Source organism: Pueribacillus sp. YX66, from assembly GCF_041725775.1.
Taxonomy (GTDB): Bacteria; Bacillota; Bacilli; order Bacillales; family UBA6769; genus Pueribacillus.
Genome location: NZ_JBEUEL010000001.1, coordinates 115344 through 197659 on the forward strand (window position 1 = coordinate 115344; position 82316 = coordinate 197659).

Here is an 82316-nt window from a genome sequence, read left to right on the forward strand (position 1 = left end):
AGATGTCCTTGAAATGGAAGTCGATGAACGTGCAAAAGCTGGAATGTTCCTCGCGATGCAATATCCAAGTGAAGTTTCCGGTGTAACAAATGCTGATTTTATCCGGACTGCAATGAATGCACAGCGTGGAGAAGGAAATGAAGTTCAACTTATGCCCTTCATTCGTCAGCTTGATAAAAAAATGGAATTACTCGAAATGGATGAATCGTTCAGCACACGCTATTTAAATGAGGGCTTTTCAGGTGGTGAAAAGAAGCGTAATGAAATTTTACAAATGCTTATGCTTGAGCCTAAAATCGCAATTCTAGACGAAATTGACTCTGGACTTGACATTGATGCTTTGAAAGTTGTTTCTGATGGAGTGAACGAAATGAGAGGTCCAGAATTTGGTGCGTTAATTATTACTCACTATCAACGTTTGTTAAATTACATTAAGCCAGATAAAGTCCACGTTATGATGCAAGGTCGTATTGTGAAATCGGGTGGACCAGAACTTGCCGAGCGTTTAGAAGCAGAAGGATATGACTGGATTAAAACAGAACTTGGCATTGAAGATGAAACTGTAGGTCAGAAATAGAACGCAGGCAGCTAGGAGGAATAATGATGTCAGCTGAAACGATTGTTTACGATGAGGCATATGTACGCGAGTTTTCAAACAACCGTAAAGAACCTGAATGGCTGTTACAGGTACGTCTTCGTGGTCTTTCACTTGTGAAAGAACTCGCATTGCCAAAACCAGATAAAACAAAAATTGAGAATTGGAATTTCCATTCTTTTGAACATAAAACCGAACAAGAGGCAGAACAATCACTCGATAATCTGCCTGGAGAAGTATTGAGTATAATTGGAAAAGAACAAGAAGCGGGCAATGTCATTGTCCAGAAAAATGCTTCCGTCGTTTATCAAGCACTTTCAGAAGAACTGAAAGCGAAAGGAGTTATTTTTACCGACTTATGGAGAGCAGTTCAAGACCATAGTGACCTCGTTCAAAAGTATTTTATGACGGAAGCTGTTCAAATTGATGAACATCGACTAACCGCATTGCATGCCGCTTTGCTTAATGGCGGAGTATTTTTATACGTTCCGAAAAATGTTCAAGTTGAATCACCGTTACAAGCTGTTTTTTGGCACGAAAATGCCAATACAGCTCTATTCAATCATGTGATTATCGTCGCCGAAGAGAATAGTTCTGTTACTTACGTTGAAAACTACTTATCAACGAATACGGGTGAACCTTCTGTAGCTAATATTATTTCCGAAGTATTTGCTGGTAACAACGCTATTATTCGCTATGGTGCCGTCGATCATTTAAGTGAGAATGTGACATCATACATTAAGCGGAATGGTCGTATCGAGAAAGATGGTCGCATCGAATGGGCACTCGGTGAAATGAATGATGGAAATACCGTATTTGAAAACTGGACGAAATGTATCGGTGATGGTTCATCTTCAGATGCAAAAATGGTGACAGTTGGACGTGGTGAGCAACGTCAAAATTTCATGGTCCGTATTGACCAAATCGGCCAACATTCAGACGGACAAATCTTTGCTCATGGTGTAATGAAAGATAAAGCGACAGGCATTTTTAACGGAATTGGGAAAATTGAGCAAGGTGGCAAGAAGTCAAATGCTGAGCAAACATCACGTATCCTTATGCTAAGTGAAAAGGCAAGAGGAGATGCAAACCCGATTTTGCTCATTGATGAAGATGATGTCACAGCTAGTCACGCGGCATCCGTTGGGCAAGTCGATGATTTGCAATTGTATTATCTTATGAGTAGAGGAATTAGTCGTGATGAGGCAGAACGGTTAATCGTTCGTGGTTTTCTAGAACCAGTCGTCGCTAACTTACCAATTGAAGGAGTTAAGCAGGCGCTTGAAGGCGTAATTGAAAGGAAAATTCAGTGATGGATCCGAAAGAAATTCGTCAATTGTTTCCGATTTTAAATCAGGAAGTTAATGGCAATCCACTTGTTTATCTCGATAGTGCAGCTTCATCACAAAAACCGATTCAAGTTATCGAAGCTGTTAATGATTACTATCGAACGTATAATTCTAATGTGCATCGAGGTGTTCATACGCTCGGAACGAAAGCGACCGATGCGTATGAAGGCGCACGTGAAAAAGTTCGCAAATTTATTCATGCTACATCAACAGAAGAAATTGTTTTTACACGCGGCACGACGACCGCAATAAACTTAGTTGCTTCAAGTTACGGAAGAGCTAATGTTAGTGACGGTGACGAAATCGTTTTAACACCGATGGAACACCATAGCAATATAATTCCGTGGCAACAAGTGGCGAAAGCGACCGGTGCAACTTTGAAGTATATTCCGTTACAAGAAGATGGAACCATTACACTTGAAGATGTCCGCAAAACGATTACGAATCAAACAAAAATTGTTGCAATTTCTCACGTTTCTAACGTACTCGGAACGATTAATCCGATTAAGGAAATCACCGATATTGCTCATGAGCGTGGTGCTGTGACCGTCGTGGACGGAGCGCAAAGTACGCCGCATATGAAAGTAGATATGCAAGAGTTAAACTGTGACTTTTTCGCGTTCTCTGGACATAAAATGTGCGCACCTACAGGGATTGGCGTATTATATGGCAAAAAGGCACTTCTTGAAAAGATGGAACCCATTGAATTCGGTGGTGAAATGATCGACTTTGTTGGATTGTATGAGTCTACATGGAAAGAATTACCTTGGAAATTTGAAGGTGGAACCCCCATTATTGCAGCTGCCATCGGATTAGGAGAAGCGATTGACTTTTTAGAAGAAATCGGAATGAATAACATCGAAAAACATGAACATGAATTAACGGAATATGCGCTTGAACGAGTCAGTCAGATCGAAGGAATTACAATTTACGGACCGAAAAAGCGTGCTGGTCTTATGACATTTAATCTTGAAGACGTTCACCCACACGATCTTGCAACCGTCGTTGACCAAGAAGGAATTGCTATTCGTGCTGGACACCACTGTGCGCAGCCGCTAATGAAATGGTTAAACGTAAGCGCGACAGCACGAGCGAGTTTTTACTTATACAACACGAAGGAAGATGTAGATTCGCTAGCAGATGCGCTAGTTAAAACGAAGGAGTATTTTGGTAATGTCTTTTAATAATCTTGATCAGCTTTATCGTCAAGTAATTATGGATCATTATAAAAATCCGCGAAATCGTGGTGAATTGGAAGATGAAGCTGTTACAATAAATATGAATAATCCGACGTGTGGCGATGTCATCCAACTTCATTTAAAAGTAGAGGACGATAAAATAATTGACGTTAAATTTAAAGGTGAAGGCTGTTCGATTAGCCAGTCTTCTGCTTCGATGATGACTGAAGCGATTAAAGGTTTGCCCGTTCAAGATGCGCTGAAAATGTCAGAGGTTTTTTCGAAAATGGTTCAAGGGAAAGAGTATAACGAGGATGGCCTCGAACTTGGTGATATTGAAGCGTTGCAAGGTGTATCTAAGTTTCCAGCGCGGTTTAAGTGTGCTACACTAGCGTGGAAGGCGATGGAAAAAGGTCTTCAAGAGTAATTCCAAAAGTTGTTAACTTGTTCACTTCGTCATGGACGGTTTGATTGTTATAGTTATAAATCCACAAAGGAGGAAAAATAATGGCCAAAAAAATGCCTGATATTGGCGAATATAAGTATGGCTTTCGTGATAAAGACGTTTCGGTTTTCCGTTCAGAGCGTGGCTTAACGCGTGAAATTGTGGAAGAAATTTCGAAGATGAAAAATGAGCCGGAGTGGATGCTTGAATTTCGTTTAAAATCACTCGATCAATTTTATAAAATGCCAATGCCTCAATGGGGCGGAGATTTATCAGATTTGAATTTTGACGAAATTACGTATTACGTAAAACCGTCAGAACGCTCAGAACGCTCATGGGACGAAGTTCCGGAGGAAATTAAGCGTACGTTCGATAAACTTGGAATTCCTGAAGCCGAGCAAAAATATCTTGCGGGTGTTTCTGCTCAATATGAATCAGAAGTTGTTTATCAAAATATGGAAAAAGAGCTTGAGTCTTTAGGTGTTGTTTTTAAAGATACAGATTCCGCTTTACAGGAAAACGAAGAATTGTTCAAAGAATACTTCGGTACAGTCGTTCCATACTCAGATAACAAATTTGCTGCGTTAAACTCAGCTGTTTGGTCTGGTGGTTCTTTTATTTACGTACCAAAAGGAGTTAAAGTTGAGTCCCCTCTACAAGCGTATTTCCGAATTAACTCTGAAAATATGGGACAGTTCGAAAGAACACTTATCATTGTAGATGAAGGCGCTTCTGTACATTACGTTGAAGGGTGTACAGCACCTGTGTATACGACGAACTCCTTGCATAGTGCAGTAGTAGAAATTCTCGTTAAAAAAGATGCTTACTGCCGTTACACGACGATTCAAAACTGGGCAAACAACGTGTTCAACCTCGTTACGAAGCGTGCGGTGTGTGATGAAAATGCAACGATGGAGTGGATTGATGGGAACATCGGCTCAAAACTGACGATGAAATATCCAGCAGTGTTCTTGAGAGGAGAAGGTGCTCGTGGATTGACCCTTTCCATTGCACTAGCAGGTAAAGGTCAACACCAAGATGCAGGCGCGAAGATGATGCACCTAGCCCCGAATACGACATCCTCTATCGTATCGAAATCGATTTCGAAAGAAGGCGGAAAAACAACCTACCGTGGAATCGTCCATTTCGGTCGAAAAGCGGAAGGTGCTAAAGCAAACATCGAATGTGATGCGTTAATGATGGACAATATTTCAACGTCAGATACAATTCCATATAATGAAATTTTAAACGATAACATTTCACTCGAACATGAGGCGAAAGTTTCTAAAGTATCCGAAGAACAGCTTTTCTACTTGATGAGTCGCGGCGTTTCAGAACAAGAAGCGACTGACATGATTGTCATGGGTTTTATCGAGCCATTTACGCGAGAACTTCCAATGGAATATGCGGTTGAGATGAATCGCTTAATAAAGTTCGAGATGGAAGGTTCAATTGGTTAATATCTCATTGAAATTAAGATACCCTTGTCACAACAACGTTTGTGGCAAGGGTGTTTTTTTGGCTCTATTATATTTGTTATTTGATTTTTATCTAAAAGAAGTACATGCATCTCGGATAAGGAATAAGTATAAGTTTAAGTTTATGTAATGAAGAGTAATGCCTAGGGGGAAATACCCTAGTTGATATTAGAGACAATTTACCCATATAAAGTGAAAGGTGCAGTCACATATAAAATGTTACAGCCTGGAGAAGAAGTGGTATTAAGTGCATATTACCCTTGGCAAGAAAATGTTGAACATACTGGCATTTCTTTTACAACAGGGTATGCAAAGTACCCAGATGGATTTGATACAGAAAAGCTAGCGACAATAGATCAAAGTTATATTCATAGTTGGTTAGTTGAAGATGTGGTAAATGAGTAAGGGGATTTCTCTATTGTATGTAATGCCACTATATTGTCTATAAACACAGTGGTATTTTATTGTCAATATTACTAATAGGAGTGCATATGTTTTGAAAAAGTTTTGGAAAGTACAAATTATCCTTATAGCAATTTTGCTACTTGTAGCTGGATGCAGTAGCAATGATGATAACAAGGAAAAAAACAAAAATGATTCTAAAAAGACGCAAGAGACAGTAGGCACAACAGATAAAGAAAAGAACAAATCAACCGAACAATTGTATCACGAGATTGGTGAAACTTTTGAGATGACTGCTTATTATGCAGATGCAAAGGCAGAGATAACGGTGAATAAAGTCTGGACGGAGCCTGGTGAACAGCATAAAGAATATATTGAGGAAAATTTGGCTTCCCCAGATGAAGACACAAATGTAACGTTTATTGACTTTACCGTGAAAAACAAGAGTGATAAACAGATAGGATTAGGGGATCTTCTGCCAGAGTATACTGCTGCGAATACAGAAGTAGATGTGTCTTACCCTAAAAATGATAAGTTCACAGACTTCTTAAATTCATTTAAATATGAAGTGGAACCTGGTGAAGAATTGGATCTTGTCGGTGCGGTTGCTACAAGTAAGGAAGATAAATATACCTCAGCATTTCTTTGGAATATCACTCAGGAAGTGCCAGAAGTAGTTTTCCACACACCACAATCAGAACGAAAAGATAAAATCGGTATCTATGATATTGGCGAAGCAATTTACCCGATAGATCACGGAGAAGAGGGTTATCTTAAGGTGACAATTAATGACATTACGATTGAAAAGGAAGCAAAAGGATTAAATCATACGCTTGACAATAGTTCATATTTAGTTTTAGATGTGGAATTTGAAAATACTTTAAAAGAAGAACAACCGATTACTGCTGGTATTCCAAGCGCAGTGATAAAAGGGGATGAAGTTCCGCATACTGTTGAGTTTTCTTTAGATGGTAAGTGGATAGATGTATATCATTCTGCAGATGCTTATGTGCAACCAAGCAAAACATTAAAAGGCAAAGTTTATTTAGAAATTTCTAATGATGATATTGAAAAAGTGAATATATACTACTTTAACCCTGCCTTGCTAATTTTCCCTGAATACTCGATGAAACTGAATTATAATTTATAGGAAACGAAAAGGTCAATTCTTGCATTATTGAAAATTTGCAGGAACTGGCTGAGAGTAATTCAGCGGATATCACAAAAATTACAACGGAGATAAATGTCTCATTATAATTATTTGACAATGAACGGTCCTTTCCTCCTGTTCCTTTTGTCGTTTGTAAAAGAAAAACTTCTTTGAGATGATATTTATGCATTATTTTATCAACAAAGAGAGGTTGGTTGTAATGAGGAAAGTAGCTATAGCAATAGTTTCACTTATTAGCGCATTATTATTAGTAAGTTGCAACAGTACTACCAATAATACTACGAGTAATAATGATGGGAAGGAAACAAAATCAAATTCTTCGAGTCCGATTATCGATCCAAATCTTGCGATTGATGAGCGGAAAGAAATTGAAAATATGATAGAGGAACAAAAAGATCTATTAAAACTTGGGTTTGTAACGGATGATAACCTGATTAATGATATCCAAATTTCCCGAGCGGTTACCTTTCATGAAGATGATTATGCTCGTTCCGAGGATGATCGAGTGAGTTATTCTTCTTGGTATAGAGCTAGGAGTTCAAATCCTAATATCCAGTACTCTGGTAGTAATCACTTTATTTGTGAGGATGGATTGGATGAATCGACTTCAGATTTAACAGAGCGTCAATCATTTAACAATGATGGTAAAGAAGGTTTTTATGGGCATATCGAATATGAAGCTTCTGAAATTGTTGTAAAATATAAAGATAAGTGCTATTCAGGGCATGTCTCAACAGATGAAGGCTATGACAAAGAAGATAAAAGACTGCTCGAATTAATAAGTAAAACATTTAAGACAGAAGCGGAAGGCGCCTATGATCCTTTTTATAAACGATTTACGATGGATCTTGAAAAAATTAAATTTCCAACGATGAATCAAGAACGTGTAACCCTTTGGGGTACAAGTATTAGTTATTGGGAAGAGATATATGAAGAAAATTACTCTAGGGTCGGTGTAAGTTATTCTGTTGATGATGATGACTATATTGACTATGAGGTAACGGATAATGAAAAGATTTATGGAGATATAGAAAAGAAAAAACTGAAAACAGATGGTGGAACATCTGTTATTGTATATGAAGATAGTACTTCTGACCATCGTTTAAAGTATAGATGGTCGGATGGAACCTATCACTATTTAATTGAAGTACATGCGGAAGATACAAGGTTGTCTGATAATGATGTTCTAGTTATCATCGATTCTGCAATGGGCGATGATCGTTCATTTAATAGTTTGGACTTCTTCAAAGGAGTTAATGATGCACCAAATTTAAATAAAGATGATTTGGAATTACAAAAGTATTTTATTGAAGATTGATTATAATGTAACCCGTCACAACAAAAGTTGAGATCGTATCGATAAATTCTTTGTCCTTCTACCATTGGGTTGAAGGACAAAGAAAAATTAGGAATTATATTTTTGTTAATGATGCTTAGTGAACAAGTTTGATATGCGGAATCCACCTTAGAGGACTGTCGATAGAGGGTCAAGCGAAAACAAGAACGACAGCATACGGTTAAACGAAACCAAATTGAAGGAAAATTCGGTAAAGGCAAGCGCAAAGGTTTGCTCTAGTTTGAGCGTCACTTGCAAACACCTGTCAAACGGTCATCGATTTCCAATTGAAAGTGATGAATTTGGATCGCCGATTCCGGATTCTTTCTTTGCTGCTGTCGATACAACTCGCTTATCGCTAGCAAACCGAGATTAGTAAGCCGAGTGTCAGTCTCTTGCATGTCGATGATTTATATTAGGACTTCTATTATTTTATATTACGTTATTTGTCCTGCAATTTGATAGTTTTAATTACGATAAAAAGGGAATATTTAATCTTATTATTAAGTGAACAGGATTGAACTTTATATCAATTATGAATGAGGAGGTTATTATTTGGAGATAAAATTTGCAGAAGTATCGGATGCATCAATGATACATGACATCATGATTAAGGCATTTATGGAATATAAAGATGAAGTACCCCCTTCAAGCGCTTTGGAAGAAACTGTTCAAACTGTGTTTGGTGCTTTAAAAAATGGCGAACAATGTTTAATAAGTTATATTGATAATCAGCCTGTTGCAATGGTTCGATTTCAACTAAAAGAAGAGGGGTTATATTTTTATAGGCTTTCAGTAATTCCGGAAAAACAAGGTCAAGGTGTTGCAAAAAAAATTTTAAGTTCTCTAGAAGATTATGCAATAGAAAAAGGTGTAACAAAGTTATTATGTAAAGTTCGTATGACAGTGCCTAAAAATATAAAGTTATATAGTTCAATTGGGTATGAAATTTTTGATGAGGAAGTCGTACATAAACCAAATGGCTCTGATATAAAAGTTGTTTCAATGATGAAGAGACTTCAATAAAAACAAGCATGTAGTGGAAATAACCAATCTAATCTTATGAAACTATCATTAAAGATAATTTGTTTGAATTAATATAGCGTCGTATTAAAGTTCACTTTGATTTAGTGATCATTGTTTAACAATACATGTAAAACATACTTTACCCTTGCCACAACAATATTAGTGACAAAGGGGTTTTGTAGTGGTTTACTAGCTTGACGAGTGGTCCTCCGTGTTCGTATCTTGACTTTTTTTCCAATGATGTAAAGCGTAAGCGGTAAATACCATAACGGCGAGCATACCAACGTATATAAGTAATTCAATATAAAATAATGATTGCGTTATATCTGCCAAGGTTGTATGGTTCACGAACACGTCATAAGGGTTTGAGTTTCGATAAGATATTTCAATTTTGTCTCCAAATGAAAATTGATCGAATGTATTTTTTGTTACTTCTTTTACCACTTCAACATTTTCGTCGTCACGATTTTGAAAAGAAAGTGTGAATTCAAATTTTGAATCTTGGTGCTTCCGATAACCAATATCGGCTTGCTCATCGATGATAATGGCCTCAGTCTTTGTATTTGAAATGGGTATCATTTTCCGAAGAATGTTCACTAAAAATCTACCTGAGAAATAGACGAACACAATCATTACAACAGTAAGAAATTTCATCCCATTTCCTTTTGACGGTTTGCCTAAAAATGTTTTCTTTATTAGTCGTTCGATCGCAGGGATTTCGGTTATTAGTAAAAACAATCCAAGGAGCGAGAAAAAGCCAAATGTGGCAATCGCTACAACGAAAAAGAAGCCATCATACAAAAAGTCACGTGCCGTTGAAAACGTTCCATAAATTGAAAAGCCTTCAATGTTATCGCCAATTTTAAAGTTATTCATTTGTTGTCTTGATATACGATGAAGATACCTTGATTCAGTTCCATCTAGTAATTGTACACGGACGAAATAGGCTGGTGGAGTAAACAAACTTTTTTCCCCGACTTTAGCAGTAATGATGGCTTCCTCTTTTTTTGCTTCTGAGAGATCATATTCTTCCATATAGGAATCAATCATAATTCCAGTTAGAATACCGAAAAATAGCGTGAATATGAATATGCCGATAATCTCTTTAAACTTCTCCAATTATAAAGTTCACATCCAGTATTTAAACGTTATTACCTTTATTGTATCGAAGTTAGGTTAAGAATTAAGAGTACCAGGAACTAGTCTTACACACGCAGTTTGTAGGTCTAAATACACTCTTATGATGTTTGACCTTTTTTGTATAATGTTCATAAAAGGAAGAGGTGTAAAGGAAGATTAAAACTTTTATTCATGCGATCATTTATTTATTTTGGTTATCCTTTTTCGGCTTTATGCTATATACGACGGTAACGTCTTTCGTTACTGATTACAACATTTTAAATGCTGAGAAAACAACGGCAACCGTAGTCGAACAACATTCAAAAAAGAGTTTATTTCGGACGCCGACGTATTTTGTTACTGTTGATTTGAATCGAATAGAAGAGTATGGGGATTATAACGGAATTGAGAATCGAGTGACATCGTTTCAAATGAAAAAGGCTGAACAAACGTCTGAAGTGAACGGATATTTTATCGATGATCATTTTTTCACGCTATACGATATTTTGCTCGATAGTTTTGTCATCATCGTACTGAGCATTTTCTTATTGCTTTGCTTGTTCGCTATGTTGTTGTACCCATTTTTAATAATCGTTGAAAAGAAAAAAGTACAACAAAAGCCGAAAAAACCCCGTCGCTTAAAGGTGAAAAAGAAATCACGAGATGAGCCTGAGAAAATGACGTTCACTAAAATTTTTCTCACCATTTTTTTCGTTGGTGGGTTCATGTTTTCAAGCTTGTTCGTAGTGAACAGTTTTCATAAATTCATACCGCTCGGGCAAACGAAGACTGATGCCATCGTCAAGGCAAAAGATTCGGAACTTGAAGTGATGTACTTTTTAAAAATGTGGAGAGAGACTACAGCGGATCCAACGTTTACGCTTCAACTGTTATTTGAAACTGAAGATGGAGAACGTTATGAAGTTGTAAAAGAAGTGACTCGGCATACGTATCGAAAAACAGATGTTGGTGATGTTCTAGAAATTTCTTATCGAAATGTGAATCCATACGACATTTTCGTATCATCTAGTTTAGGAGATTTTCTCGTATTATGGGTATATACTGAATTATATCTTTATATTGTGATTGTGGGGGCTGGCTTAATTTATGTTTTATTCAAAATTGTTGCGTATGCAAAGAAACGAAAGAAAACATAATGGCGGATTCTTATGAGTTCGCTATTTTCAAATAGAAATCGTATGGTTAAAAATGCTAAGATGTAAGTATGCTTTCAAGTTCACTAATGGGAGGGGAAGAAGTGCTTGCGTTTTCTGTTTTTAGAATTTTGCATATATGTTCTGGATTTTTAGCGTTACTAATTTTCTGGATTCCCCTTGTGACGAAAAAAGGACGAAAAGTGCATCGAACGGTCGGATGGATCTATGTGTGGGCGATGGCGATCGTTTCGCTTTCCGCATTTTATATGGGAGCATATCGTGTATTATTCGATGAAACGGCTGCTCATGAGCTTATCTCGTTTTCTTGGTTTTTAATTTTTATTTCGATTTTAAGTGGGGCGACCGCATGGTACGGTATTCGTGTGCTTCATTTTAAACAGCGGAAAGAACGACATCGTCATATATTTGATTTGTTCGTTAGCTCTTTACTCGTAGGGTCAGGCGTAGGGATAAGCTTGTATGGATTTTCGATTAATTCCCCTTTAATCGCGTATTTTCCTTTGCTCGGTATTTTTATTGGCGTATTGCAATTGCTATATTGGCTCCGAAAACCGTCTCAAAGAATGCATTGGTATTATGAACACTTCGGCGGGATGATTCCATGCTGCATTGCGACAGTGACAGCTTTCACCGTTTTTGGAGCACCACGGCTATTAAATATAGAAACGACAAGCATTTTTTTATGGTTTTTGCCAACAATTCTGCTCGTGCCTGTTTTAATTGGGTTTCAAATTTATTATAATAACAAGTTTTCAAAGAGTTTTTGAACGGGGGGAAGAGATAATCGAATTATTCTATGTCGTTGCTTTTGTTTTTCTCTTTATTATGAATGGACTTGTCATTTTCGCATGGAAAAAGTGGAAGTTTCATTTCATTGTTTCTAGTCTTGTATTGTTATTCATTAGCCCGTTTGTCGAACGGTTATTTTATCGAGTTAACTTAGCGATTACAAAAGATGTCACTTCAGTCGACTTGGAAGCTATTCTCTTTTTCTTTGCTACGTTAGGAAATAGTTATGTCCTTCTGGCAATTGGGCTAGGTCTTCTTATAAAAAGAGTTTTCATTCAAGTAAAAAACAATGAATGGACGAAGAAAAACAATCAACTCCTTGTGCTCGGTTTAGGCGGATTGTTTCTTGCTCCTGTTGTCAAAATGATATATTTTAAGGTTGTGTCTCGAATGAGTATTCATCATGGTGCTACCGTTGATTAACGACTTGCAATAATGCTAATCGTCATTGGTATGATTTTTATTTTGATTTGGTTATTAACAAAACGATGGATAGCGAAACGGATCATTCATATTTCGATTGTCGGTCTCCTATTCGTTGCTCTTTTTCCGATTGTTAAGTTACTAAGCAACCAATACTACTTATTTTTCCTTCCATATCAACCTTATGAAGCGTGATTATATAGTTATGCCTTGGTGATACTTTTCTTGGTTATCGGGGTATTTTTTCTTTTCATAGCTTTAATAAAAGCGATAAAAAATTGAACTTTATTCACTTAAAGCACGGGAGCGGTGCTTTTTTGTTTTTGGGTGAATTTGAGAAGTTGCCTTTTTATCGTTGAAGGTTCAAAATAAACATACGAGAAAAGAAGGGAGTGTCCGCATGATTTACATTGGTGTAACGGGCTGGGGCGACCACGACTCTATTTATCAAGATGGGGTAAAATCGATAGAAAAGCTTGTTCATTATGCGAGTCACTTTCCGATCGTGGAGTTGGATGCAAGCTTTTATGCCATTCAACCGAAGCGCAATATGGAGAAGTGGATTGCGGAAACTCCAGATACGTTTCAATTTGTTGTTAAAGCGTATCAAGGAATGACGGGACATGAACGCGGAAGCAACCTTTTTAAGACTGAACAAGAGATGTATGATGCATTTATTCAATCGATCCTTCCTCTTCATGAAGTAAACAAGCTTGCGATGGTGCTCTTCCAATTCCCACCATGGTTTAATTTGAAGAAAGAGAATGTGAAGCAACTACGGGAAATTAAGCAATTGATGGGTGACCTTCCAGTAGCGCTTGAATTTCGTCATCAATCATGGTTTCATCCCCAATTTAAAGAAAAAACATTAGCGTTTATGAAGACGGAAGGGTGGATGCATAGCATTTGTGATGAGCCACAAGCAGGTGAAGGGTCAATTCCTACTGTTCTGCATCCTACGAATACTCACGCAACACTCGTTCGTTTTCATGGTCGAAATGCGTATGGATGGAATCGATCAAAAGATAAAAATTGGCGAAACGTTCGTTATTTATATAGGTATAACAGAGAAGAACTATTGGAATGGGCTGTTCATTTGCGGATGCTTGAAAAACGATGTGAAAATGTGTATGTACTGTTTAATAATAATTCAGGCGGTCATGCTGCTCAAAATGCAAAAGAGATGATCGAGTTGCTTGGCATTCAATACGAACAACTTGCACCACGGCAATTAAACTTGTTTTCGTAATGAAAGGGGGAATAACATGGCACTAGAAACGATTCATATTTATCATACGAATGATCTTCATAGTCATTTAGAGCATTGGCCTCAGATAGCGCATTTCATAAAACAACAACGAAAGTTGCACGAGCTTCAAAATGAGGAAATGCTTTTATTTGATATTGGTGATCATTGTGATCGCGTTGATAGTTTAACAGAAGGTTTATCAGGTAAAGGAAATGTTACACTGTTAAACGAACTTCATTATGATAATGTGACGATAGGGAATAATGAAGGGATCACATTTTCAAAACAAGATCTAAATTCGCTCTATGATGAGGCAAATTTTGAAGTACTTGTGGCGAACCTTTTTCATAAAAATGGGCACCGACCGCATTGGGCGTTTCCTTATGATATTCATCGTCTAAAAAATGGAATGAATGTCGGTGTTATCGGAATTACAGTGCCGTATTATGCGTTTTACGATTTGCTCGGTTGGAAAGTGTCTGATCCGTGGGAAGTGTTGCCCCCACTTATTGCACAGTTAAAGAAAAAGGTAGATATTATTATTTTGCTTTCCCATATGGGATATGGCTTTGATGTTGAAGTTGCTCAAACGTTAGACGGAATTGATCTCATAATCGGCGCCCATACACATCATTTACTCCAGCAGGGCAAACGAGTAAAAGGAACGTTAATTACCCAAGCGGGCAAATTTGGACGTTATGTTGGACAAATTACGGTTTCGTTTGATCTTAATATGAAGCAAATTGTTACGGCGGATGCGTCATGTGTGCCAGTTACTACGATGAAATCCGATCGTAAAACGGAACAGCTAATCACTGATTTGCGTGCTGAAGGTAATCGTCGCTTAAATGAAGAAGTGGCAAAACTTTCTTCACCATTGCCTGTTTCTTGGTTCGGGTCATCCCCTTTTGCAAATGTATTGGTACAAAGCTTAAAGGAATGGTGCAATACAGAAATCGCGATGGTGAATGCAGGGATTTTGTTAGATGGGTTACCATCTGGGACTGTGACAAAAAGTGATTTACATCGTGTTTGTCCACACCCGATTAATCCGTGTATTGTTACGCTAAGCGGAAGTGAACTAAAGGAGATTATTGCTCAAGCGCTACGTACGGAAATGATTGGATTGCAATTTCAAGGTCTTGGCTTTCGTGGGAAAATGATGGGTGCAATGGTGTACGACGGAATTGAGTTTGAAGTGCAACGGTATGCGGATGGTGAAAATCGAGCACGAGACATTTTTATTAATGGTAAGCTGCTAGAACCGAAGGAATCTTATGAAATTGCAACGATCGATATGTTTACGTTTGGAAGATTATATCCAGCAATTGCACAAGCGAAGGAAAAACAGTATTTTTTGCCTGAGATGCTTCGCGATTTACTTGCGTGGAAGCTGAGTCACATTGTAAACGAATGACATACAGTATAGAAAGACTAATCCTTATAATATAGGATGTGGAAGTACATCTCTAAAAATTTTGTGGATGTACCGAAAAACAGTTTTTATTTGTATGACATTCGCAAGTTAGAAAGGAGTCGGAGTGGCGAATGATTTCAGTTGAACCACTGTTTATTGAAGGAAAACCATTTACGGCAGTAACCGTAAAACTACCAAAAACAAATTTTATGTCAATAAGTAACGATAAAGGGTATATCATGTGCGGAGCACTCGATGTTCAATTGTTGAACGATAAATTAAAAGAACGAAAAATTATTGCTGGTCGAGCAGTCGGTGTTCGTACGATTGAGCAATTGCTTGAGGCTCCATTGGAATCGGTCACACTTGAAGCTGAGGAACTAGGCATTCAAGCAGGTATGATAGGTAAAGATGCGCTTCTAAAGATGTTTTAAATTCTTGTCCTGATTTCCCTTTCTTCATGCATATATATAGCATGAAGGGAGGGGTTTTCTTGTTTATAAGAAAACGGCCCCGCCGGGCGCCAATGTCTTTTCGAACGGTATTTGCGATTTCAGCGATTGTATTCATCGTTTTAACGATACAAGGATTATGGCTTGTAGAAAGTGGAATTAAGCCAGTCCTAGTTGAGATTGCAAAAGCCGAAACGCAGCGGATTGCACAACAAGCGATTAATGATGCTGTATCGCAAAAAATGGTTGGAGATGTGGAAGCGTTAAGTGAACAGCACGAGCTAGTCATTACGGAAAAAGATGAAAGTGGAAAAATTACATCAGCTCGAATTAATTCACGGTCGTTTAATCGGATCTTATCTGAAGCGACCGAAACGGCACAAGAGTATTTAAATATGATTGAACGAGGTGAAATTAATCAGTGGTCAGAACTGTTGGAAGAAACAGATATTGAGCCAGTGGGAGATCATGAACACGGTGTTGTTCATTACATTGCGCTAGGAAAAGCGACGCGAAATGCATTGCTTGCTAACCTTGGACCAAAGGTGCCGATCCGATTCCACACGATCGGTGAAGTGCAATCGAAGCCGGTCAGTGATGTGAAGCTCGTAGGTATTAATAATATTTGGATCGAAATCAATATTCGTTTTGAAGTTAATGTTAATGTAGTCGTGCCGTTTGCAACTGAAACAGATAAAGTGACAGCAAATGTGCCACTCGTGTTTACATTAATCAACGGCGAAGTTCCGCAGTTTTACAATCAGTCAAGTGAAGGAATGCCCCCTGCCATCGTTCCTAATTTTGATCAATAAATGTTAATTTCTATTGATCAAATTTAGATTAGTGGATTATACTATATTTAATCAAATTATCATAAAATTGTAACAACATTTTTAGGAAGGAGGGCAGAGTATATTTTTTATTAAAATAGGGAGGGAAAAAAGATGGAGACTCGAAGTCAGTGGGGAACCCGCGCAGGGTTCATCTTGGCTGCTGTCGGATCTGCAATCGGTTTAGGAAACATTTGGCGTTTTCCGGCTGTAGCTTATGATAATGGAGGCGGCGCATTCTTCATTCCGTATTTGATTGCTCTTTTGACTGCAGGAATCCCAATACTAATTATGGAATATGCACTTGGTCATAAGTACCGTGGTTCTGCTCCGCTCACATTTCGAAAAATTAACAAACATTATGAATGGCTCGGTTGGTGGCAAGTGTTTATTTCATTTGTTATTTCAACATATTATGCAGTTATTGTTGCATGGGCCATTTATTATGCGTACTATTCATTAACGTTAGCATGGGGAACTGACACACAAGCATTTTTATTTGAAAACTATTTGCAAGTTGTTCCAGCTGGAGAGGTCGGTTCACTCGTACCGAGCGTGCTCTTTCCGCTTATCATCGTATGGCTCGTAGCACTATTTGTTCTTTTCCGCGGTGTTAAAAAAGGAATTGAAATTGCGAATCGAATTTTTATCCCGACACTCGTCATTATTTTTTTAATTATCGTTATCCGTGCGATTACCCTTGAAGGAGCTGTTTTAGGCTTACAAGCTTTCTTTGAACCAAACTGGGATAAAATTTTTAGCGGAGAAGTTTGGGTCGCTGCATACGGACAAATTTTCTTTAGTTTATCGATTGCATTTGCGATTATGATTACGTATGCAAGTTACTTGCCGAAGAAATCTGATATTACGAACAATGGATTTATTGTTGGGCTAGGTAATTCTAGTTTTGAACTTTTGGCAGGAATTGGAGTTTTTGCTGCTTTAGGGTTTATGGCGACAGTGAGCGGAACGTCAGTCAATGATGTAGTTGCTGGTGGAATTGGTTTAGCGTTTGTCGTCTTTCCACAAATTATTAATGAATTTCCGTTTTGGAATGAATTTTTTGGGTTTCTCTTTTTTGCATCGCTCGTCTTAGCCGGAATTACATCGTTAATTTCAATTATGGAAACATACATTGCAGGACTTTCGGATAAGTTCGGCATTTCGCGGTCAAAAGCCGTTTTATTCGGTGGTGGGGTTGCGGCACTCGTTTCACTCTTATTTGCAACTCAAGGAGGAGTGAACTTCCTTGATGCGGTTGACTACTTTATTAACCAGTTTGGGGTTGCGGTTGCAGGACTGATCGAAGTGATTGTTATCGCTTGGTTTTTACGAAAAGTTACGAATCTGCAAGAGCACGCGAATGCGATTTCTGATATTCGTCTCGGGCTTTGGTGGAAATTATGTCTCTGGATCATAACCCCGATTATTCTTGGCTATATGCTTTACGATCTGTTGCGTACGAATGTACTCAAGCTCTTTGATACAGAAACAGGGAACTATGAAGGTTATTCTGATGCCTTTATTATGTATTCCGGGTGGTCCGTAGCAATCGGAGCTATCGTGCTCGGAATTGTCGTCGCCTTGTTTAAATGGACGAATCGTTCTGTGTTAGAAAAGGAGGATGAGTAATTGTGAGTGCTAGTGCAATTGTTATGATGGTGTTAGGTATGATTCTTTTGTGGGGAGGACTCGCTGCTAGCATTTGGAATGCAGTTCGTACTTCCAAAAAACAAAAAGCTTAAAAGGATAAAAGAAGGATTGGGCATTCTTTGCTCAGTCCTTCTTTAAATTTGTAGGACAGCTTATTAAAGGTAGCTAAGTGTTCGTCTGCACCTATAAAGCTTGCCCATCGGTAAGTTTACTTTTTTGATCGTTCTTGACGTTCCCAAGCTTTTAATTTTGGATACGGATCAAAGCTCCATTCGCTTGATCCAGTATATTTGTACATTCCGTAATGCAAGTGTGGCGGGAATTTACCAGCAGTTCCTTTCGGTCCATACCCTGAACTTCCTACGTATCCAATCGAGTCTCCTGGTTTTACAATTGTATCTTTTTCAACCCCTTCTTCAAAACGGCTTAAGTGTGCATAATAATGATACGTATTATTTAAGTCACGTATACCTACTCGCCACCCTCCGAATCGATTCCATCCGATAACCTCGACTATTCCGTATGTCGTTGCCCGTACCGGCACCCCGTAGTCTGCAAATATGTCTGATCCTTCATGAATGCGAAGGCCTCCCCATCCACGACGTGCGCCCCATGAATTTTTTATCGTGTAGTTTGCTTGCAGCGGAAGTGGAAACGCGTGTTCATTTAAGTCTAACGTATTAAATTCTTTAAAAACTTTTGCATGACCGAGAATCGTTCGAACGGTTAAATCACGCTTGTAATAATCCCATAAGCCAATTTTTATATCGTCTTCATGTGAACCATAGCGTTGCAGGTGAGTCGCGAAAGTATATAAAACATCTTCGTCGTCATTTTGATCAGCTTTGCCATCGCCATTTCCGTCTTGACCAACTCCACCAAACAAACCAATTGTAAGCGGGTTATTGTCTTTCTTGTTAGGATTTAATCGGCCTGCCCATTCTTCTGGCGAATAATAAATAGCGATTTGCCCAGTCTGTTCTGGAATCTCTTTTTTAGAGTGTCTAACATTTCGTTCATATTGATCAACAGCTGCAAAATAGTACCATTTAATTTGTGTTAATGTTTCCATTTTTTTATATAGTAGCATCCGTTCTTCAAGCTCTGTTTTTGAATTTTCTTCTGCATACACATTGATGGTAATCATGAAAAAATTAAAAATGATGACAATGAAGAGAAAAGGATGCCTCCATTTCACGAAAATCACCTCCAAAATCCTTTGATTAGTTTGCGTTATATGAAGAAAAACATGTTGCTTTTTTTTGGAAGCATGAAAAGCAAGTCGATAGAAATACGGTTTTGTTTGTGGTAGAGTGAATTATGACTAAGCTGTAGCGATTGGAGTGAGCTTGATGTCAAAACAACAAGAATATTTGCGAAAGCCTGATTGGTTAAAAATTAAATTAAATACAAACGAAAACTATACGAGCTTGAAAAAAATGATGCGCGAAAAGAATTTACATACGGTTTGCGAAGAAGCAAAATGTCCGAATATCCATGAATGTTGGGCCGTACGCAAGACAGCAACATTTATGATTTTAGGCGAAACGTGTACGAGGGCGTGCCGTTTTTGTGCAGTTAATACTGGACTTCCGAATGAATTAGATTGGAAAGAACCTGAAAGAGTAGCTGACTCCGTAGCTCAAATGGGATTAAATCATGTCGTTATTACGATGGTTGCTAGAGATGATTTAAAAGATGGCGGGGCAACTGTCATGGCAGAAACAATTAAAGCGATACGTCGCAAAAATCCATTTTGTAGTATAGAAGTATTGCCTTCGGATTTAGGTGGCGTGAAAGAGAATTTGCAAATTATAATGGACGCGAAGCCTGATATATTAAATCATAATATTGAAACCGTTCGCCGTTTAACAAAGAGAGTCCGTGCAAGAGCAACATACGAGCGGTCTCTTGAGTTTTTAAGAAGGGCGAAAGAAATGAATGCAGACATTCCAACAAAATCAAGCATAATGATCGGACTCGGAGAAACGAAAGAGGAAATTATCGAGACGATGGATGATTTGCGTGCAAATGACGTCGATATTATGACAATTGGACAATATTTACAACCGACAAAAAAACATCTACAAGTTCAAAAATACTGGCATCCTGATGAGTTCGCTGAATTAAAACAAATTGCGATGTCTAAAGGGTTTAGTCATTGTGAGTCGGGACCTCTCGTTCGCTCATCGTATCATGCTGACGAACAAGTAAAAGCTGCCAACGTAAAAGCAACGTAAACCCTGCGTGTAGAAAAGGGGGATGTAGTGTGATCAACATTCAAGGAAATCGCTATGAAATTATAGAAAATGTAAAAAATGGCTGGAATGAAGAAGCTTTTAAATCACGTTATAGCGACATTTTAAATAAATATGATTATATCGTTGGTGATTGGGGCTATAGTCAACTGCGGTTAAGAGGTTTTTTCGAGGATAGTCATCCGAAAGCTCCATATGATAAAAAAATTAGTACGCTTCCTGAATATATTTATGAATATTGTAATTTCGGATGTGCTTTTTTTGTCATAAAAAAAATGAAGTAAGTGGTACGTTTTAGCGTGTACCACTTATTTTTATTAATAAACCGGTCGTTCGCTGTCGACTTCTTCATCGTCATGAGGGGGATGAGAGACAGGGTATTGACGAGGTAAACCTTCATGCAGATTTTTATTTTCGTAAGCGAAGTTGCTCTTAGCATGTTGATCTGGACCGAAAGGAGTGGATTTTCCGAGTCTGCGGTTAATCGGTGATCCATACGGTCCTTCAGGAAAGTCTTCAGGAATGATTTCATTATGCATTTTTTCAACGGGAACGAAATCACTATACTTATTTCGTTCGCCTCGATTGCCTTTCTTATTTACCATTATTGTTCACCCTTTCTTGTCACACGACGTGTTAGTTGTAAAATACCCTGAATTGGTGAACTTCATTAAGGAAAATAAATCCTTGTGCTTCAATTTTAAACATTGATTATTTCAATTAAAAAACCCCGTAATTCGTTCGCATTTTTTTCATTTAATTGAAATGTGTCTTCGAGGTAACCAGGTGTTTGTAAATCGTCGGTTCCGATAATGGCAAAGCGACCTCCTTGCAAGTCAAATACAAGGGACTTGCCGTAAAACCGGTTTGTTTTCATAATTCCTAAGTCAAATCGTTCGTTTTGCCCCATAAAGCTGATGAAGCGAGTTTCCGTCTCTTCTAAATCATCGTATAAAAAAAAGCGTTCTTCAGACATATGTAAATTTTCTCCTTTCTGTTGGTACGTCGTTTTGAAATAGCTTATCATAGTTTATGTTGAACTGAAATCATGGCATGCCGTATGCTACAATAATGGTAATGATCGAATAAAGATAGGTGAATCGATGATGTATTTTGTTGATCGAAAACGAATCGAAGCGACATTGCAATATATGGAAACAAACCTTGAACTTTTTGAAAATACGACTTCTTGGGATACGATGATAGCCCAACGTGCATTAGAGCGGATTGCCCACGGTATCATTGAGTCGGTTATTGACGTCGGTAATGCAATGATTGATGGCTTTATAATGCGTGATCCGGGAAGTTATGAAGACATTATAGATATTTTATTAGACGAAAATGTGATCGAGGAAGCGGATGCAGAGCGGATTAAAAGCATCATTTCGTATCGCAAAGAACTTGTTCAATCGTATATATCAATTGATCATGTAGAGTTAAAGCAGCGCGTGCAAAAAAGCTTAAGTGCACTTTCTAAATTTCCTGAGCACGTCCGCCGATATTTAACAGAAGAACTAGGACCGGTCTCGGCGTTTTTACCAGATGATTCAAAAGGGGAATAAGATGAAAACGTATCGTGGATATTTAATTGATTTAGACGGAACGATGTACCGAGGTAATGCAAAAATTGATAGTGCTGTTCGCTTCGTTAATAAGTTGGCAACGTTGCGTATACCGTATTTATTTGTAACGAACAATTCGTCGCAAACACCTGAGCAAGTTGCCAATAAATTAACAAACTTCGGTGCCCCTGCTAAACCAGAACTCGTCATAACGTCAAGTCTGGCGACAGCGAGCTATATTCGTCAAAAATCGCAACAGGCGTCAATATATATGATCGGAGAAACAGGGCTTGAAACTGCGTTAAAGAATCAAAGGTTGTCGCTCGTCGATGAACGAGATGTGGACTATGTCGTCATAGGAATTGATCGCAAGCTAAGTTACGAAAAGCTTGCAAAAGCATGTTTAGCAATTCGAAGCGGTGCGACGTTTATTTCGACGAATGCCGATAAAGCGATCCCAACAGAACGCGGGCTGATTCCGGGAAATGGCGCATTAACAGCAGTTATATCAGCTTCAACCGGAGTAGAACCAACGTTTATTGGAAAACCAGAACGCATTATTATCGATCAAGCTCTTGAACGGCTTCAAGTCGATAAGCATGAAACAATAATGGTCGGAGACAATTATGAGACAGACATTCGAGCGGGTATGAATGCGGGAATTGATACAATGCTTGTTCATACTGGTGTAACGAACAAATCAGATTTACAACATATAACAAAAACACCAACATACACCGTTGACTCCTTAGACGACTGGAAGTTGCCATAAAACGAGTCTTCATGAGGAATTACAAACTAGTTGTACATCATCAAAAAAAACCGCCAACATACGAAGGCGGTTCTCATTTAAGGTTCAACATTTGCGAGTCTGTGAGCAAGGCGGCTTGAAGCCGCTGCTGCAATCGCACCGACGATATCATCTAAAAATGTATGGCAATTTCCGTTGCTATGGTCGTTTAACTTTTTCAAAATACCAGGCTTTTTCTTGTCGATATACCCATAATTCGTAAATCCAATTGAACCGTACACATTTACAATTGAAAAAGCAATGACTTCATCGACACCGTAAAGCCCTTCGTCACGTTTCACTAAATCAAGAAGGGGTTCGCTTAATAAATTTTTTTCTGCGAGACGATCGAGTTCAATTCCCGTAATAATTGCATTTTGTACTTCACGTTTTGATAGGACGCGCTCAACGTTTTCACGGCACAGCTTAAGTGTTAGGCCGGGGTGATATTGCTTTTGAAGAAAATGAACGAGTTCAGCAATGTCATCTATAGTTACACCGCGTTCCATTAACCACTTTCTTGCAGCAATTGCAACTGGATCGTGTGTCATGCTCCTCCCCCTTTTCTATATTATTATCGTAAGGATAATTACTATTATGAAGAAGGAACGAAGATCGTGCAAGGAGATTCAGTCGCCTTTTTCTTTACGTTGCTTATAACGCTATGAGAAAATATAATGTAAAAGGATTGAAAGGGGAACAAAAAAATGAAGCCTCTTGTCTATGTTACGAGAAAATTGCCAGTTGAAGCGCTTAGAAGCTTGTCTAAAATCGCGACCGTTAAAATGTGGGAAAAAGCAAATGTACCTGTACCACGTGACGTTCTACTTGAAGAAGCAAAAGACGCAACAGCGTTGCTGACGATGTTAACAGAACGTGTCGATGAAGAACTGATGAACGTTTGTGAGCAGTTGGAACTTATTGCAAATATGGCTGTAGGTTATGACAATATTCAAGTTGATTATGCACGTAAACGGAATATTATAGTTACGAATACACCTGATGTGCTAACTGATACGACCGCTGATTTAACGTTCGCATTGTTAATGGCAACCGCCAGAAAATTAATAGAAGCGTCTAATTACATAAAACACGATAAATGGACGACGTGGAGTCCTTTTCAGTTAGCAGGAAGTGATATTCATCATAAAACAATGGGAATCGTTGGAATGGGGAGAATTGGTGAAGCTGTAGCTAAACGTGCCACTGGCTTTGATATGAAGATTTTATACTATAATCGTAATCGGAAGCCATCAGCTGAGCAAAAGTACAATGCAATGCATTGCTCATTTCATGAATTGCTCAAGGAATCTGATTTTGTCATTTGCCTTGCTCCGTTAACAGAAGAGACGAAACATTTATTTAATAAAGAAGCGTTTAAACAGATGAAGCAATCAGCAATATTTATTAACGCATCACGAGGAGCTCTTGTTGACGAAGATGCTTTGTACCACGCGTTAACAACAGGTGAGATTGCAGCTGCAGGCTTGGATGTTTTTGAACATGAACCGATTCGCTCCAATCACCCGCTTGTAAATCTACATAATGTTGTTGCCTTACCTCATATTGGAAGTGCGACGCTAGAAACGCGTATGAAGATGGCTACGCTTGCTGCCGATAACATCTCATCCTACCTTAAAAATGGCGAAGTGATTACACCTGTGTAATCCTCAGACCATGCGATTTAACGTTTTGAAGTGGGCTAACGGATCGTGTGGCGTAATAAATTTGCTTAATTAACAAATTTGTCTCTTGCTACAATATCAAATCATCACTATAATGTTTCTTGAGTCCACTCTAGATAAACAGGTGTACTTCTAGGATAAACAAAGGAGTGTCACGATGAAACAACAAATCAATATTGGATTGCTTGGATTAGGAACAGTTGGAAGTGGTGTTGTCCATATTATTCAAGCTCATCAAGAGCAGTTGCAACATCAAATTGGTTGTCCAATTCAAGTGAAAAAGATTTTAGTAAAAGATTTTGAAAAGAAGCGTGATGTATCGGTTGAACGAGAAGTGTTGACCGATCGCCCTGAAGATATTATAAACAACGATGAAATTGACGTTGTTATTGAAGTGATCGGTGGAGTTGAGGAAACGAAAGAGTACATCATCACTGCACTGAATAACAAAAAGCATGTTGTAACAGCAAATAAAGACTTAATGGCGTTATACGGTGGCGAACTACTCTCAATTGCAGCCGAAAATGGCTGTGATTTGTTTTATGAAGCGAGTGTCGGGGGAGGAATTCCACTTATCCGTAGTCTCGTTGAAGGTTTGTCTTCAGATCGAATTACGAAAATGATGGGAATCATTAACGGAACGACGAATTACATTTTAACGAAGATGACGAACGAAAAAGCATCGTATGATGATGTTCTTAAAGAAGCGCAAGCACTTGGTTTTGCAGAAGCTGATCCGACTGCAGACGTAGAAGGGCTTGATTCTGCAAGGAAAATGGTCATTTTAAGTACACTTGGTTTTTCAATGCGAATCGATCTAGACGATGTTTCGGTTGAAGGGATTTCAAAAGTGGGTTTAGATGATATTGAATATGCACAGCAGTTTGGCTATACTATGAAACTAATTGGAATTGCCGAAAGCGATAACGGTCGTGTAGAAATAAGCGTACAACCGACGCTTCTTCCAAATACACATCCACTTGCTTCAGTGAACAATGAATTTAATGCCGTATACGTATATGGAGAGGCAGTCGGTGAAACGATGTTCTATGGACCGGGCGCAGGTCAATTGCCAACGGCTACAGCAGTCGTTTCCGATCTTGTGGCCGTCGTGAAAAATATGCGTCTCGGTGTGACAGGGAAAAGCGTTATATTGCCACAATATGATAAACAATTAAAAGAAAAACACGAAATTTATTCAAAATACTTTTTGCGCTTTCAAGTGAAAGATGAAGCAGGTGCGTTTTCAAAAATCTCTTCATTGTTTGCCGATCATGAGATCAGTTTAGAAAAACTTTTGCAATTGCCAGTGAATGATAATGGTAAGGCTGAAATAATTGTCGTAACACATCAAACGACGAAACAAGCGTATGAAGAAGTTGTCACGAAATTGCGTGATTTAGATGTCGTCTATGAAGTGAAAAGTAGCTATAGGGTAGAAGGGGAGTAAAACTTGTGAAGTGGAATGGACTAATCGCACACTATAAAGAATTTTTGCCAGTAACAGATAAAACACCAATGCTTACATTAAAAGAAGGAAACACACCACTCATTCATCTCGATCGATTATCAGAGGAATGGGGTGTTGACCTTTATGTAAAATATGAAGGTGCAAACCCAACCGGTTCGTTTAAAGACCGTGGTATGGTCATGGCTGTCGCAAAAGCGAAAGAAGAAGGCAGTGAGGCGATCATTTGTGCATCAACAGGGAATACATCAGCAGCTGCAGCAGCTTACGGTGCCCGTGCGGGATTGAGAACGGTAATCGTTATTCCTGATGGGAAAATTGCACTTGGCAAGCTCGCGCAAGCGATGGTGTTAGGTGCAGAAATTTTTGCCATTAAAGGCAACTTTGACCATGCGCTTAATATGGTGCGAAGCATTAGTGAGAAAGAACCGATTACGCTTGTAAACTCTGTTAATCCGTATCGGTTGGAAGGACAAAAAACAGCTGCGTTTGAAATTTGTGATGAACTTGGTGACGCACCAGATGTGTTAGCCATTCCTGTCGGAAATGCTGGGAATATTTCAGCATATTGGAAAGGTTTCAAAGAGTACAATGCGGCAAAAGGTACGAAGCTTCCACAAATGCGTGGCTTTGAAGCGGAAGGAGCTGCTGCCATCGTTCGTAATCAAGTGATTGAAGCACCTGAAACGATAGCAACAGCGATTCGAATTGGGAACCCAGCGAGCTGGAATTTAGCCGTTGACGCTGCGGAGTCATCAGACGGAAAAGTCGATGAAGTGACAGATGAACAAATTCTTGATGCGTACAGAGAGATTACACGAAAAGAAGGAATTTTTGCTGAACCGGGCTCGTGCGCCTCTCTTGCTGGTGTCAAGAAGCAGCTAGCAACAGGTGAAATTAAAAAAGGTGCAAAAATTGTCGCTGTGCTCACAGGAAATGGATTAAAGGATCCGACAACTGCAATGGAAGTTATCGACATGAAACCAACGGTCATAGAGAATGATGAACAGGCGCTCATCGATATGTTACGTAAGGGGAACGATGCATGAATAAGCTAACGATCAAAGTGCCAGGCAGTACGGCAAATTTAGGTCCTGGATTTGATTCGATTGGTTTAGCAGTCAATTTATATTTACGTGTAGAAGCCGTACGCTCTGAAAGATGGGAATTTAGTTACGAGACGCCTGGATTTGAAAGTATTCCAACGAATGAAGATAATTTAATCTATAAAGCGGCACAATTTACCGCAAAACAAAAAGGGATGACAGATGAACTGCCAGCTCATCACGTAACAGTGACGTGCGAATTACCGCTTGCAAGCGGGCTTGGTAGCAGTGCTGCTGCCATTGTGGCAGGAATAGAGCTTGCCGACCAATTGTTAGCTTTATCTTTATCGAAACAAGAAAAGGCGAGAATCGCTAGCTTGTATGAAGGGCATCCTGACAACGTCGCTGCTTCTGTTTATGGCGGTCTCGTGATTGCGACACATCATGAAGATGAGACGTTCGTCGTTGAAAGTGGTACACCTGAATTAGATATGGTTATTATGATACCGAATCAAGAATTGTTAACAAGTGAATCAAGAGATGTTTTGCCAACAACACTAACATTTCAGGCAAGCACTCGTGCATCAAGCGTAGCGAATGTTCTTGTTGCTTCTTTACTGAAAGGTGATGTACGGACTGCTGGAAAAATGATGAGAAAAGATTTGTTTCATCAACCTTATCGTGAAAAAATTGTCCCCGATTTACCTGTGATTTCAGCTTTTGGCGAGGAAAAAGGAATTGAAGGCGTTGCTTTAAGTGGAGCGGGTCCATCGATAATGTGTTACACAAACGTAGGCAAAGGGGCTGAAGCTTTACAAACATTACAAGCTGCTTTTCCAGTATATCAATGTAGACTTCTTCAACCTGCAAAAGAAGGTTCGACCGTAACAGTGGTAAACGAAACATTTTCGAAGAAGTAAAACGAAGAAAAGAACCCCGTGCTTTTCAAGTAGCACGGGGTTGTTGTATTAAAATACTTGTTCGAGTTCTTTGACGCCAGGAACTTCTTCAAGTAATGCGCGTTCGATACCAGCTTTTAACGTAATCGTCGAGCTTGGGCAGCTTCCGCATGCACCCATAAGACGAACTTTTACAATTCCATCTTCAACGTCTACAAGTTCAACGTCTCCGCCATCACGGAGTAAAAATGGACGAAGTTTATCTAAAACTTCTTGTACTTGTTCATGCATTTTTTAAAACCCCTTTCAACATAATCAATATGACTAATGCACCTCATCATCAAGATGAAGAGTATCTTTTTCTATTATCCTTATTATAATCGTGTTACGTCAAAAAATCTATCTTTTACATTTGGGATGGACCATTTTATTAAAACGAAATCTTAACCGTAGTTTCGCTTGTAAAGCCAAAGAACCCCGGACTTTAAAAGTCTTGCCACTCTTCCCGTAAGCGCGGTTGAACCCATGACACCAAATCCATGTTTCGGGCCAAGAGAGCCGAGAACCCCTTTTAGCTTAATCGGTGGAAGTGGTGTTAACTCTTCTCCGTTCCAACGTTTTAGCATAACTGTTACAATTTGTTCCGCTTGTTCCTCTGCAAGCTGTGCACTAGGAGCATGCGGCAAGCTAGCGCAGTCACCGACAACATAAACATTTGGGTGACTAGGAATGTAATGATGTGCTGTTAAAATAATCCGGTTATTTTGATCTTTTTCGACTGGTAAATCACGTACAAGTTTGTGTGGCTGGATACCGGCTGTCCAAACGACAGCATCAAAATCAATCGGCTCGTCATTATTGTATAGTTTAAATTCTTCAACTTTTGTAATGTTTGATTCATTTATGACTTCAACGTCGTTATCAATGAACCAATTTTCAACGTATCGGCTTAACCGTTCAGGGAAGTCAGACAAAATTGTTTTACCGCGATCATATAATTTAATCTTTAAGTCTGGTCGGCTTTCGCGAAGCTCACTCGCGATTTCAACTCCGCTTAATCCAGCACCGACCACTGCGACGACACCATTTGGTGGTAAATTGCTTAAAGTTTGGGATGTTTGCCGCGCATCGTCAATCGATTGAATACTTAACGTATATTCTCCAGCTCCTGGAACACCGTGGTATTTATCTTCACTTCCTAGTCCAATCACTAGTTCATCATAAGGAATAGGTTCTTCCTCGTCACGTAATTTTATCACTTGTTCGTTAAGATCGATCGCCGTCACTTCACCAAAATGGAACTTAAGCTTGGGGTGCTCTGGAAAAGGCACACGAACGTCCGTATCAGAAACTGTTCCGGCAGCAAGTGCATAATATTCCGTTTTTAAACAATGGAAAGGTTCACGATCGATTAATAATATTTCAAGTTCTGTCGGAATGTGTGAGGCTAACAAACGCTGAATAATTCGAACTCCGCCATAGCCCCCACCAAGTAGTACAAGTCTTTTCATGAAAAGTCTCCTTTTAGAGGATGATCACGAATGAATCGTAAATAAAAACACGCTCACTAGTATATCTTGTCCGTTTAAAGTATAACGAACTCTTATTATGTTTACAACAAACTAAGTGGTATGGAATCATTGACTGTTCACATTAGAAAAGTTATGATTTGAAAATGGGAAGGCAAAGGTGAGGAATGAATGAATCCGATCATTGAATTTTGTATTACAAATTTAGCAAGCGGCTCTCAAAGAGCGTTAGAAATGTTAGAAAAAGATCCGAACTTAGATGTCATTGAATATGGGTGTTTAAGCAATTGCGAACTTTGCTACGATAACCTTTACGCTCTTGTGAATGGAGAAGTCGTTACAGGTGAGACACCCGAAGAACTCGTCGATAACGTGTATCAATTTTTAGAAGAAAATCCAATGTTTTAATCACTCGATGAGTTGAGTCGTTGCCTGCTTATTATGTATACTATTACTATAGAGAGATGAGATTCGTTAAGAAAGGAGCGATATGAATGATAGTCACACTTACTGACTCTGCAGCTAGTCGCATTAAAGAAATGATGGCAGAACAAAATAAAGAAAATGCGTTTTTACGTGTTGGTATAAAAGGTGGCGGTTGCACAGGCTTATCATACGGCATGGGATTCGATGAGAATGTGCAAGCGGATGATGAACAATTTGAAACACACGGAATTAAAGTGATTGTTGATTCAGAAAGTGCCCCCGCTCTAAAAGGAACAAAAATAGATTTTAAACAGAATATGATGGGCGGCGGGTTTACGATTGACAATCCAAACGCCATTGCTTCATGCGGATGTGGTTCTTCATTCCGTACGGCGACGAATGCGGGAACACCAAGTACAGATTGCTAAAACGTGATTCTTTGGATTAAATACTTCTCAGTCGTTTTTAAAACATAACGACTGAGAAGTTTTTTATGTGTATCGTTTTAGCAATTTAAGATTCGTAAACTTTAGGAGTTGATACGTCATGAGTCATCAGTTTGACGAAGTGATGAGACAGCCTTCAAGACGACGTCGCTTATGGATGGCGTTAATGATGGGTTCGTTGGCATCATTTGGTCCGTTTACGATTGATATGTATTTACCAGCATTTCCAATGTTAGCGAATGATTTATATACATCGACATCTCTTGTTCAACTAAGTTTAACGGCTTGCTTACTCGGTCTTGCCCTTGGTCAATTATTTATAGGCCCGTTTAGTGATATCTATGGTAGACGGAAACCATTGTTAGTCGGACTCGTAATTTATAGCATTGTGTCTATCATGTGTGCATTTGTTCCGTCTATTTGGGCGTTTGTAGCGCTTCGGTTTTTTCAAGGGATCGCTGGATCTGCAGGAATTGTAATTTCTCGTGCGATCGTACGCGATCTTTACACTGGCTCTGAGATGACAAAGTTTTTTTCTTTATTGATGTTAGTGAATGGTACTGCTCCGATCCTTGCACCGATAGCGGGGGGTCAGTTACTTCGATTTACTTCATGGCACGGGGTATTCTTAGTCCTTAGTATTTTTGGCTTTATCATGTTTGTTACCGTTGCGATTGGATTGCAGGAAACTTTGCCTATTGAACGCCGTTCCACTGGTGGTATTACGGGTACCATCTCTACATTCGGTAAGTTGATTCGCACTCGCACATTTATCGGTTATACATTAGCCCAAGGGTTAGTTTTTGCCGCTATGTTTGCATATATTTCGGGTTCCCCGTTTGTTTTACAAAGTATTTACGGTCTATCGCCACAAGGGTTTAGTTTGTTCTTTGCAATAAATGGTATTGGGATTATCATAGCTACCCAAATAACAGGTAGACTGTCAGGTAGGATTCCCGAAAGTAAGATGCTCAAGTTTGGATTAGGGCTTGCAAGTGTTAGCAGTCTTAGTTTATTTGCCATGATTTTAATTGGCGCAGGACTTATTGCTATTTTAATTCCATTATTTTTTGTCGTATCGAGTGTAGGGGTTGTCAGTACAACGTGCTTTTCACTTGCAATGCAAAATCAAGAACGTTCTGCAGGCAGTGCATCGGCATTATTAGGATTGATGTCTTTTATTGCTGGCGCTACAGTAGCACCTTTCGTCGGAATCGCTGGAGAACATACACCGGTTCCAATGGGGATTGCAATTGCAGTTTGTAACGTAGCTGCTGTGCTCTGTTATGTCTTTCTTGTACATCGTCCAAAACAAATGGGGCATGAACTGACAGTGTAAAGTATATATTTTCTTAAGAATGTTCGATTTCTGCTTGAAAAAGCATAATAAAAAGCATAATATTGATAGTGGATGAATTGTGAAGATTTTTCAACATATTTCGCTTAAAGTTCGTGTTCAAAAAGGAGCGGAAACAGATTCAAGCACAAGACTACCGTATAAAGATACATTTTTGCTGTCTTGCACCTTTTTGAACATCCGCTAAAAAGGCTTGAATAACTCGTGAAGGTGGATGTGATCGGATTGAATAAACCTAAGATTGTAATACTCGGTGCTGGCTATGGTGGGATTATGACAGCAGTTCGGCTGCAAAAACAAATGGGTGGAAACGAGGCAGAAGTTATACTCGTAAATAAGCACAACTATCATTATCAAACGACATGGTTGCATGAACCTGCAGCTGGAACGTTGCATCATGATCGGACAAGAATTTTAATTAAAGATGTGATAAATGAAAATAAAATTACGTTCGTTCAAGATACGGTTGTTGAAATTAAACATGAAGAGCAAAAGGTCATTCTCGAAAATGGAGAATTAGCATATGACTATCTTGTCGTGGCACTCGGATTTGAACCTGAAACATTTGGAATTGAAGGATTAAGAGAAAATGCATTTAGCATTCGCAGTGTCGATTCTGTAAGAAAAATTCGTGAGCACATTGAATATGAATTTGCAAGCTATAATAATGATGTTGAGAAAAAGCCTGAACGCCTTACGATCATCGTTGGTGGGGCAGGATTTACTGGTATTGAATTTGTAGGTGAACTTGCCGATCGAGTACCAGAGTTATGTAAAGAATTCGATATTGATCCGAAAGAAGTTCGCGTCATTAACGTAGAAGCAGCGCCAACAGTATTGCCAGGTTTTGATCCTGAGCTCGTTGAATACGCACAAAATTTGCTAGAGCGAAAAGGGATCGAATTTAAAATTGGTACGATGATTAAAAAGTGTACGGAAGAAGGCGTTATCTTATCAAAAGATGATGTTGAAGAAGAAATTAAATCGAATACTGTCGTTTGGACAGGTGGAGTTCGAGGGAACTCGATTGTTGAAAACTCAGGATTTGAAACGATGCGTGGTCGAATTAAAGTAGAAAAAGATCTGCGGGCACCTGGATTTGAGAATGTATTTGTTGTCGGTGACTGTGCGCTTCTCATTAACGAAGAAAACGACCGACCATATCCACCAACAGCTCAAATAGCAATTCAACAAGCGTACACGTGTACAAATAACTTATTAAAACTTGTTCGAGGCAACGAAGAACTAGAAACATTTAAACCCGAAATTAAAGGGACGGTTGCATCGCTCGGGGAAGGGGAAGCGATTGGAACGGTTGGAACTAAAAAATTATATGGAAGTACAGCATCCATGATGAAAAAATTGATTGACAACCGTTATTTGTTTTTACTAGGTGGACCTCGCCTTGTCCTTAAAAAAGGTAAATTGAAACTGTTTTAATTTTCAAAGGAAAGGGAGCCTATTCGGGCTCTCTTTTTTTGATCCATACTTGTGGAAAGCCAGTGCAATGGCACGAGATGATTGAAGACGAGTAAAAACCGTTAGTGAATATCCGTTACTTCGGTCGGTCGTGGGTTCGTCGTATATGCGATTTTGTTCGTTTCGTAATTTGTTGCAAAGTCGTGTCTTTTATTGACGGTATATAAGGCTTCGAGTAAACTAAAAAAGGACATGGGGGTGAACGTGTGCAACTACCACAACTGTTTATATCAATGTTATTGTTTATCATATTATTTTTTGGGATTGGATTTATTTTAAATATGCTTTTACGTTCCACATGGGTTATGGCTATTGTGTATCCGCTCGTTGTCATCATGATTGTAGATGAAGTCAAATTTTTTGACTATTTTTTAAAACCAGGAATGGCTTTCCCCGCTTTGGTTGATCGATTAACAGGATTAGCTTTTGCTGACATATTAATTTTAGTAAGCGGGTTTGTCGGAACGATTGTCGCTGGTATTGCGATACGAATGTTGCGGGTGCGCGGATATCAAATGTTCTAACACCTGCCTATTGAGAAGTGCTTGCATCCTTCGTTGTTTGCTTCATTCGTTCTCTTATGAATGTTTTGTTCCATCCATAGTCTTCCGAAGTGAAAGGATGTACTAGCGCAGAATTAAAGTACGCCGCCTAAAAGCCTCACGTCCTGTGAGAACGGTGGCACTTGCATATCGTGTCGTGTGCTTCGCAGGACTCCAACACAGATCCGTCGAGTACGTCGAAACCATAATATAAAGGAAACTTGCTAATTGGCAAGCCTTTTAAGGCGCAGACAGAGGCCTAGCTGCGCTTATACTAGGGACTTAAAATTTGCAACTACGTCGAGCTTCTTCTAGTTGCAAATGTAGAATAATACATCTTCGAATCATCTATTGGGTGTCTCGAACGTTGCGTACAAAGTTGCATTCCGATAAACTTCGCACCTAGTCTGTTAAAATATTTTCAATTAGGCGGATTAAGTTAGCGCAATTGTTGTAAAACACTCGCTTATGGCGTTACTTAACCCGCTTGTTCTCTAACGTTCAGAAATGCACTAATGCAAATCTTTAGAATTATCAAATGTTAGTCAACATGGACGTAACGTACTTAGTCTGCGTACTATAAACTTCGTTCTTAATAGTGAGTATACTGAAAAATAAAGCTGGATTGAATCCAGTATTTGGACTGAAGCTTTTTTTGTTCTTTGAACAAAGAAAGCTTTTTTTATGTGTATAAAACCTTCCATGCATAATTTTTCGCAAGACTGGAAATGCTTGCAGATGGGAGGAGTGTGAATGCAAGAGATGAGAATAGCGAAGACGATGATTCGTCGAAGTATCATGACGATGCTTTTCGTAATCGCATTGTTATCGACGTATACATCAATAACAGGCGTTCAAGCGAAAGAGCTGTCGAATTGGTTACGTGAACAAGAGATTGGTTCTGTCGGTGGCTTTATTAGTTTGAAAACGTTTTTTGAAGAATCGGTTGTTGCTTCATCTTTGCCTTCCTTACCTAGTAATCAAGTAGAACAACATTCACTAGAGGAAGCGATCGATTGGTCACAATACCCAGCACAAAAAGTTGTTGCGACAGGTTATACTGCTGGGAAAGAATCGACAGGAAAATCACCTGGTGATCCAGCGTATGGGATTACATACTCAGGTGTAAAAGTGAAGCGGGATTTATATTCGACTATTGCAGCAGATCCGAACGTATTTCCTATCGGCACTGTGCTATTTATACCTGGTTACGGCTACGGAGTTGTAGCAGATACTGGTTCAGCCATTAAAGGTGCAAAAATTGATTTGTATTTTGAAACCGTTCAAGATGTGTACGAGCAATGGGGAAAGCGTGAAGTTACCGTTTATACTGTTGAACGAGGAGATGGAAGCTTAACAGAAGAAGTCCTTCAGCAGTTGAATGAAGATGAAGCAATGCAAGTATTTCGTCAACAATATATAGAAAGTTAAAACCCAATGAGGAAATCATTGGGTTTTTTACTCATTGTTTTACGGCGGTTAAGGTTAAGCAGCAGTTTGTTTGGAAAGGTTTCCTGAACGGTGAAGCGCATGATAAATTCGTGGAGCCATCATTGCAGTTAAAGCTGTTAATATAATGTCTTTTGGCAAAGGGGGTAGCATCCAAAGCCATGCCAATGCGTACGTGAAACCTTCGGGTGCATCAGCCCACAACTTATAAGCGAAATACATATAGTTTGTTCCAACGATATAGTTAATGACGAGTCCGATGAAGCAAGCTGTTAAAAAGCGTGTGAATGAAGGTTTTTTGACGCTTTCAATGATTTTTCCAACAACGTATGTAACGAGCAGATAAGATAAAATAAATCCAAATGTCGGTTTAATTAAAATAACGGGTCCACCTGTGAATTGGGCAAAGACGGGCGCACCGACTAAACCAATTAAAATATAAAGAAGCATTGATAAAGTTCCGAGTCGACTTCCGAGGATAGCCCCTGCCATAATTGCAAAAAACGTTTGTAGCGTAATCGGTACACCACCGATGACGAGAAATTGGGCAATATTCGCTCCGATGCCCATTAGCGCCGCAAACAGTGCCATAAACGTTAAATCAATTGCACGAAATTTCTTTTTTGTCATCTTTATAAACTCCTTTTTACTAAGCTTATTGAAAGCATAATAAAAAGCTCAGTAAATGTCAACTTAATTTTTAATTTGGTTGACATTAGGTAATCGTAGTTGATTTTAACGTGAAAGCTGTAAGTGCTTTTCTATCGATTTCATAACCGATACCAGCATTAGTTGGCACACTAATAAATCCATCATTCATCGTTACTTCAGGTACAATAATGTCACGATCCCAATAACGAGAAGAGGCAGATGTATCGCCTGGAAGTGTGAAGTTATCTAAACTTGAAATCGCAATGTTATGTGCTCTTCCAATTCCTGAGTCAAGCATGCCTCCACACCAGACAGGGATGTTTTTTGCTTTACAAAGGTCGTGAATTTGTTTTGAAGCAGTCAATCCACCAACTTTAGCGACTTTAATCGCGATCATTTGACAACTTTTCAGTTGAATCGCTTGGAATGCATCGTGATAAGAATTAATACTTTCGTCAAGACAAATCGGTGTTTTTAACTGTTTCTGCAGTTGAGCATGCTCGACAAAATCATTCGCTGCAAGTGGCTGTTCAATCATGAGTAAATTGTAGTGATCCAGTCGTTTTAATAAGTCAATGTCATGAAGAGTATAATCAGAATTTGCATCAACCATCAGTGCCAGTGACGGAAAATGTTTTCGAATCGGTGAGAGAATAGCATTTTCCATTCCTCGTTTGATTTTCACTTTAATCCGCTTATAGCCTTGCTCAATATACTGTTCGATTGTGTTGAGCAAGGTTAATTCGTTTTCCTGAATTCCAATTGCCGCACCGACTTCGATTTTGTACTTATTACCTCCAAGTAGTTTACTAAGTGGCTGATTTTTTCGTTTTGCATAGACATCCCAAATGGCTCCTTCAATGGACGCCTTTGCCATATTGTTACGTTTAATATTCTGAAATAGCATCTGTACATCATTTGGATGCTCGATTCGTTTGTTCAAAACGAGTGGGACTAAAAAGTCGTTTAGCATATGCCATGCTGTTTGAATCGTTTCTTCTGTATACCAAGGTGAAGCGAATGCAGAGCATTCTCCCCAACCAATGACACCGTCCTTATCCTTCATTTCAACGATGATCAACTCACGATTTTTTGTTGTACTAGCGCTTGTAACGAACGGTGTTTTTAATTCCATTTCGATATGGTGTAGGCTGACACTTTCAATGTGCATCAACGATTCCTTCCTTCATCGATGAGGTGAATAAGTTCGCGACGTAACAGTTTGTTCGCTCCATTTCTCGGCAATTTATGAGCAAAATAAATGCGTTTCGGAAGTTTGTAGCGAGCTAATTTTTCTTTGCAGAAGTTAAGCAACTGTTGCTCTGTCACTTCCGATGTAGTTACGACAAATGCAATTGGAACTTGTCCCCACGTTTTGTCACTTATCCTGGTCACTCCAGCATCAACGACTTTAGGGTGTGAAAGAAGAGTAGCTTCAATTTCTGCTGGATAGACGTTTTCTCCACCGGAAATAATGAGGTCACTTCTTCGGTCGATGACGTAAAGAAAGCCGTCTTCATCGAGGTAACCGAGGTCGCCTGTATACAACCAGCCATTTTTGATTGTTTTTTTCGTTTCTTCGTTGCGATGCAAGTACCCTTTTGTTACAGTTGGCCCTCTGACAATAATTTCACCAACTTCGTTTGGAGGTGTTAATACGCCATTGTTTTCTATTTTGATATTAGAATGAAACAAAGGTTTTCCTGCTGAACCAATTTTTTTCAGCATATATTCCGATGATAACGTCACAATTTGTGAGGCCGTTTCTGTCATGCCGTACGTTTGATAAACGGGAATTTTTCGTTCTGTACATTTTTCGAGCAAGGGGAGAGGAGCAGGTCCGCCTCCAAGTAACATGCAGCGAAAGCTCTTTGGATAGTTGTTCGTCTGCCTTTGAAGAATTTGCGATAGCATCGCACTTACGACGGAGACAATTGTAACACTGTCATTTACGATCGCTTCGTTTACTTTTTCAGGTTGAAACCGTTTTTGGATGACGATCGGAATACCGTATATCACACTTCGTATGACGATCGATAATCCACTCATATGAAACATTGGAACGGCGCAAAGCCATTTATCATTTTCATGTAATCCGAGATTTAAACTAGAGCCAATCGCACTCCACCAATGGTTCCCGTACGTTAAAATGACACCTTTCGGCGAACCTGTCGTTCCTGACGTATACATTATAGTATGGTGCTCGTCTAAGTGAATCTCTGTACGAATAGTTGTTTCTAATTCATCCATACTAGCGACATCTTGGAAACGTAGTGCTCTTGTTTTTAACTTGTCACAAGCTTCGAGTGCATTGTTAGCGAATGAATCATCATAGATTAGTACTTTTGGATTAGAATCATGTAATTGATAGTGGAGTTCTGAAGCGGTTAAGCGACTGTTAAGCGGAACGATGGTCGCTCCTAAATATTCCAAAGCGTGAATAATTTCAACGGTATGTATCCCGTTCTCAAGTAAAAAAGCAACTGAATCTCCACTTTTGATTTGAAAAGAAGCTAGTTTTCGTGCGAGCGAGGTTGCACGTAGATGTAATTGGAAAAATGAAATGTGTTCACCTTCAAATTCGATAGCAATCCGATCCGGAGTGAGATTTGCGCGTTTGTAAAGCCAATTTGGCATACGTTCATGCATGTAAAAGTCCTCCATTCAAATAAATCAGCTTGATGACAACGCATCAAGCTGATATCGTAACATTTGATTAAGGGAAACGTGGAAATTGATCGAAGTCTGGTTTTCTTTTTTCTTTGAATGCGTCGCGTCCTTCTTTTGCTTCTTCCGTTGTGTAGTAAAGCAGTGTCGCATCTCCCCCAAGCTGTTGAAGACCCGCTAAACCATCTGTATCTGCATTGAAAGAAGCTTTTAAGAAGCGTAATGCTGTCGGGCTTTTTTCAAGCATTTCATTACACCATTGAACCGTTTCTTCTTCTAGCTTTTCTAATGGCACTACTGTATTTACTAATCCCATGTCAAGTGCTTGCTGTGCATCGTATTGACGGCATAAATACCAAATTTCACGTGCTTTTTTATGCCCGATAATGCGTGCTAAGTAACCAGCACCGTAGCCCGCGTCGAAACTTCCAACCTTTGGACCTGTTTGTCCAAAAATGGCATTATCAGCTGCGATCGTTAAATCACAGACGATATGAAGGACATGACCACCACCGATCGCATAGCCAGCAACCATCGCAACAACTGGTTTTGGTATAACACGGATTAAACGTTGCAAGTCGAGTACGTTCAAGCGTGGGATTTGGTCTTCACCGACATAACCTCCATGACCGCGAACCGTTTGGTCTCCACCGGAGCAAAATGCTTTGTCTCCAGCACCAGTTAAAATGATAACACCAATGCTTGAATCGTCGCGTGCAAAGGCAAAAGCATCGATCAGTTCCATTACCGTTTTTGGACGGAATGCGTTATGTACTTCTGGACGGTTAATTGTTATTTTCGCAATTGCACCGTGTGTTTCATAAATAATATCTTCATAATCTCTTGTTTTTTCCCATTGTACAGCCATTAAAATAGCTCCTCCTTAAATTGATGTAAAAAATCTAATACTAGTTTACTGAATCGGTCTTTTTTTTCAAAATGAACGGTATGTCCAGCATCGTCAACGATCGCAAGTTTGGCTCGCTTCACTTGTTCGTTTATCTGTTTCGCAATGGATACATATTTCGTATCTAGCGCTCCTGTAATAAGTAAAATAGGCATCGAGAGTGTCGGGAGGCATGTCCATAACGACGGTTGTGCGCCTGTTCCCATCCCACGTAAACTGTTGGCTAGTCCGCGAATGCTGTTTTGTAAACGAAGTGAACGAAGTCTTGCTTTCTCTTCTAATCTTACTCTTTTTTGTGTTTGAAATAAAGGAATGTTCTCCCAATGATGAATAAACGCTTCGATCCCAGCTTGCTCGATAAAATTTGCAAGTTTTGCATCAGATTCGACTCTTTCCCTTCGTTCACGGTCTGTCTTTAAGCCGGGTGAGCTACTTTCTAACATTAACGATTGAATACGTGCTGGATAACGGCATGCAAGCATTAGTGCAAGTCTTCCACCCATTGAATAGCCAAGTAGATGGCATTTTTCGACATTTAATTGATTTAACAATTCAACGAGGTCATCTGCAGCATTTTCAATCGAATACCGTTCTGGATGAGTCGGAGCATCTGTCTGACCGTGCCCCATTAAATCAACTGAGATCGTCATGTAATCAGTCGAGAACTTTGGTATAAACGGATCCCAAGTTGCGAGGGAACCTGTAAATCCGTGTAATAAAAGAAGTGGTGGTCCAGAACCTACAATGTTTACGTTATATTCTAATGAATTGATTTTGTAGATCATCTTCATTATCCTTACATGAAATTCGTGAGAATTTCTTTTTCAACTTTACTCCATATATCACGATGGATGTTAACATTTTCTTGCCGTTCTGTAACGACTTCAATGACGTGTAAGCCAGTTTCATTAACGCTGTTTTTATACACATTTCGAAATTCGTCCCAATTTCTTACACGCTTGAAAATTCCACCGTACATTTCGACGGCATGATGAAAGTCAAGCCCGATTGGGGTGCCAAACAATTGCTCAAAATAGGGAAGTTTAGATTCTGCTTGTGGCAAAAATGAAAAAATCCCGCCACCATCATTGTTTACGACGACAATCGTTAGATTTAAATTGTATAGTTTTGCCGCTAGCAATCCATTTAAGTCATGAAAAAACGATAAATCTCCGATTACGAGAACGCTACTTTTGAAATGAGTGCTTGCACCTAAAGCAGTTGAAACGATACCGTCAATCCCATTTGCGCCACGGTTTCCCATCGTGACGAGCTGTTTTTCACTTGTAAATAAAAACGTATCCAAATCACGGATCGGCATGCTGTTGCCGACGAATAATAGTGCATTGTCTGGAAGCATAGACACAGCTTCTAGCATAAGTTGACCTTCATTAAGAGTAGAGCGTTTAATCGAACGGAGAATAACATTTTTTGTAAGTGAGTTTACTTCTTGCCACACGCGCAACCATGCTTCATTTTCTTGTTTGTTCTGTAATTGAATAATGTCACCCATTTTCTCACAGAATGTTGATGGCTTTACATAAACCATATAATCTGCTGATAGAGTCGGGTCCCGCCAGCCTGTCCCTTCATCAACGATAATTTGCTGGCAATGAGGGTTATTTTGTATAAAAAGCAATAGCGGTTTAGAAACAGGCATTGCTCCGAAACGGATAATGAGTTCGGGCTTGTATTTTTCGACGAACTGTTTAACGCGTAAAAAAGCATCATAACTATCAATGATGAGAGCTTTATCGTGTGTTCCGGTGCGTAGCTGTGAAAGCGGATCTGTTAGAACGGGAAAACGTAGCTTTTCTGCTAATGCAATGATGTCAGCTTGATCTTCTAAGTTATCCGATGGTCCACATACGATAAGCCCTTTTGAAGAACGAGATATTTTTTTTCCGAGCTGCTCCAATTGCGTTTCTGAAACATGACGATCACCAGTTACGACGGTCGTAAATGGTGATCCGTCAGTACGACTGCTTTCCCAAAGGGACGGTAATGAAAGATTGGGAAGGAGTGGTTCACGAAATGGAAAGTTCACATGTACCGGTCCCGCAGGTGCATCGGTTGCATTCGCAACTGCCCGAGAGGCACAAATTCGTGAATAATGAAGCATATCCTCTGTTTCTTCAGGTAACGCCATGTCGACAAACCATTTCGGGTATGTGCTAAATAAGCGGACTTGGTCGATCGTTTGTGGTGCACCGCTATCCCGTAATTCGTGGGGACGATCAGCGGTGAGCACGATAAGGGGTACTCTTGCTAGTTTAGCTTCAACAACAGCAGGATAGTAATTAGCAGCGGCTGTTCCAGATGTACAAAGGATGGCAACAGGTTCATTCTTCGCTTTAGCTAAGCCTAATGCAAAAAAAGCTGCCGAACGTTCATCAACGTGTAACCAAGTTGAAATGGATGAATGTTCCGCGAGCAAAAGTGCTAGCGGCGTCGAGCGAGAACCCGGGCTAATGACAGCATGTCGGGTTCCTGAACGGACAAGTTCATCGACGAACGCGGCAGTATATTTCGTAAGTGTATGTTGTTCAGTCATGTTTTTCTTCTCCTAATGCAGATAACATCGGTTTAAATTTAATCAATGTTTCCTCATATTCACTCATCGGATCTGAGTCAGCGACGAGACCAACGCCTGCAAATAATGACGCTTCATTTCCTTGCAATAAAGCTGAACGAATGGCAGCGGCGAACTCACCATTACCTTGATAATCTAACCAGCCAATTGGTGCTGCATACCAACCACGATCTAATTCTTCAATATGACGAATTTTTTCAACTCCTACGTTTTTTGGGTAACCTCCAAGTGCGGGTGTCGGGTGCATTGCCTCAATAATAGATAATAAGGAATGATGAGTAGCTCTTGCAGATATAGGTGTAAACAAATGTTGAATGTGTCGAGACTTGAAAAGAGTAGGTCCATCCGGGACTTCTACATCTTGACACATATGTTGTGCAACTTCTGTAATCATATCGACGACGAGCTGATGTTCATAACGGTTTTTATGATCATGGAGAAGGTAATTGCCTAATTGTTCGTCTTCTTCGTTTGTTTCTCCACGTTTCATAGAACCTGCAAGACATGTAAATAAAATGTGATCGTACTCTCTTTTTGCAAGACGTTCTGGTGTTGCACCGATGAAACAGTCACCCCCATTTTCAAAAGCAAATACGAAGCTAGATGTCTGTTCGTCAAGCAGTCGTTGTAGTGTCATTTCTGGTGAAAATGGGGTATTTGAAAATAAACGTAATTCTCTCGCGAGAACGACTTTTTTTAGTTTATGCTTTTTTATTTCCTCGGTTGTTTTTTCAACGGTTTTTATCCAAGACTGTGGATTGATTTCTTCTTTTATAAAAGATGAACATTTCATTTCTTCCCTCGCCGTTTTTGGATGAAAAAGGGATTTACGCTCTCTTTCTGATTTTTCAGCGATTTCGCTCGGGTTATCTGTTTCACTTAAAAGAAAATTTGTCGTTAACGAAGCAGTACCTTTATAGATCGTTAACATATATTTAGGAAGGATTAATTTTGCATCAGGAAAAGATCTCCACAACTCCGTTTTTTCTTTTAATGGATCAAAACTAAATCCCCCTAAAATTGTAGGACCAGTCGCTGGAATCGATTCGTCTGAAACGATAATGGCGCCCTTTGTTAAATTTTTCCATTCACTATTTAATTCAGAAAAACGGTTTATTCCGCTAGCTTCGAGCGATACTTCTGAACTAATTCCGATTAAAATTAATTCTCGTTTTGGATCAGCCCAGAACGTTCGTGTATCGATTTTATTGTTGCAAACGGAGAAAAAAGCAAGGGCATCTTCGTTTGCAACTTTTGATGCCATGCTTACTATAATCGGACGGTTCAATTGTCTTGCTTTTTGAACGCCTTCAACTAACTTTTCATAAAGTAGTTTTGGCTTTTTTATCGTAATCACAGCAGATTCCTCCTGTAATTGAATCTATTCAAAGATACACCTTAAGCCCGTTTAATGTCAACAAACTAGCTAAGTCTTACCCACCATTTAACATTGACAGGTGTTGGCTGTTCTTCTAAACTTAAACTAGTATTTACCTTTATTAAGAAGAGTTAAAATTATCGCTATAAAGGTAGAGCCTTAGTCATTCATCCAAAAAAGTGATTCTGGATGTCATGCTTGGAGACGTATTTGATGAAGGGGAGAGAAGGCGATGTCAGCTATTATTGAACGTCAAGAAGACGTGAAGCAACCTTCAGGCTGGCAAGTATGGTGGCGCTTGTTACGTCCGCATACGTTAACTGCAGCGTTTATTCCTGTATTTATCGGAACAATGCTTGCACTATTGTATGGAGAGTTTCACATGCTTCTTTTTCTAGCGATGTTATTTGCTTCCTTATTAATCCAAACAGCTACGAATATGTTTAACGAATATTATGATTATAAACGCGGGCTCGATACGAAAGACTCCGTAGGGATCGGCGGTGCAATTGTAAGAGATGGTGTTGAACCAGCCGTTGTTTTACGACTCGGTCTTATTTTATTTGCGATTGCTCTATTGCTCGGAGTCTACATTTCAGCGACAACAAGTTGGTGGATTGCTGTTATAGGTGCGATTTCAATGGCAGCGGGCTATTTCTATACAGGGGGTCCTTACCCGATTGCATATACTCCTTTCGGTGAAATCGTTTCTGGGTTCTTCATGGGTCTTGTCATTATTCTTATTTCGTTCTTTATTCAAACGGGAACCGTTACGACCGAAAGCGTGTTAATCTCAATCCCAATTTCGATTTTGTGTGGTGCAATTTTAACATCGAACAACATTCGTGATCGTGAAGGTGATGAGAAAAGTGGACGAAGAACGCTTGCGATTCTTTTAGGACACGAAAACTCGATTAAATTTTTAGCTGCGATGTTTGCCGTTTCATATTTATGGATTGTCGGAATGGTGATTACAGGCTATGGTACATTGTGGTTGCTTCTCGTCTTTTTAAGTGTACCGAAAGCGATCCTAGCAACTAAGAGTTTTGTTGGAAAGACGCGTCCAGTTGAAATGATGCCAGCGATGAAAGCAACAGCTCAAATGCATACGATTTTTGGCTTTCTTGTCTCGATCGGTTTATTAATTGAATATATTTTCTGAGAAAAACGGTGGCTAGTGCTATCGTTTTTTCTGTTTCGTGTCTATTTTTTTCGAAACTCAGTGTAGTACGTTTAAGGCGAAATGAAGTGCTATAAAAGGAATTTTCATACTCATGTCAAAAGTATAATATAGACTAAGAAAAAATGAAGAGGTGAATAAAATGGAAATAACTGATTTATCTGCAACTGAACTATGTAATCAAATTCAAATGAAACAACTATCTCCAGTGGAAGTGATGAATGCTTACTTAGAACGGATTGAACAAGAAAATAAAAAATGGAATGCATACGTTACGATGAATGATCAGGCGTTAGATGAAGCTAAAAAAGCGGAAGACGTGTTAATGAAAGGTGAAAGTGTTGGTGCTCTTCACGGGATACCTATTGCGATAAAAGATTTAACCCCAACAGAAGGAATTGTGACAACTTATGGTTCACCTGTTTTTAAAGATTTTGTACCTAATTATGAACCAACGTTTTTAAAAAGAGTGAAATCAGCCGGAGCGATCGTAATAGGCAAAACGAATACACCAGAATTTGGTCACAAAGGGACGACAGATAATCCGCTCTTTGGGACGACAAAAAACCCTTGGGATGAGACATTAACTCCGGGGGGTTCAAGTGGCGGCTCGGCAGCAGCAGTTGCTGGAAAGCTCGCTCCATTCGCTGAAGGTAGTGATGGAGGAGGTTCTATTCGTATTCCTGCATCGTTAACTGGGACTTTTGGTTTTAAGCCGACTTTTGGTGTTGTACCACATGATGGTAATCTGAAAAATGTCTTCGGTTCTCAGCATCCTTACTTACATAATGGCCCAATGACGAGAACAGTAGAAGATGCTGTTTTGTTATTTTCGGTCATGCGAGGGTATGCAGAGGACGACCCTGATTCAGCGCCGATAACGGAAAAACATGAAATAAAAGCGTTGAAAGATATTAAAATTGCATACACTCCTAATTTCGGTTTATTCGAAATCTCTCATGACGTTTTATCAGTCATTCAAAAAGCTTGTAAAAATTTTACTGACCTCGGATGTCAAGTTGAAGAAGTGAACATTGATTTAGGTTTAAGCAAACGCGATTTATTACGAACGTTTTCGGGCCTCTGGTGTGTTAGCTATGCGACAAACTATGGTGACCTTTACGATGCACAGCCAGAAAGCTTTTCAGATAATTTAGCAAAGATGATTGCAGTAGGCAGAAAAATAACGGCTGTAGATTATAAACGGTTAGATTGGAATCGTACGAAAGTTTGGAATGCGATTCAACAGCTTTTTCAAGAATATGATTATATCGTGTCCCCGACGTTAGCGACTACAGCTTTTGACCATCAATTCGCTGGTCCATCTGTCATTAATGGGAAAGAGGTAAATCCGGTAAACGATTGGATGCTAACCCAAGCATACAATCTTACAGGTCACCCAGCTGCTTCCTTGCCAGTTGGATTAACAGAAGCAGGATTGCCTGTCGGACTTCAAATAGCGAGTAAAAAGTTTGCAGATAACGAATTATTACAACTATGCAAACAATATGAGCACGCATTTGAAACATATATAAGTCCTCCAAACGTATGAGTATGTCATTTAAATCCGTTGCTGCTTTTGTAGTGACGGATTTAAAATTGTTGTTTTAAAAACTCGTATTGATAATTCCGAAAAAAATTTTCATAAAACACTTGAAAGTCAAAGAAGGTCAGAGTATAATAAAAGCAAAGGTCAAAGTTGGTCAAGTAAAAGACCTAATTTAAGTTAATAAATTTTTTTCGAACAAAGGTCAAAGATAATCAAAGTCAAAGCAAATAATAAACTTAGATTGCTAGGAAACTAGAAAAAATTAAAAAGGAGGAAATGAATGATGGGAGTTTGTGAAAAATGTCAAACAAACAAAGCAACAATTCAGATGAAACTAGGTCTGAATGGAAAGATTCAACAATTTAAATTATGTGAAACTTGTTATCGTGAAATTCAAAAAGATAGTCAAGCTCAATTTCAATCGATGTTCGGAAATCATTTCAACGACATGTTCCAAGGTTTTATGAATGGTCAAGGTCATGGTCCTCAAGTACAGCAAAAAGTGCAACAGCAACAAGGTGGGTTACTTGAGCAACTTGGTCACAATTTAATGAATGATGCAAAAGCAGGACGCATCGATCCAGTTATCGGTCGAGATAAAGAAATTGATCGCGTCATCGAAATTTTGAACCGTCGAAACAAAAATAATCCAGTGCTTATCGGAGAACCAGGAGTAGGAAAAACTGCAATTGCAGAAGGACTTGCTCTAAAAATTTATGAAGGAAACGTTCCGACCAAGTTATTGAACAAAGAAGTGTATTTGCTAGATGTGGCTTCACTCGTTGCAAATACAGGGATTCGCGGGCAATTTGAAGAAAGAATGAAGCAGCTTATTACTGAATTAAAGCAACGTCAAGATGTTATTTTATTCGTCGATGAGCTTCACTTAATCGTTGGTGCAGGAACTGCGGAAGGCTCTTCTATGGATGTCGGAAATATTTTTAAACCTGCACTTGCACGCGGCGAACTTCAATTGGTCGGAGCAACAACGTTAAACGAATACCGTCAAATTGAGAAAGATGCCGCACTAGAACGTCGTTTTCAGCCTGTTGTTGTTGACGAACCATCTGTTGAAGCAACGCTAGAAATTTTGAAAGGTTTACAGCCAAAATACGAAGATTATCATGAAATTCGTTATTCTGATGATGCGCTAGAAGCGTGTGCGACTTTATCGCATCGTTATATTCAAGATCGATTCCTGCCAGACAAAGCGATTGATTTGCTTGATGAAGCAGGTTCTAAGAAAAACTTAATTCAGTCCGCAACGGATCGTGGAAAAGCAGAAGCACGCTTACAAGAAATTATCGCTGAGAAAGAAAAAGCAGCAAGCGAAGAAGATTATGAACGTGCTGCTTACTTGCGAACAGAAGAACTACGAATTCAACAAGAGTTGGAACAAGCTGAAGAAAATGAAAAAGAAGTTGTAACTGTTGAAGATATTCAACAAATTATTGAAGAAAAAACAGGTATCCCTGTTACGAAACTTCAAGCAGATGAACAATCGAAACTGCAAAACTTACAAGCAAATTTAGCGAAAAAAGTGATTGGTCAAGATGAAGCTGTTGAAAAAGTAGCTAAAGCGATTCGCCGTAGTCGTGCAGGTTTAAAAGCGAAAGATCGCCCAATCGGTTCATTTTTATTCGTTGGTCCTACAGGTGTAGGTAAGACAGAATTAACGCGAGTGTTAGCTGAAGAGTTATTTGGCTCGAAAGATGCGTTTATTCGTTTAGACATGAGTGAGTATATGGAAAAACATTCAGTTTCGAAAATTATCGGGTCACCTCCTGGGTATGTCGGACATGAAGAAGCAGGACAATTAACTGAAAAAGTTCGACGCAACCCTTACAGTATCGTGCTTTTGGATGAAATTGAAAAAGCACATCCAGACGTTCAGCATATGTTCTTGCAAATTATGGAAGACGGTCGATTAACTGATAGCCAAGGGCGCACAGTCAGTTTTAAAGATACAGTTATCATTATGACAAGTAATGCTGGTTCCGGCGTGAAAGAAATCAAAGTCGGGTTTAATGCAGACGAATCAAATGCTGTTGCTGATCTTGAAAGCTTAACCCCTTATTTCAAACCTGAGTTTCTTAACCGTTTTGATAGCATTATTCGCTTTAAAGAATTAGATGAAGAACACTTGTTAGCGATCATTTCGCTCATGCTTGAAGAGCTAGAACAATCATTACAAGAAACAGGTAAAACGATTGAAGTTAGCGAAGAAGCGAAGCGGAAACTTGTTGAACTTGGTTATGATCCTCGGTTTGGAGCAAGACCACTTCGCCGAGTGATTCAAGAAAAAATCGAAGACAAAATTGCCGATGTTTTATTAGATGAACAAGACATCAAAAAAATGTATGTTGATGTCGAGTATGACGACATTGTTGTCAAGAAATAAAGTTTTGTTGCAATGTGCTATTTATTTAAGTAGCACATTGCTTTTTTTAATGGTTTAGAAAACCCCAGGCTATGCCGGGGGTTCCAGAGAGCTTATAGCGTGGTAACAAAAAAACCTCACTTCATGGTAGGATAAAGTTGGTTTCCCGACCACTTCATCTCGCCAAGAAGGAGGTATGCCCTTATGAAGGACATGAACAGTTTAGCACATACAACATGGAATTGTAAGTATCACATAGTCTTTGCCCCAAAATACAGAAGGCAGATCATTTATGGAAAATACAAAAAGAGTATTGGACAAATAATAAGAGATTTATGTGAAAGGAAAGGTGTAATCATTCATGAAGCAAATGCCTGTCCAGATCATATCCACATGTTAGTTAGCACCAGTTCACACTGGTGGTTTTGATTTAAAGTGTTTATTTGCTGATATGATTTATATCGCTTTTAAACTTCGTATTTCAAGATTTTTTTTGCGAGACCCATACAAAAGAAGGGAGTGAAAACCGCAAGAAAAAAATTTTCCTACAATTGTAGGAATAGTCAAAAAGAATAATTCTTTTTATACTATATTTAAGCATTCATGATGACTTTGTCACACGACCTAGGCTAATGAATCTTGGACAAGCAGATGAATACACCCTTTACCCCTCCTTTTATGAAGAGCTTCTTCATAAAGATACAGCTTGTCCACATTGCGTGCCGAATTGACGGCACGATTTTTTTTACACATTTCAAAATATGGTCGATTGTCATGCTAATTTAGTCATAAAAACAAAAAGTTAGGAGGGAATATCATTTGGCGTACCTACATTTAAAGGAAGTTTGGACTCCGTTAAAGCTCGTCAATGTTCGTTTTTTTCGTGAACCAAGCACAGGAAAATGGTACGTAAAAAAGAAAAATGAGAGACTTAGAAGATTACGCAGATAATTTGTGATCGAGCCTTAGCAAATGAAGCTATAGGCTCACTGTTTTCTAAATTTTCAATCTTTGATTTTAAAAAGTATATACGATTTATTTCATTTTTTAGACGGAGGTCAATGGAAAATATGGAGTGACGATATTTATAGTACGAACTCTATAACGATTCTAACGTGTTCATCGTAAAAATTAACGTACTTGCGATGAACACGTCTCCATCAAACTAGAATCGGAGTACTTCATGCTCCGAGTCTGTAACGTATTAAATATTTATGCGGTTTTTCCATTCGTTAACAGTATTGAAGACGAAATCCTAATGATTTCATTCTATTGCTACGATTCTTTATGCTCTTTCACATCAATCATTTTGATTTGATGACCGTCGAGATCGGTTACTTTAAATTCATAACGGTCAGCGTGGATCGTTGAACCGAGTGCAATTTCATTCAATTGTGATAGCATCCAACCGCCAATCGTATCAAGTTCACTGTCATCGAGTGTAAGATTAAAGAGCTCATTCACTTCTTCAATCAGTACTTTTCCATCGAGACGTGTAACCGTCGGACTTAGTTTGTTAATCATCGGTACTTCATCGCTATCGAATTCATCACGAATTTCTCCGACGATTTCTTCGAGAATGTCTTCAACCGTTACGAGTCCTGCAGTACCACCGTATTCATCAACGAGAATTGCCATATGAATTTCTTCATTTTGCATTTTAAGCAATAGTTCTTTAATCGGAATATGTTCGATGACTGAAATAATCGGACGAATGTATTCCTTAAGCGCCTTCATTTCATCTTTAAACAAATCTTTAAACAAATCTTTAAACACTTCTTTAACGTTAATTAAACCAATGATATGATCTTTGTCTCCTTCAGCAACCGGATAACGTGTATATTTTTCGTTTTTTAAAATTGTTAAGTTGTCTTCAAGCGGTTCGTTTACAAAAAGGCAAATAATTTCAGTTCGAGGAACCATTATTTCTCGTGCTAGCCGATCATCAAACTCGAATATGCGGTTGACATATTGTAATTCAGATTGATTAATTTTACCACTTTTATAGCTTTTAGATAAAGAAAGACGCAATTCTTCTTCACTTAACGCTTTTTCGTGCGTATCGGCCGGTTTCATTCCAAAAAAGCGAACGAGCAAACGTGCGGAACCGTTTAAAAGCCAAATGAGCGGAAATGCAATAACGTAAAACCAGTGTAACGGTTTGGCGACGAGTAAAGAAATCGTTTCCGCTTTGTTAATTGCAACCGTTTTAGGTGCGAGTTCTCCGACGACAACGTGTAAAAATGTTACGATTCCAAATACTATTAAAAAAGAAAGTGGGCGAGAGACGGTGTCTGGTAATTGTAGTGCTGTGATGAGAGGTTCAATCAGACGATTAAACGTTGGTTCCCCAATCCAGCCAAGTCCAAGGGCTGTAATCGTAATCCCAAGCTGACAGGCAGACAAATAGCCATCAAGATTATGTAAGATTTTTTTAACGGTTTCTGCCTTTTTATTGCCTTGTAAAATTAAGTATTCAATACGAGTTTCACGTACTTTAACAATGGCAAATTCTGTTGCAACGAAAAATGCAGTGAATGCTATGAGAATGGCGAATATAATAAAATTAGTGAGTCCCATATGTGACTAGACTCCAATCTTTTTACTATTTTTGAAGTTAATGGCACGTATTTTTTTAAAAAAGTAGTGGTTTTCCATATAAATGATTCTAGTTACTTAAAAGTTTTGCGCATCATCATTGAAGGATTTTTATTTTCTCTGATGAAGTCTCATTAAATTATACTCATAATATCATGTTCTTTAACGGCATGTTATATAAGTGTTCGAACGATTAAGCGGAATGAAGGGGCGAGTGTTATGGAGAAAAAGACAGTAGAATTACTTGAAGTTTTGGAGAGAAATGGTCGGATTCCGGTTAAAATGTTAGCAAAAATGTTAAATTTGGAAGTTGATGAAACTGAAAATATGATTAATGCTTTAGAAGCAAACAATGTTATTTTAAACTATGCTACTGTCATTGATTGGAGCAAAGCAGTTTCTGATGAAAAAGTAACAGCTGTTATCGATGTTAAAGTGACGCCAAAACGTGGAGTCGGTTTTGACGAAGTGGCTGAACGAATTTACCGTTTCCCTGAAGTGAAGGCCGTATATTTAATGTCGGGGACGTATGACTTGTCTGTGCATATTGAAGGAAAAACGATGACAGAAATCGCTCAATTTGTCTCAGCCAAACTGGCAACGATTGATTCTGTTATTTCGACGACGACACATTTTATGCTGAAAAAATATAAGCACGACGGTGTCGTTTTTGAACCGAAGAAAGAAGACAAACGGATCGTGGTGTCCCCATGAAGACAGGTACAGTGCAGCTATCTTATTTATCAAAGGTCGTTCAAAGTTTAAAGCCTTCAGGCATTCGAAAATTTTTTGATTTAGCTTCACAAATGGAAGGCGTGATCTCGCTAGGTGTTGGGGAACCTGATTTTATAACATCGTGGAACGTATGTGAAGCGAGTCTGAATTCTCTAGAAAGTGGGTACACGGGGTACACGTCAAATGTTGGTATGCTTGAATTAAGGGAAGAGATTTCAACATATTTACAACATCGATTTAAACTTTCATACGCTCCGAACGATGAACTGATCATAACAGTCGGAGCGAGCCAAGCGATTGATATTGCTCTTCGAACTATTCTCAATCCAGGGGATGAAGTGCTTATCGTAGAACCTTCCTTTGTGGCTTATGCTGCATTGGTTTCGCTTGCTGGTGGGGTTCCGGTACCGATACGAACAAATGCTGAGACGGAATTCAAGTTATTCCCAGAACAACTAGAAGAAAAAATAACTGATAAGACGAAAGCACTCTTTTTATGTTTTCCGAACAATCCGACAGGTACGACAATGTCCAGTGAAGAGCTTAAAGTGATAGCAAAACTTGTCATAAAATATGACTTGTTCGTCCTTTCCGATGAAATTTACGCAGAGTTAAGCTATGATAACGAGCATACAAGTATAGCGAAATTTCAAGGGATGAAAGAAAGAACAATCTATATTTCGGGCTTTTCAAAAGCGTTTGCGATGACGGGTTGGCGACTTGGATATGCTGCGGGACCGAAAGAAATCATCGAAGCAATGTTGAAAATTCACCAATATACGGTGATGTGTGCTTCTACTATGGCCCAACATGGTGCACTCGAAGCGTTGCGGAGCGGTATGGATGATGTTGCCGAGATGGTGAAAAGCTACAGGCAACGACGTAACTTTTTAGTCAAGTCTTTTCAGGAGATTGGTTTAGATTGTCATTTGCCAGGGGGGGCGTTTTACGTTTTTCCTTCGATTCAACGAACCGGCTTAACGTCTGAACAGTTTGCAGAACAGTTGTTACATGAAGAAAAAGTAGCTGTTGTCCCTGGTCATGTTTTCGGTGAAGGGGGAGAGGGACATATTCGTTGCTCATATGCGTCTTCATTAAAAGAGCTTCAAGAAGCGATGAAAAGAATTGAAAGATTTCTTGAGCGAAATTTTCAATAATGTGAAGGTTGACATCGACACAAAATAGCGTATTTGTATGACAACAATAAAAAGAGTGAAGCTAAAATTAGCTTCACTCTAAAAGGGGGAATACTAGGAATGATAATAGTATTTCCCTTATTTTCATTTTTAAACATATTTTTCATTTTTTATTATGAAATTCATAGCAAAATTACGAAAATTTTGTTATGATAAAATAGTAAAATGTGTATACGCTTACAAATTAAATTTGGTGGTGATTGATTATGATGACAAGACATTATCCATTTTGGCCAGAACGTTTAGCAACGACGCTACCGATTCCGAAAACGACAGTATATGATAATTTAGAAGTGACCGCTAAACGTTATCCGAACAAACCTGCAATCATTTATTATGGAAATGAAATTTCATATAAGCAATTGTTTGATGAAGTGAATCGATTAGCAGGTTACTTGCAAAAGCACGCTCAGGTTGAAAAAGGTGATCGGGTCGTTTTGTATATGCAAAACTCGCCGCAATATGTGATTGCGTTTTATGCGATTATGCGTGCAGATGCAATTGTCGTACCCGTTAATCCGATGAACATAAAAGATGAAGTTGCTTTTTATTTACAAGATTGTGATGCAAAAGTTGCGATTGTTGGTCAAGAACTCATGCCGAATATTGAACCTCACCTTTATGTGACACCATTGAGGCAAATTATTGTAACCGCTTACTCAGAATGTGCGGGAAAGAACCAAGACTATGCGGTTCCAGATATAGTAATGGCAGAGAAACAATCTTTTCAAGGCGAAAACATTGTCGCATGGAGTGATGCGATGAATGAACAGACTGAACCAAATCCAGCCGAGTCCGTGGCTACAGACTTATGTTGTCTGCCGTACACTTCGGGAACGACAGGTAATCCGAAAGGGTGTATGCATACACATGAAACATTGCAAGCGAACATTATCAGTGCAAGTGTATGGCAGCAAATTACCCCGAGTGCAGTCTGCTTTACAACATTACCGCTTTTTCACGTAACAGGTCTTCAGCATAGTATGAATGCACCAATCTATAGCGGGGCAACGATGGTGATGCTCACGCGATGGGATCGTGATACGGCAGGGACATTAATCGAACGATATGGGTGTACACATTGGATTAATATCGCGACGATGGTTGTTGATTTTCTTGCGAATCCAAATCTAGGGAACTATGATATTAGTTCGTTAAAATCAATTGGAGGAGGAGGAGCGCCACTACCGAAAGCAGTTGGTGAAAAATTGTATGAAGTGACAGGGGTACAATATGCAGAAGGCTATGGTTTATCAGAAACGATTTCGCAAACACATTCGAACCCAGGTGATCGTCCGAAACTGCAATGTATGGGTGTGCCACAATTTGATGTGGATGCGAGAGTCATCGATCCAAATACAGAAAAAGAGCTTGGACCTAATGAAGAAGGGGAAGTGATCGTTCACGGTCCACAAGTGTTTAAAGGGTATTGGAACCGACCGGAAGATACCGAAAGCTCTTTTATTGAACTTGATGGGAAACGCTTTTTCAGAACAGGCGATATTGCGTACTATGATGAAGAAGGCTATTTCTTTATGGTCGATCGGGTTAAACGAATGATTAACGCTTCAGGCTTTAAAGTGTGGCCTGCAGAAGTCGAATCGATTTTGTATAAGCACCCTGCTGTTGAACAAGCAGTCGTTATCGGTACTCCTGATCCGAAGCGCGGAGAAACGGTAAAAGCCTTTATTATTCTACGCGAAGATAGTAAAGGATCCGTCACAGCAGAAGACATCATTGAGTGGTCAAAAACACAAATGTCGGCATATAAGTATCCAAGAATTGTTGAATTTGTTGATGAATTACCGATGTCAGGCAGTGGAAAAATTTTATGGAGAAAGTTACAAGAACGCGAAGAACAATTACAAAAGTAAAACAATTAATAAGGCGAGAGTTTTACTTAAGCCTCAGTGTTAGTTTGTCAATAAAAATGTAAACCCACAGTTTATGAGCTGTGGGTTTTCGTTATCATCGGGTGAGCGTCTGCCGGAAGTGGGTTGCTTTTATAATGAACGTATTCTTTTAAAATAGAATGGGCATCAAGGAACTCATTGTAATACTCTTCCCAGTTTTTGTCGTGTTTGCTTAAACGAGCTAAATGTTTAGCAATCCCTAGTTTCTCAGATGTCATGGAGAACGGGTTTTTGGCATGTGTTTCTTTAAAATAAAACGCCTCTTCGTGAACGATATCTTTTGGCGAGACACCGCGTTTCACAGCTTTGACAATTGTTTCCTCACGTCGTTCAATAACTCCTAAAAAGTTACGTAATTTTTGTTCATAATCATTGCGACGAACCGTTCCTTTATGATGGGATGTTATGAAATACTCTGCATCGACTTCTAATGTTTTTAAAGCCGATTCAATAAATAAATCAATATCACAGTCAGCATTGTTATACCATGGACCGAACGATGATAAGTCATGGTCAACAACAAAGAGTATACCATGATCAGGAAAATACGGAAGAGCAACACCTTCTGAATGACCAGGTGCATGAATCATAATCACTTTTTCACCAACAATGTCTAACGCTTCGTCATATGGATAAATTTTCATATCCCGATTTAACGTCATATCCCAATTTGGTTCATTTTTTCTCGTTGAACGATTATTTTTAATATTGTAAATCCATTCGTTAATTTCTTCTTCATTAGAAGTTGCATAGCGGCCATTCGCTTTTAAAATTTCTTTTAAGTTATTAAGTTTCTTTTTATCGTATGCATTAATCCATAATTGAGCGTTAGGAAAGTTTCCGACTCCCCAAATATGGTCAAGGTGATAATGAGTTAAATAAATGTTTTTTAACGGTTTCTGTTTTTTAATATAATTGTATGCGCGGCTACCTGCACCACAATCAAATAATGCTGTTTCGTCTGTCCCGTGAACGAGAAGTGACGTTGAAAATGGTACTTTACTTTTATTCTCTCCAGTTATCACTTCAATCGGTCCTATTTTCGTGTAGGTCATCGTTATCCTCCAATCCCGATTTAAAAAAAGAGTTTACTCCACATTAGTATCTATTCACTTTATCGTTACATGGCGCATGAAGAGTTTAAATTTACTATACTAAATTTTGAGATACTTTACAAAAGTAAGTTAATAAAAATGAAACTTTCATTAAGCATCAGTCGTTACATACATGAAAGGAGAGACGTTCACTATGGCCATAGAGGAATTAATTCAGCTAGCTAAAAATGGCGATCGCCAATCCTTGCATGAATTAATTGAGCGTCACATTATGATTGTTGAGCGGTTTGCCTTTCAAATTGGTGTTTCCGCCAACGACGTTGAAGACGTGACACAAGAAGTTTTTATACGGGTTTATCGTTTTTTAGAGCAATATACAGGTAAAACATTTACGACGTGGCTTTATAAGATAACACTCAATGTCGCCCGAGATCATTTTAAAAAAATTAAACGCCAGCATACGAAGGAGCAATTGTTGTTGCATCATCAGCAATTATCGGAAGAGCATGTTGAGTCAACGATTTTCTCACGGGAAGAAGATGCTGCGTTGCATAGACTTATCCTACAGCTCGATGAGAAATATAAATTTCCACTCGTTTTGTTTTACTTTCATGATAAAAAAATTGAAGAGATAGCAATGATACTCTCACTCCCTGTGTCTACCGTTAAAACGCGTCTAGTGCGTGCAAGAGCAAAATTGAAAAAGCAACTCCAAACGATCGGAGGCGAAACGAATGCAACACGATAAAAGACTTGAAAAGAAATTAAAACAATTAAAAGAAGCTTATGATAATCAACCACAAATGACAGATTCTGAACGGATCGTTTCAAACATTTTTAATGAGCAACGAGCTCATATCGGCGGAAAACGCAAATTTTTACCTGTAATTACAACAGTTGCTGTCATTACAATCGTTGGAGTTTTATTTATAGCAACTCCTGCGTTTTTTCAATTACAACAAGACGACACACATTTTAACGATTCGGCTCATGATCAGAGTAATCAGGAAGTAGCGTCACAAGAAAATGAAACTTTTATTAAGGAAGAAGCGTTTGTAGTTCAGCGCCCAGATTTTATAACAGAATCGCTCGACATTGAAGGAATGCCTGAAGAAATGACATTCCATCTTGCTACACATGAACAATTACGGATTTCTACGTATTACTCAGATGAATTTGTAATCGTAACAGCGGAAGATAGTATAAGCTTTTTTGCGAATTTTGATGGGGAAAAGCATGAAGCCACATATGTTGAAATTTATGCAATGGATGTAATGGACGTCATCCAACAACGAAAAGAGCTCGTTTTTAATCTGTTTAAAGACTATGTTGTAACAGAAAAACAAAAAGATGAGTTTATCATTCCTTTTTCTGAACAAGAATATAGACTTGAAAAGGGTGAATTGGTAGGAACGGTTTCACTATTTGAACATAATGAAAAGCTGTTTAGGATTACGCTCCATTATCCGGAAGAATATGGTGATGGTTTCATGCCAAGGGCAAATAAAATTATTTCTGAATTGCATTTTCATTGATTATCTTTTGTCTTTGATAGCTGACTTTTTGTCATAACGATCGCTCCATGTTATAATAATAAAGTTAATAAAATCTTAGGAGTGTGTTTATGACAACAAAATATGAAGCAGGAACGGTTGTGCAGGGGAAAGTAACTGGAATTAAACCATTCGGTGCCTTCATTGCTTTAGACGATGAAACACAAGGACTGGTGCATATTTCCGAAGTTGCGCACAGCTATGTTAAAGATATTAACGACTATTTATCGATTGGGGATGAAGTGGACGTTAAAATTTTAAAAGTGGAGGATGGTAAAATTTCATTGTCGATTCGCGCGACAGAACCTGCCCCTGAACGTACGGAAAAACGACAGCGTCCACCACGTCAGCAAAAATCTTCCAGTCAAGGTTCACAAGGATTTAATACGCTTGAAGACAAGCTAAAAGAATGGCTTAAAGAATCTAATGATCGACAAGCACAATTAAACAAGCGACTAAAGAAATAAGAAACATGAAGATCGGGATCAAGTTAATCTCGGTCTTTTTTCTTTGTCGACAAAATTTTCGTCTTTGATTAATAGTCCTTTAGATATACATATAATTACAAAATATTCCACGATTAGAAATAAAGACACAGACTATATTAACCGTTTTTTGTAATTATATTAAAAACGGTTGATAAACAAAAATTATGCTATAAAGTATCAATTAGGATAATGTTTTGGTTAAAAATACCTTTAACTAGAGCATTTACAATCATGAAGCTTGATAGGAGATGAAACGATGTCAGGACAAATTCGTATGAGTCCCGAGGAGTTAAAAGCGAAAGCGACTCGTTACGGACAAAGTGCAAGACAAATCGAGGAGATTTTACAGAACTTAACAAACTTACAAGAAGAATTACGCGCAGAATGGGAAGGTCGCGCGTTTGACCGTTTTGATGATCAGTTTAGACAACTTAAACCGAGAGTTCAAGAATTTGCGCAATTAATGCAAGAAATTAATATGCAATTAAACAAAACAGCAGATGCTGTTGCTCAGCATGATGAAGCGTTGTCTAGAAATTTTGGCCTTAGCTAATCAATGAAAATAAAGGACAAGTGCTGAGTTAGCTCGTTACTTGTGCCACGCGACAACTGTTGTGTGGCATTTGTTCATTACATACTTATAACGGAATGAGATACAAATGTGAAGTATACTTTGAGATCGAGTGTAGGAGTTGATGAAATGAAGAAACTGAAGTGGGGTGCTTTATTATTTTTAATCCTCGTCTTCGTTTTATCTTCATGGCCATCGTTTTTAGCTTTTAATCAAGCAGAACAAGTAGCGACAGAGCAAGATGTTAAGAAAATGGCCGTCGCCCTTGTGAATGAAGATAGGGGGGCATTTTTTAATGATGAACAATTAGATTTTGGTCGAGAGTTTGTAAGAAGTATTGAAAAAGATAGCACTCATAATTGGTATATTGTTAGCCGCGGTGTGGCTGAAAGCGGAATTGAACAGAACTTGTACAATATGATGATCGTAATTCCGCATGATTTTACGGAAAAAGCACTATCGATCGATTCTGATTCCCCGGAAAAAGTACAAATTAGTTATAAAATTAATGCATCTGAAAGCGATGCAGTAAGAAGTAAAGCGAAAGAAACGGCCATTAATATTTTAAATGATTTTAATCGTCGGATTATTGATGTTTACTTTGCAAGTGTTATCGGCAATTTACAAGATGCTCAAGATAATGTGCAGGAAATTATTGAAAAAGAAGCTCGTTATACGAATGCATATAATCAAAACGTCAATAACGGACTTGCAGAATACACGTCGCAATTCTCAGTCGTACAGGATCATTCAAAGATTTCAAGAGATAGTTTTACTAATTTTAAAGACATTCTTAAAATGTTTGAAGAAAACTTGTACGAAGGTGTAAATTCAAACCAAAAATACGTAACGAATTTCAGCGACATGGTGGATACTCACCAAGAACATCACAACTTCACTCAAAGCGTTTACGGTGATTTAAATACATTGCGAAATAAGATGCATCATGACGATGTTATGAATCAGCTTGATCAATTGAAATCTTCGACGGAATTTATACATAGCCAGTTTCAGCGAAAAGAAAAAACGGAAACAATCCTTACTCTTGGAACGAACATCCAAGGTGAGTTAAATAATGCTGTTAAAAAAGTAGCAGATGTAGAAAAGCAGCTTAATGATTTACTGGCTGATGAAAATAAGGAACTTCGCAAAAAGTTAAAAGAAGTATTTGATGGCGAATTTAACGATATCTTTAAAGGGAAAGGGATTTACCGCGAGCCAAATAGAGCGGTTCTCAAGAAAATTGAAGAAGAAATTTCAAAGTTGCCTACATTAAATGAGACTGAAATTATCGAATTAGGATTTGAGTCTAGAGGCGAACCGAACACGACAACACGTTTAACGAACGTCATTAAAGTGACAAAAAAGCTTCTTAATGATGATGAATTTGGAAGTGGAAGAGGACCTGCAAATAACGAAATCCCATTAAATAAATTAGTAGAAGATGTAAAAAGGGAATTGAAAAGAACTGGAGTTACTGCAACTGATACAGTCGAGCTTCCGTTACGTGATTCAGAAGGTGAAGAGTTAACACAATTTAAATTGACTAACATTCCTGAAGAATTTTACGTTAGAAATTTAAAGTTATCAGTTGCCGACTCAAACTGGTCAAGTGACTATAATTGGTATAATGGGCAAACGATTGAACTTCCTAAGGATTTACAAGGTGAACTTAAAGTTGAAGCAATATTTAGGCTAAAACAAAATGTTTCAGAGATTAATATTTTTGAACCAATGACTTGGCGTTGGGAAGTTTATGAGCAAAGAAAAACAGAACAACATGGTAATGACCCACAGCCAGAACAACTAGATAATGAGAAAGAACATAACCTTGAAGATTCTGGAAGTTCTATTCATCCAATGGATAAAGAAGCTTCGGATGATACTGAAGAAGAATCCGACGGTGGGGAAGAACCTAAGGAGCCTGAACCACAGACAGAACGGATCGAAATCAAAGAAGAAATTGAAAATAATTATGCTACTCATACCGTGCAAACATCGCTTTTAGATAATAAAAAAGGTCGTTTTATTAATGAAGCGGCAGAAACGGTAGCAAGTTACGAAAGATTGTTTTCGTTGTATGAGCTTTATTTTGGTTTCGATATGACTCAGTTACCAAGCGAATTTAATGAAAAAACGCTAAGCGAATTAGCAACCGAACGATCTCTTTACTATCTGTTTAATAAAACAGATGTTGTAGACATCATCGTCGGTGCAATTATCGATAGCATTACAGAAAATACAGCGGAACTAGTGAAGAAAGTTAACGGAAAAATAGCTAACTTTAAAAATGAACTAAACGATACTAAAAAGAACGTCAACCAAATGGTAGAGACAATTGATCAGACGAAAACAAAGGCCGAAGCTTTAAACGCAAACGTAGCACAAACGTTAGCAGATTTGGAAGAGTGGCGTGAAGAAAGCTTAAATCTTGTTGCAGGGCAGGAGCAAGTTCTACTTAATGAAGAGGAAGACATGGCGTTGATTGTCGCGCTTGATCAAGAGTTCAAAGCGTATTTAACACAAAGTCAAGCTTTAGCAGAGCAAGCAAATTCCAATTTAACCTCCGCTGACCACGTATATGACACGCTTGAAACGATTGACAATCATGCGAAGCAAATTCAAGAAAGTGGTGCTGCAATCGTATCGAATGCAGATGCGTTATCAAAACAATTGGTCGAAAAGTTAAAGAACGACAAAAATTTTGCAGATAATTTTGTGAATGTACTTGCAAATAGTCGGATCGGAGATCGTCCGAATGAAGACTTATACAGTTTCTTATCGGAGCCGGTTAAAGTGAAAAATGATGGCATCATCATGGCTGGTGATTCGTTAACACCATACTTTTTAGTATTGATTTGCTTTATCGTTGCACTGTTCACCGCATATGTTATTTCAACATATGATGAACGTCGACAACAAAAAGTAATGCATGATGAAGATGCCTCACTCATGAAACGAAATTTCCCGATAACGGTAATTACTGCGAGTATTGGCATCGTCGAAGGGCTCGTCATTTGTATCATATCAGGCTATTTACTTCAAATTAGTCAAACGAAACTCATTCAGTGGATTGGTTTAAATGTGCTCATCATGGTGACGTTGCTACTAGTTACAACCTACTTACTACGACAATTGAAAATGGTAGGAATGTTTATTTTATTAATGATGCTCAGTTTGTATTTGCTAGTTACGAATGCTCTCACGAGTGACGGTGAATGGAAGTTTAGCTCGCTTAAGCAAATTTCACCTTTACAGTACATTGAATCGATGTTAGCGAAGTTTATGCAGGCAAGTGGGGGATATAGCCCAGTTGTCATAAGTCTTGCTGGCATACTCATTTTAAGTTTAATTGGAAATCTATATGTGATACAACGCTCGAAAGAGAAAGAGGTTGAATCCAATGAAGGGATGCCTGAAGCGAACTAGTATATTGATACTGTTTCTTTTCTTAGCCTTAGTATTACTGCTAGCATTCCCTGTGAATGCGGAAGAAACGCTGCAGCATACTGGGAAATTACGTTTTAAACAAGAACGAATCGGTGGAAATAATGCATTATCCGGTCAGGAAATATCTGCCAATACGGAGACCGAACTTGAAAAGATTGCTCCAGAATTATTTGATGATACAACGAAAAAAATGATTGAAACGAAACAAGTGGAACGAGATGAAGAACAAGCCGAATTAGAAAAAACCTTGTTTCTTCAACCGCATGAAGAGAATGTCGTTTTAAAGGAAACAGAAGCGGTTTTGTTTGCAAATGATTACGTCACACCTAGATTAGTTTCTGAAGCCGAAGAACATCTTGAAAGCAGTGACTCTGGTTCAACGAACACCCCGATTTTAGCAAGCTTAATCGGGGTGGCGTTAGCCATCTGTGGAGGAATTTACGCCTTTATGCGAAGAATGTTCGAGTAAAGCTTTGCAACGATTTAAATCTAAATGATCATTTTGGTGAAGGAAAGAAGTGATGTATGTTACTTTCATCGTTTTACTCGATTATGTAAGCTAACTTGAGGTTGCGTAAGATATAGTACTTCTCCTTCATCTTCTGTTAGAAGCTGTTCAAAAAGTCCGATAAAAACAATTCGAATAATAAATGAGCTAGCGTTTTTGTAGGAACTTCTCTAAAGAGTAAGATAAAATGTCGCAAACACAATGAAGAAATAAGTATGTCTAGCCTAGGGTCACGGACTTTCTGACGATGTTTTAAATCGTCTAGCTTATCGTTCGCTTCATATGTGCAAGGCGATATAGAAATCAGCTTGCTAGTATCGATGTCAATACGAGATAGTGTTTTTCTAAGATGAGTAATTGAAGGCGCATATTCGTTGGATTTTTTTATCCTACTTTTTGAACAAGCTTTTGAATGGGATCACTCGTCAAAATGAATTGAGGGGAACAGTAATGTCAAGTAAAACACATGTTAACGTAACGTTAGATTTTCAACACTTGGGCGAATCAGAGTATGATTTACGTATCCCTATCCATCAGCCTATTAAACAACTGCTAATAAATATCATACAGACGTTACAGTTAAACGTTTCACAATCGTCACCATGGGTCATAAAAGTACCGACGAAGCATTTACTGTTAGCAGACGACGATAAACTTATCGATTATAAAGTGACAGATGGCGATCGATTAATCGTCATTTCAAAGGGGTCAATGAGAGAATGAAAGAAAAAAATATAAAGATACATGATTTTGAACTGCAATTTTTAATCGAAGAAGATACGTGGCGTCTGTCGTTAACTAAGTCCCAAACGAGAGTTAGAGAAGTTAGTCAGCTCACTTTAATTAAAGAGCCATCAGATTATTTTGTACCGGTTAAAATTGAAGATGACAATGACGCATTTACGTTTGTTTACTCGATTCCATCTCGTGCCAAAACGTGGAAAGACATTGTCAAGCTAAACCGAAATGACAAGCTTCGTTTATTGCTTAATGTTGCTCGTTTTCAAGCATGCTTAGATACGAGAACGAGCTTTTTTTTACATCCAAATAATCTTATCTTTGATGATAATCTTATTCCAAAGCTTGTATATCGCGGAATTCGTGATTACGTTCCTCCGTACGAGATGAGTGAGGAAACATTTCTTTTGCAGTATAAATGTTTAAGTATCGCCCTATTTTCCAAAAAGTTTACGTTTGATGAGCTTTATGCTGGTTCAATTAAACATATAAAAGATTCCGATTTTGAAAAAAAACTCGCATCATTTGACGAGAACGAGTCGCTTGTAGCTTATTTGGAAAAAGAATATGTCAAAGAGCAAAAAGAAACAGAAGAAACGATGTCTCTCGTTCCAAAGAAACGTTTCGTTCTTTTTAAGCGTCTAGCAATTTCAATGCTCGTTTTATCCGTATTATTAGCAATACCACTCGTTTATTTTAGTCTCGTTAAAGCTCCTTATCAGGAAGATCTTCTCGAGGCGCATCGTGACTTCCTTGCATCGGACTATGGAAAAGTCATTACTGATTTAAATGAAATTGATCCAGAAAAATTGCCCGATCCGGCGAAATATATTTTAGCTTATTCATATGTTATGACTGAGAAATTGTCAGAAGATCAAAAGACAGCAATTATGAACAATATTAGCTTGAAAAGCGATCGTAATTATTTACTTTATTGGATTTATAACGGGCGAGGGAATTTTGAAAAAACGGTAGATTTAGCAAAATACATCGATGATCCGCAATTAATTATGTATGCCATTATTAAACAAATTGAGCAGGCGAAAAATGATCCGAACTTAAGTGGCTCAGAACGTGATGAACACGTTCGCTCGCTGCACAATGAGCTCAATGATTATCGTAACGAATATGGGTTGGAAGAAGATGACGAACTCGGCTTTCCAGATCAAGAAGCTGTTCCGGCAAATACAGACAAAGACGAACAAGAACATAGGAAAACTGACGATACCAATAAAAATAAGAAAAAGTCTGACGAAACACCGAAGAAGGACAGAAAATGATCGAGGTAATGATCATCTGAGAGAGGAAGAGAAAAATGGCACAACAGATGTTGTTGTTGAGCTATGATGATGAACTGCATAAATGTCAATTGACGAAAGATGAACATAAAGAAGTAACGGTTGGAAATAACGTTTCCGATACGGTGACATTTCAAACCGTTCCGACGAGTTTTTCTGTCAATTGGGATGGGGAAAAGTGCGAAATTGCAGAACAAACACTTCATCTCAATGATCAACTCGTCATTCATTTGGAAAATAGGCCGATGCACTTTTATTTAATTGACGGCTCGAGTTGGAAAACGTTTGATACGTCATCAAAAAGAAGCATTACATTTGGCGCGAATGACTACGATGATATCCAGATTAACGGAACGTCAGTTGATTTATTGTTATATCGAGATGCTCTAAATGATCGATTTCAACTGGAAGTGCTACGCGGTGAAGTTTATCACAATTACTTACTTTCAACTGGAAAAGTAGAGCTTCACCTTGGGGATGAGCTGTTTGTCGATGGAATCATTGTAAAAGTCGGTGAAAATCATATTCAAGTCCTTGCTAATGAAAAACAGATATCGACAACATTAACAACGTTACATGTTACCGAATCTATTTATGATGGTGACTACCCAGATTACCACCGTTCACCACGAATTATTTATCGTGAACCTGAAGAAAAAGTGACGATTGCGAAACCTTCAAGCAAGCCGTCAAAACCGAGTGAACAGCTTGGACGACTTATCGTGCCACCGCTTGTCATGATCGCCGCTATGGTTGTCGTTTCGTTTTTTCGAGCAAGTGGAGTATATATCATTGTCATGTTAGCGATGACAGTGACAACAATTATTTATTCTACGATCTCATATGTTAAAAATGTGAAGCAATATCGAAAAGATACGAAAGAAAGAGATGTTGAATATCGCAAGTATTTAAAACAAAAAACGAAGGAACTAAATGAAACGACTGAAGAACAACGATATGCCTTGGAATATCACTATCCAAATATTGAAGAACTGCGTGAAATGGCCGTCAATGTCCATCCACGCATTTACGAAAAAACGATGTTCCACCATGACTTTTTAACTTATCGTGCTGGGCTGGGACAGGAAAAAGCAAGCTTTGAAATTCAATTCAATGAAGAAGAATTTTCACTTGATAAAGATGTTCTCATTAAAGAGGCGAGGGAATTAAGAAATCACTATACAACGATTGATAATGTACCGATTGTAACAACTCTTGCGGAAGGTCCTGTCGGTTACATTGGGCAACGAAACCTCGTCCTTGAACAGTTGCAATTGCTTGTCAGTCAATTAGCGATGTTTCACAGCTATCATGATTTACAATTTATAACGATTTTTCCAGAAGAAGAAAAGTGTGAATGGGAATGGATGCGGTGGTTACCTCATGCAAGCTTAAAAGGGATCAACGTACGTGGTTTTGTATACCATGAACGTTCGCGAGATCAAGTATTAAATTCTTTTTATCAAATTTTAAAAGAACGAAAATTAGAACTTGAGGAGCATGGAAATAAAAGTGAAAAAATTTATTTTTCTCCTCATTTTGTTGTATTGATTACAGACGAAAAATTAATTTTAGACCATATCGTCATGGAGTTTTTCAATGAAGATCCGAGAGATTTAGGTGTTTCGCTTGTCTTTGTCCAAGATGTTATGCAGTCTTTGCCAGAACATGTGCAAACCGTTGTTGATATACGCGACGCTACTAACGGAACGATAGTTCTTGAACAAGGTGAACTCGTGAATCGTAAGTTTACGCTTGATCATTTTCCAGAACAATTTAACAAAGAAGATATTTCAAGGTCACTTTCCCCATTAAACCATTTACAAAATTTGAAAAACTCAATTCCTGAAAGTGTAACATTCCTCGAAATGTACGGAATTGAAAAAGTTGATGAACTAAATGTCATATCACGTTGGGAACAAAATGATACGTACAAAAGCTTAGCTGTTCCGTTAGGATTACGTGGGAAAGATGATATTGTCAAATTAAATTTACATGAAAAGGCACATGGTCCGCACGGTTTAATAGCAGGAACAACGGGATCAGGAAAATCAGAAATTATTCAATCTTATATTCTATCCCTTTCGGCTAATTTTCACCCACATGAAGTGGCATTTCTTCTTATTGACTACAAAGGTGGGGGAATGGCGAATTTATTCAAAAACCTCCCGCACTTGTTAGGAACAATTACGAACCTAGACGGTGCTCAATCGATGCGTGCGTTAGCTTCAATTAAAGCAGAACTTCAAAAGCGGCAACGCGTATTTGGAGAGCATGATGTCAATCATATTAATCAATATCAAAAGCTATATAAGCAAGGCGAAGCAAAAGATCCGATGCCACATCTGTTTTTAATTTCTGACGAGTTCGCCGAATTGAAAGCGGAGCAACCTGAGTTTATGAAAGAACTCGTATCCACTGCACGAATTGGGCGTTCACTCGGGATTCACCTCATTTTAGCAACTCAAAAACCGAGTGGAGTCGTTGATGACCAAATTTGGTCGAACTCAAAATTTAAGCTTGCACTTAAAGTTCAAGATGCAAGTGACTCCAATGAAATATTAAAAACACCTGATGCAGCAGAAATTACATTGCCAGGTCGTGCATATTTACAAGTAGGTAACAACGAAATTTATGAGTTATTTCAAAGTGCGTGGAGTGGAGCTAATTACGTTACAGATAAAGAAGATGAACAAGCCGTCGATACAACCATTTATGCAATTAATGAACTCGGGCAATATGATATTTTAAGCGAAGATTTAAGTGGACTTGGTGAAAAGGAAGACATTAAAAAAGTGCCGACAGAGTTAGAAGCAGTTATCGATTACATCGCTGTCGTTGCAAACGAACAACAAATTGAGACGCTACCACGTCCATGGTTGCCTCCGCTTCAAGAACGGATAAGTCTACAAAAAATAAAAGGTGATGTAAATAGAGACGGATGGGAAAGCAATGTACTTATGCCGTTAGAACCAACGATTGGATTTGCGGATTTACCTGAAATGCAAGATCAGAAGCCATTGCGAATAAACTTGACGAAAGACGGTCATCTCGTTGTATTTTCAAGCCCAGGCTATGGAAAATCAACATTTTTACAAACAGTCGTTATGGATTTAGCGCGAGCACACAATCCAGAAATGCTCCATGTTTATTTACTTGACTTCGGTACGAACGGATTGTTGCCGCTTAAGGATTTGCCCCACGTTGCGGATACGTTTCTCGTTGACGAACAAGAAAAAATTGAAAAGCTTTTACGCAGACTTACAGAAGAAATAAAAGTTCGAAAACAAAAACTTAGTGAGTATGGAGTCGCAAATATTGAAATGTATACGAAAGCGAGCAGTGAAAGCGTACCACATCAAGTTATTATTATCGATAACTATGATTCTGTACGTGAAGCGGACTACGTTGAGGAATTTGAAGCATTAATGACACAGATTGCACGTGAGGGCGGCGGTATCGGACTACACTTAGTTATAAGTGCGGGCAGACAAAATGCACTAAGAATGCCATTGCTTTCCAACATCAAAACACAAGTCGCGTTGTACTTAATTGATCAGGCAGAACTTCGAGCTATCGTTGGCAAAACAGAAATCGAACCTGAAGAAATTGCAGGACGAGGATTGATTAAGCTTGAACAACCGACGCTATTTCAAACGGCTTTGCCAGTTGAAGGAAACGATACGCTTGAAGTGATTGAACGACTTCAACAGGAAGCAAAAGATATGCGAGAATCATGGACTGGAAGCGTGCCACAACCCATTCCGATGGTCCCTGAAACCCTTCATTTTTCAGAGTTTAAAGAATGGAAGAGTACAAATGCGATTTACGAGAATCATGGGATTAGTCTCGGTGTCGATATGATTGACGTATTACCTGTTCCGCTTTATATCGAAAAAGAATCGCCATTTGTGATTACAGGCGATGATTATTCAAAAACGATTGATTCGATTGAAATTGCAATTGATTCATATATTCATATAGGGACAGATGTCATCGTTATCGATAATGAACAATATACTTTTTCTGATTATCAAAATGAAAATTGTGCGTACGGAGAAGGCAAAGATTACTTCATGCAAATATTTGACCGATTGAAAGATTGGTTCATTAAGCGTCGTGAAGCAGTAAGTGAATTGCGAAAGCAAAATGCACCACGTGAAGAAATTCAACAGTTATATAAAGAAATGAATCTCGTAACGATTGTTATAACGGATTATGCGATGATTCGTAGTAAATTGGACCCATCGATCGAAGAGCAATTTATTACATTGCTAGAACAATCAAGAGAATATAATCTGAACTTCATCATAGCTGCATCGCTCTCATTATTGGAAGGTTACGATCCGCTAACGAAATATTTAAGAGAATCAGGTTCAGCCCTGCTCTTTAGCGAGTTGAAAAATCAAAGTGTGTACCACGTCTCAAATCGATTGACATTTGAGAAGAATTTAGAAGCAGGAGAAGCATACTACATTTCGAATAATAAGCAGCTTAAAATAAAAGTTGCCAAAAAAGGGAGGCCATCATATGCAGGCGTTTGAAGTGGCTGACTCTATCGTTTGTATGAATAACACACCGTTACAAGGAGACGTGTACATATCGATCACGACTGGCATTGGTTTTACATCGCGAAAAATTAGGGTTGATAAAGTTGAGAAGTTTATCGGTGCATCTACGGCAAATGTCTATTTTAATTATGTAAAAACAGTACTAAAAAAGAAATACAAGTTAGAAGTCGGCATCTCCGTCTCAGCGAATGCCACAAGTGTATATTGGAAATCATCAGAAGAACAATACGTAACGGAGATGCAATATGTTTTAAACGAACTATTTAACAATTTTATTGACGAAGGATTGTTCATGAAGGAAAAGAAAAGTACAATTGAACGATTTCAGACCCATTATAAAAATCTAGAATTTCGCGGCCGTTTAAAAATAATGGAATTCTCGCATAAAAACAAAGACTATCAATTTGAATATCTCACGAAAGATTTACTAAACGTTACCGTTGAAGAAGTACGAACGATGCGGAATTATTTACTTTTCCCGCAAAATTTATTTTTATTTATCCATGGCTCAACAAACAAAGATGCCGTTAAACAGTTAGCCATACCAAACATAACACCAACTCATGTGCAATATCTTTTTCGTCTTGAAGACTATCATTTTCTTCAAGACGAAGCTTTTATTAAAAAAAGCAAAGATGATTACCAATGTGGTTGTATAAAATTTGAACGTGGACCGACCTTTGAACACATTTCGAAAGAATATGCCGTTCTTACATTAATTGGAGAAATGTTGTTTAATGGGTACTTTTCAATAGAAGTTGATCATATGGATGCGAGTATTATTTATTTTGAAACTCCGTTACGTAAGTATAAGCATGATGTGATACGAATCATTGATCGAGATAACGTCGAGAAAGCAAAAATAAGATTTTTGAAACGGTTTGACCAATTCATCGGACAACAACCACACGCGTTTGTGGAAATGGCGGGGAGACATCATTTCGATAAAATTAATATTTATGAATGGTACGACAGCATAAAGACACTTAATGCTAAAGAGATAAAAGACTTCGTTCAAGTCCGTGATTATAAAATTCGTGAGGGGTATATCCATTATTACAAGGAGGAAAGCAAATATGGCATCATCTAATGAAATACTTCTAAACATAGAAGGTTTTGATTCAGAAATTGAACAGTTTACAAACTCGGTTACAGAAGTAGCTTCAATTGAATCAAAACAAGTGCTAGATATTAAGAAACAATCAATTTTAGAATCGATGGATATGATGATGTCAATTTTAGATTCTTTTGCTAAAAGTATGGATGCATATGTCGCATTATCACGCAAAGACATCAACGAAATGAAGGTTCTGAAAGAAAGATGGGTTAACAAAGACGCAGAAATCGCTCACGATATTGAAGGGACGTGAACGAAGTGCCTAGGTTAGTGAATGACGAAATCAACGAGCTTGTTGAAAAATTACGCAACTATCAAGATCGTATATCGACAGCCGTATATGAACAGTTCAAACGGTCGTTAGTGCTATCAAAAACACATCATTTACGTGGAAAAACTGGCGATGCGTTTAAAGAATATATGGAAATTGTTCATATTCAACTAGCCGAAAAAATTATTAATATCGTCCATGAACTCCACGATGCTGCCAATCAAATGCGAATGGAGTTTTTAAACTATGAAAAAAATGAAAAAGGAATTGTTGGTTCCGGCACTATCGAAAATGTGAAGCAAACAATTGAAAACACGGGTAGAACATTTGCTCAATTAGACACTAAATCAAATCAACTGTTAAGCCGAGCTGCTGAGTTTATAAGTACGACGAAACTTCCGACTGAGTCAGTGTCAAATTCATATACGAAAGTATTAAACAACATAGAAAAAACGAGAACAGGATTAGATGAAAATGATACGAAAGTTGCGAGCAATTTAAATAAGGTTAAAGCGCGAGTTGAGCAACTGTTTCAGCAAATTAATGATTTATCTGAGAACTTTCGCGATAAAAGTGGCATCGATTATAGTAAAATTGATGCGATTAAAGAGCAAGACTGGTATACCGTTGAAAGTGACGGAGCTTTCGCCAAAATGGTTGAAGATGATCCGTTTATCTATAATGCCGGTCACGCCTCTGTCGCAGATGGACAATGGGTAACAGGGATTGACGGAGATATTTATTTTGCTGCAACAGGCTATGCGCTAGGTGCTGAAGGTTATTATCAACGAGAAGGTTACGCTATAGATACAGCAGGGGAATTTGCTGCGTTAAAGGGTTCTCTTGAAGGGCAAGCGACAGAATATGTTACAGGGAGTATCGAAGGGGAACTTATTAGCGGAGACGGAAGCTTCACTTTCGATTCAGAAGGAATCGATGCGGAGGGTAATGTCGCTGTAGCAAGAGCAGAAGGAACGGCAATGATTGGAACAGAGACATTTAATGGATATGTCACTGGAAAAGCAGATGCTTTTTCTGCTGACGGCCAATTTGCAGTAAAAATTCCTGAAGATGAAGATGGCGATTTTAAATTTGCTTTAGGTGGAAACGCTTCTGGTGCCTCAGCAAAGGTTGAAGCAGGTTTAACGCTGTTTGGTGTTGAAGAAGCAAGTGCTTCTGCAGACGTGGACGGAAATAAATCAAGCAAGTCTTTACTCGGTGTTGATGCGTCCGTTAGTGCTGGCTTTCAAGCGTCGGCTGGCGTAGAGTTTTCAAGTGAAACTGTCTTTGCATCAGACTTTGCTAACGTGAGAGCAAATACGATCGCGGTAGACTTATCCCTTATTATCGGCGTCAAAATAGACTTACAAATACCATCGATACAGCTAAAGTGGCCATGGTAAACAATGAAGGTGGTGATTGCCATGCATGAACGGATTCAATTGGAACAAGAATATAGTGCGAAACAAAGCCAGCTACAAGCTTACAACAATCAAATGACAGTGTTAAACAACAAGATCACGAGAGTTGAAAAATTAAAAGCAGAATTTGTTGAGCATAAAAGTGAACTTATCGCATTGCAAAACAAATTAAAGACAATCGCAAAAGAAAATTACGATTATTGGATCGGTGATCGGCTTGATCATTATCAAGATCTGTTAAGGGCTGATTTAGTAAATGATAGTCTAAGTGATTATATTAAGAAAATTGATCAAAACTTAGACGAACTGAACAATGAGTTAATGAGACTGCAAAATGAAGTGTATAGTACAGAAGGATTGATCGGAAGTATTAAATCAGCATTAAATTGGCTCTCTACAAAGATTGAAAATCTTGTGAACTAAATTCACCAAAAGGTGTGAAATAAATGGAGAAAATTAAAATTGTGCCAGCAAAAGCGCATGAAGCACAAATGAATGACGAAGATATACGGCATGAGCTTGATGAAATTCAAACATTTTTTGATACGCGAAGTTTTTCATTTCAAGACGGAACGATTAACTTCGTTATTATCAGAGGCTTGTATTCTCACATTGAACGAGCGATGACGGTTGTTGGTGTGTTTGTGAATACGACAGGAAAAACAATTTGTGGATTAAAAGCCACATTACAATTTCAATCACGAACTCAAACAGACGCTCGATTTGGAGAAATCGCGTTAGAGCTCCCACGCTCATTTTTAGGGGAAATTAAACAGAATGAAGGGTTTATTCTTCATTTAAAAGTGCCGGTTCAAGGATTAAATGCTAAAAAAGAAAAATATGAAGCACCTGAATTGGCTGGTGCAGTGAAAGACGTTGAAGTTGCTTTTCCAACGTAGTTGATGAATCGTTGTTACAATTGGATATTTATGAAACAGTTTAAACGAATACGTGATCATTTGAGTTTTAAAGCGAGACTTATGAGGTAATGAGCGTCCGTTATCTCTCACTTGGACTTCTTCAACTCACTGTTCGGCGTTACAAATAATACACTCTTGATTTTGATAGTGATAGTGAAGTGTCACCAAGCTTCGGACGCAGATGATGATGCAATGTTCTTTAGTACTATCTGCATTTTGACATCCTGCGTTTCGTTTGCAGTAATGGTTCGGATGTAAAAAAGCAAACAAAAGCGAAGCGAAAAACGCGGAGTTCTATTGCAATGTTTGCACTAGCACATCCTGTACTCTGAAGCTTCAGTTGAACCACACTAAGTCTTCTTTATCAAAGTCTTAAAGTAGGGATCTTATGGACGGTTGCCACGAGCACAATAAGTCCGCAGGTAGAGTGGCGAACTTTTAAATGACATAAAAGATGATGGGAGAGAACAAATTGAAAAAAAATTTTATTCTCACAATGTTGGCAATCGTATTAATGTTAGTAGCATGCAATGGCAATTCAACTGAAACAGGAAAAGATGAAAACGTTGACGACGCGAGTGAAACAAATGCTACTGAAGATAAGATGAATGACAAAGAGCAACTCACATTGCAAGTGTTAAAAGCGGATGAAGAAGCAGGTGCAACGATTGAAAATCATACGATTTACAACGAGTTAAACAAACTTATTCAAGATAACCCGGATATTGGTCAAGTAAATGATTTTAGTTTATATACTGTGAATACGATTCATAATGAAGAAGGTGAAACGAAGCTCGTTTTGCTAGGAATCAATCGCCTCCCGATGCCGATTAAAAACATCGCCTTTGATTTTACACTCGGGAACGATCAGGGTGAATACATTTGGAAACAGCAAGAAGTGACAATGAGTGAAGACAGCGCTGGCACATTGCAAACGAACGGTGCTTTTCCGATCATTCTTCCTTTATCTTCTGAACAAGAAGAATTATTAAAAAGCTTAAACGAAGATAATCAAGTTATGGAAATTGAAAACTTTAAATACGAAGAGGCATAACGTACGAAAAGGTAAAGACAAACATATGAATAGGCATGCGAAGGCTGCAAGCCGTCTAATCATCATTGGAGCCATTTGGTACTTCTTAGGCGCAGTGTTTTTATTTACAATCGGAATGATTACGCCAATTGATATCAATATCAATGGAGTACACACGCGAGCATATTTATGGGAATTTACTACTTACCCTGGTCCCCTTTCGCTGTGGGTTGCATTCATAGCTATTCCTTTCATTTTGGCAGTTACCGGATTGACTATGCGCAAAAGACTTAAAGAACATGCAACAACAGCCCAAGGAGTATTTTTGCTCGTATCTGGCCTTGTGACATTTTTAACCGGTGCAGGAATTTTATACATCATTGCTGGAGTGAAGACGTTACTAGCAAGAGAGAACACAATACAATTTCAACAGGAACAATCATGACTAAAAGCGAAACTTTTCAGACTCTTGTTGTGCACAATGTAATTCAAGAGTCTCTTTTTAAATCATAATAAAAATTGAACAGGAGGTATTTATCATGACAAACACAAAAACAGAAAACTTACTCCCATTAGGTACGCTCGTTTATTTGGAAGATGGAACGAAAAAAATTATGATCGTCGGCAGAGGAGCGGTTGTGGAAGATGAAGAAAGTGGAGACGATGTCTACTTCGATTATATGGGTTGCGCTTATCCGGAAGGAATTGACCCAGAGAATGCAATCTTTTTTAATGAAGAAAACATTGATGAGATCTTACATAAAGGTTATTCAGATGAAGAAGAGCAACGCTTTATGAAGCTATACAAAGATTGGGAAAACAACTTAACGATTGAGAAAAAGATGATATGAGTTTATTCCTCAGAAATGGGAAGCTACATAGCGGTACTTCATCAAGTTGCGGTTCAAGTCTTGGCTGAATTAAGTTAAAGCCTTCAGCGATGTCAGATTTTTTGGAAATTGAGAAAACCTTGGCATAAAGACGCCAAGGTGTATTTAAGAGGAAGAAGGTGAGTGGATTGGATTATACCGCACGCATTCAACAACTTGAAACTTTGCGAAGCTCAGTATCCAGTAAACAAATAAGCAGTTTAGAAGTTGTCCTAAATTTTTCGGGAGAAATCCCAAGTTGGAATGGCGGCGTTTCTCAAGACGGTTACTTAGACCTGATCCAGGATACAAAAGAGCAAGTTTCGTCTATTTATTCAGCGAAACCAAGCTTACTTGATGCGATTGATACCCGAATTACTCAATTAAAAGCGAAAATTGAAAGTCAATATAATCAACACTTATATGTTGTGAATCGAACGTATGACAGTGAAGATCCCGTTAGGAATAGACAGTTAAAACGACAAGCTTTGAATAGGTTGACTTATTTGGACTCAACAGTAAGAGCGCGTTTAAGTAGCAGAATATAAGGAGCTAAATGCAAATGTCTGAAATTAAAATTAACGGTGATGCCGTTTCTCCTTCTTTAAGTAAGTTACATACTAAATTACAAGAATATGAGGAGTCATTAGTTGATTTAAATAAAGAGTTACTAATGGCGCAACAGCTATTAAAAGGTAAGGCATATTCCACACTGTTAGACGTAACAGAAACATTTGTTAACCAGCAGAAAGATTTATTAATTCACGAGAAGATGGTTCAAACCACAATAGAAAATTATATAACCGATATGGTTGCAAAGGAAAGACGCTCAAAACCTAAATTTAGCGTATAGGATGTGAGGACGTATGTCTGAAATTCAACATAACCGAGAAACCGTAGATGCGTTAATAAATAAAATGATCGAAGTGACAGCAAAAAATGAGCAAGTAGAAGCTATCTTAACAAATTTAGCAAAAGTAATTCAATCGGAATTTGCCGGAGAAGCAAAAGAGAGCTTAGACATTTTACTTACGAACGAAATTAAGAAAATAAAAGATGAAAAAGCAAACTGGCAAAAGTTAATCGAAAGAGCGCAAAGCACTGCGGACAGTATGGAAGAACATGATGCAACATTGGCAACAGGCGGTGGCGGATGGAGGTAGTCGTAGCGGTGCACTTCCAACCCTATAGAATGACATGGTTGTTTAAGGAGGTCTTGAAGGATGGGAAGAGCAGGCGGTAAATTTATATTTCCTGTTTCACGATATTATGCAAAATCAACAGAATTCAAAAGAAAACTAGATGATTTTTCTAATGAGATTGATACTCGCTTTTTTCAAGTTGTAAGTCGGAATTTAACCAATTTACATAGCCAGGATCAACAATATCTTGAAGGTGTCTTAGCGTACAGTCGTGGAAAAGCTAAATTAAATAAATTGAATTCAAAATATATTCCGAAATGGAACAATATGCAAACAGAAAACAGCAACAATCCAATGCGTCTTGTACTTGAAGCAGATCAGGAACATAAACGTAACTTTATTTCATTAAAAGATGAACAACTGAAAAGTCGGCTAACTCAACAATATGAAATTAAAGTCCAAGAAGCCTTTTTTGTTGAGATCCAAAAAATGAGCAAAGAAGAAATTAGTAAAAAATTTGGAGACATGAAAGATATATTTGAGGAAGTGCTTGGAAGTGACTGGTACTCAAGATTAAAAGATGCTAGTTCACTTGCCGATTTTATTAATAATTTCTCAGAAAAATTTGACGATCTTGCAAAACATCATCCAACGAAAGCTGCTATTTTATTAAAAGTAATGGAGCAGTCCGATGGCTTCACAAAAATGCTTCGAGAATCGGAAAATTTTGTTCGAAAGTTAAAATCATCAAAGCATATGCAGGCTGTCTTAACGCTCGCTTCAAAACCGGAAAAACTATTACAGTTAGCTTGGGAGCTAGGCGACAAAAAGCTCTTAAAATTCTTACACAAATCAATTGAATACTTGGCCGAGAGCAAATTAGCCAAAAAAGTTATTGGAGCCGGGGTTAGGTTTGGTTGGGCAGGTGCGATTGCATCAATAGGCATTCATGGATACTACAACGTAAAAGACGAACGTGTTTGGAGCGACTTTACTGAAGGAAGAGCTGCTAGAGGAACCGTAAAAGCTGTTGCAGGTACGGCAATCGATATGGCAAAAAATTTTGGTGTCATTGATGGATTAATTGTGGGTGCAGTTGTTGGTGGAGCAATAGGTGGCACGGTTACTATTCCTGCATTTGGTATAGGCGCTGTACCGGCAGCTGTAGTAGGGGCCGTCGTAGGAGGAGTGGTTGGTGGGATTAATCAAGGACTTCAGTTCCTTTTTCCAAAAATGTATGACAGTATTAAGACTCGGGCGTTTAAAGCGGTTGATTGGACAGCTGATATGGCAATAAAAGTTGGTAAAGGAATTAAAGCTGGTTATAATACAGTGAAAACTACAGCGAGCAAGGTTATTTCCCATGCAAAATCAAAGGTTAATGAATTTGGAAACGCTGTACAACGAGGAATTGACAAAACAAAAAAAGTTATTGAAACTGGAAAACGAGCTTTGAAACTTTGGGATTCTGTTAAAAAATTGTCAAATCCGTTTAAAAAACCGTCACCATCTTATTGACCTTTTTTCAAAGAAAAGGAGCTTTACTATGAAACGAGCTTTTTCAGCAGCATTTAGCGACGTAGAGAATATAATTGATGAAGCCGAAGTTAATGAAATGTATACAAACAAGAATGAGAAACTTAAATTTAAAGATGTGTTCATGACACTGTTCTTTTATTTTGTATTGATCAGCCCATTGTATTTCTTCTACTTTATAAGCAAGTTTATAATTAGGGAATTTAAGATCAATCCTGAAGAATTTGCTGTTCCATTGGATTTAAATAATGCTTATATCTCCTTTTTAGATAATTTTCACTATGTTCATTTAGTAGCTATCTTGTATTTAATTGCAACAATATGGTTTTTAGTTGCGAGAAAGAAAAGTATTTTAAAAGCATCTTTAATTTATAACACGAGTCTTTATATTTACGTGCTAGCTTTGTTTATTTACTTATTCAAGATAAGCCAGTTGTTCGTAAATGATCCAATCTTGCGTCATATCTATACAGCTCTTCTTGTTGTAATTATTATTTACACAATAAAAAGGTGTTACCAGAAAGCATCATTATTTATATTTGACAGGCAAATTCAAGTTCAATCACAAAAAACAAAATGGAATATAAACAACAAAAAAATTATCGGGGGAGGTGTTGCTTTATTAGGTTTTTATCAAGTATTTAAGTTAACGGCACTTGGTAAGGATTATTTGGATTTTGAGAGACAACTTATCGGTGCGATAATCGAATTTTTTCCATTGATTGTAGCCTTTACACCGTTGACATTATTATTATTTGTTAAACCTCTTGTTCGTTTTTTTTATCTGAATAAATATTCCGAGCAATTTAGGTCAAAATTCGGTTATGAAAAAAAAGAATGGTATGGACAGTTATGAATTGATTATCGCAAAATTATAAAACAAAAACTACTCAGTCCCTTGATTTGCACCATATGCTTCAAGGATCTTTTTTAAGCCCAATCATGCATCATGTCCGTACATCAGAGTGACACAAAAAAATAAATAATTTTAGCTTTGGACGGGCAATTTTATTTATTATCTTTTTTGTTGGCCTAGCAACTTATGGTGGCACATGGTTTGTGGCTAACGAAGTAGTGAAAATCTGACACCTACTTGATAGCCATAATGAGTTTGCGAAGTTTTTCCCAAGTATATGGTATCCAAGCTCTCCTTTTTTTTACTCTGACAATAATACGTTGGCAAATCGAAAAAAAATAAAAGGATTTTTTCTTTATCAAGTATTCCTTACGCTGTTTTTGCTCACTTTTTTGCTAATCTTTTTTATTGTAAGCCAATTATTTGTTTCTAATTTTGTTCTACGTATGATTTATGTTGCTTTGGTTATTGATTGGTTTTTATTTGCCGTAATAAAAAGTTATCGAAACGTGATTGATATGGTGTATGGAGACAAGAAGGAATGCTCTGCTTTAGTGGAATGGGCCAGTAAAAACCAGAAGGCAATTATGGGGGTATTGTTTGGTATCGTGGTTTATATTATATGTCAAAAGTCATTTTTGAAGACACAGGAGAAATATCAACTAGATTTTGGGGTTCATTGGTCGAATTTTATCCTCTAGCAACTGCGTTGTTGCAGTTAACTTTTATTTACCTTTTCGGTGTCGCTATTAGAAGCTATTATTTAAATAAATACTCAGAACAATTCCGACAAAAATTTGATGTAAAAGAAGAAGAATGGTACGGAGAAAAAGATAAGTCGAGTTAATAAGGCTAGGGGCTTATAAGATGAAAAAACTAGTTTCCACGTCATTTAACACGGTACAAAATATCATCAGTAAAGATGAGGTAGAGGAGCTGTACAAAAATAAATCAAAAAAATTGAAAAGCCGAGACGTTTTAATGTTTTTCGTTTTCTACTTTATTTTGATTGCTCCTCTTTATTTCTTTTATTTTATTAGAATGGGGATAGTGAAGGGCTATGAAAACTATCCAGAGGAATTTACGATTTCTTTGGATTTAAATAACAACTTTATTCTTTTTATAAATGTCAAGATAACAATGTACACTTTCGATTGTTTAACGATGTACAAATTTGTTTATTAGGTATGGCTGCCGCCATACCTAATAAATTTTGGTTAAGCTTACGACTTTTTCTCCGTTTGAATATGGTCCTTTAGTCGATAAGAATCTCCTACAATATTAACAACTGTCGCATGGTGAAGAATTCTATCGAGTATGGCGTTTGCTAATTTGGGATCTTGGAAGATATCTCCCCATGCAAAGATTCGATATTACTATCTAATTAAATTTTCAGAACCATTTCAAAAGTTTAATTTTGATGAAGACCAATGGTATGGACAATTGTAAAGTCATTATTGAAAGAGATAATAAGCTTATTTTAACTAAATTATACAACAATACTCCCCAGATCCTTGACTTGCAAAACCTTGTTCAAGAGTCTGTTTTTAAATACAAGTATTATGCCAAAGGGTGTGAGTAAATTATGAGTGCAGTTTTAAGTTCATTAACACAGCAGCATTCTAAGGCAATCAGTCAAAAGTTAAATGCGCAAGCGAGCATTTCAGCGTTGCAAGAAAAAATTTCTCGTTTACAAGTCGCACATGAGAAACTATCAACGGAACTTAATGTGCTGAGGTCAACGAGTCAGAAAATAAGAACCCTTAAAGTCGTTGATCATCAGTGGAAGGGTACAAAGAGAAATTCATTCGATCATCATTATTCAGATTACAAACAAAGTGTTAGCCAGTATGTTATGAGAACAGAAGATAGGCAAGAACAGCTGAAAGAAGAAATTCAAAGTGCTCAGCAAAGCTTGTATTCATTTGAACGTACTTTGGCTATGCTCAATTCACAAATTTCTAGCTTAAACGATCAAATCAAACAAGTGAGGAGGGAGAGTTAAGATGTCGAAAGAAATTAAGTTAAATACTGAGCTTTTCCGAAGTAATGTAAAAAGTCTTCGTTCATCGCTTGATGGCTTATATGTAAGCATGGGACGAAATAAATCATTCAACATGACGACGATTAACCCATTTAAAAATGATCTGGAAAATGTCATGAGAGCATTGGAACTTCTAGAAAAATATAAAGCTCTTTTGAATGCGGATATTAATAAATTACAAAAAACCGGAGAAGAAATGATAGAACAAGATGAGAGAATATCACATTACACTGGCAGTTTAGGAGGCTATGAACGAAGGAGGATATAGCGGATGAGTTATAAAGTAGATATTGCTGAAGTCACCACCTTTTCTAATGAATTCTTCTCAATGACAATTCAACTTATTGATGGATTGGAATCAGCAAAATCTGATGTTAATCGTGTTGTACAAATGGAATCATTTACTGGAAAGGCAGCGGAAGCAACGAAAAATTACTTTAAACAATTGCATGTAACACTCATAGAAGCCTTTCAAGAACTGTTTACAGAATTGCAAATTAATTTAGATAACCATCTCATTCACTTTCAATCATATGTTGATTCAAGTTCTTCGGCAAAGATAGATAATCACTATTTATTCAATACCGATGAAACGATTGCATCGTATTATAAGGAATTAGAAAAAATTTCGTTAGTAATTAACAGCATACTTAAAAGTATCTCAGATATTAGCTATGTAAATCCGGTAAGTTTATCAAGTGTGAATGAAAATAAATTTAATGTTACACAAACGATCAAACAACTTCAACAACGATTCCTAGCATTTACTGACGTTGGCAGTATAGATAATTATAACGTAGGTAAAATGATCTATCAAATTGAAACGATGTTAGGTATGTGTCAAGTTATTCTCGGTTGTTCTTTTACACCAATATTTTCAGCACTCTATTTTTGTACGCTTTTTAGGCTACCGCGCTATCGCTTGGTTTCCGTGTTATTTCGTTACGTTCTAAAAAGCAAGAACCTAACGAAATAACACGGGGAAAATGGGATTAGCTAATTGATTTAAATAATCTTCCTATCGCTGAAGAATGGGCTGTATATAGGCTAATTGAACCTTGTTTAGCACCGATTGATGGACGTGTTGGCTGACGTAAAAACTCTGACATACGTACCGTTCTCTTTACTTCACGTTGTTTTCTATGACTTCTTTTTTGTGATGCTAAATATACCTCTCTTAACGTATTATTTTCTATCCCTTGCTTTATTTTCACCATAGCTTCCGCGCCTTCCTTACTCCAATGCATTCCTCGCTTTTTCATACGAAAAGAAATATGTCGTTGACGGGATTCCATTACACCTAAACCTCTTGCACCCTCTGGTGGATCATCTATTCTTTCGTGCCAATCAGTAACGTAGTCCCAATGGTTTAAAATATACGTACGGAATTTGCCCACCTTTTCGATTTTCTTCTCATCTTCCAACTTACTCTCATATGTATCCAAAATGAGCTTAAAATCATCCAAATTATGCTCTTTTAATGCTTTTCGGATCTTCTCTTTCCATTTGCTCTTCTTGTAACCAAATGTGCGATTAATAGCCTGTTCAATGTGATAAGCATCTAATTGATGTAAAAGAGAAAAGCTAGATTGTGAAAATGCTTGCCGGAATTTTTCAGCTGAATACGCAGAGCCACCATCACTATTTGATACTACTTGAGTATTTTCAAGGGAATACTCATGCGCTGCAAGGGCTTGAACTTCGTTCCAAAAATCTTCGGTCACTTTTGTGGTCATGATAACTTTAGGATTCCGTAAGGAAACGCGCTTTCCGTTCTTATCCCAACCCTCATACATGATGGCGTGGGAGACCTCAATATGCTTATTCCTTTTCAGATCACGAACAAAAACACCATCAGCCTCTGTATAAAGAAAATCTACTTTTTTCCCCTCCGGCAATTCAGCCGAATCCTCAAGTTCCTGTACCATTCTTTCATCAGCTTCTGCTTGAGCTTTCCCTACGCGTCTTACAATACTTCCAACAGTCGTATGACTCATTTCAACAGCTGTCCACTCTTTCAATATCCGTGCTGATTCACGATAATCGCTTTTACTAGCCAATTCCGCCACTTTTACTTCAACAAGCGGACTTTGTCGCTGGCG

General features: G+C 38.2%; 83 protein-coding genes and 2 pseudogenes (1 of these 85 only partly in view). 67 read left to right on the forward strand and 18 right to left on the reverse strand.

The window, feature by feature from the left end; all coding sequences use genetic code 11:
- From sufC to ABU914_RS00620, 9 genes are all read left to right on the forward strand, one after another.
- Window positions 1-577, forward strand: partial view of a Fe-S cluster assembly ATPase SufC gene (sufC, locus tag ABU914_RS00580; RefSeq protein ID WP_379667803.1) — the 3' portion only. The gene continues 206 nt to the left of window position 1, outside the view; 577 of the gene's 783 nt are visible here — the last part of the coding sequence; the start codon falls outside the window, past its left edge; it ends in the stop codon at window positions 575-577.
- A 26-nt stretch (window positions 578-603) separates the two neighbouring features.
- Complete coding sequence (gene sufD / locus ABU914_RS00585) at window positions 604-1908, forward strand: Fe-S cluster assembly protein SufD (protein ID WP_379667804.1); 1305 nt, start codon at window positions 604-606, stop codon at window positions 1906-1908.
- Entirely contained in the window at window positions 1908-3128 is a 1221-nt protein-coding gene (locus ABU914_RS00590; RefSeq protein ID WP_379667805.1) for a cysteine desulfurase, read from the forward strand. The genes sufD and ABU914_RS00590 overlap by 1 nt, the downstream gene beginning before the upstream one ends.
- Window positions 3118-3549, forward strand: coding sequence for a Fe-S cluster assembly sulfur transfer protein SufU (gene sufU, locus ABU914_RS00595; protein WP_379667806.1), 432 nt, complete (start codon window positions 3118-3120; stop codon window positions 3547-3549). The genes ABU914_RS00590 and sufU overlap by 11 nt, the downstream gene beginning before the upstream one ends.
- An 80-nt stretch (window positions 3550-3629) precedes the next feature.
- The gene (gene sufB / locus ABU914_RS00600) at window positions 3630-5027 is read left to right on the forward strand and encodes a Fe-S cluster assembly protein SufB (RefSeq protein ID WP_379667807.1); all 1398 of its coding nucleotides are present in this window, start codon (window positions 3630-3632) and stop codon (window positions 5025-5027) included.
- Window positions 5028-5207: 180 nt separating this feature from the next.
- The gene (locus tag ABU914_RS00605; RefSeq protein WP_379667808.1) at window positions 5208-5450 is read left to right on the forward strand and encodes a hypothetical protein; all 243 of its coding nucleotides are present in this window, start codon (window positions 5208-5210) and stop codon (window positions 5448-5450) included.
- Between the two features lie 91 nt (window positions 5451-5541).
- Window positions 5542-6597, forward strand: coding sequence for a hypothetical protein (locus tag ABU914_RS00610; protein WP_379667809.1), 1056 nt, complete (start codon window positions 5542-5544; stop codon window positions 6595-6597).
- A 220-nt stretch (window positions 6598-6817) separates the two neighbouring features.
- Window positions 6818-7936, forward strand: coding sequence for a hypothetical protein (locus ABU914_RS00615; protein WP_379667810.1), 1119 nt, complete (start codon window positions 6818-6820; stop codon window positions 7934-7936).
- A gap of 573 nt (window positions 7937-8509) precedes the next feature.
- Entirely contained in the window at window positions 8510-8980 is a 471-nt protein-coding gene (locus tag ABU914_RS00620) for a GNAT family N-acetyltransferase (RefSeq protein ID WP_379667811.1), read from the forward strand.
- A gap of 189 nt (window positions 8981-9169) precedes the next feature.
- Here the strand turns inward: ABU914_RS00620 and ABU914_RS00625 are convergent, their stop codons facing one another.
- A complete protein-coding gene (locus ABU914_RS00625; RefSeq protein ID WP_379667812.1) occupies window positions 9170-10099 on the reverse strand; it encodes a hypothetical protein in 930 nt (309 codons plus the stop codon).
- Between the two features lie 233 nt (window positions 10100-10332).
- On the opposite strand from ABU914_RS00625, the gene ABU914_RS00630 reads away from it, so the two are divergent.
- The 9 genes from ABU914_RS00630 to ABU914_RS00670 all read left to right on the forward strand — a co-directional run bounded on the left by ABU914_RS00630 (window position 10333) and on the right by ABU914_RS00670 (window position 18182).
- A complete protein-coding gene (locus ABU914_RS00630) occupies window positions 10333-11256 on the forward strand; it encodes a hypothetical protein (protein ID WP_379667813.1) in 924 nt (307 codons plus the stop codon).
- Between the two features lie 101 nt (window positions 11257-11357).
- Window positions 11358-12044, forward strand: coding sequence for a DUF2306 domain-containing protein (locus ABU914_RS00635; RefSeq protein WP_379667814.1), 687 nt, complete (start codon window positions 11358-11360; stop codon window positions 12042-12044).
- Between the two features lie 58 nt (window positions 12045-12102).
- Window positions 12103-12489, forward strand: coding sequence for a hypothetical protein (locus ABU914_RS00640; RefSeq protein WP_379667815.1), 387 nt, complete (start codon window positions 12103-12105; stop codon window positions 12487-12489).
- 400 nt (window positions 12490-12889) lie between these two features.
- A complete protein-coding gene (locus ABU914_RS00645) occupies window positions 12890-13738 on the forward strand; it encodes a DUF72 domain-containing protein (RefSeq protein ID WP_379667816.1) in 849 nt (282 codons plus the stop codon).
- A 16-nt stretch (window positions 13739-13754) separates the two neighbouring features.
- Window positions 13755-15155 (forward strand): bifunctional metallophosphatase/5'-nucleotidase, encoded by a 1401-nt coding sequence (locus ABU914_RS00650; RefSeq protein ID WP_379667817.1) that lies wholly within the window; start codon window positions 13755-13757, stop codon window positions 15153-15155.
- A gap of 131 nt (window positions 15156-15286) precedes the next feature.
- Window positions 15287-15589: a YunC family protein gene (locus ABU914_RS00655; protein ID WP_379667818.1), complete on the forward strand. Its 303-nt coding sequence runs from the start codon at window positions 15287-15289 to the stop codon at window positions 15587-15589.
- A 59-nt stretch (window positions 15590-15648) separates the two neighbouring features.
- Window positions 15649-16419: a sporulation protein YunB gene (yunB, locus tag ABU914_RS00660; protein WP_379667819.1), complete on the forward strand. Its 771-nt coding sequence runs from the start codon at window positions 15649-15651 to the stop codon at window positions 16417-16419.
- A 132-nt stretch (window positions 16420-16551) separates the two neighbouring features.
- Window positions 16552-18069, forward strand: a complete 1518-nt coding sequence (locus tag ABU914_RS00665; protein ID WP_379667820.1) for a sodium-dependent transporter — start codon at window positions 16552-16554, stop codon at window positions 18067-18069.
- 2 nt (window positions 18070-18071) lie between these two features.
- Window positions 18072-18182 (forward strand): methionine/alanine import family NSS transporter small subunit, encoded by a 111-nt coding sequence (locus ABU914_RS00670; RefSeq protein WP_379667821.1) that lies wholly within the window; start codon window positions 18072-18074, stop codon window positions 18180-18182.
- A 116-nt stretch (window positions 18183-18298) separates the two neighbouring features.
- Here the strand turns inward: ABU914_RS00670 and ABU914_RS00675 are convergent, their stop codons facing one another.
- Entirely contained in the window at window positions 18299-19237 is a 939-nt protein-coding gene (locus ABU914_RS00675; RefSeq protein ID WP_379667890.1) for a M23 family metallopeptidase, read from the reverse strand.
- Between the two features lie 205 nt (window positions 19238-19442).
- On the opposite strand from ABU914_RS00675, the gene lipA reads away from it, so the two are divergent.
- Window positions 19443-20330, forward strand: a complete 888-nt coding sequence (gene lipA / locus ABU914_RS00680) for a lipoyl synthase (RefSeq protein WP_379667822.1) — start codon at window positions 19443-19445, stop codon at window positions 20328-20330.
- A gap of 29 nt (window positions 20331-20359) precedes the next feature.
- A complete protein-coding gene (locus ABU914_RS00685; RefSeq protein ID WP_379667823.1) occupies window positions 20360-20632 on the forward strand; it encodes a YutD family protein in 273 nt (90 codons plus the stop codon).
- A 33-nt stretch (window positions 20633-20665) separates the two neighbouring features.
- Here ABU914_RS00685 and ABU914_RS00690 read toward each other — a convergent pair whose 3' ends face one another.
- Together ABU914_RS00690 and ABU914_RS00695 are read right to left on the reverse strand one after the other, a co-directional pair.
- Window positions 20666-20953, reverse strand: a complete 288-nt coding sequence (locus tag ABU914_RS00690) for a hypothetical protein (protein WP_379667824.1) — start codon at window positions 20951-20953, stop codon at window positions 20666-20668.
- A gap of 95 nt (window positions 20954-21048) precedes the next feature.
- On the reverse strand, window positions 21049-21324 hold the full coding sequence (locus ABU914_RS00695; protein WP_379667825.1) for a DUF3055 domain-containing protein: 276 nt from the start codon (window positions 21322-21324) through the stop codon (window positions 21049-21051).
- Between the two features lie 130 nt (window positions 21325-21454).
- On the opposite strand from ABU914_RS00695, the gene ABU914_RS00700 reads away from it, so the two are divergent.
- Both ABU914_RS00700 and ABU914_RS00705 read left to right on the forward strand, forming a co-directional pair.
- On the forward strand, window positions 21455-21910 hold the full coding sequence (locus tag ABU914_RS00700; RefSeq protein ID WP_379667826.1) for a DUF86 domain-containing protein: 456 nt from the start codon (window positions 21455-21457) through the stop codon (window positions 21908-21910).
- 1 nt (window position 21911) lies between these two features.
- Window positions 21912-22682 carry a TIGR01457 family HAD-type hydrolase gene (locus ABU914_RS00705; protein ID WP_379667827.1) on the forward strand — a complete coding sequence of 257 codons (771 nt, stop codon included), beginning with the start codon at window positions 21912-21914 and terminating at the stop codon, window positions 22680-22682.
- A 77-nt stretch (window positions 22683-22759) separates the two neighbouring features.
- Here the strand turns inward: ABU914_RS00705 and ABU914_RS00710 are convergent, their stop codons facing one another.
- Entirely contained in the window at window positions 22760-23251 is a 492-nt protein-coding gene (locus ABU914_RS00710) for a phosphatidylglycerophosphatase A family protein (RefSeq protein ID WP_379667828.1), read from the reverse strand.
- Window positions 23252-23407: 156 nt separating this feature from the next.
- Between ABU914_RS00710 and ABU914_RS00715 the strand changes: the two genes are divergently transcribed.
- The 4 genes from ABU914_RS00715 to thrB all read left to right on the forward strand — a co-directional run bounded on the left by ABU914_RS00715 (window position 23408) and on the right by thrB (window position 27819).
- Window positions 23408-24367 carry a 2-hydroxyacid dehydrogenase gene (locus ABU914_RS00715; protein WP_379667829.1) on the forward strand — a complete coding sequence of 320 codons (960 nt, stop codon included), beginning with the start codon at window positions 23408-23410 and terminating at the stop codon, window positions 24365-24367.
- Between the two features lie 175 nt (window positions 24368-24542).
- Window positions 24543-25835: a homoserine dehydrogenase gene (locus tag ABU914_RS00720; RefSeq protein ID WP_379667830.1), complete on the forward strand. Its 1293-nt coding sequence runs from the start codon at window positions 24543-24545 to the stop codon at window positions 25833-25835.
- A gap of 5 nt (window positions 25836-25840) precedes the next feature.
- Window positions 25841-26902 (forward strand): threonine synthase, encoded by a 1062-nt coding sequence (thrC, locus tag ABU914_RS00725; protein WP_379667831.1) that lies wholly within the window; start codon window positions 25841-25843, stop codon window positions 26900-26902.
- Window positions 26899-27819 (forward strand): homoserine kinase, encoded by a 921-nt coding sequence (gene thrB / locus ABU914_RS00730; protein WP_379667832.1) that lies wholly within the window; start codon window positions 26899-26901, stop codon window positions 27817-27819. The genes thrC and thrB overlap by 4 nt, the downstream gene beginning before the upstream one ends.
- 48 nt (window positions 27820-27867) lie before the next feature.
- Here the strand turns inward: thrB and ABU914_RS00735 are convergent, their stop codons facing one another.
- Together ABU914_RS00735 and ABU914_RS00740 are read right to left on the reverse strand one after the other, a co-directional pair.
- On the reverse strand, window positions 27868-28089 hold the full coding sequence (locus ABU914_RS00735) for a NifU family protein (RefSeq protein ID WP_379667833.1): 222 nt from the start codon (window positions 28087-28089) through the stop codon (window positions 27868-27870).
- A 152-nt stretch (window positions 28090-28241) separates the two neighbouring features.
- Complete coding sequence (locus ABU914_RS00740) at window positions 28242-29309, reverse strand: NAD(P)/FAD-dependent oxidoreductase (protein ID WP_379667834.1); 1068 nt, start codon at window positions 29307-29309, stop codon at window positions 28242-28244.
- Between the two features lie 189 nt (window positions 29310-29498).
- On the opposite strand from ABU914_RS00740, the gene ABU914_RS00745 reads away from it, so the two are divergent.
- From ABU914_RS00745 to ABU914_RS00770, 6 genes are all read left to right on the forward strand, one after another.
- On the forward strand, window positions 29499-29735 hold the full coding sequence (locus ABU914_RS00745; protein WP_379667835.1) for a YuzB family protein: 237 nt from the start codon (window positions 29499-29501) through the stop codon (window positions 29733-29735).
- Window positions 29736-29821: 86 nt separating this feature from the next.
- Window positions 29822-30181 (forward strand): HesB/IscA family protein, encoded by a 360-nt coding sequence (locus ABU914_RS00750; protein ID WP_379667836.1) that lies wholly within the window; start codon window positions 29822-29824, stop codon window positions 30179-30181.
- Window positions 30182-30299: 118 nt separating this feature from the next.
- Window positions 30300-31538 (forward strand): Bcr/CflA family multidrug efflux MFS transporter, encoded by a 1239-nt coding sequence (locus ABU914_RS00755; protein WP_379667837.1) that lies wholly within the window; start codon window positions 30300-30302, stop codon window positions 31536-31538.
- A gap of 243 nt (window positions 31539-31781) precedes the next feature.
- On the forward strand, window positions 31782-32996 hold the full coding sequence (locus tag ABU914_RS00760; RefSeq protein ID WP_379667838.1) for an NAD(P)/FAD-dependent oxidoreductase: 1215 nt from the start codon (window positions 31782-31784) through the stop codon (window positions 32994-32996).
- Window positions 32997-33241: 245 nt separating this feature from the next.
- The gene (locus tag ABU914_RS00765) at window positions 33242-33559 is read left to right on the forward strand and encodes a YuiB family protein (protein WP_379667839.1); all 318 of its coding nucleotides are present in this window, start codon (window positions 33242-33244) and stop codon (window positions 33557-33559) included.
- Window positions 33560-34339: 780 nt separating this feature from the next.
- Complete coding sequence (locus ABU914_RS00770; protein ID WP_379667891.1) at window positions 34340-35008, forward strand: 3D domain-containing protein; 669 nt, start codon at window positions 34340-34342, stop codon at window positions 35006-35008.
- 54 nt (window positions 35009-35062) lie between these two features.
- On the opposite strand, the gene ABU914_RS00775 is transcribed toward ABU914_RS00770, so the two are convergent.
- The 7 genes from ABU914_RS00775 to ABU914_RS00805 form a co-directional block, all read right to left on the reverse strand.
- Window positions 35063-35656, reverse strand: a complete 594-nt coding sequence (locus ABU914_RS00775) for a biotin transporter BioY (protein ID WP_379667840.1) — start codon at window positions 35654-35656, stop codon at window positions 35063-35065.
- Between the two features lie 85 nt (window positions 35657-35741).
- A complete protein-coding gene (gene menC, locus ABU914_RS00780; protein WP_379667841.1) occupies window positions 35742-36848 on the reverse strand; it encodes an o-succinylbenzoate synthase in 1107 nt (368 codons plus the stop codon).
- Window positions 36848-38326, reverse strand: a complete 1479-nt coding sequence (locus tag ABU914_RS00785) for an o-succinylbenzoate--CoA ligase (protein WP_379667842.1) — start codon at window positions 38324-38326, stop codon at window positions 36848-36850. Before ABU914_RS00785 ends, menC begins: the two co-directional genes overlap by 1 nt.
- 67 nt (window positions 38327-38393) lie before the next feature.
- Window positions 38394-39212, reverse strand: a complete 819-nt coding sequence (gene menB, locus ABU914_RS00790; protein WP_379667843.1) for a 1,4-dihydroxy-2-naphthoyl-CoA synthase — start codon at window positions 39210-39212, stop codon at window positions 38394-38396.
- Window positions 39212-40036, reverse strand: a complete 825-nt coding sequence (menH, locus tag ABU914_RS00795) for a 2-succinyl-6-hydroxy-2,4-cyclohexadiene-1-carboxylate synthase (RefSeq protein WP_379667844.1) — start codon at window positions 40034-40036, stop codon at window positions 39212-39214. Before menH ends, menB begins: the two co-directional genes overlap by 1 nt.
- 11 nt (window positions 40037-40047) lie before the next feature.
- Entirely contained in the window at window positions 40048-41805 is a 1758-nt protein-coding gene (menD, locus tag ABU914_RS00800) for a 2-succinyl-5-enolpyruvyl-6-hydroxy-3-cyclohexene-1-carboxylic-acid synthase (RefSeq protein ID WP_379667845.1), read from the reverse strand.
- The gene (locus ABU914_RS00805; RefSeq protein WP_379667846.1) at window positions 41798-43201 is read right to left on the reverse strand and encodes an isochorismate synthase; all 1404 of its coding nucleotides are present in this window, start codon (window positions 43199-43201) and stop codon (window positions 41798-41800) included. The genes menD and ABU914_RS00805 overlap by 8 nt, the downstream gene beginning before the upstream one ends.
- 253 nt (window positions 43202-43454) lie before the next feature.
- Between ABU914_RS00805 and ABU914_RS00810 the strand changes: the two genes are divergently transcribed.
- From ABU914_RS00810 to ABU914_RS00830, 5 genes and pseudogenes are all read left to right on the forward strand, one after another.
- Window positions 43455-44384, forward strand: coding sequence for a 1,4-dihydroxy-2-naphthoate polyprenyltransferase (locus tag ABU914_RS00810; RefSeq protein WP_379667847.1), 930 nt, complete (start codon window positions 43455-43457; stop codon window positions 44382-44384).
- Between the two features lie 160 nt (window positions 44385-44544).
- Window positions 44545-45954 carry an amidase gene (locus tag ABU914_RS00815; protein WP_379667848.1) on the forward strand — a complete coding sequence of 470 codons (1410 nt, stop codon included), beginning with the start codon at window positions 44545-44547 and terminating at the stop codon, window positions 45952-45954.
- Between the two features lie 277 nt (window positions 45955-46231).
- On the forward strand, window positions 46232-48352 hold the full coding sequence (locus tag ABU914_RS00820; protein ID WP_379667849.1) for an ATP-dependent Clp protease ATP-binding subunit: 2121 nt from the start codon (window positions 46232-46234) through the stop codon (window positions 48350-48352).
- Between the two features lie 183 nt (window positions 48353-48535).
- Window positions 48536-48736: pseudogene (gene tnpA / locus ABU914_RS00825) on the forward strand (IS200/IS605 family transposase); the annotation flags it as partial.
- Window positions 48737-49150: 414 nt separating this feature from the next.
- Window positions 49151-49282, forward strand: a complete 132-nt coding sequence (locus tag ABU914_RS00830) for a hypothetical protein (RefSeq protein WP_379667850.1) — start codon at window positions 49151-49153, stop codon at window positions 49280-49282.
- A gap of 324 nt (window positions 49283-49606) precedes the next feature.
- Here ABU914_RS00830 and ABU914_RS00835 read toward each other — a convergent pair whose 3' ends face one another.
- A complete protein-coding gene (locus ABU914_RS00835; RefSeq protein WP_379667851.1) occupies window positions 49607-50911 on the reverse strand; it encodes a hemolysin family protein in 1305 nt (434 codons plus the stop codon).
- A gap of 237 nt (window positions 50912-51148) precedes the next feature.
- On the opposite strand from ABU914_RS00835, the gene ABU914_RS00840 reads away from it, so the two are divergent.
- The 3 genes from ABU914_RS00840 to ABU914_RS00850 all read left to right on the forward strand — a co-directional run bounded on the left by ABU914_RS00840 (window position 51149) and on the right by ABU914_RS00850 (window position 54734).
- Window positions 51149-51643, forward strand: a complete 495-nt coding sequence (locus tag ABU914_RS00840) for an Lrp/AsnC family transcriptional regulator (RefSeq protein WP_379667852.1) — start codon at window positions 51149-51151, stop codon at window positions 51641-51643.
- Window positions 51640-52821: an aminotransferase gene (locus tag ABU914_RS00845; RefSeq protein WP_379667853.1), complete on the forward strand. Its 1182-nt coding sequence runs from the start codon at window positions 51640-51642 to the stop codon at window positions 52819-52821. The genes ABU914_RS00840 and ABU914_RS00845 overlap by 4 nt, the downstream gene beginning before the upstream one ends.
- 245 nt (window positions 52822-53066) lie before the next feature.
- Complete coding sequence (locus tag ABU914_RS00850; protein WP_379667854.1) at window positions 53067-54734, forward strand: long-chain fatty acid--CoA ligase; 1668 nt, start codon at window positions 53067-53069, stop codon at window positions 54732-54734.
- A 71-nt stretch (window positions 54735-54805) separates the two neighbouring features.
- On the opposite strand, the gene ABU914_RS00855 is transcribed toward ABU914_RS00850, so the two are convergent.
- Window positions 54806-55828, reverse strand: coding sequence for an MBL fold metallo-hydrolase (locus ABU914_RS00855; RefSeq protein ID WP_379667855.1), 1023 nt, complete (start codon window positions 55826-55828; stop codon window positions 54806-54808).
- Between the two features lie 193 nt (window positions 55829-56021).
- Between ABU914_RS00855 and ABU914_RS00860 the strand changes: the two genes are divergently transcribed.
- The 24 genes from ABU914_RS00860 (at window position 56022) to ABU914_RS00975 (ending at window position 79355) form a co-directional block, all read left to right on the forward strand.
- Window positions 56022-56576, forward strand: coding sequence for an RNA polymerase sigma factor (locus ABU914_RS00860; protein WP_379667856.1), 555 nt, complete (start codon window positions 56022-56024; stop codon window positions 56574-56576).
- Complete coding sequence (locus ABU914_RS00865) at window positions 56563-57363, forward strand: hypothetical protein (protein ID WP_379667857.1); 801 nt, start codon at window positions 56563-56565, stop codon at window positions 57361-57363. The genes ABU914_RS00860 and ABU914_RS00865 overlap by 14 nt, the downstream gene beginning before the upstream one ends.
- Window positions 57364-57452: 89 nt before the next feature.
- Window positions 57453-57848 (forward strand): S1 domain-containing post-transcriptional regulator GSP13, encoded by a 396-nt coding sequence (gene yugI / locus ABU914_RS00870; protein ID WP_379667858.1) that lies wholly within the window; start codon window positions 57453-57455, stop codon window positions 57846-57848.
- A gap of 277 nt (window positions 57849-58125) precedes the next feature.
- Window positions 58126-58422 carry a WXG100 family type VII secretion target gene (locus ABU914_RS00875; RefSeq protein ID WP_379667859.1) on the forward strand — a complete coding sequence of 99 codons (297 nt, stop codon included), beginning with the start codon at window positions 58126-58128 and terminating at the stop codon, window positions 58420-58422.
- A gap of 147 nt (window positions 58423-58569) precedes the next feature.
- Window positions 58570-61869, forward strand: a complete 3300-nt coding sequence (gene esaA, locus ABU914_RS00880) for a type VII secretion protein EsaA (protein WP_379667860.1) — start codon at window positions 58570-58572, stop codon at window positions 61867-61869.
- Window positions 61844-62359 carry a type VII secretion protein EssA gene (essA, locus tag ABU914_RS00885; RefSeq protein ID WP_379667861.1) on the forward strand — a complete coding sequence of 172 codons (516 nt, stop codon included), beginning with the start codon at window positions 61844-61846 and terminating at the stop codon, window positions 62357-62359. Before esaA ends, essA begins: the two co-directional genes overlap by 26 nt.
- Window positions 62360-62848: 489 nt before the next feature.
- Window positions 62849-63121 (forward strand): EsaB/YukD family protein, encoded by a 273-nt coding sequence (locus ABU914_RS00890; protein ID WP_379667862.1) that lies wholly within the window; start codon window positions 62849-62851, stop codon window positions 63119-63121.
- Entirely contained in the window at window positions 63118-64416 is a 1299-nt protein-coding gene (gene essB, locus ABU914_RS00895; RefSeq protein WP_379667863.1) for a type VII secretion protein EssB, read from the forward strand. Before ABU914_RS00890 ends, essB begins: the two co-directional genes overlap by 4 nt.
- 35 nt (window positions 64417-64451) lie before the next feature.
- Window positions 64452-68978 carry a type VII secretion protein EssC gene (gene essC, locus ABU914_RS00900; RefSeq protein WP_379667864.1) on the forward strand — a complete coding sequence of 1509 codons (4527 nt, stop codon included), beginning with the start codon at window positions 64452-64454 and terminating at the stop codon, window positions 68976-68978.
- Window positions 68965-70095 carry a hypothetical protein gene (locus tag ABU914_RS00905; protein ID WP_379667865.1) on the forward strand — a complete coding sequence of 377 codons (1131 nt, stop codon included), beginning with the start codon at window positions 68965-68967 and terminating at the stop codon, window positions 70093-70095. Before essC ends, ABU914_RS00905 begins: the two co-directional genes overlap by 14 nt.
- Entirely contained in the window at window positions 70082-70375 is a 294-nt protein-coding gene (locus ABU914_RS00910; protein WP_379667866.1) for a hypothetical protein, read from the forward strand. The genes ABU914_RS00905 and ABU914_RS00910 overlap by 14 nt, the downstream gene beginning before the upstream one ends.
- Before the next feature lie 5 nt (window positions 70376-70380).
- Complete coding sequence (locus ABU914_RS00915) at window positions 70381-71796, forward strand: T7SS effector LXG polymorphic toxin (RefSeq protein ID WP_379667867.1); 1416 nt, start codon at window positions 70381-70383, stop codon at window positions 71794-71796.
- Window positions 71797-71817: 21 nt separating this feature from the next.
- The gene (locus ABU914_RS00920) at window positions 71818-72237 is read left to right on the forward strand and encodes a hypothetical protein (protein WP_379667868.1); all 420 of its coding nucleotides are present in this window, start codon (window positions 71818-71820) and stop codon (window positions 72235-72237) included.
- A gap of 23 nt (window positions 72238-72260) precedes the next feature.
- Window positions 72261-72713 (forward strand): hypothetical protein, encoded by a 453-nt coding sequence (locus ABU914_RS00925; RefSeq protein ID WP_379667869.1) that lies wholly within the window; start codon window positions 72261-72263, stop codon window positions 72711-72713.
- Between the two features lie 493 nt (window positions 72714-73206).
- Window positions 73207-73788 (forward strand): hypothetical protein, encoded by a 582-nt coding sequence (locus tag ABU914_RS00930; protein WP_379667870.1) that lies wholly within the window; start codon window positions 73207-73209, stop codon window positions 73786-73788.
- Window positions 73789-73813: 25 nt separating this feature from the next.
- Window positions 73814-74212 carry a hypothetical protein gene (locus tag ABU914_RS00935; protein WP_379667871.1) on the forward strand — a complete coding sequence of 133 codons (399 nt, stop codon included), beginning with the start codon at window positions 73814-73816 and terminating at the stop codon, window positions 74210-74212.
- A 94-nt stretch (window positions 74213-74306) separates the two neighbouring features.
- On the forward strand, window positions 74307-74618 hold the full coding sequence (locus tag ABU914_RS00940; RefSeq protein WP_379667872.1) for a DUF4176 domain-containing protein: 312 nt from the start codon (window positions 74307-74309) through the stop codon (window positions 74616-74618).
- Between the two features lie 167 nt (window positions 74619-74785).
- Window positions 74786-75184 (forward strand): hypothetical protein, encoded by a 399-nt coding sequence (locus tag ABU914_RS00945; RefSeq protein ID WP_379667873.1) that lies wholly within the window; start codon window positions 74786-74788, stop codon window positions 75182-75184.
- Between the two features lie 14 nt (window positions 75185-75198).
- The gene (locus ABU914_RS00950; RefSeq protein ID WP_379667874.1) at window positions 75199-75489 is read left to right on the forward strand and encodes a hypothetical protein; all 291 of its coding nucleotides are present in this window, start codon (window positions 75199-75201) and stop codon (window positions 75487-75489) included.
- 13 nt (window positions 75490-75502) lie between these two features.
- Window positions 75503-75799 (forward strand): hypothetical protein, encoded by a 297-nt coding sequence (locus tag ABU914_RS00955; protein ID WP_379667875.1) that lies wholly within the window; start codon window positions 75503-75505, stop codon window positions 75797-75799.
- Between the two features lie 60 nt (window positions 75800-75859).
- Entirely contained in the window at window positions 75860-77296 is a 1437-nt protein-coding gene (locus ABU914_RS00960; protein ID WP_379667876.1) for a DUF6861 domain-containing protein, read from the forward strand.
- A 28-nt stretch (window positions 77297-77324) separates the two neighbouring features.
- Window positions 77325-78170, forward strand: a complete 846-nt coding sequence (locus tag ABU914_RS00965) for a hypothetical protein (RefSeq protein ID WP_379667877.1) — start codon at window positions 77325-77327, stop codon at window positions 78168-78170.
- A 622-nt stretch (window positions 78171-78792) separates the two neighbouring features.
- Window positions 78793-79017 (forward strand): hypothetical protein, encoded by a 225-nt coding sequence (locus ABU914_RS00970; RefSeq protein ID WP_379667878.1) that lies wholly within the window; start codon window positions 78793-78795, stop codon window positions 79015-79017.
- A gap of 20 nt (window positions 79018-79037) precedes the next feature.
- Entirely contained in the window at window positions 79038-79355 is a 318-nt protein-coding gene (locus tag ABU914_RS00975; protein WP_379667879.1) for a hypothetical protein, read from the forward strand.
- A 38-nt stretch (window positions 79356-79393) separates the two neighbouring features.
- Here the strand turns inward: ABU914_RS00975 and ABU914_RS00980 are convergent.
- A pseudogene (locus ABU914_RS00980) lies at window positions 79394-79531 on the reverse strand (ATP-binding protein); the annotation flags it as partial.
- A gap of 224 nt (window positions 79532-79755) precedes the next feature.
- On the opposite strand from ABU914_RS00980, the gene ABU914_RS00985 reads away from it, so the two are divergent.
- Genes ABU914_RS00985 through ABU914_RS00995 form a run of 3 tightly spaced genes read left to right on the forward strand, consistent with a single transcriptional unit; the run spans window position 79756 to window position 81190 of the window.
- Window positions 79756-80175, forward strand: coding sequence for a YwqH-like family protein (locus tag ABU914_RS00985; protein WP_379667880.1), 420 nt, complete (start codon window positions 79756-79758; stop codon window positions 80173-80175).
- A 1-nt stretch (window position 80176) separates the two neighbouring features.
- The gene (locus ABU914_RS00990) at window positions 80177-80482 is read left to right on the forward strand and encodes a TIGR04197 family type VII secretion effector (protein ID WP_379667881.1); all 306 of its coding nucleotides are present in this window, start codon (window positions 80177-80179) and stop codon (window positions 80480-80482) included.
- Window positions 80483-80485: 3 nt separating this feature from the next.
- Complete coding sequence (locus ABU914_RS00995; protein WP_379667882.1) at window positions 80486-81190, forward strand: T7SS effector LXG polymorphic toxin; 705 nt, start codon at window positions 80486-80488, stop codon at window positions 81188-81190.
- Between the two features lie 16 nt (window positions 81191-81206).
- Here the strand turns inward: ABU914_RS00995 and ABU914_RS01000 are convergent.
- Window positions 81207-82316 (reverse strand): ISLre2 family transposase (locus tag ABU914_RS01000; protein ID WP_379667883.1); only part of this gene is annotated, 1110 nt, incomplete at its 5' end.

Coding starts and splice junctions, on each gene's coding strand:
- ABU914_RS00590 (WP_379667805.1), top strand. CDS start 1,908: ATGGATCCGAAAGAAATTCGTCAATTGTTTCCGATTTTAAATCAGGAA.
- ABU914_RS00955 (WP_379667875.1), top strand. CDS start 75,503: ATGTCTGAAATTCAACATAACCGAGAAACCGTAGATGCGTTAATAAAT.
- ABU914_RS00970 (WP_379667878.1), top strand. CDS start 78,793: ATGTCAAAAGTCATTTTTGAAGACACAGGAGAAATATCAACTAGATTT.
- ABU914_RS00865 (WP_379667857.1), top strand. CDS start 56,563: ATGCAACACGATAAAAGACTTGAAAAGAAATTAAAACAATTAAAAGAA.
- menD (WP_379667845.1), bottom strand. CDS start 41,805: ATGACTGAACAACATACACTTACGAAATATACTGCCGCGTTCGTCGAT.
- ABU914_RS00910 (WP_379667866.1), top strand. CDS start 70,082: ATGGCATCATCTAATGAAATACTTCTAAACATAGAAGGTTTTGATTCA.
- ABU914_RS00855 (WP_379667855.1), bottom strand. CDS start 55,828: ATGACCTACACGAAAATAGGACCGATTGAAGTGATAACTGGAGAGAAT.
- ABU914_RS00985 (WP_379667880.1), top strand. CDS start 79,756: ATGAGTGCAGTTTTAAGTTCATTAACACAGCAGCATTCTAAGGCAATC.
- thrB (WP_379667832.1), top strand. CDS start 26,899: ATGAATAAGCTAACGATCAAAGTGCCAGGCAGTACGGCAAATTTAGGT.
- ABU914_RS00940 (WP_379667872.1), top strand. CDS start 74,307: ATGACAAACACAAAAACAGAAAACTTACTCCCATTAGGTACGCTCGTT.
- ABU914_RS00995 (WP_379667882.1), top strand. CDS start 80,486: ATGAGTTATAAAGTAGATATTGCTGAAGTCACCACCTTTTCTAATGAA.
- ABU914_RS00960 (WP_379667876.1), top strand. CDS start 75,860: ATGGGAAGAGCAGGCGGTAAATTTATATTTCCTGTTTCACGATATTAT.
- ABU914_RS00740 (WP_379667834.1), bottom strand. CDS start 29,309: ATGAAAAGACTTGTACTACTTGGTGGGGGCTATGGCGGAGTTCGAATT.
- essB (WP_379667863.1), top strand. CDS start 63,118: ATGAAAGAAAAAAATATAAAGATACATGATTTTGAACTGCAATTTTTA.
- ABU914_RS00850 (WP_379667854.1), top strand. CDS start 53,067: ATGATGACAAGACATTATCCATTTTGGCCAGAACGTTTAGCAACGACG.
- ABU914_RS00935 (WP_379667871.1), top strand. CDS start 73,814: ATGAATAGGCATGCGAAGGCTGCAAGCCGTCTAATCATCATTGGAGCC.
- ABU914_RS00775 (WP_379667840.1), bottom strand. CDS start 35,656: ATGACAAAAAAGAAATTTCGTGCAATTGATTTAACGTTTATGGCACTG.
- ABU914_RS00720 (WP_379667830.1), top strand. CDS start 24,543: ATGAAACAACAAATCAATATTGGATTGCTTGGATTAGGAACAGTTGGA.
- ABU914_RS00835 (WP_379667851.1), bottom strand. CDS start 50,911: ATGGGACTCACTAATTTTATTATATTCGCCATTCTCATAGCATTCACT.
- ABU914_RS00715 (WP_379667829.1), top strand. CDS start 23,408: ATGAAGCCTCTTGTCTATGTTACGAGAAAATTGCCAGTTGAAGCGCTT.
- ABU914_RS00695 (WP_379667825.1), bottom strand. CDS start 21,324: ATGTCTGAAGAACGCTTTTTTTTATACGATGATTTAGAAGAGACGGAA.
- ABU914_RS00630 (WP_379667813.1), top strand. CDS start 10,333: ATGCTATATACGACGGTAACGTCTTTCGTTACTGATTACAACATTTTA.
- ABU914_RS00640 (WP_379667815.1), top strand. CDS start 12,103: ATGAATGGACTTGTCATTTTCGCATGGAAAAAGTGGAAGTTTCATTTC.
- ABU914_RS00810 (WP_379667847.1), top strand. CDS start 43,455: ATGTCAGCTATTATTGAACGTCAAGAAGACGTGAAGCAACCTTCAGGC.
- ABU914_RS00645 (WP_379667816.1), top strand. CDS start 12,890: ATGATTTACATTGGTGTAACGGGCTGGGGCGACCACGACTCTATTTAT.
- ABU914_RS00690 (WP_379667824.1), bottom strand. CDS start 20,953: ATGGTAAATAAGAAAGGCAATCGAGGCGAACGAAATAAGTATAGTGAT.
- yugI (WP_379667858.1), top strand. CDS start 57,453: ATGACAACAAAATATGAAGCAGGAACGGTTGTGCAGGGGAAAGTAACT.
- esaA (WP_379667860.1), top strand. CDS start 58,570: ATGAAGAAACTGAAGTGGGGTGCTTTATTATTTTTAATCCTCGTCTTC.
- ABU914_RS00890 (WP_379667862.1), top strand. CDS start 62,849: ATGTCAAGTAAAACACATGTTAACGTAACGTTAGATTTTCAACACTTG.
- ABU914_RS00925 (WP_379667869.1), top strand. CDS start 72,261: ATGGAGAAAATTAAAATTGTGCCAGCAAAAGCGCATGAAGCACAAATG.
- ABU914_RS00815 (WP_379667848.1), top strand. CDS start 44,545: ATGGAAATAACTGATTTATCTGCAACTGAACTATGTAATCAAATTCAA.
- ABU914_RS00820 (WP_379667849.1), top strand. CDS start 46,232: ATGATGGGAGTTTGTGAAAAATGTCAAACAAACAAAGCAACAATTCAG.
- ABU914_RS00905 (WP_379667865.1), top strand. CDS start 68,965: ATGCAGGCGTTTGAAGTGGCTGACTCTATCGTTTGTATGAATAACACA.
- ABU914_RS00665 (WP_379667820.1), top strand. CDS start 16,552: ATGGAGACTCGAAGTCAGTGGGGAACCCGCGCAGGGTTCATCTTGGCT.
- sufD (WP_379667804.1), top strand. CDS start 604: ATGTCAGCTGAAACGATTGTTTACGATGAGGCATATGTACGCGAGTTT.
- ABU914_RS00920 (WP_379667868.1), top strand. CDS start 71,818: ATGCATGAACGGATTCAATTGGAACAAGAATATAGTGCGAAACAAAGC.
- ABU914_RS00675 (WP_379667890.1), bottom strand. CDS start 19,237: ATGATTACCATCAATGTGTATGCAGAAGAAAATTCAAAAACAGAGCTT.
- ABU914_RS00755 (WP_379667837.1), top strand. CDS start 30,300: ATGAGTCATCAGTTTGACGAAGTGATGAGACAGCCTTCAAGACGACGT.
- ABU914_RS00745 (WP_379667835.1), top strand. CDS start 29,499: ATGAATCCGATCATTGAATTTTGTATTACAAATTTAGCAAGCGGCTCT.
- ABU914_RS00615 (WP_379667810.1), top strand. CDS start 6,818: ATGAGGAAAGTAGCTATAGCAATAGTTTCACTTATTAGCGCATTATTA.
- ABU914_RS00710 (WP_379667828.1), bottom strand. CDS start 23,251: ATGACACACGATCCAGTTGCAATTGCTGCAAGAAAGTGGTTAATGGAA.
- ABU914_RS00785 (WP_379667842.1), bottom strand. CDS start 38,326: ATGCATGAACGTATGCCAAATTGGCTTTACAAACGCGCAAATCTCACT.
- lipA (WP_379667822.1), top strand. CDS start 19,443: ATGTCAAAACAACAAGAATATTTGCGAAAGCCTGATTGGTTAAAAATT.
- sufU (WP_379667806.1), top strand. CDS start 3,118: ATGTCTTTTAATAATCTTGATCAGCTTTATCGTCAAGTAATTATGGAT.
- ABU914_RS00735 (WP_379667833.1), bottom strand. CDS start 28,089: ATGCATGAACAAGTACAAGAAGTTTTAGATAAACTTCGTCCATTTTTA.
- ABU914_RS00705 (WP_379667827.1), top strand. CDS start 21,912: ATGAAAACGTATCGTGGATATTTAATTGATTTAGACGGAACGATGTAC.
- menC (WP_379667841.1), bottom strand. CDS start 36,848: ATGCACATTGAAAGTGTCAGCCTACACCATATCGAAATGGAATTAAAA.
- ABU914_RS00700 (WP_379667826.1), top strand. CDS start 21,455: ATGTATTTTGTTGATCGAAAACGAATCGAAGCGACATTGCAATATATG.
- essC (WP_379667864.1), top strand. CDS start 64,452: ATGGCACAACAGATGTTGTTGTTGAGCTATGATGATGAACTGCATAAA.
- menB (WP_379667843.1), bottom strand. CDS start 39,212: ATGGCTGTACAATGGGAAAAAACAAGAGATTATGAAGATATTATTTAT.
- ABU914_RS00770 (WP_379667891.1), top strand. CDS start 34,340: ATGAGAATAGCGAAGACGATGATTCGTCGAAGTATCATGACGATGCTT.
- ABU914_RS00965 (WP_379667877.1), top strand. CDS start 77,325: ATGAAACGAGCTTTTTCAGCAGCATTTAGCGACGTAGAGAATATAATT.
- ABU914_RS00860 (WP_379667856.1), top strand. CDS start 56,022: ATGGCCATAGAGGAATTAATTCAGCTAGCTAAAAATGGCGATCGCCAA.
- ABU914_RS00750 (WP_379667836.1), top strand. CDS start 29,822: ATGATAGTCACACTTACTGACTCTGCAGCTAGTCGCATTAAAGAAATG.
- ABU914_RS00650 (WP_379667817.1), top strand. CDS start 13,755: ATGGCACTAGAAACGATTCATATTTATCATACGAATGATCTTCATAGT.
- menH (WP_379667844.1), bottom strand. CDS start 40,036: ATGATCTACAAAATCAATTCATTAGAATATAACGTAAACATTGTAGGT.
- ABU914_RS00845 (WP_379667853.1), top strand. CDS start 51,640: ATGAAGACAGGTACAGTGCAGCTATCTTATTTATCAAAGGTCGTTCAA.
- ABU914_RS00655 (WP_379667818.1), top strand. CDS start 15,287: ATGATTTCAGTTGAACCACTGTTTATTGAAGGAAAACCATTTACGGCA.
- ABU914_RS00875 (WP_379667859.1), top strand. CDS start 58,126: ATGTCAGGACAAATTCGTATGAGTCCCGAGGAGTTAAAAGCGAAAGCG.
- ABU914_RS00840 (WP_379667852.1), top strand. CDS start 51,149: ATGGAGAAAAAGACAGTAGAATTACTTGAAGTTTTGGAGAGAAATGGT.
- ABU914_RS00950 (WP_379667874.1), top strand. CDS start 75,199: ATGTCTGAAATTAAAATTAACGGTGATGCCGTTTCTCCTTCTTTAAGT.
- essA (WP_379667861.1), top strand. CDS start 61,844: ATGAAGGGATGCCTGAAGCGAACTAGTATATTGATACTGTTTCTTTTC.
- ABU914_RS00990 (WP_379667881.1), top strand. CDS start 80,177: ATGTCGAAAGAAATTAAGTTAAATACTGAGCTTTTCCGAAGTAATGTA.
- sufB (WP_379667807.1), top strand. CDS start 3,630: ATGGCCAAAAAAATGCCTGATATTGGCGAATATAAGTATGGCTTTCGT.
- ABU914_RS00975 (WP_379667879.1), top strand. CDS start 79,038: ATGAAAAAACTAGTTTCCACGTCATTTAACACGGTACAAAATATCATC.